This is a genomic window from Caldimonas tepidiphila, from assembly GCF_003569765.1.
In the GTDB taxonomy this organism is placed as follows: domain Bacteria; phylum Pseudomonadota; class Gammaproteobacteria; order Burkholderiales; family Burkholderiaceae_C; genus Caldimonas; species Caldimonas tepidiphila.
On sequence record NZ_KZ983958.1, the window covers coordinates 22,806 to 133,883 of the forward strand.

At 71.6% G+C, this 111,078-nt stretch carries 102 protein-coding genes and 1 other RNA gene (1 of these 103 cut by a window edge); 48 read left to right on the plus strand and 55 right to left on the minus strand.

Features of this window, described 5'->3' with window-relative positions; all coding sequences use genetic code 11:
• Positions 1-640: phospholipase D-like domain-containing protein (locus tag D3A59_RS26095; protein WP_240635876.1), on the minus strand; the 640-nt coding region annotated here is incomplete at its 3' end.
• A gap of 338 nt (positions 641-978) precedes the next feature.
• Between D3A59_RS26095 and D3A59_RS00765 the strand changes: the two genes are divergently transcribed.
• Positions 979-1,926 carry a PRC-barrel domain-containing protein gene (locus D3A59_RS00765; protein ID WP_119153023.1) on the plus strand — a complete coding sequence of 316 codons (948 nt, stop codon included), beginning with the start codon at positions 979-981 and terminating at the stop codon, positions 1,924-1,926.
• 60 nt (positions 1,927-1,986) lie between these two features.
• Here the strand turns inward: D3A59_RS00765 and D3A59_RS00770 are convergent, their stop codons facing one another.
• The 3 genes from D3A59_RS00770 to D3A59_RS00780 all read right to left on the minus strand — a co-directional run bounded on the left by D3A59_RS00770 (position 1,987) and on the right by D3A59_RS00780 (position 8,635).
• Complete coding sequence (locus D3A59_RS00770; RefSeq protein WP_119153024.1) at positions 1,987-3,579, minus strand: catalase; 1,593 nt, start codon at positions 3,577-3,579, stop codon at positions 1,987-1,989.
• Between the two features lie 139 nt (positions 3,580-3,718).
• Positions 3,719-6,346, minus strand: a complete 2,628-nt coding sequence (cphA, locus tag D3A59_RS00775; RefSeq protein ID WP_119153025.1) for a cyanophycin synthetase — start codon at positions 6,344-6,346, stop codon at positions 3,719-3,721.
• Positions 6,347-6,439: 93 nt separating this feature from the next.
• Positions 6,440-8,635, minus strand: coding sequence for a cyanophycin synthetase (locus D3A59_RS00780; protein WP_119153026.1), 2,196 nt, complete (start codon positions 8,633-8,635; stop codon positions 6,440-6,442).
• A gap of 235 nt (positions 8,636-8,870) precedes the next feature.
• Here D3A59_RS00780 and D3A59_RS00785 point away from each other — a divergent pair, with 235 nt between their 5' ends.
• On the plus strand, positions 8,871-11,141 hold the full coding sequence (locus D3A59_RS00785) for a cyanophycin metabolism-associated ABC transporter (RefSeq protein WP_119153027.1): 2,271 nt from the start codon (positions 8,871-8,873) through the stop codon (positions 11,139-11,141).
• 20 nt (positions 11,142-11,161) lie between these two features.
• Positions 11,162-11,632, plus strand: a complete 471-nt coding sequence (locus D3A59_RS00790; protein ID WP_119153028.1) for a cyanophycin metabolism-associated DUF1854 family protein — start codon at positions 11,162-11,164, stop codon at positions 11,630-11,632.
• 58 nt (positions 11,633-11,690) lie between these two features.
• Here the strand turns inward: D3A59_RS00790 and D3A59_RS25770 are convergent, their stop codons facing one another.
• Both D3A59_RS25770 and D3A59_RS00795 read right to left on the minus strand, forming a co-directional pair.
• The gene (locus D3A59_RS25770; RefSeq protein WP_170162263.1) at positions 11,691-11,858 is read right to left on the minus strand and encodes a hypothetical protein; all 168 of its coding nucleotides are present in this window, start codon (positions 11,856-11,858) and stop codon (positions 11,691-11,693) included.
• A 158-nt stretch (positions 11,859-12,016) separates the two neighbouring features.
• Positions 12,017-12,247 carry a DUF5808 domain-containing protein gene (locus D3A59_RS00795; RefSeq protein ID WP_119153029.1) on the minus strand — a complete coding sequence of 77 codons (231 nt, stop codon included), beginning with the start codon at positions 12,245-12,247 and terminating at the stop codon, positions 12,017-12,019.
• A 213-nt stretch (positions 12,248-12,460) separates the two neighbouring features.
• Here D3A59_RS00795 and D3A59_RS00800 point away from each other — a divergent pair, with 213 nt between their 5' ends.
• Positions 12,461-13,483 (plus strand): SDR family oxidoreductase, encoded by a 1,023-nt coding sequence (locus D3A59_RS00800; protein WP_119153030.1) that lies wholly within the window; start codon positions 12,461-12,463, stop codon positions 13,481-13,483.
• On the opposite strand, the gene recD is transcribed toward D3A59_RS00800, so the two are convergent.
• From recD to D3A59_RS00820, 4 genes are all read right to left on the minus strand, one after another.
• Positions 13,470-15,542, minus strand: coding sequence for an exodeoxyribonuclease V subunit alpha (gene recD, locus D3A59_RS00805; RefSeq protein WP_119153031.1), 2,073 nt, complete (start codon positions 15,540-15,542; stop codon positions 13,470-13,472). The two genes, D3A59_RS00800 and recD, sit on opposite strands and share 14 nt — an antisense overlap.
• Positions 15,539-19,183 (minus strand): exodeoxyribonuclease V subunit beta, encoded by a 3,645-nt coding sequence (recB, locus tag D3A59_RS00810; RefSeq protein WP_119153032.1) that lies wholly within the window; start codon positions 19,181-19,183, stop codon positions 15,539-15,541. Before recB ends, recD begins: the two co-directional genes overlap by 4 nt.
• The gene (gene recC / locus D3A59_RS00815; RefSeq protein ID WP_119153033.1) at positions 19,176-22,619 is read right to left on the minus strand and encodes an exodeoxyribonuclease V subunit gamma; all 3,444 of its coding nucleotides are present in this window, start codon (positions 22,617-22,619) and stop codon (positions 19,176-19,178) included. The genes recB and recC overlap by 8 nt, the downstream gene beginning before the upstream one ends.
• A 121-nt stretch (positions 22,620-22,740) precedes the next feature.
• Positions 22,741-23,928 carry an ADP-ribosylglycohydrolase family protein gene (locus D3A59_RS00820; RefSeq protein WP_205665065.1) on the minus strand — a complete coding sequence of 396 codons (1,188 nt, stop codon included), beginning with the start codon at positions 23,926-23,928 and terminating at the stop codon, positions 22,741-22,743.
• Positions 23,929-24,258: 330 nt separating this feature from the next.
• Here D3A59_RS00820 and D3A59_RS00825 point away from each other — a divergent pair, with 330 nt between their 5' ends.
• Positions 24,259-24,840, plus strand: a complete 582-nt coding sequence (locus D3A59_RS00825) for a hemerythrin domain-containing protein (protein WP_119153034.1) — start codon at positions 24,259-24,261, stop codon at positions 24,838-24,840.
• A 147-nt stretch (positions 24,841-24,987) separates the two neighbouring features.
• Here the strand turns inward: D3A59_RS00825 and D3A59_RS00830 are convergent, their stop codons facing one another.
• Both D3A59_RS00830 and D3A59_RS00835 read right to left on the minus strand, forming a co-directional pair.
• The gene (locus D3A59_RS00830; RefSeq protein ID WP_119153035.1) at positions 24,988-25,203 is read right to left on the minus strand and encodes a hypothetical protein; all 216 of its coding nucleotides are present in this window, start codon (positions 25,201-25,203) and stop codon (positions 24,988-24,990) included.
• Positions 25,200-25,583, minus strand: a complete 384-nt coding sequence (locus tag D3A59_RS00835) for a hypothetical protein (protein WP_119153036.1) — start codon at positions 25,581-25,583, stop codon at positions 25,200-25,202. The genes D3A59_RS00830 and D3A59_RS00835 overlap by 4 nt, the downstream gene beginning before the upstream one ends.
• Before the next feature lie 441 nt (positions 25,584-26,024).
• Between D3A59_RS00835 and D3A59_RS00840 the strand changes: the two genes are divergently transcribed.
• Positions 26,025-27,911, plus strand: coding sequence for a 3'-5' exonuclease (locus tag D3A59_RS00840; RefSeq protein WP_119153037.1), 1,887 nt, complete (start codon positions 26,025-26,027; stop codon positions 27,909-27,911).
• Between the two features lie 165 nt (positions 27,912-28,076).
• On the opposite strand, the gene ssrA is transcribed toward D3A59_RS00840, so the two are convergent.
• The 4 genes from ssrA to ompA all read right to left on the minus strand — a co-directional run bounded on the left by ssrA (position 28,077) and on the right by ompA (position 30,594).
• Positions 28,077-28,440, minus strand: a transfer-messenger RNA (tmRNA) gene (ssrA, locus tag D3A59_RS00845).
• Positions 28,441-28,453: 13 nt separating this feature from the next.
• A complete protein-coding gene (gene gph, locus D3A59_RS00850) occupies positions 28,454-29,119 on the minus strand; it encodes a phosphoglycolate phosphatase (protein WP_119153038.1) in 666 nt (221 codons plus the stop codon).
• Entirely contained in the window at positions 29,116-29,817 is a 702-nt protein-coding gene (gene ubiG / locus D3A59_RS00855) for a bifunctional 2-polyprenyl-6-hydroxyphenol methylase/3-demethylubiquinol 3-O-methyltransferase UbiG (RefSeq protein WP_119153039.1), read from the minus strand. The genes gph and ubiG overlap by 4 nt, the downstream gene beginning before the upstream one ends.
• Before the next feature lie 105 nt (positions 29,818-29,922).
• On the minus strand, positions 29,923-30,594 hold the full coding sequence (ompA, locus tag D3A59_RS00860) for an outer membrane protein OmpA (RefSeq protein WP_119153040.1): 672 nt from the start codon (positions 30,592-30,594) through the stop codon (positions 29,923-29,925).
• A gap of 281 nt (positions 30,595-30,875) precedes the next feature.
• On the opposite strand from ompA, the gene gyrA reads away from it, so the two are divergent.
• The 10 genes from gyrA to D3A59_RS00910 all read left to right on the plus strand — a co-directional run bounded on the left by gyrA (position 30,876) and on the right by D3A59_RS00910 (position 43,383).
• On the plus strand, positions 30,876-33,509 hold the full coding sequence (gene gyrA, locus D3A59_RS00865; RefSeq protein ID WP_119153041.1) for a DNA gyrase subunit A: 2,634 nt from the start codon (positions 30,876-30,878) through the stop codon (positions 33,507-33,509).
• Between the two features lie 195 nt (positions 33,510-33,704).
• Positions 33,705-34,796: a 3-phosphoserine/phosphohydroxythreonine transaminase gene (serC, locus tag D3A59_RS00870; protein ID WP_119153042.1), complete on the plus strand. Its 1,092-nt coding sequence runs from the start codon at positions 33,705-33,707 to the stop codon at positions 34,794-34,796.
• Positions 34,789-35,895 carry a prephenate dehydratase gene (gene pheA, locus D3A59_RS00875; RefSeq protein WP_119153043.1) on the plus strand — a complete coding sequence of 369 codons (1,107 nt, stop codon included), beginning with the start codon at positions 34,789-34,791 and terminating at the stop codon, positions 35,893-35,895. The genes serC and pheA overlap by 8 nt, the downstream gene beginning before the upstream one ends.
• A gap of 43 nt (positions 35,896-35,938) precedes the next feature.
• The gene (locus D3A59_RS00880) at positions 35,939-36,823 is read left to right on the plus strand and encodes a prephenate dehydrogenase (protein WP_119153044.1); all 885 of its coding nucleotides are present in this window, start codon (positions 35,939-35,941) and stop codon (positions 36,821-36,823) included.
• A gap of 49 nt (positions 36,824-36,872) precedes the next feature.
• Positions 36,873-38,888 carry a bifunctional 3-phosphoshikimate 1-carboxyvinyltransferase/cytidylate kinase gene (locus tag D3A59_RS00885; protein ID WP_119153045.1) on the plus strand — a complete coding sequence of 672 codons (2,016 nt, stop codon included), beginning with the start codon at positions 36,873-36,875 and terminating at the stop codon, positions 38,886-38,888.
• Positions 38,889-39,054: 166 nt separating this feature from the next.
• Positions 39,055-40,764: a 30S ribosomal protein S1 gene (gene rpsA, locus D3A59_RS00890; RefSeq protein WP_205665066.1), complete on the plus strand. Its 1,710-nt coding sequence runs from the start codon at positions 39,055-39,057 to the stop codon at positions 40,762-40,764.
• Between the two features lie 138 nt (positions 40,765-40,902).
• The gene (locus D3A59_RS00895) at positions 40,903-41,238 is read left to right on the plus strand and encodes an integration host factor subunit beta (protein ID WP_119153047.1); all 336 of its coding nucleotides are present in this window, start codon (positions 40,903-40,905) and stop codon (positions 41,236-41,238) included.
• A gap of 112 nt (positions 41,239-41,350) precedes the next feature.
• Positions 41,351-41,677 (plus strand): LapA family protein, encoded by a 327-nt coding sequence (locus D3A59_RS00900; RefSeq protein WP_119153048.1) that lies wholly within the window; start codon positions 41,351-41,353, stop codon positions 41,675-41,677.
• Positions 41,667-42,824, plus strand: coding sequence for a lipopolysaccharide assembly protein LapB (gene lapB, locus D3A59_RS00905; RefSeq protein ID WP_119153049.1), 1,158 nt, complete (start codon positions 41,667-41,669; stop codon positions 42,822-42,824). Before D3A59_RS00900 ends, lapB begins: the two co-directional genes overlap by 11 nt.
• A gap of 247 nt (positions 42,825-43,071) precedes the next feature.
• A complete protein-coding gene (locus D3A59_RS00910) occupies positions 43,072-43,383 on the plus strand; it encodes a ComEA family DNA-binding protein (RefSeq protein ID WP_119153050.1) in 312 nt (103 codons plus the stop codon).
• Positions 43,384-43,477: 94 nt separating this feature from the next.
• On the opposite strand, the gene D3A59_RS00915 is transcribed toward D3A59_RS00910, so the two are convergent.
• Together D3A59_RS00915 and dnaE are read right to left on the minus strand one after the other, a co-directional pair.
• A complete protein-coding gene (locus tag D3A59_RS00915; RefSeq protein ID WP_119153051.1) occupies positions 43,478-43,882 on the minus strand; it encodes a hypothetical protein in 405 nt (134 codons plus the stop codon).
• A 133-nt stretch (positions 43,883-44,015) separates the two neighbouring features.
• Positions 44,016-47,525: a DNA polymerase III subunit alpha gene (gene dnaE, locus D3A59_RS00920; RefSeq protein WP_119153052.1), complete on the minus strand. Its 3,510-nt coding sequence runs from the start codon at positions 47,523-47,525 to the stop codon at positions 44,016-44,018.
• Positions 47,526-47,565: 40 nt separating this feature from the next.
• Here dnaE and D3A59_RS00925 point away from each other — a divergent pair, with 40 nt between their 5' ends.
• Complete coding sequence (locus D3A59_RS00925; RefSeq protein ID WP_119153053.1) at positions 47,566-48,324, plus strand: sulfurtransferase; 759 nt, start codon at positions 47,566-47,568, stop codon at positions 48,322-48,324.
• A gap of 58 nt (positions 48,325-48,382) precedes the next feature.
• Here D3A59_RS00925 and D3A59_RS00930 read toward each other — a convergent pair whose 3' ends face one another.
• Together D3A59_RS00930 and D3A59_RS00935 are read right to left on the minus strand one after the other, a co-directional pair.
• On the minus strand, positions 48,383-49,090 hold the full coding sequence (locus tag D3A59_RS00930) for a DUF599 domain-containing protein (protein WP_119153054.1): 708 nt from the start codon (positions 49,088-49,090) through the stop codon (positions 48,383-48,385).
• 40 nt (positions 49,091-49,130) lie between these two features.
• Positions 49,131-49,850 (minus strand): pirin family protein, encoded by a 720-nt coding sequence (locus D3A59_RS00935; protein ID WP_119153055.1) that lies wholly within the window; start codon positions 49,848-49,850, stop codon positions 49,131-49,133.
• A gap of 112 nt (positions 49,851-49,962) precedes the next feature.
• On the opposite strand from D3A59_RS00935, the gene D3A59_RS00940 reads away from it, so the two are divergent.
• Both D3A59_RS00940 and gluQRS read left to right on the plus strand, forming a co-directional pair.
• Positions 49,963-50,943 (plus strand): LysR family transcriptional regulator, encoded by a 981-nt coding sequence (locus tag D3A59_RS00940; RefSeq protein ID WP_119153056.1) that lies wholly within the window; start codon positions 49,963-49,965, stop codon positions 50,941-50,943.
• Positions 50,940-51,872, plus strand: a complete 933-nt coding sequence (gene gluQRS, locus D3A59_RS00945; protein WP_119153057.1) for a tRNA glutamyl-Q(34) synthetase GluQRS — start codon at positions 50,940-50,942, stop codon at positions 51,870-51,872. Before D3A59_RS00940 ends, gluQRS begins: the two co-directional genes overlap by 4 nt.
• A 188-nt stretch (positions 51,873-52,060) precedes the next feature.
• Here gluQRS and D3A59_RS00950 read toward each other — a convergent pair whose 3' ends face one another.
• Positions 52,061-52,327, minus strand: coding sequence for a hypothetical protein (locus D3A59_RS00950; RefSeq protein WP_119153058.1), 267 nt, complete (start codon positions 52,325-52,327; stop codon positions 52,061-52,063).
• Positions 52,328-52,551: 224 nt separating this feature from the next.
• Positions 52,552-53,127, minus strand: coding sequence for an oligoribonuclease (gene orn, locus D3A59_RS00955; protein WP_119153059.1), 576 nt, complete (start codon positions 53,125-53,127; stop codon positions 52,552-52,554).
• A gap of 105 nt (positions 53,128-53,232) precedes the next feature.
• Between orn and D3A59_RS00960 the strand changes: the two genes are divergently transcribed.
• A complete protein-coding gene (locus D3A59_RS00960) occupies positions 53,233-54,528 on the plus strand; it encodes a M48 family metallopeptidase (RefSeq protein WP_119153060.1) in 1,296 nt (431 codons plus the stop codon).
• Positions 54,525-55,439 carry a ribosome small subunit-dependent GTPase A gene (gene rsgA / locus D3A59_RS00965; RefSeq protein ID WP_119153061.1) on the plus strand — a complete coding sequence of 305 codons (915 nt, stop codon included), beginning with the start codon at positions 54,525-54,527 and terminating at the stop codon, positions 55,437-55,439. The genes D3A59_RS00960 and rsgA overlap by 4 nt, the downstream gene beginning before the upstream one ends.
• Before the next feature lie 29 nt (positions 55,440-55,468).
• Here the strand turns inward: rsgA and D3A59_RS00970 are convergent, their stop codons facing one another.
• From D3A59_RS00970 to rpsP, 6 genes are all read right to left on the minus strand, one after another.
• The gene (locus D3A59_RS00970) at positions 55,469-56,458 is read right to left on the minus strand and encodes a CobD/CbiB family protein (RefSeq protein ID WP_119153062.1); all 990 of its coding nucleotides are present in this window, start codon (positions 56,456-56,458) and stop codon (positions 55,469-55,471) included.
• Positions 56,459-56,483: 25 nt separating this feature from the next.
• The gene (locus tag D3A59_RS00975; RefSeq protein ID WP_119153063.1) at positions 56,484-57,170 is read right to left on the minus strand and encodes a CoA pyrophosphatase; all 687 of its coding nucleotides are present in this window, start codon (positions 57,168-57,170) and stop codon (positions 56,484-56,486) included.
• A gap of 109 nt (positions 57,171-57,279) precedes the next feature.
• A complete protein-coding gene (gene rplS, locus D3A59_RS00980) occupies positions 57,280-57,633 on the minus strand; it encodes a 50S ribosomal protein L19 (RefSeq protein WP_119153064.1) in 354 nt (117 codons plus the stop codon).
• Positions 57,634-57,770: 137 nt separating this feature from the next.
• Entirely contained in the window at positions 57,771-58,535 is a 765-nt protein-coding gene (gene trmD, locus D3A59_RS00985) for a tRNA (guanosine(37)-N1)-methyltransferase TrmD (RefSeq protein ID WP_119153065.1), read from the minus strand.
• A gap of 55 nt (positions 58,536-58,590) precedes the next feature.
• On the minus strand, positions 58,591-59,175 hold the full coding sequence (rimM, locus tag D3A59_RS00990; protein ID WP_119153066.1) for a ribosome maturation factor RimM: 585 nt from the start codon (positions 59,173-59,175) through the stop codon (positions 58,591-58,593).
• A gap of 31 nt (positions 59,176-59,206) precedes the next feature.
• Positions 59,207-59,464: a 30S ribosomal protein S16 gene (gene rpsP / locus D3A59_RS00995; RefSeq protein WP_119153067.1), complete on the minus strand. Its 258-nt coding sequence runs from the start codon at positions 59,462-59,464 to the stop codon at positions 59,207-59,209.
• A gap of 207 nt (positions 59,465-59,671) precedes the next feature.
• Here rpsP and D3A59_RS01000 point away from each other — a divergent pair, with 207 nt between their 5' ends.
• Complete coding sequence (locus D3A59_RS01000) at positions 59,672-60,145, plus strand: NINE protein (protein ID WP_119153068.1); 474 nt, start codon at positions 59,672-59,674, stop codon at positions 60,143-60,145.
• Positions 60,146-60,156: 11 nt separating this feature from the next.
• Here D3A59_RS01000 and D3A59_RS01005 read toward each other — a convergent pair whose 3' ends face one another.
• The 6 genes from D3A59_RS01005 to hda all read right to left on the minus strand — a co-directional run bounded on the left by D3A59_RS01005 (position 60,157) and on the right by hda (position 64,651).
• Entirely contained in the window at positions 60,157-60,804 is a 648-nt protein-coding gene (locus D3A59_RS01005; protein WP_119153069.1) for a DUF47 domain-containing protein, read from the minus strand.
• A gap of 121 nt (positions 60,805-60,925) precedes the next feature.
• A complete protein-coding gene (locus D3A59_RS01010) occupies positions 60,926-61,285 on the minus strand; it encodes a DMT family protein (RefSeq protein WP_119153070.1) in 360 nt (119 codons plus the stop codon).
• Positions 61,286-61,289: 4 nt separating this feature from the next.
• Positions 61,290-61,790 carry a 2-amino-4-hydroxy-6-hydroxymethyldihydropteridine diphosphokinase gene (gene folK, locus D3A59_RS01015; protein ID WP_170162265.1) on the minus strand — a complete coding sequence of 167 codons (501 nt, stop codon included), beginning with the start codon at positions 61,788-61,790 and terminating at the stop codon, positions 61,290-61,292.
• Positions 61,791-61,795: 5 nt separating this feature from the next.
• Positions 61,796-63,304 (minus strand): polynucleotide adenylyltransferase PcnB, encoded by a 1,509-nt coding sequence (pcnB, locus tag D3A59_RS01020; protein WP_119153072.1) that lies wholly within the window; start codon positions 63,302-63,304, stop codon positions 61,796-61,798.
• Positions 63,282-63,980, minus strand: coding sequence for a histidinol-phosphatase (locus D3A59_RS01025; RefSeq protein WP_119153073.1), 699 nt, complete (start codon positions 63,978-63,980; stop codon positions 63,282-63,284). Before D3A59_RS01025 ends, pcnB begins: the two co-directional genes overlap by 23 nt.
• Positions 63,977-64,651, minus strand: a complete 675-nt coding sequence (gene hda / locus D3A59_RS01030; RefSeq protein WP_119153123.1) for a DnaA regulatory inactivator Hda — start codon at positions 64,649-64,651, stop codon at positions 63,977-63,979. Before hda ends, D3A59_RS01025 begins: the two co-directional genes overlap by 4 nt.
• 285 nt (positions 64,652-64,936) lie before the next feature.
• Here hda and purM point away from each other — a divergent pair, with 285 nt between their 5' ends.
• Positions 64,937-65,971, plus strand: a complete 1,035-nt coding sequence (gene purM, locus D3A59_RS01035; protein WP_119153074.1) for a phosphoribosylformylglycinamidine cyclo-ligase — start codon at positions 64,937-64,939, stop codon at positions 65,969-65,971.
• Between the two features lie 73 nt (positions 65,972-66,044).
• Here purM and D3A59_RS01040 read toward each other — a convergent pair whose 3' ends face one another.
• The 3 genes from D3A59_RS01040 to murJ form a co-directional block, all read right to left on the minus strand.
• Positions 66,045-66,410 carry a TraR/DksA family transcriptional regulator gene (locus D3A59_RS01040; protein ID WP_119153075.1) on the minus strand — a complete coding sequence of 122 codons (366 nt, stop codon included), beginning with the start codon at positions 66,408-66,410 and terminating at the stop codon, positions 66,045-66,047.
• A 115-nt stretch (positions 66,411-66,525) separates the two neighbouring features.
• Positions 66,526-67,401 carry a SirB1 family protein gene (locus tag D3A59_RS01045; protein WP_119153076.1) on the minus strand — a complete coding sequence of 292 codons (876 nt, stop codon included), beginning with the start codon at positions 67,399-67,401 and terminating at the stop codon, positions 66,526-66,528.
• A 62-nt stretch (positions 67,402-67,463) separates the two neighbouring features.
• Complete coding sequence (murJ, locus tag D3A59_RS01050; protein WP_119153077.1) at positions 67,464-69,020, minus strand: murein biosynthesis integral membrane protein MurJ; 1,557 nt, start codon at positions 69,018-69,020, stop codon at positions 67,464-67,466.
• A gap of 152 nt (positions 69,021-69,172) precedes the next feature.
• Between murJ and rpsT the strand changes: the two genes are divergently transcribed.
• Entirely contained in the window at positions 69,173-69,463 is a 291-nt protein-coding gene (gene rpsT / locus D3A59_RS01055; RefSeq protein ID WP_119153078.1) for a 30S ribosomal protein S20, read from the plus strand.
• A gap of 118 nt (positions 69,464-69,581) precedes the next feature.
• Here rpsT and D3A59_RS01060 read toward each other — a convergent pair whose 3' ends face one another.
• Positions 69,582-69,911 (minus strand): DUF3579 domain-containing protein, encoded by a 330-nt coding sequence (locus D3A59_RS01060; protein ID WP_119153079.1) that lies wholly within the window; start codon positions 69,909-69,911, stop codon positions 69,582-69,584.
• A 335-nt stretch (positions 69,912-70,246) separates the two neighbouring features.
• Here D3A59_RS01060 and D3A59_RS01065 point away from each other — a divergent pair, with 335 nt between their 5' ends.
• The 6 genes from D3A59_RS01065 to ppnP all read left to right on the plus strand — a co-directional run bounded on the left by D3A59_RS01065 (position 70,247) and on the right by ppnP (position 75,868).
• The gene (locus tag D3A59_RS01065) at positions 70,247-71,455 is read left to right on the plus strand and encodes an aspartate aminotransferase family protein (RefSeq protein WP_119153080.1); all 1,209 of its coding nucleotides are present in this window, start codon (positions 70,247-70,249) and stop codon (positions 71,453-71,455) included.
• Positions 71,456-71,487: 32 nt separating this feature from the next.
• The gene (gene argF / locus D3A59_RS01070; RefSeq protein ID WP_119153081.1) at positions 71,488-72,420 is read left to right on the plus strand and encodes an ornithine carbamoyltransferase; all 933 of its coding nucleotides are present in this window, start codon (positions 71,488-71,490) and stop codon (positions 72,418-72,420) included.
• Between the two features lie 31 nt (positions 72,421-72,451).
• Positions 72,452-73,195: a metallophosphoesterase family protein gene (locus tag D3A59_RS01075; protein WP_119153082.1), complete on the plus strand. Its 744-nt coding sequence runs from the start codon at positions 72,452-72,454 to the stop codon at positions 73,193-73,195.
• A gap of 35 nt (positions 73,196-73,230) precedes the next feature.
• Complete coding sequence (locus D3A59_RS01080) at positions 73,231-73,590, plus strand: YkgJ family cysteine cluster protein (RefSeq protein WP_119153083.1); 360 nt, start codon at positions 73,231-73,233, stop codon at positions 73,588-73,590.
• A gap of 112 nt (positions 73,591-73,702) precedes the next feature.
• The gene (locus D3A59_RS01085; protein WP_119153084.1) at positions 73,703-75,106 is read left to right on the plus strand and encodes an argininosuccinate synthase; all 1,404 of its coding nucleotides are present in this window, start codon (positions 73,703-73,705) and stop codon (positions 75,104-75,106) included.
• Positions 75,107-75,550: 444 nt separating this feature from the next.
• Positions 75,551-75,868, plus strand: coding sequence for a pyrimidine/purine nucleoside phosphorylase (gene ppnP, locus D3A59_RS01090; RefSeq protein ID WP_119153085.1), 318 nt, complete (start codon positions 75,551-75,553; stop codon positions 75,866-75,868).
• A gap of 82 nt (positions 75,869-75,950) precedes the next feature.
• Here ppnP and murB read toward each other — a convergent pair whose 3' ends face one another.
• Positions 75,951-76,967 (minus strand): UDP-N-acetylmuramate dehydrogenase, encoded by a 1,017-nt coding sequence (murB, locus tag D3A59_RS01095; RefSeq protein WP_119153086.1) that lies wholly within the window; start codon positions 76,965-76,967, stop codon positions 75,951-75,953.
• A gap of 49 nt (positions 76,968-77,016) precedes the next feature.
• Here murB and D3A59_RS01100 point away from each other — a divergent pair, with 49 nt between their 5' ends.
• The 8 genes from D3A59_RS01100 (at position 77,017) to D3A59_RS01135 (ending at position 85,077) form a co-directional block, all read left to right on the plus strand.
• Positions 77,017-77,511, plus strand: coding sequence for a YajQ family cyclic di-GMP-binding protein (locus tag D3A59_RS01100; protein WP_119153087.1), 495 nt, complete (start codon positions 77,017-77,019; stop codon positions 77,509-77,511).
• Positions 77,512-77,528: 17 nt separating this feature from the next.
• Positions 77,529-78,185 carry a retropepsin-like aspartic protease family protein gene (locus D3A59_RS01105; RefSeq protein ID WP_119153088.1) on the plus strand — a complete coding sequence of 219 codons (657 nt, stop codon included), beginning with the start codon at positions 77,529-77,531 and terminating at the stop codon, positions 78,183-78,185.
• 80 nt (positions 78,186-78,265) lie between these two features.
• Positions 78,266-78,982 carry a pseudouridine synthase gene (locus D3A59_RS01110; protein ID WP_119153089.1) on the plus strand — a complete coding sequence of 239 codons (717 nt, stop codon included), beginning with the start codon at positions 78,266-78,268 and terminating at the stop codon, positions 78,980-78,982.
• Positions 78,983-78,989: 7 nt separating this feature from the next.
• Positions 78,990-79,985 carry a bifunctional riboflavin kinase/FAD synthetase gene (locus D3A59_RS01115; protein ID WP_119153090.1) on the plus strand — a complete coding sequence of 332 codons (996 nt, stop codon included), beginning with the start codon at positions 78,990-78,992 and terminating at the stop codon, positions 79,983-79,985.
• Between the two features lie 129 nt (positions 79,986-80,114).
• Positions 80,115-82,946, plus strand: a complete 2,832-nt coding sequence (ileS, locus tag D3A59_RS01120) for an isoleucine--tRNA ligase (RefSeq protein WP_119153091.1) — start codon at positions 80,115-80,117, stop codon at positions 82,944-82,946.
• Positions 82,947-82,948: 2 nt separating this feature from the next.
• Positions 82,949-83,479 carry a signal peptidase II gene (gene lspA / locus D3A59_RS01125; RefSeq protein ID WP_119153092.1) on the plus strand — a complete coding sequence of 177 codons (531 nt, stop codon included), beginning with the start codon at positions 82,949-82,951 and terminating at the stop codon, positions 83,477-83,479.
• A gap of 147 nt (positions 83,480-83,626) precedes the next feature.
• A complete protein-coding gene (locus D3A59_RS01130; protein ID WP_119153093.1) occupies positions 83,627-84,502 on the plus strand; it encodes a DUF2189 domain-containing protein in 876 nt (291 codons plus the stop codon).
• A gap of 140 nt (positions 84,503-84,642) precedes the next feature.
• Positions 84,643-85,077: a globin family protein gene (locus D3A59_RS01135; protein ID WP_157991342.1), complete on the plus strand. Its 435-nt coding sequence runs from the start codon at positions 84,643-84,645 to the stop codon at positions 85,075-85,077.
• Positions 85,078-85,098: 21 nt separating this feature from the next.
• On the opposite strand, the gene D3A59_RS01140 is transcribed toward D3A59_RS01135, so the two are convergent.
• Positions 85,099-85,821, minus strand: a complete 723-nt coding sequence (locus tag D3A59_RS01140; protein WP_272868037.1) for a FadR/GntR family transcriptional regulator — start codon at positions 85,819-85,821, stop codon at positions 85,099-85,101.
• A 154-nt stretch (positions 85,822-85,975) separates the two neighbouring features.
• Here D3A59_RS01140 and D3A59_RS26100 point away from each other — a divergent pair, with 154 nt between their 5' ends.
• From D3A59_RS26100 to D3A59_RS01155, 3 genes are read left to right on the plus strand one after another with little or no spacing between them, the layout of a single operon-like run.
• Positions 85,976-86,800 (plus strand): (Fe-S)-binding protein, encoded by an 825-nt coding sequence (locus D3A59_RS26100; RefSeq protein ID WP_119153095.1) that lies wholly within the window; start codon positions 85,976-85,978, stop codon positions 86,798-86,800.
• Positions 86,797-87,477: a LutC/YkgG family protein gene (locus D3A59_RS01150; RefSeq protein WP_119153096.1), complete on the plus strand. Its 681-nt coding sequence runs from the start codon at positions 86,797-86,799 to the stop codon at positions 87,475-87,477. Before D3A59_RS26100 ends, D3A59_RS01150 begins: the two co-directional genes overlap by 4 nt.
• Positions 87,474-88,916 carry a LutB/LldF family L-lactate oxidation iron-sulfur protein gene (locus D3A59_RS01155; RefSeq protein WP_119153097.1) on the plus strand — a complete coding sequence of 481 codons (1,443 nt, stop codon included), beginning with the start codon at positions 87,474-87,476 and terminating at the stop codon, positions 88,914-88,916. Before D3A59_RS01150 ends, D3A59_RS01155 begins: the two co-directional genes overlap by 4 nt.
• Here D3A59_RS01155 and D3A59_RS01160 read toward each other — a convergent pair whose 3' ends face one another.
• Entirely contained in the window at positions 88,917-89,900 is a 984-nt protein-coding gene (locus tag D3A59_RS01160) for a quinone oxidoreductase family protein (RefSeq protein ID WP_119153098.1), read from the minus strand.
• A gap of 151 nt (positions 89,901-90,051) precedes the next feature.
• Between D3A59_RS01160 and D3A59_RS01165 the strand changes: the two genes are divergently transcribed.
• Complete coding sequence (locus D3A59_RS01165) at positions 90,052-90,966, plus strand: DMT family transporter (RefSeq protein ID WP_119153099.1); 915 nt, start codon at positions 90,052-90,054, stop codon at positions 90,964-90,966.
• 30 nt (positions 90,967-90,996) lie between these two features.
• Here D3A59_RS01165 and D3A59_RS01170 read toward each other — a convergent pair whose 3' ends face one another.
• Both D3A59_RS01170 and D3A59_RS01175 read right to left on the minus strand, forming a co-directional pair.
• The gene (locus D3A59_RS01170; RefSeq protein ID WP_119153100.1) at positions 90,997-91,782 is read right to left on the minus strand and encodes an SDR family oxidoreductase; all 786 of its coding nucleotides are present in this window, start codon (positions 91,780-91,782) and stop codon (positions 90,997-90,999) included.
• Between the two features lie 3 nt (positions 91,783-91,785).
• The gene (locus tag D3A59_RS01175) at positions 91,786-92,661 is read right to left on the minus strand and encodes a DMT family transporter (protein ID WP_119153101.1); all 876 of its coding nucleotides are present in this window, start codon (positions 92,659-92,661) and stop codon (positions 91,786-91,788) included.
• 207 nt (positions 92,662-92,868) lie between these two features.
• Here D3A59_RS01175 and D3A59_RS01180 point away from each other — a divergent pair, with 207 nt between their 5' ends.
• Positions 92,869-93,387 (plus strand): hypothetical protein, encoded by a 519-nt coding sequence (locus D3A59_RS01180; protein WP_119153102.1) that lies wholly within the window; start codon positions 92,869-92,871, stop codon positions 93,385-93,387.
• Between the two features lie 13 nt (positions 93,388-93,400).
• Here the strand turns inward: D3A59_RS01180 and D3A59_RS01185 are convergent, their stop codons facing one another.
• From D3A59_RS01185 to D3A59_RS01210, 6 genes are all read right to left on the minus strand, one after another.
• Complete coding sequence (locus D3A59_RS01185; protein WP_119153103.1) at positions 93,401-95,026, minus strand: gamma-glutamyltransferase family protein; 1,626 nt, start codon at positions 95,024-95,026, stop codon at positions 93,401-93,403.
• A 109-nt stretch (positions 95,027-95,135) separates the two neighbouring features.
• Positions 95,136-96,419, minus strand: a complete 1,284-nt coding sequence (locus D3A59_RS01190) for a DUF3422 family protein (protein ID WP_119153104.1) — start codon at positions 96,417-96,419, stop codon at positions 95,136-95,138.
• Positions 96,420-96,541: 122 nt separating this feature from the next.
• Positions 96,542-98,050 carry a tripartite tricarboxylate transporter permease gene (locus D3A59_RS01195; protein WP_119153105.1) on the minus strand — a complete coding sequence of 503 codons (1,509 nt, stop codon included), beginning with the start codon at positions 98,048-98,050 and terminating at the stop codon, positions 96,542-96,544.
• Positions 98,051-98,089: 39 nt separating this feature from the next.
• On the minus strand, positions 98,090-98,554 hold the full coding sequence (locus tag D3A59_RS01200) for a tripartite tricarboxylate transporter TctB family protein (protein WP_119153106.1): 465 nt from the start codon (positions 98,552-98,554) through the stop codon (positions 98,090-98,092).
• 185 nt (positions 98,555-98,739) lie between these two features.
• A complete protein-coding gene (gene tfpB, locus D3A59_RS01205; RefSeq protein WP_119153107.1) occupies positions 98,740-100,554 on the minus strand; it encodes a type IV pilus assembly ATPase TfpB in 1,815 nt (604 codons plus the stop codon).
• 5 nt (positions 100,555-100,559) lie between these two features.
• Entirely contained in the window at positions 100,560-101,330 is a 771-nt protein-coding gene (locus D3A59_RS01210) for a class I SAM-dependent methyltransferase (protein ID WP_419187223.1), read from the minus strand.
• Between the two features lie 147 nt (positions 101,331-101,477).
• On the opposite strand from D3A59_RS01210, the gene D3A59_RS01215 reads away from it, so the two are divergent.
• Together D3A59_RS01215 and D3A59_RS01220 are read left to right on the plus strand one after the other, a co-directional pair.
• The gene (locus tag D3A59_RS01215) at positions 101,478-102,008 is read left to right on the plus strand and encodes a methanogen output domain 1-containing protein (protein WP_119153108.1); all 531 of its coding nucleotides are present in this window, start codon (positions 101,478-101,480) and stop codon (positions 102,006-102,008) included.
• 38 nt (positions 102,009-102,046) lie between these two features.
• Positions 102,047-103,672, plus strand: coding sequence for an ATP-binding protein (locus D3A59_RS01220; RefSeq protein WP_205665069.1), 1,626 nt, complete (start codon positions 102,047-102,049; stop codon positions 103,670-103,672).
• A 15-nt stretch (positions 103,673-103,687) separates the two neighbouring features.
• Here the strand turns inward: D3A59_RS01220 and D3A59_RS01225 are convergent, their stop codons facing one another.
• From D3A59_RS01225 to D3A59_RS01240, 4 genes are all read right to left on the minus strand, one after another.
• The gene (locus tag D3A59_RS01225) at positions 103,688-104,206 is read right to left on the minus strand and encodes a DNA-deoxyinosine glycosylase (RefSeq protein ID WP_119153110.1); all 519 of its coding nucleotides are present in this window, start codon (positions 104,204-104,206) and stop codon (positions 103,688-103,690) included.
• Positions 104,203-105,009 (minus strand): TatD family hydrolase, encoded by an 807-nt coding sequence (locus tag D3A59_RS01230; protein WP_119153111.1) that lies wholly within the window; start codon positions 105,007-105,009, stop codon positions 104,203-104,205. The genes D3A59_RS01225 and D3A59_RS01230 overlap by 4 nt, the downstream gene beginning before the upstream one ends.
• Before the next feature lie 139 nt (positions 105,010-105,148).
• A complete protein-coding gene (locus tag D3A59_RS01235; RefSeq protein WP_157991343.1) occupies positions 105,149-105,685 on the minus strand; it encodes a hypothetical protein in 537 nt (178 codons plus the stop codon).
• Positions 105,686-105,812: 127 nt separating this feature from the next.
• On the minus strand, positions 105,813-106,550 hold the full coding sequence (locus D3A59_RS01240) for a hypothetical protein (protein WP_119153113.1): 738 nt from the start codon (positions 106,548-106,550) through the stop codon (positions 105,813-105,815).
• Positions 106,551-106,670: 120 nt separating this feature from the next.
• On the opposite strand from D3A59_RS01240, the gene D3A59_RS25145 reads away from it, so the two are divergent.
• Complete coding sequence (locus D3A59_RS25145) at positions 106,671-107,033, plus strand: hypothetical protein (protein WP_157991344.1); 363 nt, start codon at positions 106,671-106,673, stop codon at positions 107,031-107,033.
• Positions 107,034-107,377: 344 nt separating this feature from the next.
• Positions 107,378-108,271 carry a DMT family transporter gene (locus D3A59_RS01245; RefSeq protein ID WP_419187224.1) on the plus strand — a complete coding sequence of 298 codons (894 nt, stop codon included), beginning with the start codon at positions 107,378-107,380 and terminating at the stop codon, positions 108,269-108,271.
• Here the strand turns inward: D3A59_RS01245 and lolD are convergent.
• Both lolD and D3A59_RS01255 read right to left on the minus strand, forming a co-directional pair.
• A complete protein-coding gene (gene lolD / locus D3A59_RS01250) occupies positions 108,250-108,978 on the minus strand; it encodes a lipoprotein-releasing ABC transporter ATP-binding protein LolD (RefSeq protein ID WP_119153114.1) in 729 nt (242 codons plus the stop codon). The genes D3A59_RS01245 and lolD overlap by 22 nt on opposite strands.
• Positions 108,971-110,227: a lipoprotein-releasing ABC transporter permease subunit gene (locus D3A59_RS01255; RefSeq protein ID WP_119153115.1), complete on the minus strand. Its 1,257-nt coding sequence runs from the start codon at positions 110,225-110,227 to the stop codon at positions 108,971-108,973. Before D3A59_RS01255 ends, lolD begins: the two co-directional genes overlap by 8 nt.
• Positions 110,228-110,549: 322 nt before the next feature.
• Between D3A59_RS01255 and D3A59_RS01260 the strand changes: the two genes are divergently transcribed.
• Positions 110,550-111,078, plus strand: partial view of a c-type cytochrome gene (locus D3A59_RS01260; protein ID WP_119153116.1) — the 5' portion only. The gene runs 137 nt beyond the window's last position; the window shows 529 of its 666 coding nt (coding positions 1-529); its start codon is at positions 110,550-110,552; its stop codon lies off the right edge, out of view.

Genomic DNA, 111,078 nt, shown 5'->3' on the forward strand with positions numbered 1-111,078 from the left:
TCTGCGCCACGACCGGGCCCTCGACGCGGAAGTGCGTGTCGCGCCAGTGCTCGGGATCCTGCGCCCGGCCCTGCCATTGGTCGGCGATGCCGACGCCGCCGGTGAAGCCGACGCGCCCGTCCACCACCAGCAGCTTGCGGTGCGTGCGGTTGTTCATGCGCGCCAGGTGCCAGCCGCGCGGCTCGTGGAAGCGCTCGACCTCGACGCCCGCGGCCGTCATCCCCTCGACCAGTTCGGCGTCCATCGGCGTGCTGCCGATCCAGTCGAGCATCACGTGCACGCGCACGCCAGCGCGCGCGCGCTCGGAAAGCGCCTCGGCGAAGCTGCGTCCGACCTCCCCCGACCAGTAGATGAAGGTCTCGAAGGTGATGCTGTGCCGCGCGCCGCGGATCGCCCCGAGCATCGCGGGGAAGATCTCGTCGCCGTTGTGCAGCGGCTCGACCCGGTTGCCGCCGACGATCGCGGGCCCGAGCATCACGCCCATCGAGCGGCGGAAATCCGGGTCGCTCAGTTCGTAGCGGCGCTCGACGCGATGCTCGATGCGCTTGTCGTGCGGCATCAGGTTGACCGCCAGCAGCACCGCCGCCAGCGTCAGCAGCACCGCGACGAGGACGCGGCCCCAGCGCGCCGGCCGCCTCATCGGCGGCCGGCGCGCCGCCCGTCCGAAGGACTGCGTGCTCGCATCGGCTCTCCTGGCTTTCCCGTGTCCATGCGTCTGCGGCGGCAACCCCCGCACCCGCGGCCCCGGGATGGGGGGCCCTGCAGGGCCTCACGGCGCCGGATGCTGCGCGCCACAGGAAGAAGCGCGGCGTTCCCGCCTTGCCCCCTCCCGGAACGCGGGGCGACCGGAGCGTTGGCACGAGGGAAAACACCGATAGCTCCTTCGCGACGAACCACTGATGCGGGCGCTCCGCTTGCCGAGGATCGTGACGGGCCGCTCCCTCGCCCGCCCCCTCGATTCACGCAAGGAGAACCGTCATGCAGTCATCCCGTCTCTCCCGGCAGGCTTCGCGGCGCCGCCACGCGATGTTCTGGAGCATCCCGGTGCTGGCCGCGGCGCTCGGGCTGTCGGTCGCGAACCGGGCCGAGGCCCAGTACGGCGCGCGCAACCCGGCCGGCACGCCGGTCGAGTCCGGCCCGGCACGGCCCGCCGCGCCGGTCACGCCACCCTCGGCCTCGCCCGCGTCGCGGGACGTGCGCGCCACCGAGCTGATCGGCATGGACGTGCGCAACTCGAAGGGCGAGAACGTCGGCGAGATCCAGGACCTGGTGATCGACGTCAACAACCAGCGCGTGCACTACGCGGTGCTGGCCTTCGGCGGCTTCCTCGGCATGGGGGACAAGTTGTTCGCCTACCCGATGCGGCTGTTCGGCCGCGACAACGAGCGCGACGGGCTGGTGCTCGACGTCGACCGCGAGCAGTTGCGCGAATGGCCCGGCTTCGAGCGCAGCCGCTGGCCGAACTGGAACAACGAGGGCCACCGCAGCGAGATCGAGCAGTTCCACGGCAGGAGCGGCTCGGCCAGCGTTGCGATCCCGATGCGGCAGAACATGCGCCTGCTGCGCGCGAGCGAGCTGCTCGACCGGGACGTCAACGATTGGAGAGGCAACGACGCCGGCGGGATCGAGGATCTGGTCGTCAACTTGCGCGACGGCAGTGTGCGCTACGTGGTGATGGAGTTCGACCGGGCCTGGAACCCGAACGACAAGCTCGTCGCGCTGCCGATGAGCTCCTTCGAGTTCCCCGCGCGCAAGGACATCGACCTGCGCCTCAACGTCGATCGCGAGCGTCTCGCCAAGGCGCCCGGTTTTGCGGCCAACCGCTGGCCCGACGTCAACGATCCGGCCTGGCGGCGCCGCAACGAGGCCTGGATCGGCAGCATGGGAACGCGCGAGAGGACGCGCGACGCCGCCGACGCCCGCTGAACGGGCGGGACGCCGGCCGGGGCGGGCCGGACGGCCCCTGCCCCGCCGCCGTCCTTGAGCTCACTGCCCGTTCCAGCCCAGGCCGGCCGCGACGCGCTGGCCGTACTCCGGGTCGGCCTGGCGGAAGTGCTCGACCATGCGCTTCTGGATGTCCTCGTTGCACTCGCTGAGCGCCGAGACGAGGTTGCTGATCAGCTCGTCGCGCTCCCAGTCCTCGAAGCTGCGGTAGCGCTCGCCCGCCTGCTTGAAGTCGTTCTTGCGTTCGATCGGCTGGCGGCCGATGTGGCCGCTGACATGGGGCCGGTGGGGCGTGCCGCCGGCGGGCTGCTGCTGCAGGCCGCCGCGGCTCGAGGGCTCGTAGTTGACGTGCGGGTTGGCGCCCATCGTCGTCGCGAACTCGTTCTCGAAGGCCATCTGGCCGTCGCGCTGGTTGGTGGCGACGCGCGTGCGCGGCCGGTTGATCGGCAGCTGCAGGTAGTTCGGCCCGACGCGGTAGCGCTGCGTGTCGGAATAGGAGAAGGTGCGCCCCTGCAGCAGCTTGTCGTCCGAGAAGTCCAGGCCGTCGACCAGCACGCCGGTGCCAAAGGCGGCCTGCTCGACCTCGGCGAAGTAGTTCACCGGGTTGCGGTCGAGCACCATGCGGCCGACCGCACGCATCGGGAACCGGTCCTCGGGCCAGAGCTTGGTCGGATCGAGCGGGTCGAAGTCCAGCTCCGGGTGCTCGTGGTCCTCCATGATCTGCACGCACAGCGTCCACGCCGGGTGGTCGCCGCGCGCGATCGCGTCGTAGAGGTCCTGCGTCGCGTGGTTGAAGTTCGTCGCCTGGATCTCGTTGGCCTGCTGCTGCGTCAGGTTGCGGTGGCCCTGCTCCGGCACGAAGTGGTACTTCACGAGAACGCCCTGGCCCTCGCGGTTGTACCAGCGGTAGGTGTTGACGCCCGAGCCCTGCATCTCGCGGTAGTTGGCCGGGATCCCCCAGGGGCTGAACAGCCAGGTCACCATGTGCGTCGACTCCGGCGTGAGGCTGCAGAAGTCGAAGATGCGGTTCGCGTCCTGGCGGTGCGTCACCGGGTCGGGCTTGAAGGCGTGCACGAGGTCCGGGAACTTGATCGGGTCGCGGATGAAGAAGATCTTCAGGTTGTTGCCGACGAGGTCCCAGTTGCCCTCCTCCGTATAGAACTTGACCGCGAAGCCGCGTGGGTCGCGCAGCGTCTCGGGCGAGTGCCCGCCGTGGATCACGGTCGAGAAGCGCACGAAGACGGGCGTCCTGCGGCCCTTCTCCTGGAACAGGTGCGCGCGGGTGTACTTGGAGATCGGCTCGCCCTCGAGGTCGCCGAAGGCCTCGAACCAGCCGTGCGCACCGGCGCCGCGCGCGTGCACCACGCGCTCCGGGATGCGCTCGCGGTCGAAGTGGGTGATCTTCTCGAGGAACTGGTAGTCCTCGAGCACCAGCGGGCCGCGCGGGCCGACGCTGCGCGTGTTCTGGTTGTCGTGGACCGGGTGGCCCTGGCGGTTGGTGAGACCGAGCTTGCCGTCGGCCGGCTCCTCGCCGGCCGGTGCCTGCGACGCCGGGCGCTGGCCCGCGCCCGCGCCTGCGCCTGCGCCTGCGCCTGCGCCTGCGCCTGCGGACGAGAAGGATGCTTCTTCGCTCATTGGACCTCCTGCTGTTGGCTCGCCCGCACCAGGAACGAAAGTGGCGGGGCGGTTTCCCGAGCCAGCAAGGGGTGTTCCCGGCCGGGGGACCGGGAGGAGCGGCGGGGCCGGGGCGTCCCTCGCGGGACGCCCCGGGACATCACCAGAGGCCGTCGCTGCCGTAGAGGGCCGGCTCGCGGCGCGCCTCGGCCGGGGCCGCAGCCTCGGCGATGCGGCGAGCGATGTGCGCGAGCGCCTCGTCGACCTGGTCGATCAGGATCAGGCAGAGGTCGCCGGCGCCCAAGCGCGCGAGCGCCGCGTCGATCGCGCGGAACTCGCCGCGGATCTCCTCGATCGCCGTCGTGCGCCGCGCGCCGCGCAGGCCCTCGCGCAGCAGCCCGAGCACCTCGCCGTCGGCGCGGCCGCGCTGGCACTGGTCCTGGTAGAGCAGCACCTCGTCGAAGGCGCCGCCGAGGATCTCGGTCTGCTGGCGGATGTCCTCGTCGCGGCGGTCGCCCGCGCCGCTGATGACAACCAAGCGGCGCTTCGCGGGCATCGTCTCCACCGCCTTCACCAGCGCGGCGATCGCGTCCGGGTTGTGGCCGTAGTCGGCGATCAGGGTCGAGCCGCGGTAGTCGAAGACGTTGAAGCGGCCCGGCGCGTTGTCCGACTCGCTCGTGAAGCCCGCCAGCGCGCAGCGCAGCACATCCCAGCCGATGCCGCAGGCCCAGCCGGCGGCGACCGCGGCCATCGCGTTCTCGACCTGGAAGCCGATCGTGCCCTTGCGCGTCAACGGCACGTCCGCCAGCGGCAGGCGCTGGCGCCAGCGGCCCTCGGCCGCGACGATGCAGCCGTCCTCGACGAACACCACGCGCTTGCCCTGCGCGCGGTGCGCGGCGAGCACCGGGTGCTGCGGGTCGGCGGCGAAGAAGGTCACCGAGCCGGGGCAGACGTCGGCCATCGCGGCGACCACCGGGTCGGCCGCGTTGAGCACCGCGATGCCGTCGTCGGCGACGTTCTGCACGATCACGCGCTTGACGAGCGCCAGGTCCTCGACCGTGGTGATGTAGTTCATCCCCAGGTGGTCGCCGGCGCCGATGTTGGTGACGACCGCGACCTTGCAGCGGTCGAAGCCCAGGCCCTCGCGCAGCACGCCGCCGCGCGCGGTCTCGAACACCGCGGCGTCTACGTCCGGGTGCATCAGCACGTTGCGCGCGCTCCTCGGGCCGGCGCAGTCGCCGGTGTCGATGCGGCGGCCGCGGATGTAGATGCCGTCGGTGTTGGTCATCGCGGTGCGCAGGCCCGCGCCCTCCAGCAGGTGCGCGATCAGGCGCACCGTGGTGGTCTTGCCGTTGGTGCCGGTGACGGCGACCACCGGGATGCGGCCGTCGCCGCCGTCCCGGAACATGCTGTCGATCACCGCCTCGCCGACGGCGCGGCCGCGCCCGTAGGACGGGGTCAGGTGCATGCGCAGGCCCGGCGCCGCGTTCACCTCGACGACGCCGCCGCCCTGCTCCTCCAGGGGCTTGAGCACCGTCTCGCACACCACGTCGACGCCGCAGATGTCGAGGCCGATGATCTGCGCCGCGGCCACCGCGCGCGCGGCGACCTCGGGATGCACGTCGTCGGTCACGTCGGTGGCGGTGCCGCCGGTGCTGAGGTTCGCGTTGTTGCGCAGCACGACGCGCTGGCCCGGCGCGGGAACCGAGTCGGCGTTCAGCCCCTGCGCCGCCAGGCGGGCCTCGGCAATGGCGTCGAAGCGGATCCTGGTCAGCGAGGTGGCGTGGCCGTCGCCGCGGCGCGGGTCGGCGTTGACCTGCTCGACGAGCTCGCGCACGGTGTGGCGGCCGTCGCCGATCACGTGCGGCGGGTCGCGGCGCGCGGCGGCGACCAACTTGTCGCCCACCACCAGCAGCCGGAAGTCGTGGCCCGGGATGAAGCGCTCGACCAGCACCTCGTCGCTGACCGCGGCCGCGGCCTTGTAGGCGATCTCGAGGTGCTCGCGCGTCGTGATGTTCACCGTCACGCCCTTGCCCTGGTTGCCGTCCTGCGGCTTCACGACCACCGGCAGGCCGATCTCGCAGGCCGCGGCCCAGGCGTCCTCGACGTCCGTCGCCGGCCGCCCGCCCGGCACCGGCACGCCGGCGGCCTCGAGCAGCTGCTTCGTGAGCTCCTTGTCCTGCGCGATCGACTCGGCGATCGCGCTGGTGCGGTCGACCTCGGCGGCCTGGATGCGGCGCTGCTTGCTGCCCCAGCCGAACTGCACGAGGCTGCCCTCGGTCAGGCGGCGGAAGGGGATGCCGCGCGCGACGGCGGCGTCGACGATCGAGCCGGTGCTGGGCCCGAGGCGCACGTCCTCGTCGAGCTCGCGCAGCCTGGCGAGCGCCGCCTCGACGTCGAAGGGCGTGTCGTCGAGCGCGGCACGCACCAGCGCCCCGGCGAGCTCGACCGCCAGGCGCCCGACCGCCTCCTCGCTGTACTCGACCACCACCTGGTAGACGCCCGCCTCGACGGTGGGCGTGGTGCGGCTGAAGCTCACCGGGCAGCCGGCCTGGGCCTGTAGCGCGAGCGCGGTGCATTCCAGCGCATGGGCGAGCGAGACGACGCCCGCGTGGCCGGTGGGACGCAGCGCGCCGATGCGCGGGAAGCGCGCGCGCAGCCGCGCCTCGAAGCCCGGCGTGCGGCCGATCGAGCGGCCGGCCTCGTCGCAGCTCACGATCGCCTCGATCGAGGTGTGACGGCTCCAGACGTTGGGGCCGCGCAGGGCCCGGATGCGTGAAATTTCCATGTGCAGTTCTCCTGCGTGGGGAATCGTGCCGGCAGCGCGTTCCCCGCGCGCCGGCTGTTTGTCTCTCTCGGTCTCTCTCGGTCTCGCTCGGGCTCAGCCGGCGTGTGGCGCCTTCAGCGTGCTGCCCGGCAGCAGCGCCTGCGGCTCGCAGGTCTCGATGCCGGTGCGCAGCAGCGCGGGCTCCAGGCCCAGCGCCCAGCCGGCGGCGACCGCCGCGAGCACCGCCTCGCCTTGCATTCCGGCCGGACCCTGCTGCATCAGCGGCAGGGTGTGCAGCGACACCAGCACGGTCTCGTCGGCGCCGCGCGCCAGCACCACCTGCGTGCCGCGCAGGAACACCGCGCGGCCGCCCTGGGCGCGGTGCTCGGCGACGGCCGGCAGCTCGGCGTCGAGGCCGTAGAAGATCACCTCGCCGTCGCACAGGGGCGCCATGCGCGCCACCAGCGGGTCGTCGGCGTTGAGCACCGCGGCGCCGCCTTCGAGCACGACGTCGACCTGCGTGCGCAGCACGTTGTAGAGCTGCTCGGGCTCGCGGATGTACCAGCGCGCGAGCGAGTCCACGCCGCTCACGTCGGTGACGACGCCGACCGCGCAGCGGTCGTAGGCGAGGCCTTCGTCGAGGATCACCTCGGCGCCGTTCTCGAACACCGCCGCGTCGACCATGCGGTTGATCAGCAGGCGCCGGCCGGCCTTCGCCGTGTTCGCCGGGCGGCGGTCCACCGCGCGGCGGTCGAGGAACAGGCCGTCGGCGCAGGCCAGGCCGACGTGGTGGCCCGAGAGCTGCAGCAGCCACGCGACGAGGCGCGAGATCAGCGTCGTGCCGTGGCGGCCGGCGACGCCGACCACCGGGATGCGGCCGGTCTCCTCTGGCGCGAACAGGTGGTCGACGATCGCGCGGCCCACCGGGCGCGGCTGGCCCTCGGCGGGCTTGAGGTGCATCAGCAGGCCGGGGCCGGCGTTGACCTCGACGATCGCGCCGCCCTGGGCCTCGAGCGGGCGCGAGACGTCCTCGGCGACGAGGTCGATGCCGGCGATGTCGAGGCCGACCACGCGCGCCGCGAGCGTCGCCGCGGCCGCCACCTCGGGATGCACCCGGTCGGTGACGTCGATCGCGAGGTTGCCGTTGCGCAGTACGCGCACGACGCGGCCGGCGGCCGGCACCGTGTGGCCCGTGCAGCCCTGGCGCTCCAGCTCCAGCCGCACCGCCGGGTCGTCCACGCGCACGACGTCGAGCGGGTAGATCTCGTCCTCGCCGCGGCGCGGGTCGCTGTTGATCTGCGTCGCGACGAGCTCCGCGATGCTCGAGCGGCCGTCGCCGGTGACCGAGGCGGTGTCGCCGCGCACCGCGGCGACCATGCGGCCGCCCACCACGAGCAGCCGGTGCTCCAGGCCGCGGATGAAGCGCTCGACGATCACCTCGCTGCCCTCGGCGTCGGCGACCGCGAAGGCGGCCTCGACGTCCTCGCGCCGGCTCAGCTCGATCGACACGCCGCGGCCGTGGTTCGCGTCGCTGGGCTTCACGACCACCGGGCCGTCGATGTCCTGCGCCGCGTCCCAGGCGTCGGCCGGGTCGCTCACGACGCGACCCTCGGGCACCGGCACGCCGCAGGACTGCAGCAGCCGCTTGGTCAGGTCCTTGTCGCTCGAGATGCTCTCGGCGATGGCGCTCGTGCTGTCGGTCTCGGCGGTCCAGATGCGGCGCTGGCGCGCGCCGTAGCCGAGCTGCACCAGGTTGCCCTCGGTCAGGCGCAGGTTCGGGATGCCGCGCTCGGTGGCGGCGTCGACGATGCATGCGGTGCTCGGGCCCAGGCACAGCGAATCCACCATCTCGCGCAGCCGCACCACGGTGGCGGCCACGTCGTAGGCCCGGTCGTCCATCGCGGCGAGCACCAGCTCGCGCGCCGCCTCGAGCGCCGCGCGGCTGACCTTCTCGTTGCGCGAGCGCACCACGAGCTTGTAGACGCCGCGCACGCCGGTCTCGCGCGCCTTGCCGAAGCGGGTCTGCATGCCCGCCAGGTTCTGCAGCTCGATCGTCACGTGCTCCAGGATGTGCGCGGGCCAGGTGCCGTCGCGCAGCCGCTGGATGAAGCCGCCGGGCGCGCCGACGCTGCAGTGGTGCGCGTGCAGCGAGGGCAGCCACGCGACGAGCCGGTCGACGAAGCCGGGGATGGTGTTCGACGGCGACTCCTCGAGCTCGCCGATGTCGACCCACGCTTCCAGCACTGCGCGGTAGGTCCAGAGGTTCGGGCCCTGCAGGTACTGCACGCGCAGGAATTTGATGTCTCTCATGAAAGGTTTCCGGCGGATGGGGGGAGCGCGATGCACGCGCCATGCGTGAAGCAATGCGCAGCGCGGGCGCTGGCGCGTGTGGAAAGGGGCCGGTTGCGACCCGAAACGGGCCTCGGCCTGTCAACGAAAACCGGTCCCGCTGCGTCTAGGACCGATGGCCCCGAGCGACGCGATGCGGCGTGCAGGGGCCGCCCTCTTCCGGACGGCGCCACTGGCTGCCTGAGCGCTGAACACGATGACAAAGCAACTCCCGAATCCATCTCCTGCCGCCGGCACGCTGCCGGAACCCTGGACCGCCGGACTCGCATCCGTGCTGGTCGAGGGTGAGAACGTCGCAAGCGGTCTGGAGGTTGACCTCGACGCGCAATTGCGTTTCGCGAGCGGCCTGCTGGTCGTGACAAATCACCGGCTTCTGGCCCGCGTCGAGGGCGAGGATCGCTGGCAGAGCTGGCCGCACCGCGCGGGACTGAAGCTCGTCCACCACGACCATGCCGGTGTCGGCACGCTCGAACTGCTGGACGCGAACGGCCGGCTGGCGCGCTGGCGCTACACGCTCGGGCGCAACCCGGCGGCGCTGCGGCTGATGGATGCGCACGCGCGCGAGTGCGAGGCGGCCGTGCGCGGCGTCGCGGCCGAGCCGCTGCCGGGCGACAGCTGCCCGACCTGCCACGCGATGCTCGAGCCCGACCAGGAGGACTGCCCGGTCTGCGCGCGCGAGGAGCTGACGCCGCCCTCCACCTGGACGCTGCTGCGCCTGTGGCGCTTCGCGCGGCCCTACCGCGGCCAGCTGCTGCTCGGCTTCCTGCTCACGCTCGGCTCGACCGGGGCGACACTCGTGCCGCCCTACCTGACGATGCCGCTGATGGACGAGGTGCTGATCCCCTACCAGAGGGGCGAGACGATCGAGCCGGGCACCGTGAGCCTCTACCTCGGCGGGCTGCTCGCCGCGGCGCTGGTGGCCTGGCTGCTGGGCTGGGCGCGCACCTACATCCTCGCCCTGGTGAGCGAGCGCATCGGGGCGGACCTGCGCACCACGACCTACGAGCACCTGCTGAAACTGTCGCTCGAATACTTCGGGGGAAAACGCACCGGCGACCTGATGGCGCGCATCGGCTCGGAAACCGACCGCATCAACGTCTTCCTGTCGCTGCACCTGCTCGACTTCGCGACCGATGTGCTGATGATCGCGATGACCTCGGTGATCCTGTTCTCGATCAATCCCTGGCTCGCGCTCGTGACGCTGCTGCCGCTGCCCTTCATCGCGTGGCTGATCCACGTCGTGCGCGACCGCCTGCGCACCGGCTTCGAGAAGATCGACCGCGTCTGGTCCGAGGTCACCAACGTGCTCGCGGACACCATCCCCGGCATCCGCGTCGTGAAGGCCTTCGCGCAGGAGAAGCGCGAGGCGACGCGCTTTCGCGACGCGAACCGCCACAACCTCGCGGTCAACGACAAGCTCAACAAGGTCTGGTCGCTGTTCTCGCCCACCGTGTCGCTGATGACCGAGATCGGGCTGCTGGTGGTCTGGGCCTTCGGCATCTGGCAGGTCGCGAACAACCAGATCACGGTCGGCGTGCTGACCGCCTTTCTCGCCTACATCGGCCGCTTCTACACGCGGCTGGACTCGATGAGCCGCATCGTCTCGGTGACGCAGAAGGCCGCCGCCGGCGCCAAGCGCATCTTCGACATCCTGGATCACGTCTCGAGCGTGCCCGAGCCCGCGAACCCGGTGCACCTCGAGAAGGTGCAGGGCCGCATCGACATCCGCGGCGCGCATTTCCGCTACGGCAGCCGCTCGGTGATCCGGGGCCTGGACCTCTCGATCGCGCCGGGCGAGATGATCGGCCTGGTGGGCCACAGCGGCTCGGGAAAAAGCACGCTCGTGAACCTGATCTGCCGCTTCTATGACGTGACGGAAGGCTCGATCCGCATCGACGGCACCGACATCCGCTCGCTGCCGGTGGCCGAGTACCGCAGCCACATCGGCCTCGTGCTTCAGGAGCCCTTCCTGTTCTTCGGCACGATCGCGGAGAACATCGCGTACGGAAAACCGGACGCGACCCGCGAGGAGATCGTCGCGGCGGCGCGCGCCGCGCACGCGCACGAGTTCATCCTGCGCCTGCTGCAGGGCTACGACTCGCTCGTCGGCGAGCGCGGCCAGGGCCTGTCGGGCGGCGAGCGCCAGCGCATCTCGATCGCGCGCGCGCTCTTGATCGACCCGCGCCTGCTGATCCTCGACGAGGCGACCTCGGCGGTGGACACGGAGACGGAAAAGGAGATCCAGAAGGCGCTCGACAACCTGGTGCGCGGGCGCACCACGATCGCGATCGCGCACCGCCTGTCCACGCTGCGCAAGGCCGACCGCCTCGTCGTGATGGACCGGGGCGAGATCGTCGAGGTGGGCTCGCACGAGGTGCTGATGGCCCGCAAGGGGCACTACTGGCGGCTGTACGAGGCGCAGGCGCGCCACGAGGCCGAGGCGGCTGCGGCGCTGGAGGCGGCGTGATGAGGACGGAAGGAAACGAGATGCTGGCGCCCGACTACCGGCTGGAGCGCGATGCCTTCGGACGGCTGTGCCTGATCGACGCCGCCGGCGAGCGGCATGCCGGCGTGGTGCCGGTGCGGGCCTTTCCGCTGGCGGCCCCGAACGAGGGCATCGCGCTGATGGGGCCGGACGGCCACGAGCTTGTCTGGATCGCGCGGCTCGACGCGCTGCCCCCGGGACTGCGCTCCCTGATCGAGGAGGAGCTCGCCGCGCGCGAGTTCGTGCCGGAGATCCTGAAGCTGCGCGAGGTGTCGAGCTTCGCGACGCCGAGCACCTGGAGCGTGGACACCGACCGCGGCCCGGCGAGCTTCGTGCTCAAGGGCGAGGAGGACATCCGCCGCGTCGCCGACGGCTCGCTCCTGATCGCCGACAGCCACGGCATCCACTTCCGCATCCGCGACCCGAGGGCGCTGGATGCTCACAGCAGGAAGCTGCTGGACCGCTTCCTGTGAACGCCGGCCTGCCGCGCCGCCCCGGACCGGGGCGACGCGGGCGGCCGGCACGGGACGCTCAGCAGCGCCCCTTCTTGGCCTGCCCCGGCGGGCAGAAGCCGCCGTTGCCGCCCTGCGGGTGCGAATGGGAGCCGTGCGGGTCGATCACCACGGCGCCCGAGGGCGTGTAGACGGCGCAGCCGGACAGCAGCGCGACGGCGGCGAACAGGGAAAGCAGAACTTTCATGGGTGGCTCGAAATGACAGGGTCGGGCCGCGGATTCTAGGGGTCGCGGCATGCCGCCGAGCCTGTCCGGACGGGGGAAACCGCCCCCTTGTGGCGCGTCCGTGACAATTTCCCTTGCGCGACCGCGCCCTGCCGGCCAGCGGCCCGGCCGGCGTCCTCTCAGCGGTCGAGCAGGATGCCCGTGGCCAGCACCGCGATCACGAGGAGCAGCGCGGCGACGAGCAGCACGCGGCCGGCGCGATGCCCGGCGTTGACCGTCCAACCCCGTCCCGGCCTGCGCTTGGGAACCCAGAGACGGCTGTCGAGGCGGCTGCAATAGAGCCCCAGCCACCCGCCGCGCCAGTTTCCCGGTTTCTGCCATTCGGCCTGGTCGATGTCCTCTTGCTTCATCTTCCTGTCGTGCTTTTCCTGATGCGGGGGCACTTTCCTGTATGTTGTAAAGGCGCCGGGCCGGCGCTTCAGGCTGCCCCGCCCTGCCCCTTTACGGGGAATCATGCAGGAGGGCCTGCCTGTCTGCAGACGCCTGCATGACCCGCGGCAGGCACAGCATCTGCCGACCATGAGGACGCATTTTTCTTCGTCCGACCCGAGGAGAGCATCCCCATGAAGAAGGAATCCCAGAAGCCCCAGGCCCGCCAGTCCGGAACCGACCCGGTCGACAAGCAGCGCGCCATCCAGCGCGAGCAGGACCAGCGCGACCAGCAGAAGAAGCAGCAGCAGGCCTCCGGCGGCGGCGGCTCGCAGCAGCCGCAGGCGGTGCAGGCCGGCCCGCGCGAGCACCCGGTGGACTTCCCGGCGCAGCACCTCGAGAAGCCGGGGCTCGAGGCCGAGATGCAGTTGAAGCCGCAGTTCCTCGCGCCCGACTACAAGGGCAGCGGCAAGCTCGAGGGCATGTCCGCGATCGTCACCGGTGGCGACTCCGGCATCGGCCGCGCGGTTGCGGTGCTCTATGCGCGCGAGGGCGCCGACGTCGCGATCGTCTACCTCAGCTCGCACCAGGACGCGGAGGAGACGAAGCGCTGCGTCGAGGCCGAGGGCCGGCGCTGCCTGCTGATCGCCGGCGACGTGAAGGATTCCGCCTTCTGCCGGCAGGCGGTGGAGAAGACGGTGCAGGAGTTCGGGAAGCTGGACATCCTCGTCAACAACGCCGCCTTCCAGGAGCACGCCGAGTCGCTGCTCGACATTACCGACGAGCGCCTCGACGAGACCTTCCGCACCAACATCTACGGCTACATCCACATGGCCAAGGCGGCGCTGCCGCACCTGAAGAAGGGCGCGTCGATCATCAACTCCGGCTCGGTCACGGGACTGGAGGGCAGCGCCAAGCTGCTCGACTACTCGGCCACCAAGGGCGCGATCCACGCCTTCACGAAGTCGCTGGCGCAGAACGTCCTCCCGCAGGGCATCCGCGTCAACGCGGTCGCGCCGGGGCCGGTGTGGACGCCGCTGAACCCGGCCGACCAGGAGCCGGAGAAGGTCGCGAAGTTCGGCCAGTCGACGATGATGCAGCGCGCCGCGCAGCCCGAGGAGCTGTCGCCGGCCTACGTCTTCCTCGCGTCGCCGGTGTGCTCGAGCTACATCACCGGCATCGTGCTGCCGGTCACGGGCAGCGTCAGCGCGATCTGAGCGCCCTCGCCTCCAGCGCCTGCGGCAGGCCGCTGGCGCGCCGCGTCTTGCGCGCGAGCGCGGCGGCGAGCACGCCGACACCGGGCGAGAGCAGCGTGAAGGCGCGGCGCGCGCGCGTGATGCCGGTGTAGGCCAGCTCGCGCGTGAGCACCTGCGCCGCCGCGTCGCCCGCGAGCGCGAGCACGGTGTGCTCGAACTCCGAGCCCTGCGACTTGTGCACCGTCATCGCGAAGGCGGTCTCGACGTCGGCGAGGCGGCTCGCGAGCACCGAGCGCACCGCGCGGCCCTCCAGGAAATAGACGCGCAGCGCGCCGCGCGCGCCCGGCGCCTTCAGCACGATGCCGATGTCGCCGTTGAAGACGCCGAGGCCCGCGTGGTTGCGCGTGACCATCACCGGGCGGCCCTCGTACCACTCCCCGCCCTTCCTCAGCAGCCCCGCCTGCACCAGCGCGCCCTCGATCGCTCGGTTCAGGCCCGCCACGCCCCAGTCGCCCTCGCGCACCGCGCACAGCACGCGGAAGCGCTCGAAGGCGGTCAGCACCTCGCGCGCCCAGTCCTCGTGCGCCAGCGCGTCGTCCTGCGGCGGGCGCTGGCGCAGCGCCTCGAGGTAGCTGCGGTAGCCGCCGTCGGCGCCGTCGCGGCCGCGCAGCGCGAGCTGCACCACCTCGGCCGGCGTCGCCGCGTCGAGCCAGCGCACCTCGCCGCCCCCGCCCTGCAGCACCGCCTGCGCCGCCGCCGCGTCGCCGGCGTTGACCGCGAGCGCGAGCCGCCCGATCGGGCCGCCGAAGCGCCGGCTCTCGCGCAGCATCACGGTCTGCTGCGCGAGCGCCGCGCCCTGCGCGGTGGCGAAGCGGCGCGGGATGCGCTCGCCGCAGGCCTCGGCCACGTAGCGGCAGCTTGCCTCGTCGTAGCCGCCGGCCTCGGCGTCGCGGCACAGGTCGCCGAGCACGGCGCCGGCCTCGACCGAGGCGAGCTGGTCCTTGTCGCCGAGCAGCACCACGCGCGCGGCGGCCGGCAGCGCGTCGAGCAGCGCGGCCATCATCTCGAGGTGGATCATCGAGGCCTCGTCGACGATCAGCACGTCGACGTCGAGCGGGTGGGCGGCGTCGTGCGCGAAGGCCCGGGTGTCGGGGCGCGCGCCGAGCAGCGAGTGCAGCGTGCGCGCCGCGCCGATGCGCGCGGCGAGCTCGCGCAGCGGCAGCGCGCCGGCCAGGCGCTCCTCCAGCCCGGCAAGCGCCGCCTCGATCGACTGCTTCAGGCGCGCGGCCGCCTTGCCGGTGGGCGCGGCGAGCGCGACGCGCAGCCGCCCGGGCTCGGCGCTGGTCGCGAACAGCAGCGCCAGCAGCCGCGCGACGGTGTAGGTCTTGCCGGTGCCGGGGCCGCCGGTGATCACCGACAGCCGCCCGCGCAGCGCCACCGCGCAGGCGATCTTCTGCCAGTCGGGGCCGGCCGGGCCCTCGCGGCCCGCCGCCGGCGCGTCGAACAGCCGGTCGAGCCACTCGCGCGCGCGGCCCGGCTCGACCGGCTCGCGCACGGCGCCGCGCGCCGTCACCTGCGCGGCGACGCGTTGCTCGTGGCGCCAGTAGCGGCGCAGGTAGAGCCGCTCGCCGGCCAGCACCAGCGGCGGCGGCTCGTCGCCGTCCCCGTCGCCCTCGTCACCGTCGCCGGCGGCGTCCGCCTCGCGCACCAGCGGGCAGTCGCGCAGCGTGCGCAGCCAGTCCTCGCGCCCGCGCGGCAGTGGCTTCATCAGCGCGGCGAGCGCCTCGCGCGGCTCCGCGGCCCAGCCGAGCAGCTCGTCGGGCCGCGTGCGCAGCTCCTCCAGCAGCAGGCAGCTGTGGCCGCGGCCCTCCATGTGCGCGAGCAGCGCGCTGCACAGCAGCACCAGCGGCGCCGCGCCGGGATGCAGCTCGGCGACGAAGCGGGCGAAGGCGCAGTCCAGGCGGCGGATCCAGCCCGCCTCGCTCCAGCGCTGCAGCTCGCCGAGCAGCTCCTCGCCCTTCGGCGGCTCGCCGGCGAGCGCGTCGATCCAGTCCAGCGTGGCCGCGTCGCGCCCCTTCATTCCCATGCCTCCTCGTCCGTGCCGAGCGCGCGGTCGAGCGCGTCGAGCAGCTCCGCGTCCGGCGCCACGCGGTAGCAGCCGCGCTCGGGCCCGCGGAAGCCCCGCAGGAAGAAATAGATCGCGCCGCCGAGCTGGCGCTCAGGCTCGTAGGCCTCGCCCAGCCGCGCGCGCAGCAGCCGGTGCAGCGCGAGCAGGTAGATCGCCGCCTGCACGTCGTAGCGGTGCGCGGCCATCGCCGCCTCCAGCGCGCGGGCGTCGTAGTCGGTGTCGCGGCTGCCGAGCGCGTTGGACTTGTAGTCCAGCACCCAGTAGCGCCCCCCGTGCTCGAAGACGAGGTCGGCGAAGCCCATCAGCATGCCGCGCAGCTCGCGCTCGGGCAGCGCCGGGCGCTCCCGGCCGCCGAGCAGGTGGCGGCGGCACAGCGCGTCGACCTCGGCCGACGCGAGGCCCTCGCTCGGCAGCCAGAACTCCATCTCGGGCAATTGCGCCGAGAGCGCCGACAGCGGCGCACCGAGCGGCGGCAACTCCACGCGCAGCGCCTCGCGCAGCCAGGCCAGCACGTCGTCCTTGCGGTGGCCCCAGCCCTGGTGCTCGCAGCGGCGCAGCAGTTGCTCGCGCAGCGCCTCGGACGCGTCGAGCGCGAAGCCCTCGCCGGCGAGCCACTCGAGCTGGTCGTGCAGGAAGTTGCCGGGCACCGCGCCGCGCGGGAAGCGGTGCCAGGGCGCCGGCGTCGCGGGCGGTGTCGCCTCCTCGCCGTCGATCAGCTCGGGCTCGCGCACCAGCTCGACCGTCAGCCGGTCCACCGGCACGGAAGGCAGGTGCTTCACGAGCCCCGAGAAGCTGCCGACCGACCAGTCGCGCTCGAACTGCGCCGCGTACTCGGCCGGCTGGCGCAGCGCCTGCGCGTCGTCGCGCGGCAGCAGCCGCGAGCAGGCGGGCTCCGGCTCCGCCTCGACGAGCGCGATCGAGCCGCAGTCGCCGCGCGCCGCCTCGAGCCGCGCGAGGATCTCGCCCTCGGCGATCTCGAGCCCGCCGCCGAGCAGCTGGCCGAGCGCGCAGCGGTGCAGCGTGCACGCGGCCGCGTTGCCCTTCCTCAGCGCCGCGACGCCGACCCACAGCGCGTGCCGCGCGCGCGTCAGCGCCACGTACAGCAGCCGCAGGTCCTCGCGCAGCCGGTCGCGGTCGGCGCGCTCGATCACCTCGGCGGTGAGCGAGAACTCGAGCCGCCGCGCGCCGTCGTCGCCGGCGACCTCCAGGAAGCTGCGCCCGCGCCCGTCCACCGGGCGGAAGTCGCAGGCGAAGGGCAGGAACACGAGCGGGTACTCCAGGCCCTTGGACTTGTGCACCGTCACGACCTTCACGAGGTCGGCGTCGCTCTCGAGCCGCACGATGCGCTCGTCGCCCGCGCCGGTGTCGTCGTCGATCTGCTCGGCGAGCCAGCGGATCAGCGCCTGCTCGCCGTCGAGCTGCGCGGCCGCGGCCTGCAGCAGCTCGGCGAGGTGCAGCACGTTGGTCAGGCGTCGCTCGCCGTCGGGCTGCTGCAGCCAGCGCGCCGGCAGCCCGAGCCTGTGCAGCGTCTGGCGCAGCATCGTCAGCACGCCCTGGCGCTGCCACATCGACTGCAGCCGGCGCAGCTCCTCGAGCCGCTCCTCCCAGGCCTCGTCGTCGACCGCGAGGCGCGCGAGCTCGGCGAGCTCGAGCCCGATCGTCGCGGTGGCGTAGGCCGCGCGCGCGAGCCGCATGTCCAGCGGCGTCGCCACCGCCCTCAGCCAGCGCAGCAGGTCGCGCGCCTCGGGGCTCGCGAACACCGAGTCCTTGTCCGACAGGTAGACCGACGCGACGTCGCGCCGGCGCAGCTCGCGCCGCACCGCCTCGGCCTCGACGCCGGTGCGCACCAGCACCGCGATGTCGGCCGGGCGCAGCCGCGTGAAGCCGTCCTCCGGATGGTCGAAGCCGGCCTTCGGGTCGTTGAGCAGCGTGACGATGCGCTCGGCGCAGCGCGCCGCGAAGCGCTTCACGCTGCCGCGCACGTCGCAAAGCGCCGTGTCGTGGCAGAAGCTCAGCGCCGGCAGCTCGCCCGCCGCGCACACGAAGCGCTCGCGGCGGCCGCGCGCCTCCACCGCCTCGAAGGGCAGCGGGTGGTCGTCGCCGCGGCGGTAGAGGAAGGCGCCCTCGCCGTGCGCCGCCTCGGCCTGCGCAAACAACCGGTTCACCGCCTGCACCAGCGCCGCGGTCGAGCGGTGGTTGGTGCCGAGCACGTAGTGCCGGCCGGCGGTGGCGCGGCGCGCGCTGAGGTAGCTGTGGATGTCGGCGCCGCGGAAGGCGTAGATCGACTGCTTGGGGTCGCCGATCAGGAACAGCGCCGCGTCCTGCGCGTTGCCGGCGACGCCGTAGAGGCCGTCGAAGATGCGGTACTGCAGCGGCGAGGTGTCCTGGAACTCGTCGATCAGCACCACCGGGTACTGCTGCACGATGCGCTCGCGCAGGCGCGGGCCGCCCGCGCTGCGCAGCGCGCCGTCGAGCCGCTCGAGCATGTCGGCGAAGCCGAAGGTGCCGGCCTGCGCCTTCAGCTCGGCGAGCCGCCGCGCGACGCAGCAGGCGGCGTGGCGCCGCAGCGCGCGCCCGAGGTCGGGCAGCCGCGCCAGCGCCTCGTGCAGCGCCTCGAGCGCCTCGAAGTGCTCCGGCAGCTCGATGCTCGTGCCCGGCTTGCAGGCCTCGAGCATGCCCTGCGGCGTCAGGCGCTTGCGCCCGGTCTTCAGCTCGAAGCCGTCCTGCTCGGGCGCGGTGGCCCAGCCCTCGAGCGTGTCGAGCCAGGGCTCGTAGTAGCGCGGCTGGATCTTGGTGCGGTTGAAGGGGCAGTCCTTGCGCGCGAGCTGCTCGGCGAACCAGGCGCGCAGCGCCTGCACGCGCTCGCTCCAGCCGGACTTCAGCGCCGCGAGCCGGTTGCGGCGCTCGCGCACCAGCCCGCCGCACAGCGCGGACAGCTGCGGCGGCGCGGCCCCGGCCTCGCCCTCTTCCGGCTCGACCTTGCCAAGCAGCGGCGCGACGTCGGCGAGCAGCCGCTCGACACCCGGCCAGACCCCCAGCACCGCCTCGAGCAGCTCGGCGTCGAGCGGGTAGACGTGCTGGCGCCAGTGGTCGCGCACCGCCTCCTCGAGCAGCGCGCGCTCGTCGGCGAGCAGCTCCTCGTCGAACAGGTTGTTGCTGTCGAAGGCGTGCTCGCGCAGCATGCGCTGGCACCAGGCGTCGATGGTGTGCACCGCCGCGTCGTCCATCGCCTCGGCGGCGCAGGCGAGGCGCCAGGCGGCCTGCGTGCGCGCCTCGCCCTCGGGATAGGCGTCGAGCAGGCTCGCGAGCAGCGGGTCGCCCGCCGCGATCTCGCCGCGGAAGCACTGCGCCGCCTCCAGCAGCCGCGCGCGGATGCGGTCCGACAGCTCGCGGGTGGCCGCGCGCGTGAAGGTCATCACCAGGATCTCGGACGGCAGCAGCGGCCGCGCGAAGGCGCAGCCCGGCTCGCCGTGGCCGAGCACGAGCCGCAGGTAGAGCGCGGCGATGGTCCAGGTCTTGCCGGTGCCGGCGCTGGCCTCGATCAGCCGGCTGCCCCACAAGGGCAGCCGCAGCGCGTCGAGCCGCTCACCCATCGATGTCCTCCCCGGCCGCCGCGAGGTCCGCGTGCAGCGTCACATCCACGCCCCCCTCCGCCACCCAGGCGTCGAGCGGCCCGTAGAGCTCGCGCGCCAGCGTCGCGAAGCGGCCGTCGGCGACGAGCGCGTCGTGGTCGGGATAGACGCGCGCGAGGCACGGCTCCTCGCACTCGCCGGCGAGCTCGTGGCCGCCCTCGTAGGCCGGCAGCGCGCGCGCCTCGTCGCGCACGAAGGCAAGCGCGGTGCGGCAGGCGAGCGGCAGCGGCGCGTCCATGCCGGCGCGCCACGCGTCGAGCAGCGCGCGCAGCAGCTCCGCGGCGCGCGCCTGCGGCAGCGGCGCGAGGCCGAGCACCGCGTCGCGCGACACGAGGCGGCCGCGCAGCGGCACGCCGCAGGCGCTCGCGGCGAGCTGGCGCACCCAGGCGTGCAGCAGCTTGTCGGCGCGCGCGGCCTTGTCCTTGCCGCACAGCACGCCCGGCGACAGCTCCAGCCAGACCGGGCCGTCCTCGCCGAGGCGCAGGCCGTCGAGCCAGTCCTCGAGCCGCAGCCCGCCGTGCTCGAAGGCGAGCCGCTCCTTCGGCGCCGGCTCGGCGAAGTCGCGCTGCACCTGCTGCCACTGCCGCACCGCCGGCAGCGCCTGCGCGACCAGCGCCTCGCGCTCGCGCACGCCCAGGCCGCCCATCGGCAGCCGGCCGCAGCGCTCGATGCGCCGCGCGCGCCGCGCGATCTCCTCGTGCAGGCTCTCGCCCGGGCAGCGCTCGGCGTCGTCGAGCAGCTCGCGCATCAGGTCGTAGGCGTCGAGCCCGCTCAGGCCGAAGGGCTCGTCGTCCTCGTGCGGCGCGTCGGCGTCGTCGAACACCACGTCGAGCCGCATGCGGAAGTGGTGGCGCACCGGGTTCCTCAGGAAGTCCGCGAGGCGCGCGAGCGTCAGCGGCACGCGCGGGTCGGGCTCGAAACGCGGCAGCTCGCCGGCCTCGGCTGCGGCCGCGGCCTCGCCGGTCTGGTGCGCGGCGCGCCATTCGCGCGCCCAGGTGGTCAGCCCGCCGTGCTCGAAGTAGCGGCGGCTGAAGGGCTGCAGCGGGTGCTCGGTGGTCTGGCGCTGCGGCAGCTCCGTGCACCAGCCGGCGGCGAGGTAGTCGCGCAGCTGCGACACCAGCACCGAGGGCGGCTGCTCGCTGTTGTCGCGCACGCTGCGGCCGGCCCAGCTGACGTAGAACTGGCGCCGCGCCGACAGCAGCGCCTCCAGCATCAGGTAGCGGTCGTCGTCGCGCCTCGAGCGGTCGCCGGGGCGGCGCTGCCCCGGCAGGCCCATCAGGTCGAAGTCGGCGCGGGTGGTGCGGCGCGGATAGTCGCCGTCGTTCATGCCGAGCAGGCACACCACCTCGAAGGGGATGGCGCGCATCGGCATCAGCGTGCAGAAGGTGACGCCGCCGTCGAGGAAGCGCCGGCGCAGGCTGGGCTCGTCGATGCCCGCCAGCCACGCCTCGCGCAGCACCGCCAGCGGCACCGCCTCGTCGAAGCCGCCGTCCTCGCAGGCGCGCAGCCAGCCCTCGAGCGCGCTGCGCACCGCGCCGAGGCTCAGGCGCTCGCGCTCGTCGGTCGGCGCGAAGAAGTCCTCCAGCAAGGCGCGCGCGCGCGCGGCCCACTCGGCGGGCGTCGCCGGCTGCACCGCGAGCGCGCGCCAGCGCATCAGCGCCTCGACCAGCGCCACCAGCGAGCCGGCCACCGCCGCCTCCAGGCCGCCGACCTCGCCATAGGCCTCGATGCCCTGCCACGAGGCGCCCGCGCCGCTCGCGTAGCCGAGCAGCATGCGGCGCAGCCCGAAGGCCCAGGTGTTCTGCTCGCCGCAGGCGGCCAGCCCCAGGTCGGCACGATGCTCGCGGTGCAGGCCCCAGCGCACGCCAGCGCCGGCCATCCACTGCGACAGGCGCGGCAGTTCGTCCTCGTGCACGCCAAAGCGCGCGGCGACCGCCGGCACGTCGAGCAGGTCGCGGATCTCGGCGAGCCGGCAGCGCTGCTGCGGCAGCCGCAGCAGCCACTCCAGCGCCACCAGCAGCGGCTGGTTGCCGCGCTGCTGCAGGTCGGCGATGTCGAAGGGGATGTGGCGCGGGTCGCTGCGCCCGTACTGGCCGAACACGGCGCGGATCGCCGGCGCGAAGGTGTCGATGTCGGGCACCATCACCACGATGTCGCGCGGCTTCAGCGGCCCCAGCGCCTCGCGGTCCGGCGGGTCGGCCAGCAGCGCGAGCAGCTGGTCGTGCAGCACCTCGACCTCGCGCTGCGCGCTGTGCGCGACGTGGAAGACGATCGAGCGCTCGGCCGCATCCGGCGCCGTGCGCGGATGTTCGGCGAGCGGCATCAGGTCGCGGATCGCGCCCTGCACCTGCGCGAGCAGCGTGCCGCCGGGCTCGGTGTCGAACAGGTCGATGCGCGTCAGCCCGAAGCGCTGGCGCGCGGCCTGCGCGTCGTCGAAGGCGTCGAGCTGGCGCACGAAGTCGCGGCCCTGGCGGCCCCAGGCGGCCAGCAGCGGGTTGGCGTGCGCGTGCATCTCCTCAAGCGACACCGCGGCGAGGTCGCGCTCGCCGCGCTGCTGCTGCCGGCGGCGCTGCGCGCGCAGCAGCTCGCGCCCCTCGATGATGTCGCCCCAGTGGAACTGGCAGGGATTGGGCACCGCGAGCAGCACCTGCGCGTGGCGCGAGAGCGCGTGCAGGCCCTCGAGCATCTGCATCGGCAGCTGCGACATGCCGAACACGACGACGCGCCGCGCCACCGGCTCCGCCGGGGGCGCGCCGGATTCGAGCGCGGCGAGGAAGCGCTGGTGGATGCCCGGGCGCACCGCGAGGCGCTGGGCCTCATCGAGCTCGGCCAGCAGCTCGCGCCACAGCAGCGGCTGCCAGCGCTGGTCCTCGGGGCATTCGGCCGCCTCGCCGTTGCCGCGCGCCAGCAGGTCCTGCCCGGCGGCCCAGGCGCCCAGCCAGTCGGCACGGTGCACCTGGTACTGGTCGTAGAGATCGGCGAGGCGCTGCGCGAGCTGCAGGCGCCGGCCGAGGTCGCCGCCGGCGAGGAAACGCGCCAGCGGCGCGAACTCGGGCCGCTCGAGCAGCTGCGGCAGCAGCCGCATCAGGCGCCAGGTGAGCGGCGTCTCGTCCAGCGGCGACAGCGGCGGCACCGACTCGCGACCGAGCACCTGCCGGTAGCTGCGCCACAGGAAGCGCGCCGGCAGCTCGACGCGCGCGGCGGCGCAGACGCCGTGCGACGCGGCCATCGCCATCTTCAGCCACTCGGCCACGCCGTTGCTCTGCACGAGGATGACCTCGGGCTCCAGGGGCCCGAGCGGCTGGCGGGCGAGCCAGTCGAACACCGCCGCCTTCAGCAGCTCGAGCCGGTTGCCGTGCAGCACCAGCAGTCCCGGCGTGATCTCGGTCGTCGTCATGGGCGCTTCTTGTTCCGGACGGTCGCTCGGCGCAAAAGGGGCGATTGTGGCGCCGCCGGCGCGGATGGCAAGGACCGGGAAGCGCGCGGGTGCGAAATGGGTCGCGCGGTCGGCGTTCCCGTCAGCCGCCGGGGTAGCGCGCCGCGAAGTAGCGGCACTCCGCGCCGTCGTCGCCCGGCGCGATGCGCCAGTCGCCCGCGCCGGCGAGGTCCTCGGCGAGCTCCCGGATCGTCTCGCGCAGCTCCAGCGGCTCGATCCAGCGCGCCGGGATCGCCCCGGCGCCGAGCGCCGCGCCCACGATCTGCCCGGCGATCGAGCCGGTCGAGTCGCTGTCGCCGTCGTGGTTGACCGCCAGCCGCACCGCCCGGGCGAAGGCGTCGTCCGCGCCTGCCGGCAGCTCGCCGAAGGCACAGTAGACCGCGATCGCGAGCGCCTCCTCGGCGACCCAGCCCTCGCCGAGGCGCTCCAGCGCCGCGGGCTGCCCGGGATCGGTGCGCGCGAGCTCGACCGCGCGGTCGAGGAGGGACAGCGTCTCGCCGGCATCCGCCTCGGCCGCGAGCCGGGCCCGTGCCCGCCCGTGCGCGGCCTGCGGCGCCTCGCCCTGCGCCAGCAGCGCGAGCAGCAGCGCCAGATAGCCGGCCGGCAGCTGCCCGCTCGGGTGGCCGTGCGTCAGCGCCGCGAGCTCGCGGCCGAGCCCGAAGGCGCGCTCGTCGAGCCCCTCGCCGCCGAGCGCCGCGCACAGCAGGCCGGCCGGCGCGACGCGCATCACGCCGCCGCAGCCCTTGCTGTCGTTGACGGCCGGCTCGCCCGCGCGCGACTTGCGGCGCAGCGCCTGCAGGCAGGTGAGGCCGGGCGCACGCAGCGCGAACAGCTCGCGCTGCGCCAGCAGCCCGGCCGGCGCCGGCCCGCGGTGCGGCGCCCCGAGCGGCGGCGTCTCGCCCTGCGTCCACAGCCAGCGCTGGTAGGCCCGGTCGGTCTCCGCCGCGAACGCCGGATCGGCCTCGTGCAGCCGGGCGCCCACCCAGGCCCGCAGCAGCCCCTCGGCGGTGAAGAGCGTCATCTGCGTGTCGTCGGTGATCGCGCCGAGCCGGCCGTAGGCGGGCACGAGTTCGCGCAGGCCCTGCGGGCCGAAGCGGCGCAGGATCTCGCTGCGCGGCATGAATTCCACCGGCGCGCTGAAAGCGTCGCCCACCGCGCCGCCGACCAGGCAGCCGAGCTGCCGCCCCAGGCCCGCCAGCGCCTGCAGCCGCGGCTCCATCCAGGCGCGCGCCGGATCGCGCCGCCAGCCCTCGAAGCTTCCGATCTCCATTCCTGCTCCCCTCCCGCGCGGGGCCCCGCCCCGTTTCGATCACAGTGTGCAGTCCCGCCCGCTCATGGCATGAGCCTGGACGCAGGCGCGGCTGCCGCGCCGCCGGCGCCCCCCCCCTGTGCGGGGGATGGGCGACGGGCTCGGGATCGCAAGGCGGGCTGCGGCCTGCGCCCGCGTCCCGCGGGTTCGCCCCGCCCCGCATCGGGCACGGGAAGCGTCACCCGCCTCTTCCCGGGGGAGGACTGCGCCCCGCCTGCGGCCGCCGCGGCGGCAGGAACAGCGTTTGCAACAGGCCGGTTCCTGCGAACCCTGACTCACGGAGGCCCCACCATGAACCCGCTGCTCAGCAAGCTCTCCCCGAACGCGACGAAGCAGATCCGCATGGACCACACCAGCGTGCTGGCCGTGTTCCACAAGTACCACGCCGACTCGCCGGCGAACATCAAGCAGGGCCTCGTGGACCAGGCCTGCATGGCGCTGGAGATCCACGCGCAGCTCGAGGAGGAAATCTTCTACCCGGCGCTGCGTGCAATTTCGACCGACAGCGAGGTGCTGGCCAAGAGCGTCCCCGAGCACGACGAGATGCGCCGGCTGATCGCGCAGCTGCGCAGCATGGAGCCGACCGACCCGGACTACGACCGCACCTTCATGGAGCTGATGCGCGACGTGGTGCACCACGTCGCCGACGAGGAGACGGTGCTGCTGCCGGCCGCCGAGAAGCTGCTGGCCGACCAGCTCGACGACATCGGCGCCAGGATGACCGAGCGCCGCATGGAGATCGGCGGCCCGCGCATGGGCGAGTTCGCCTCGAACGTGGTGCGCGGCATGCCGGCCAGCACGATGCTGATGACCGCCGGCGGCCTCATCGCCAGCGGCTACCTGCTCAAGCGCGCCTTCGAGCGCCGCAGCTGAGCCTGCAGCGCTTGCCGGCCGTGCCGGCGCTCTTGCCGTAAAACCGGCGGCCCGGCTGCCGGCGCCGCCCTCCCCGGGGCCCGGAGGACCCGCCCCGAGCGGGCGCCGCGGCGGGACCGGGGAGCGCAGGCGGCCTGTGGGCCGCGCTCACGCGGGCTGATCGGCCCCGGGAGTGCGGGGAGGCTCCTTGCCGCCGGACGGCGGCGCGGACGGCGGCACGATCGCCAGGTCGATCGTCGCGCCGGGGTCCTCCTCCCCGGCGATCGACTCGGTGGCCATGTCCACCGGCGCCGGCCGGTGGGAGGGATCGGCGCCGGGCTGCTCGTCGGCGCCGCCACCGCTCGGTTGCGCAGGCTGGTTCATCGTTGCTCCTTCGGGTGAGATCGGGAGAGCGGCAAGCCCGGTGCCCGCAGGCGCGGATCGCCGGCCTCGCCCACCACGCTGCCGCCCTCGCCCGAGATCTTCACCGCCCCCCTCGCCGATGGACGGACCTGCTGGCGCTCCTCGGCGCTCGCCCTGGGCTGCCCGCGGCGTCGGAACGCGTCCTCCTCCTTCACCGCGACATCGCGCATCGCGGCCTCGTGGCTTGCGAGCACCTGCGACCTTCGAGCGGCGTGGCGAGCGGCGGTGCCGATGCGCAGGCCGCCGCAATGCGCCATGCCGGACGGCCGGTCGCCGGCGCGTCCCACCGGCTTGGCGTTGATCACGCGCGTCGGGCTCAGCCGCAGGGCGATGAACGGCACGAGGACCAGCGGCCCACGCGCCGGGTGCCGAGCGCCATTTCAGGAAGTCTCGTCGCCGGCTTTCAGGCCCGGATTCTGTCCTTGGCGGCGGGCGGCACGCCGAAGCCGCCGCGCATCACGCAGTTGTCCGGATAAAGGCGTGCCGGGAAACCGGTCGTCGCACGAGCGACCGTATTCGCGGCAGTTCCGCGCGAGATGCGGCCCGCCCCAGGAAACGGCCCCTGCGCGGTCTCCTGGCTGCACTGGCCTATAAACTCCGCCTGCCGCCGCCTGTAACAATCCGTGAGGGCCGAAGTCGCCGACCGGTTATGCCTGGCTCGCGGCGGCTTATCGAATGCAAGGTTCTTCCACCGCCTCTCAACGGCACCGTCATGGGGTGGCGCGCAGGGCATAAAAGCCCCCGAAGGATGCCCTGCCCCCTGCGAAAGCGAACAAGAAGACATGGCTCTTTTCCCGCAAGGCCTCACGAACATCGATCGCCGCTGCAACGCCGGTGAGCGCAAGGTGCTGCACCAGCTCAAGCGCTGCCTGGAGGACGACTACCTGGTGTGGCACGACGTGCCGGTCGGCCCCCGGGCGCGCCAGCCCGACTTCGTGATCCTCTCGCCGCGCTGGGGCGTGCTGCTGCTGGAGGTGAAGGACTGGCGACTGTCCACCCTCGGCACCGCCAACCGCGACAGCGTCGAGCTGCAGACACCGCGCGGCGTGGTGACGGCGGCGCACCCGCTGCGCCAGGCGCGCGACTACGCGCTCGAACTGGCCGACGTGCTGCGCAACGACCCGGCGCTGACCCACGCCAAGGGCCTCTTCCGCGGCAAGTTGCTGCTGCCCTGGGGCTACGGCGCAGTGCTGTCCAACATCAAGCGCGCCGACACGGCAAGGAGCAGCGACTTCTTCGAGGTGTTCCCCGAGCACAAGACGCTGCTGCACGACGATCTCGATGAGGGGCGCTCCCCCGAGGAGTTCCTGCGGCGGCTGTGGGGCATGGCCGAGCTGACCTATCCGCACACGCTGACGCTGCCCCAGCGCGACCGGGTGCGCTGGCACCTGTTCCCCGAGGTGCGCGTGCAGGCGGTGCAGGGCGCGCTGGACCCGCCCGAACCCGGACAAGAGGGACAAGCCCCCCTGCTGCCCGACCTGCTGCAGGTGATGGATCTGCAGCAGGAGCAGATCGCCCGCACCCTCGGCGAGGGCCACCGCGTGATCCACGGCGCCGCCGGCTCGGGCAAGACGATGATCCTCGTCTTCCGTGCCCAGCATCTCGCGCAGGCCGCGCGGCCCGAGCAGCCGGCGCTGGTGCTCTGCTACAACCGCGCGCTCGCGCTGCGCATCGAGGCCCTGCTGCGCGAGCGCGGCGTGCGCGAGCAGCAGGTGCAGGTCCGGACCTTCCACGCTTGGTGCGAGGACCTGGTGCGCAGCTACCGCATCGATGTGCCGGTACGGCGCGACGACCCGGGCTACTACGACGCGCTGGCGCAGGCCGTCACCCGGGCGGTGGAGACCGGCCGCGTGCCGGGCGGGCAGTACCTCGCGCTGCTGGTGGACGAGGCGCACGACTTCGAGGACGCCTGGCTGCGCGTGGCCGCGCAGATGGTCAGCCCCGCGACCAACTCGCTGCTGGTGCTCTACGACGACGCGCAGTCGATCTACCAGAAGAAGCGCCGCCGCTTCAACTTCAAGAGCGTCGGCATCGAGGCGCAGGGCCGCACCAGCATCCTCAAGCTCAACTACCGCAACACGGCCGAGATCCTGGCGCTGGCGATGCACTGTGCCTCGGGACTGCTGGAGCAGCCGGGCGGCATGCCGGCTGTCGCAGCCAACGACGGTGCGGTGGAAACGGTGCTGCCCGCCAGCGCCGGCCGGCGCGGGCCGCTGCCGGTGCTGCTGCAGGCCCGCTCCGAAGGGGAAGAGGCGCAGCTCGTCGCCGAGCGTATCGCGCAACTGCTCGAAGAAGGCTGCCCGGCTTCCGGGATCGCGGTGCTGGCGCGCTTCTGGAAGCAGATGGACGAGATCGAGGCGGCGTTGTCCCAGCGCGGCATTCCGGTGCAGCGCCTGGCATCGCTGCGTCGCGGCGGCTGGCGCACGGATTGCGTCAAGCTCGTCACCCTGCACAGCTCCAAGGGGCTGGAGTTCCCCCACGTCTTCATCGCGGGCCTGCAGGCGCTGCCGTACCGCAACGAGCCGCTTGAAGAGGAAATACGGCTGCTCTATGTCGGCATGACGCGCGCCACGCAAACGCTGGTGCTCTCGGCCACTCGCCGCTCGGTGATCGTGGACCGGGTGCGAAGCTCGCTCGACGTGGTGGCACAGCAATTCCGCGCCGCGTGAGGCTCCCCATTCGTGGGCAGTCATTCGGCCCTTGCTTCCCGAATCTCACTTCAGGTGTGCAGCAGGCAGCGATCTTGTCCGGCTACGTACGGACAAGAAAAAAGCTCTAGAGCGTTGATTCTCTAGAGCTTTTTGGTCTTTCGCGGTCCTTGACGGACCCTTGTTTGGTGGAGCCGGCGGGAATTGAACCCGCGTCCGCAAGCCATCACCGGGCAGTTCTACATGCGTAGCCGTCTGTTTTGGATCTCGCCATCCCCGTCGCGCAGCGGCACGCTACGGAGACAGCCAGTCACTTGATCTCGCTCTGGGTCGAGTGACCCGGCTCAGAGCCAGCCGATGTGAATGACCTCACCGTCCTTGCGGACCCGGCCCATCGGCCTGCCGGTGTGAGGCTCACCGGTGTTAAGCGGCGAGTGCGTACGTTTCGTCGTTCGCAGTTACTTTGTTTCCAGACAGATTTACGAGCGAACTGGAGTGCTCGGCATGCCCTACCTCGATTCCGCACCCACGTCGAAACCAGGTCGGCCCCTGAACACGATAGTTTAAGCCAGATCCAGCCATTTCAAGAGCCCGACCGGATCGCCAACGAGGATATCGGCCCCCCAGCGCTCGATCGGCTCACCCTGGCCCAGGTAGCCCCAGCGCACCGCGACGGTACGCATGCCGGCCGCCCGTCCGGCCTGCACGTCGCGCAGGTCGTCGCCGACATAGATGCAAGCCTCGGGCGCGACTTCAAGCCGGCGCGCGGCCTCCAGCAGCGGCGCGGGATGCGGCTTGGCATGCGGCGTCGTGTCGCCGCAGACCAATGCCCCTGGGTGCGCGAGCCCGGTGCGTTCGACGACCGGCAGCGCGAAACGCTCCGCCTTGTTCGTCACCACGCCCCAGCGCAGCCCGGCCGCCTCGAGCGCCCCGAGCACCTCGGCGATGCCGGGAAAGACCACGGTCCGGCCCGACAGGTCCGACTCGTACTCGTCGAAGAACTCCTCGCGCATCGCGGCGAACTCGGCCTCCTCGGGCGTGATGCCGAAGGCGATCGCCAGCATGCCGCGGGCGCCGGCACCGACCATCGGCCGGAAGCTCTCGAGCGGCAGCACGTCGAGGCCGCGGCGCAGTCGCATGCGGTTGGCCGCGGCGGCGAGGTCCGGCGCACTGTCGATCAGGGTGCCGTCGAGATCGAACAGCACCGCCCTCACGGTCGCCGCGCTCATGCGGGCCTGCGGCAGGCGAGCAGGTAGTTGACGCTCGTGTCGCCCGAGAGCCAGTAGCGCTGCGTCAGCGGGTTGTACTCCATGCCACGGGTCTGCACCAGGTCGAGCCCGGCGGCGCGGCACCACTGCGCCAGCTCGCTCGGCCGGATGAAGCGCGCGTACTCGTGCGTGCCGCGCGGCAGCAGCTTGAGCACGTACTCCGCGCCGACGATCGCGAACAGGAAGGACTTCGGGTTGCGGTTGATGGTCGAGAAGAAGACCCAGCCGCCCGGCTTCAGCAGCCGCGTGCAGGCCGCGACCACGGAGGAGGGATCGGGCACGTGCTCCATCATCTCCATGCAGGTGACGACATCGAAGGACCCGGGCTGCTCGGCTGCGAGCGCCTCGACCGCGACCTCGCGGTAGTCGATGTTCGGCGTGCCGGCCTCGAGCGCATGCAGCTGCGCGACCTTCAGCGCCCGCGACGCGAGGTCGATGCCGAGCACGTCGGCGCCGCGCCGCGCCATCGAGTCGCTCAGGATGCCGCCGCCGCAGCCGACATCGAGCACGCGCTTGCCCTGGAGGCCGGCGAGCCGGTCGATCCAGTCAAGGCGCAAGGGGTTGATCTGATGCAGCGGCTTGAATTCGCTGTCCGGGTCCCACCAGCGGTGGGCCAGTTCACTGAACTTCGAGAGTTCCTGCGGGTCGGCGTTGATCATGCGCGGATTGTGCCCAATTGCCCTGGCCGCCGTGCGCCGCGGGCCGGCGCGAGCGGCAACAAAAAACCCCGCCGAAGCGGGGTTCCAAAAGCGGCGCTACAGCGATCAGCGGTTGCGGGTGCCGACCACTTCCACTTCCACGCGACGGTTCTTCGCGCGGCCTTCGGAGGTGCGGTTGTCGGCGATCGGCTGCTTCTCGCCCTTGCCTTCGGTGTAGACGCGGTTGCGCTCGACGCCCTTGCTCACCAGATAGGCCTTGACGGCTTCGGCGCGGCGCACCGACAGCTTCTGGTTGTAGGCATCGGTGCCGACCGAGTCGGTGTGGCCGACGGCGATCACGACCTCGAGGTTCAGGCCGCTCATCTTGCTGACCAGCTCGTCGAGCTTCGCACGGCCCTCGGGCTTGAGCACGGCCTTGTCGAAGTCGAAGAAGGTGTCGGCGGCGAAGGTGACCTTCTCGCTCACCGGAGCGGCCGGCACGACCACCGGAGCGGGCGCAGGCGCGGGCGCCGGGGCGACCGGGGCCGGAGCCGGGGCCTGCTGGACCGGGACCGGGGCCGGCGCGGGCGGCTTCAGCGCGCCGTCGCAGGACGGCTCGGCCGTGGCCGGCGTCCAGGTGCCGCTGCGCCAGCACAGCTCGTTCGTGCCGTTCTTCCAGACGGTACCGGTCGAGTTGGTCCAGTTGTCCACCGACTTCGCTTGAGCGAAAACACCCGTGGCGGAGGCAGCAAGCGCGGCCGAGGCAAACAGCGCCGCCACTTTGTTCAGATTGTTCATGGTTCTCCTCAGAAGAAAAGCCGCAGACAGGTCTGCGAAGCGTCCAGTGAAAAAAGCTGGGGAAACACGGAAAATTGCATAGCAACGCGTGTTCCCATGCATGCAATCGATTGTGCCATAGGGTCTTTGTCGGGCAAGGAATTGCCAGCAGGCCTGCTGCGCCCCGGCCATGCTGTTGCCATGAAACAACATCTGTACCGAATTAGAATGTCGGATTCTTCGCGCGACGCCGCCATCGGCTCGGGCCCGCACGCCACTTTGCGTGCCAAGACAGGGATTGCATGACTCAGTTCGCCAAGGAAACCCTCCCGATCAGCCTCGAGGAGGAGATGCGCCGGTCCTATCTGGACTACGCGATGAGCGTGATCGTCGGACGGGCGCTGCCCGACGCACGCGACGGCTTGAAGCCGGTGCACCGCCGCGTCCTCTACGCGATGCACGAACTCAACAACGACTGGAACCGCCCGTACAAGAAGTCGGCGCGTATCGTCGGCGACGTGATCGGTAAATATCACCCGCACGGCGACAGCGCGGTTTACGACACGATCGTGCGCATGGCCCAGGACTTCTCGCTGCGCCACATGCTCGTGGACGGCCAGGGCAACTTCGGCTCGGTCGACGGCGACAACGCCGCGGCGATGCGCTACACCGAGATCCGCCTGGCCAAGATCGCGCACGAGATGCTGGCCGACATCGACAAGGAGACGGTCGACTTCGGGCCCAACTACGACGGCTCCGAGCGCGAGCCGCTGGTGCTGCCGACGCGGCTGCCGAACCTGCTCGTCAACGGCTCGGCCGGCATCGCGGTGGGCATGGCCACCAACATCCCGCCGCACAACCTCAACGAGGTGGTCGACGCCTGCCTGCACCTGCTGAAGAACCCGCAGGCGACGATCGACGAGCTGATGGAGATCGTGCCGGCGCCGGACTTCCCGACCGCCGGCATCATCTACGGCCTCTCGGGCGTGCGCGACGGCTACCGCACCGGCCGCGGCCGCGTCGTGATGCGCGCGAAGTGCCACTTCGAGGACCTCGAGCGCGGCCAGCGCCAGGCGATCGTCGTCGACGAGATCCCCTACCAGGTCAACAAGAAGAACCTGCTCGAGCGCATCGCCGAGCTGGTGCAGGAAAAGAAGATCGAGGGCATCAGCCACATCCAGGACGAGTCCGACAAGTCCGGCATGCGGGTGGTGATCGAGTTGAAGCGCGGCGAGGTGCCGGAGGTCGTGCTCAACAACCTCTACAAGCAGACGCAGCTGCAGGACACCTTCGGCATCAACATGGTGGCGCTGATCGACGGCCAGCCGCGCCTGTGCAACCTCAAGCAGCTGCTCGACATCTTCCTCGAGCACCGCCGCGAGGTCGTGACGCGGCGCACGGTGTACGAATTGCGCAAGGCGCGCGAGCGCGGCCACGTGCTCGAAGGCCTGGCGGTGGCGCTGGCCAACATCGACGACTTCATCGCGATCATCCGCAATGCGCCCACGCCCCCGGTGGCGCGCCAGGAGCTGATGAACCGCTCCTGGGACTCGTCGCTGGTGCGCGAGATGCTGGCGCGCGCGGCCGGCGACGCGTCGGAGGGCAGCAAGGCCTTCCGTCCCGCGAACCTGCCCGCGCACTACGGCCTGCAGCCCGACGGCCTGTACCGGCTGTCGGACGACCAGGCCGGCGAGATCCTGCAGATGCGCCTGCAGCGCCTGACGGGCCTGGAGCAGGACAAGATCATCGGCGAGTACCGCGACGTGATGGCGCAGATCGCCGACCTGCTCGACATCCTGGCCCGTCCCGAGCGCGTCACGACGATCATCAGCGAGGAGCTGAGCTCGGTGCGCCAGGAGTTCGGCCAGACCAAGGTTGGCGCGCGCCGCAGCGTGATCGAGCACAACGCGCAGGAGCTCGACACCGAGGACCTGATCACGCCGACCGACATGGTCGTCACGCTCAGCCACACCGGCTACATCAAGAGCCAGCCGCTGGCCGAGTACCGTGCGCAGCGTCGCGGCGGCCGCGGCAAGCAGGCGACGGCGACCAAGGAAGACGACTGGATCGACCAGCTCTTCATCGCCAACACGCACGACTTCATCCTCTGCTTCAGCAACCGCGGCCGTGTCTACTGGCTCAAGGTCTGGGAGGTGCCGCAGGGCTCGCGCAACAGCCGCGGCCGCCCGATCGTGAACATGTTCCCGCTGCAGCAGGGCGAGAAGATCAACGTCGTGCTGCCGCTGACGGGCGAGTTCCGCAGCTTCCCCGAGGACCACTACGTCTTCATGGCCACGGCCAAGGGCACGGTCAAGAAGACGCCGCTGGAAGAGTTCAGCAACCCCCGCAAGGCCGGCATCATCGCCGTCACGCTCGACGAGGGCGACTACCTGATCGGCGCGGCGCTGACCGACGGCAAGCACGACGTGATGCTGTTTTCCGACGGCGGCAAGGCGGTGCGCTTCCCGGAGGACGATCTGCGCCCCATGGGCCGCGCCGCGCGCGGCAACCGGGGCATGAACCTGGAGCCCGGGCAGAGCGTGATCGCGATGCTGGTGGCCGAGGACGAGTCGCAGAGCGTGCTGACCGCCACCGAGAACGGCTACGGCAAGCGCACGCCGATCACCGAGTACACCCGCCACGGCCGCGGCACCAAGGGCATGATCGCGATCCAGCAGAGCGAGCGCAACGGCAAGGTCGTGGCCGCCACGCTGGTGCGCGAGTCCGACGAGATCATGCTGATCACCGACCGGGGCGTGCTGGTGCGCACCCGCGTGTCCGAGATCCGCGAGATGGGCCGCGCAACCCAGGGCGTGACGCTGATCGCGCTTGACGACGGCTCGCAGCTCAGCGGCCTGCAGCGCATCGTCGAGAACGATGCGGCGGAAGCTGCCGGAGCAGTCCCCGATGAGTCCGAGCCGCCCACGGCCGCCTGAGGCGGCGCGCCGCGCGCCGCCCTCCTGGCGGGCCGGCGCCCTCGCCGGACTGCTGGCCGCGGCCGGCCCGGTCCACGGCCGCCCGCCGGCCGCGGCCGACGCCGAGCGCCGGGCCGCGGTGGACCGCCAAGCGGCTCGCGTGCCCGTGGACCGAATGAGCTCCTCCCCCTTCCCGACGACCCACCGGAACTCCCGATGAACCGCCCCTACAACTTTTCCGCCGGCCCGGCAGCGCTGCCGCAGCCGGTGCTGGAGCGCGCCGCCGCCGAGATGCTCGACTGGCATGGCAGCGGCATGAGCGTGATGGAGATGAGCCATCGCGGCAAGGAATTCGGCGCGATCATCGCGCAGGCCGAGGCCGACCTGCGCGAGCTGCTCGCGGTGCCGCCGCAGTTCAGGATCCTGTTCATGCAGGGCGGAGGGATAGCCGAGAACGCCATCGTGCCGCTGAACCTGTCGCGCGGCGCGCGCGCCGACTACCTCGTCACCGGCGCCTGGTCACAGAAGTCGCTGAAGGAGGCGCGCCGCTACTGCGAGGCGCAGCTCGTCGCGAGCAACGAGACCGACGGCCACACCCGCATCCCGGCGCCCGCCGAATGGAAGCTCGGCGCGGACGCGAGCTACCTGCACCTCTGCACCAACGAGACCATCCACGGCGTCGAGTTCCAGGAGCTGCCCGACCTCGAGGCGCTCGGCTCGAACGCTCCGCTCGTGATCGACTGCTCGTCGAACATCCTGTCGCGCCCGATCGACTGGAGCCGCGTCGGCCTCGCCTACGGCGGCGCGCAGAAGAACATCGGCCCCGCGGGCCTGACGCTCGTGTTCGTGCGCGAGGACCTGCTCGGCCGCGCGCTGCCGATCTGCCCCTCGGCCTTCGACTACAAGACGGTGGCAGACAACGGCTCGATGTACAACACGCCGCCCACCTACGCGATCTACATCGCCGGCCTCGTGTTCCAGTGGCTCAAGGACCAGGGCGGCATCGCCGCGATCGAGCGCCGCAACGTCGAGAAGGCGGAGCTGCTCTACGACTTCATCGACGGCTCGGGCTGGTACGCCAACAAGGTCGAGCCCTCGTGCCGCTCGCGCATGAACGTGCCCTTCTTCCTGCCCGACGACCGGCTCAACGAGGACTTCCTCGCCGGCGCGAAGGCGCGCGGCCTGCTGCAGCTCAAGGGGCACAAGAGCGTCGGCGGCATGCGCGCGAGCATCTACAACGCGATGCCGACCGAGGGCGTGCGGGCGCTGGTGGACTACATGCGAGAATTTGCGACCCGCCATGGCTGATACCCCCAACACCCCGCCCCCCGAACTGCTCGAGCTGCGCAACCAGATCGACGGCGTCGACCGCGAGCTGCTCGCGCTGCTCAACCGCCGCGCCGCGCTCGCGCAGGCCGTCGGCGAGATCAAGAAGAAGGAAGGCTCGGTGGTGTTCCGCCCCGAGCGCGAGGCGCAGGTGATCGACGGCCTCAAGGCCTTCAACCGCGGCCCGCTGAGGTCCGAGTCGGTCGCGCCGATCTGGCGCGAGATCATGTCGGCCTGCCGCTCGCTCGAGACGCCCACGCGCGTCGCCTACCTCGGCCCGGCCGGCACCTTCAGCGAGCTCGCCGCGCTCGGCTACTTCGGCGCCTCGATCGTGCGCGTGCCCTGCGCGAGCATCGACGAGGTGTTCCGCACCACGGCCGCCGGCGCCGCCGATTTCGGCGTCGTGCCGGTCGAGAACTCGACCGAGGGCGTGGTCGCGCGCTCGCTCGACCTGTTCCTGACCGAGCCGCTGTTCATCATCGGCGAGACCAGCCTCTTCGTGCGCCACAACCTGCTGCGCCGCGAGAACTCGCTCGACGCCATCGAGGCGGTCTGCGCGCATCCGCAGGCGCTCGCGCAGTGCCACGGCTGGCTCAGCAACCACCTGCCGCAGGTCGAGCGCCGCCCGGTGTCGAGCAACGCCGAGGGCGCGCGGCTCGCCGCCGAGAACCCGAAGCTCGCCGGCATCGCCAGCGAGCGTGCGGCGAGCGAGTACGGGCTGCACGTGGTCGCGCCCGCGATCCAGGACGACCCGCACAACCGCACGCGCTTCGCGATCGTCACGCACCCCGACCGCCACCCGCGGCCGCAGGCCTCCGGCCACGACTGCACCAGCCTCGTGGTGTCGGTGGTCAACCGGCCCGGCGCGGTGCACGACATGCTCGTGCCGCTCAAGCAGAACGGCGTGTCGATGTCCCGCTTCGAGTCGCGCCCGGCGCGCTCGGGCCAGTGGGAGTACTTCTTCTACATCGACATCCAGGGCCACCCGGACCAGCCGGCGGTCGCCCGGGCGCTGCAGGAACTGCGCGCCGCGTGCGCCTTCTTCAAGGTGCTCGGCACCTATCCCATCGACGTGCACTGAAGCCGTCGTCGTCCCGCGCAGCGCAGGTAAAGCAGTGGCGTCCATGTTCAATCAACTCGGCGTGATCGGGTGCGGCCTGATGGGCGGCTCCTTCGCGCTCGCCCTCAAGCGCGCGGGCCTCGTCAAGCGCGTCGTCGGCTACAGCAAGTCCCCCTCGACCACCGAGCGCGCCAAGCGGCTCGGCGTGATCGACATCGCCGCCGAATCGGCGCTGCTGGCGGTCTCCGGCTCGGACATCGTGCTGATCTCGGTTCCCGTGGCCGCCAGCGAAGCCACCTTCCGCGCCATCCGCCACCTGGTGGAGCCGGGCGTGCTGTTCATGGACGTGGGCTCGACCAAGCGCGACGTCGTCGAGGCGGCGCGCCGCACGCTGCGCGAGCGCGTCAGCAGCTTCGTGCCGGCGCACCCGATCGCGGGCAAGGAGGTCTCCGGCGTCGAGCACTCGGACGCGACGCTGTACGCCGGCCGCCAGGTCATCCTGACGCCGCTGCCGCAGACCGACGCGGCGATGGTGCAGAAGGCCAGCGACGTGTGGTCGGCGCTGGGCGCCCAGGTGCTCAGGATGAGCCCCGACAACCACGACGCGGCCTTCGCCGCAGTGAGCCACCTGCCGCACCTGCTGGCCTACGCCTACTTCAACGCGATCCACGGCCAGCCCGCCGGCGCCGACTTCCTGTCGCTCGCCGGCCCCGGCTTCCGCGACTTCACGCGCATCGCCGCGAGCGACCCGAGCATCTGGCGCGACATCCTGCTGGCCAACCGCGAGGAGGTGCTCAAGCAGGCGAGCCGCTTCCGCCACACGCTCGAGGCCCTGGAGCACGCGATGAAGCTCGGCAACGGCGACGCGCTGGAGGAGCTGATCCGCAACGCCTCGCAGGCCCGCTCGCACTGGCAGATGAACACCCGCAAACCGGCCTCCGGCCGCTGAGCCGCGCGGGTCCCGCACGCCCGCGCCGCCGCCCCCTCTTCCCGCCGCCATGTACACCACCGAGTTCCTCGACCTGCCGCCGCTGCGCGCGGCGGCCGGCACCGTCCGCCTGCCGGGCTCCAAGAGCATTTCCAACCGCGTGCTGCTGCTCGCCGGCCTGTCCGCCGGCACCACGCGCATCCACGACCTGCTCGACTCCGACGACACGCGGGTGATGCTCGACGCGCTGCGCGAGCTCGGCTGCGCGATCGAGTCCGAGGGCGGCGTGCTCAACGTCACCGGCCTCGGCGGCAGCCTGCGCAAGCGGCAGGCCAGGCTCTTCCTCGGCAACGCCGGCACCGCGATGCGCCCGCTCACCGCGGCGCTGGCGGTGCTCGCGGCGATGCAGGGCGGCGAGTTCGAGCTCTCGGGCGTGCCCCGCATGCACGAGCGCCCGATCGGCGACCTGGTGGACGCACTGCGCCAGCTCGGCTGCGGCGTCGATTACCTCGGCCAGGACGGCTACCCGCCGCTGCGGGTGCGCGACGGCGCGCTGCGCCTGGGGGGCCCGATCCGCGTGCGCGGCGACGTGTCGAGCCAGTTCCTGACCGCGCTGCTGCTCGCGCTGCCGCTGGCAAGCGAGCTCGGCGCGATCGACATCGAGGTCGAGGGCGAGCTGATCTCCAAGCCCTACATCGAGATCACACTGAACCTGCTGGCGCGCTTCGGCATCGCGGTCGGGCGCGAGGGCTGGAGCCGCTTCACCATTCCCCGGGGCAGCAGCTACCGCACGCCCGGCGACATCCATGTCGAGGCCGACGCCTCCTCCGCCTCCTACTTCGTCGCGCTCGGCGCGATCGCCGCCGCCGGCGCGCCGGTGCGCATCGAGGGCGTCGGCGCGGACTCGATCCAGGGCGACATCCGCTTCGTCGAGGCCGCCGAGGCGATGGGCGCGCAGGTCGCGCGCGGCGCCAACTGGCTCGAGATCCGCCGCGGCGCCTGGCCGCTGAAGGCGATCGACCTCGACTGCAACCACATCCCCGACGCGGCGATGACGCTGGCGGTGATGGCGCTCTATGCCGAGGGCGGCACGACGCTGCGCAACATCGCGAGCTGGCGCGTCAAGGAGACCGACCGCATCGCCGCGATGGCGGCCGAGCTGCGCAAGCTCGGCGCGACGGTCGAGGAAGGCACCGACTTCATCCGCATCGAGCCGCCGGCACAGTGGCGGCCCGCCGCGATCCGCACCTACGACGACCACCGCATCGCGATGTGCTTCTCGCTCGCGGCCTTCAACCCGCTCGCGCCCACGGGCAGCGACACGGGCGTGCCGCTGCGCATCCTCGACCCGAAGTGCGTCGGCAAGACCTTCCCCGACTACTTCGAGACGCTGTTCTCGGTCGCGCGCACGCGCACCGAGGACATCCCGGTGCTGACGATCGACGGGCCGACCGCCTCCGGCAAGGGCACGCTCGCCGACGTGGTGGCCGACGCGCTCGGCTACCACCTGCTCGACTCGGGCGCGATCTACCGTGCCACCGCGCTGTCGGCGATGCGCGCGGGCGTCGCCCCGGACGACGAGGCCGGCCTCGCGCAGCTCGCCGCGGTGCTGCCGCTCGCCTTCGAGCCCGGCCACCGCATCCTGCTCGACGGCGAGGAGGTCACCGAGCAGCTGCGCCGCGAGGACGTCGGCGCGCTCGCGTCGCGCATCTCCGTCTTCCCGCGCGTGAGAGAGGCGCTGCGCGAGCGCCAGCTCGCCTTCCGCCAGCTGCCGGGACTGGTCGCCGACGGCCGCGACATGGGCACCGTGATCTTTCCCCAGGCCGAGCTCAAGGTCTTTCTCACGGCGAGCGCCGCGACGCGCGCCGAGCGGCGGCACCGCCAATTGATTTCGCGCGGTTTGTCGTCTAATATGGACGATCTTCGGCGTGAACTCGAAGCGCGCGACGCGCGGGACCAGTCCCGCAGCACCGCTCCCTTGAAGCCCGCGGAAGATGCGCTGCTGCTGGACAACTCCGCCCTCACGATCGAGGCTTCGATGCACGAGGTGCTGAAGTGGTGGGAGCAGCGCAGGCCGTTTCGCTGAAGGCGGGGCGGCCGTCGCCGTCGGGCTCCTGGCCCGGCGGTGCAGTGAAGCCCGGCTCGCCCCCTCCAGTGCCGCAAAGCGCACGCCGGCGGGCCGGATCGACAAACCAACCGCAACGCGAGTTGCAATCCAACCGGCCAGCGGACGCTGGCACCTAGGAATCTCAATGTCTGAAAACCAAACGGCCGCCGGCGGCATGGAATCCTTTGCCGCCCTCTTCGAGGAATCGCTGCAGAGCGCGGAGATGCGTTCCGGTGAAGTGATCACGGCCGAAGTGGTCCGCGTGGAACACAGCTTCGTCGTGGTCAATGCCGGCCTGAAGTCCGAAGCCTACATCCCCATCGAGGAATTCCGCAACGACCAGGGCGAACTCGAAGTCCAGGTCGGCGACTTCGTCTCGGTGGCGATCGACTCGATCGAGAACGGCTACGGCGACACCATCCTGTCGCGCGACAAGGCCAAGCGCCTGGCCTCGTGGCTGTCGCTCGAGCGCGCGCTCGAGTCCGGCGACTTCGTCACCGGCACCGTGTCCGGCAAGGTCAAGGGCGGCCTGACGGTGCTCGTCAACGGCATCCGCGCCTTCCTGCCCGGCTCGCTGATCGACACCCGTCCGATCAAGGACATGAGCCCGTACGAAGGCAAGACGCTCGAGTTCAAGGTCATCAAGCTCGACCGCAAGCGCAACAACGTGGTGCTGAGCCGCCGCGCCGTCGTCGAAGCCTCGATGGGCGAAGAGCGCGCCAAGCTGCTCGAGACCCTGACCGAAGGCGCGATCGTGCACGGCGTGGTCAAGAACATCACCGAGTACGGCGCGTTCGTGGACCTCGGCGGCATCGACGGCCTGCTGCACATCACCGACATGGCATGGCGCCGTGTCCGCCACCCGAGCGAAGTCGTTCAGGTCGGCCAGGAACTGACCGCCAAGGTCCTGAAGTTCGACGCCGAGAAGAACCGCGTCTCGCTGGGCCTGAAGCAGATGGGCGACGATCCGTGGGTCGGCGTCTCGCGCCGCTACCCGAACGGCACCCGCCTGTTCGGCAAGGTCACCAACATCGCCGACTACGGCGCGTTCGTCGAGATCGAGCCGGGCATCGAAGGCCTGGTGCACGTCTCCGAGATGGACTGGACCAACAAGAACGTCGCTCCCTCCAAGGTCGTGTCCCTGGGCGAGGAAGTCGAGGTCATGGTGCTCGAGATCGACGAGGACAAGCGTCGCATCTCCCTGGGCATGAAGCAGTGCAAGCCGAACCCGTGGGACGAGTTCGGCCAGAACTTCAAGCGCGGCGACCGCGTCAAGGGCCCCGTCAAGTCGATCACCGACTTCGGCGTGTTCGTGGGCCTGGCTGCCGGCATCGACGGCCTGGTGCACCTGTCCGACCTGTCGTGGAACGAGCCGGGCGAAGCCGCGGTGCGCAACTACAAGAAGGGCCAGGAAGTCGAAGCGATCGTGCTGGCCATCGACGTCGAGCGCGAGCGCATCTCCCTCGGCATCAAGCAGCTCGACGCGGACCCGTTCGGCAACTTCACCGCGGTCAATGACCGTGGCACGGTCGTCACCGGCACCGTCAAGTCGGTCGACCCGCGCGGCGCCGAAGTGCAGCTGGCCGACGACGTGATCGGCTACCTGCGCGCCTCGGAAATCTCCCGCGACCGCGTGGAAGACGCCCGCAACGTGCTGAAGGAAGGCGACCAGGTCACGGCGCTGATCATCAACGTGGATCGCAAGACCCGCAACGTGCAGCTGTCGATCAAGGCCAAGGACAACGCCGAGCAGCAGGAAGCGCTGCAGCGCCTGTCCGCCGACCGCGAGACCGCCGGCACCACCAGCCTGGGCGCGCTGCTCAAGGCCAAGCTGGGCGGCCAGGACAACGGCTGATCCCCACCCCCTTGCCCGGGCCTGATCCCTGATCTCGCCCGGGCTCCGCAGTCTCTTCCGGGGGGCTGCGATGAAGCGGCAGGACATGCCGCCGCTTCATCCCAACCCCTCGATCGCCTCGAATCCGCCGCCGCCTTCATGACCCGATCCGACCTCGTCAACGAACTGGCCGCCCGCTTCGGCCAGCTCACGCACCGCGACACCGAGTTCGCCGTGAAGACCATGCTCGACGCGATGTCCGACGCACTGGGACGAGGCCACCGCATCGAGATCCGCGGCTTCGGCAGCTTCTCGATCAACCGGCGCCCGCCGCGCATGGGCCGCAACCCGCGCTCGGGCGAGCAGGTCGTGATCCCCGAGAAACTGGTGCCGCACTTCAAGCCCGGCAAGGCGCTGCGCGAGGCGGTCGATGCGCGCACGCCACCCGATGCGGCGGAAGCCGCCGCCGCTGGCGACAAGAGCGGCGCTGCCTGAGCCCCGCGCTGCGACACCCCCTGCCCGGCGTCCCCCCGGCCGGGCGGGCCTCCCCCGGGATCCGCACCGGCAGGCGTGCAACGCGCCCGCTAGAATCGCCGCGGGAGTTGCGATGCAAGCACTGATGTGGCTCTTCCGGGCCGCCGTTTTCTTCATACTGTTCGCGTTCGCGCTGAACAACCAGCACGAGGCCACGCTGAAGTGGTTCTTCGGCTACGAGTCGCGCGCGCCGATGGTCTTCATCGTGCTGGCGGTGTTCGCCGTCGGCGCGGCCTTCGGTGCGCTGGCGATGCTGCCGAGCTGGTGGCGCCAGCGCCGCGTCGCGCGCAGCCTGGAGTCGGCCGCCGTGGCGCCGGCCCCGGTCGCCCCCGCACCCGAGACTCAGGACGGCGACGCCGCCGTCGCCGTGCCGCCGCATCCGCCCCGCGATGGACTTTGATTTCCAGTGGCTGCTGCTGGGCCTGCCGGTGGCGTTCGCGCTCGGCTGGCTGGCCTCGCGCATCGACGTGCGCCAGCTGCGCACGCAGCAGCAGAGCGCCCCGAAGGCCTACTTCAAGGGCCTGAACTTCCTGCTCAACGAGCAGCAGGACAAGGCGATCGACGCCTTCATCGCCGCGGTCCAGCACGATCCTGACACCACCGAGCTGCACTTCGCGCTCGGCAACCTGTTCCGCCGCCGCGGCGAGTACGAGCGCGCGGTGCGCGTGCACCAGCACCTGCTCGGCCGCGCCGACCTGCCGCGTGCCGAGCGCGAGCGCGCGCAGCACGCGCTGGCGCAGGACTTCCTGAAGGCCGGCCTGTTCGACCGCGCCGAGGCGGCCTACCGCGAGCTGCTCGACACCCCGTTCCGCGTCGAGGCGCTGCTCGCGCTGCTGACGCTGTACGAGCGCTCGCGCGACTGGCGCGCCGCGATCGATGCGGCCACCGACCTGGAGACGGCGGGCGCCGGCTCCTTCTCGCAGCGTGTGGCCCATTACTGGTGCGAACTCGCGCAGGAAGCCGAGGCACGCGGCGAAACCCCGGCCGCCGAGGAGGCGCTGGAACGCGCCCGCGCGGCGGCGCCCCGGGCGCCGAGGCCGGTGGTGATGCGGGGCCAGCGGCTGGCGCGCGCCGGCCGTCACGACGAGGCGATGCGCACCTGGGCGGCGCTGATTCCCGTCGATCCGGTGAGCTTCTCGCTGGTCGCCCGCGAATATGCCGCCAGCGCGGTCGAGGCGGGACAGCAGGCCGCCGCCCGGGAGACGCTGCGCCCGCTCTACGAGCGCACGCCGTCGATCGACCTGCTGCAGGCGCTGCGGCAGCTGGAGCCGCAGGCGGTGACACGCCGCGGCTGGCTGTCCGAGCACCTGGCGCAGCAGCCCTCGCTGTCGGCCGCGCTCGGCCTGCTCGACGAATCGGCAAGCGAGAGCGGCACGCTGTCGGACGCCGAGCTCCAGGGCCTGCGGCAGGTCCTCGGCAACGCGGCCAAGCCCTTGCAGCGCTACCGCTGCGCGGCCTGCGGCTTCGAGGCGCAGCACTACTTCTGGCAGTGCCCGGGCTGCCAGAGCTGGGACAGCTACCCGCCCCGGCGCATCGAGGACCTGTAGCCCGTCCCCCCTCGCCTGCACCTTCCGATCTCGGCAGGCAAGCGATCCCCGAGCGCGGCCCGGGGCACCCGGCGCCGCCGTTGCGGCTTCGCGCCATGGCCGTGAAATCGTTCGCGTGACTTCAAGTTAGGGGGCTGACTCTGCCCGCCCGGGAGCAGAGCCTGTCACAGCCCGGCGGCCCTTGCGGCTGCGGGTGGCGGCGCGACACGCGCCGCCCTCACCTCAACACGCCTCAAGGAGCCATCTCATGCTGAAGAAAGTGTGGTTTGCCCTGCTGTACGTGCTGGCCGCGAACGCCTTCGCCGCGGTCGATCTCAACAAGGCCGACCAGGCCCAGCTTGAATCGGTCAAGGGCATCGGGCCCGCAATGTCGGCCCGCATCCTCGACGAGCGCAAGAAGGGCGATTTCAAGGACTGGAACGACTTCATGGTCCGCGTGAAGGGCGTCGGCCCCGCCAACGCGGCGAAGTTCTCCGAGAGCGGAATGACGGTCAACGGCGCGGCCCTGCCGCAGGCCGCGGCACCGGCCACCGCCGCGAAGCCCGCCACCAAGCCCTAGCCGCCTCCTCGCGCCCTCGTCCCGGATGCCCCTTCGCAGGGTCATCCGGTCCCGGTCGGGCCCGCACGCCGACCGGGACGGGGCCGGCGCCCCGTCAGTCGTGCTTGCTGCCGTGCCCCCGGCCCTCGCCCTTCCCGCCCTGCTTGCCGCCGCCGGGATGCTCGTCGCGTCCCGCGCCGTGCCGGCCGTCGCGCGGCGCGGAGGCCTCGCCCTTCACGAAGTACACCGGCTGCGCGCAGGCCTCGTACTTGTGGCAGTGCTTGTCCCAGTTCTTCTCGTGCCCGGGAGGCACGCGCAGGTAGACCGGGGTGCGCTGCGGCACCGGCGCGGAGCGGACGATGACCGGCTGCGGGAAGATGAGCGCCGGCGGCGGCCCGCTGCCGATGTCCACGCGGCCGTAGAGCCCGGGCTGGTTCACGCTGATGGACACGCCCACCTGGGCCTGGGCTGCCGCCGCGGCCAGCAAGGCCAGGGCGGCAAGGATCTGACTGGATTTCATGCGAGGGCTCCTTCTCCGCCCCGCTGCCGCAACACGGGCGGCCGCGGGACCCCTTGCGCCAGAGTCTAGCGACGGCACGCATGTCCCCGGACACCTTCCCCAGGGAAGATGTATCTCCATGTCACAGGCAGGCTCAGCCCGCTTCGTAGACGATCGCGGCACGTCCCTCGTGCGCGGCACGCTTCCAGCGCGACAGCGCCTCGTCGCTCGGGTAGAAGCGCGCCTCGTCGCCGAGGTCGAGCTCGCCGCAGGCGCGCTCGCGCGCGAGCTGCAGCCGGATGCCCAGGCCCTGCACCAGCTCGCCCTGCTCGGTCTCGATGCGCCGCGCCGGAAACTCCTGCAACAACTGGCCGACCGGCGGGGCCGAGCCATTGACCGCGAGGCGCAGGAACTTGCCGAAGCGGCAGCGCGCCTCGGCGAGGCTCCAGACCTGCTGCACGTTCAGCCGCAGCCCGCCCGAGAAGCGGTCCGGCTGCACCTTGCCCTGCACGATCATCAGCTCGTCGTCCTTGAACAGTTCCTTGTTCGCGTCGATCAGATCGTCGCTCGCCACCGCCTCGATCTGCTCGCTCTTGTCGTCGAGCTTGAAGATCGCCACCCGCCCGCGCTGGCCGTTGACCATGCGCAAGTCGCTGACGATGCCGACGACGAGCTGCGGCTCCCGGCTGTCGGCCAGATCCGAGATGCGGCGCTTGGCGAACTGTCGCACCTCGGGCTCGTACTCGTCGAACAGGTGGCCCGACAGGTAGAAGCCGATCGCCACCTTCTCGAAGGTCAGCCGCTCCTTGATGCTCCAGGGCGGCACCGTGACAAGGTCCGGCTCCTGGGTCGAGGAGCCGTGGTCGTCCGGCCCGAAGTCGAACAGGCCGCCCTGGTCGGCGTGCGCCGCCTGGGTGACGGCATAGTCGAAGGCCAGCCCGATGCTCGCCACCAGCGCGGCACGCTCCGGGTGGAGCTTGTCGAAGGCGCCGGCCCGGATCAGTGCCTCGACCGTGCGCTTGTTGATGCGGCTGCGGTCCACGCGGGCGCAGAAGTCGAACAGGCTCCTGAACGGCCCGCCCTCGGCGCGCGCCTGCTCGATCGCCTCGATCGCGCTCTGGCCGGTGCCCTTGACGGCGCCCAGCCCGTAGCGCACCACCTTGTCGGCGACCGGCTCGAAGCAGTAGGTGCCGGTGTTGACGTCCGGCATCTCGAAGCGGATGCCGAGGTTGACCGCATCGTCGTAGAAGACCTTGAGCTTGTCGGTGTCGTCGAGCGCGATGCTCATGTTGGCCGCGACGAACTCGGCCAGGTAGTGCACCTTCAGCCAGGCGGTGTGGTAGGCCAGCAGCGCGTAGGCGGCGGCGTGCGACTTGTTGAAGCCGTAGCCCGCGAACTTCTCCATCAGGTCGAAGATCTCGTTGGCCAGCTCCGGCTTGATGTCGTTCTTCGCCGCACCCTCGGCGAAGATCAGCCGGTGCTTGGCCATCTCCTCGGCCTTCTTCTTGCCCATCGCGCGGCGCAAGAGATCCGCGCCGCCGAGCGAGTAGCCGCCCAGGCGCTGCGCGACCTGCATCACCTGCTCCTGGTAGACCATGATGCCGTAGGTCTCCTTGAGCACCTCCTCCATCAGCGGGTGCGGATAGGTGACTTCCTCGCGACCGTGCTTGCGCGCACAGAAGGTGGGGATCAGGTCCATCGGGCCCGGGCGATAGAGCGCCACCAGCGCGATGATGTCCTCGAAGACGCTCGGCTTGGCGTCTCGCAGCATCCCCTGCATGCCGCGGCTTTCCAGCTGGAACACCGCGACCGTCTTGCCCTCGGACAGCAGCTGGTAGGAGGCCCGGTCGTTGAGCGGGATCTTCGCGAAGTCGAAGTCCTTCTGGTCCGGGTGACGCTTGACGATGAATTCCTTGGCCTTCTCCAGGATGGTCAGCGTCGCCAGGCCCAGGAAGTCGAACTTCACCAGGCCGATCGCCTCGACGTCGTCCTTGTCGTACTGGCTCACCGCCGAGTCGCTGCCGGGCTGCATGTACAGCGGGCAGAAGTCGGTGATCTTGCCCGGCGCGATCAGCACGCCGCCGGCGTGCATGCCGATGTTGCGCACCATGCCTTCCACCCGCATCGCGAGCGACAGCAGCTCGGCGACTTCTTCTTCCGCCTGCTCGCGCTGCTCGAGCTCGGGCGCCTCCTTGCGGGCGTAGATGATGCCGCCGTCGGGCTTCTCGGGCACCTTGGCCAGCGTCACCGTCTTGCCCGGCGGCGCGGGGATGAGCTTGGCGATGCTGTCGACATGGCCGTAGCCCATGCCGAGCACGCGGCCCACGTCGCGCAGCGCGGCCTTGGCGGCCATCGTGCCGAAGGTGGCGATCTGCGACACGGCCTCGCGGCCGTACTTGTCCTTGACGTAGTCGATCACCCGGTCGCGGTTGCCCTGGCAGAAGTCGACGTCGAAGTCGGGCATCGAGACCCGGTCGGGGTTCAGGAAACGCTCGAACAGCAGGTTGTAGCGCAGCGGATCCAGATCCGTGATCTTGAGCGCGTAGGCGACGAGCGAGCCGGCGCCCGAGCCCCGGCCCGGGCCGACCGGGCAGCCGTTGTTCTTGGCCCAGTTGATGAAGTCCGCGACGATCAGGAAGTAGCCGGGGAAGCCCATCTTCAGGATCGTGTTGATCTCGAAGTCGAGCCGCTCCACATAGGCCGGGCGCTGGCGCTCGCGCTCGGCCTCGTCCGGGTAGAGCTGCTCGAGGCGCTCCTTCAGGCCCTCGTGCGAGGCATAGCGGAAATACTCCTCGGGCGACAGGTGCCGCCCGTCGACCTCGGGCGTCGGGAAGGCCGGCAGCTGCGGCTTCCCCAGCACCAGCGTCAGGTTGCAGCGCTTGGCGATCTCGACGCTGTTGGCGAGCGCGCTCGGCAGGTCGGCGAACAGCGCCTCCATCTCGGCCTGGCTCTTGAAGTACTGCTCGCGGGTGAAGCGCTTGATGCGCTTCGGGTTGGTCAGCGTCTCGCCCTCGGCGATGCACACGCGCGCCTCGTGCGCCTCGAAGTCCTCCGGCGTCTGGAACTGCACCGGGTGGGTCGCGACCACCGGCAGGCCGAGCTTCGCGGCCAGCGGCACCGCGGCGCGCAGGTGCGGCTCGTTGCTCGCGTGGCCGGCACGCTGCAGCTCGACGTAGAAGCGCCCCGGGAACCACTCGGCGAGGCGGCGCGCCTGCGCCTCGGCGCGCTGCGCATCGCGCGCCATCAGCGCCTGCCCGACGCACCCTTGCTCGGCACCGCTCAGCACGATCAGCCCCTCCCCCAGCTCCTGCAGCCACTCCCAGCGCAGGCAGGCGTGGCCGCGACCGTCATGCTGCGTCCAGGCACGCGCCAGCAGCTCGCACAGGTTCAGGTAGCCGGTGCGGTCCTGGATCAGCAGCAGCAGGCGCGAGGGCTGCTTCTCGCCGCCCTCGGGCTGCATCCAGACGTCGGCGCCGATGATCGGCTTCACGCCCTTGCGGCGCGCGGCGTTGTAGAACTTGATCGCGCCGAACAGGTTGGACAGGTCGGTGATCGCGAGCGCAGGCTGGCGGTCGTCGGCAGCCGCATCGACGACGTCGTCGATGCGCAGCGTGCCGTCGACGACGGAAAACTCGGTGTGGGTTCGCAGGTGGATGAAGGGCATTCCCCGGATTGTAGAAAGCGGGGCTTCCTACAATCCGCGCGTGAACTCGATCCTGAACATTTCCGCGTACAAGTTCGTCACCTTGGCCGACACGGCCGGGCTGCGCGAGCGCATCCTGGCCGAGGCGGCGGCCCGCGAGCTGAAAGGCACGGTGCTGCTGGCCGAGGAGGGAATCAACCTCTTCCTCGCCGGGACCGCCGACGCGGTGCGCGGCTGGGTCGACTGGCTGCGCGCGGACGCGCGCTTCGCCGACCTCGCGCCGAAGGAGAGCTGGTCCGCGACGGTCCCGTTCCGCAAGCTGCTGGTGAAGGTCAAGCGCGAGATCATCCGCATGAACCACCCGGCGATCCGCCCCGACGCCGCGCCGCGCGCGCCGGCGCTGCCCGCGGCGACGCTGGCGCGCTGGCTGGCGCAGGGGCACGACGACGCGGGCCGCCCGGTGGTGACGCTCGACACGCGCAACGCCTTCGAGGTCGACTACGGCACCTTCGAGGGCGCGATCGACTGGCGCATCACGAAGTTCACCGAGTTCCCGGACGCGGTGATGGCGCACCGTGAGGAGCTCGCCGGCAAGACGGTGGTGAGCTTCTGCACCGGCGGCATCCGCTGCGAGAAGGCGGCGATCTACCTGCAGCAGGCCGGCGTCGAGAACGTCTGGCAGCTCGAGGGCGGCATCCTGAAGTACTTCGAGGAGACCGGCGGGCCGCACTACCGCGGCGGCTGCTTCGTGTTCGACGAGCGCGAGGCGCTCGGCCACCGGCTGGAGCCGGCGAAGGACGGCGGCGAGCCGCAGGCCTGACCGCACTCGGCTGAGGGGGAGCGATGCCGCCCGCAGCGCAGCCCGCGATGCCGGCTCCTCAGGCCTTCAGCACCGCCAGCACCTCGGAATGGAACTCGCGCTGGTAGAGCACGTAGACCACGCCCGCGGTGCCGAGCACGAACCACAGCGGCGAGACGAACCAGCCGAGCACCGCGAAGGCCATGTAGTAGGCGCGCAGCCCGTCGTTGAAGGCCTCGGCCGCCATGCCGACGACACGCCCGGCCCGGTTCGCGAAGTCCTCCGCGGACACCTCGCCCGCCTCGAAGGCCTTGCGGTCCGGGGCGGAGGCCACCATCAGCGCGCCGAAGGTGTACTGGCGCAGCGACCAGGTGAAGCGGAAGAAGGCGTAGACGAACACGCCGGTCAGCACGACGAGCTTCAGGTCGAACACCAGCACCGAGGTACGCGCGGCGAAGGGCAGCTCGCCCACGAGCTCGGTCGCCTTGTCGGTGGTGCCGAGCACCGCGAGCAGGCCGCCGATGATCAGGATCGTCGTGGACGCGAAGAAGGACGGGCTGGTGGACAGGTTCTGCACCACCTGCCCGTCCACCACCCGGTTCTCGCGCTCGGCCACGCGCAGCATCCACAGCCGGCGGTAGAAATTGGTGGTCGCGAGCAGTGTCTGCTCGCTCTGGCCGCGCCGCCGCGCGAACCACGCATACCCTGCCCAGCCGACGAAGAAGGCGGCAAGCGCGAGCCAGTCGGCCAGCGGCATCACCGCCAGCAGCTTCAGTGCGATGTCCATGAGCGGGCACTTTAACAAGCGCCCGGCCCGCCGCCGCCGCTCAGCGCCGGCCCGACGCGCCCGGTGCGAGGTCGAAGACGATGACCTCGGCGTCCCGCCCACCGTCCAGCCGCAGCAACGCCTCGCCCTGCAGCTTCGCGGCGTCGCCCGTCTCGAGCGCCACGCCGTTGACCGACACGCTGCCGCGCGCGACATGCACGTAGGCAAGGCGCTGCGGGTCGAGCGCCAGCTCGGCCTGCTCGGCGCCGTCGAACAGGCCGACGTACATCGAGGCGTCCGCGTGCAGCCTCACCGAGCCCTCGCGGCCGTCGGGCGACGCGACGAGGCGCAGCCGGCCGCGCTTGTCCTCCGCGGGAAAGTCCTTCTGCTCGTAGCCGGGCTCGACGCCGCGGCGGTCCGGCTCGATCCAGATCTGCAGGAAGTGGGTGGTCTGCGTCACCGCGCGGTTGTACTCGCTGTGCAGGATGCCGCGTCCGGCGCTCATGCGCTGCACCTCGCCGGGACGGATCGTCGCGCCGTTGCCGATCGAGTCCTGGTGGCCGAGCTCGCCGTCGAGCACGTAGGAGATGATCTCCATGTCACGGTGTCCGTGCGTGCCGAAGCCGCGGCCCGGGGCCACCCGGTCCTCGTTGATGACGCGAAGGTTCCCCCAGCCCATGTGGGCCGGGTCGTGGTAGTCGGCGAAGGAGAAGCTGTGGAAGCTCTTGAGCCAGCCATGGTCGGCGTAGCCACGTTCAACGGATTTGCGCAGGGTGATCATTCGGTCTCTCCGGTCTTTGCTTCGGCCCTGCGGACAATGTAGGCGCGCCGGACGCTTCCATCGAGAGAAGGGCCTTGATGGCATCATTCAAAGTCCTTGAAGGACGAGCCCGATGAACGAGCGCCGCAGCGTGCTGACCCCCGATGCCCTGACGATGATGGATGCGATCGCGCGCACCGGCAGCTTCGCCGCGGCCGCGCGCGAGATCGGCAAGGTGCCGTCAGCGCTGACCTACAGCGTGCGCCAGCTCGAGGAGGCGCTCGACGTGCTGCTGTTCGACCGCCGCTCGCGCCAGGCACGGCTGACCGCCGCGGGCGAGGAGCTGCTGCACGAGGGCCGGCGCCTGCTGCAGGAGATCGACGCGGTGGCCAACCGCGTCCAGCGCGTTGCCACCGGCTGGGAGACGCAGCTGACGATCGCAGTGGACAACGCAATGGCCATGGGCCCGCTGCTCGAGCTGGTCGAGGCCTTCTACGCGACGCCGTCGAGCCTGCCCGCGCCGGGCGGCAGCCGGAAGGCACTCGGGCCGCCCACGCGGCTGAAGCTGCGCAACGAGGTGCTGTCCGGCACCTGGGAGGCCCTGCTGTCGGGCCAGGCCGACCTCGCGATCGGCACCTCGGGCGAGGCCGCTCCCTCGGTGCGCTCGGAGCTGCTCGGCGAACTGCCCTTCGTCTTCGTCGTCGCCCCGCACCATCCGCTCGCCGCCGCCCCGGAGCCGCTCTCGCCCACCGAGATCGCCGCGCACCGCATCATCGCGGTGGCCGACACCGCGCGCGAGCTCGCGCCGCTGACGATCGGCGTGCTGCCGGGGCAGGACGTGCTGACGATGCCGACGCTGTCCGCGAAGCTCGAGGCGCAGCTGCGCGGGCTCGGCTGCGGCTCGCTGCCGGAGCCCTTGGTGCGCCGCCACGTGCAGGCCGGCCGCCTGGTGGTGAAGGCGACCGAGGCGGTGCGGCCGCCGATCCGCGTGCACTACGCCTGGCGGCAGGCCGCGGGGCGGCCGGGGCTGGCGCTGGCCTGGTGGCTGGACCAGCTGCGCAGCCCGGCGACGCGCCGCGCGCTGCTCGAGCAGCACGAGGGGCTGATCCTGTGAGCGGCGCAAGCTACACCGGGCGCTTCGCGCCCTCGCCCACCGGGCCGCTGCATGCCGGCTCGCTGGTCGCGGCGCTCGCGAGCTGGCTCGACGCGCGCGCGCACGGCGGGCGCTGGCTGGTGCGCATCGAGGACGTCGACACGCCGCGCTGCGTGCCGGGCGCCGACGAACTCATCCTGAAGCAGCTCGCCGCCTGCGGGCTGCTGCCCGACGAGCCGCCGGTGTGGCAGTCGCGGCGCGGGGATCTCTACCAGGCCGCGCTCGAGCGGCTGCTTTCCTCGGGCTGGGCCTATCCCTGCGGCTGCTCGCGGCGCGACATCGAGGCGGCGGCGCAGGCGCGGGGCCTGGCGCGCTCGCGCCACGGCGAGCGCATCTACCCCGGCACCTGCCGGCCGGCGCGTGGCGGCCTGCACGGCCGCGAGGGCCGCTCGGTGCGGCTGCTTGCGGCGCCCTCGCCCGACGCGCCTGAAAACGCGCCGCTGTGGATCGAGTGGCAGGACCGCCGGCTCGGGCCGCAGCGCCAGGACGTGGCGGCCGAGGTCGGCGACTTCGTGCTCAGGCGCGCCGACGGGCTGTGGGCCTACCAGCTCGCGGTGGTGGTGGACGACGCGCTGCAGGGCGTCAGCGACGTGGTGCGCGGCGAGGACCTCGCGGACAACACGCCGCGCCAGATCCACCTGCAGCGCCGCCTCGGGCTGCCGACGCCGCGCTACCTGCACACGCCGCTGGTGCTGGGCGCGAACGGCGAGAAGCTGTCGAAGCAGAACGGCGCCGCGGCACTGGAACTGGACGATCCGGTCGAAGCCTTGGCGCAGGCCGGCCGGGCCCTGGGACTGCCGCCGCTCGCACCCGCCGCGTCGGCAGCGGAATGGCTGGCGAAGGCGGTGGCGGCGTGGCAGGCGCGCTGGCGGGTGCGGGACGGGGTCTAGCGGTGCGGCACGGCGGCCAGGGTGCGGCCTGCCGCACGGTGTCGTCGCGCACCGGGGACCGGGAACGACCCCGGTCTCGGGTCGCGTCGCTGCGGGACGCGACCCCGGAAATCGGGCAAGGGCCGAGGGCCGGGGCCTCGCCGGGGCGCGGCCCCGGTGGGGCGCTGCCGCATGCGAGGCGGGCGCACTCAGCGCCGCGCCATGTCGTCGACCTGGGCGTACAGCTCGTCGATCGTCGCGGCGAGGTCGATCAGGCGCAGCTCGGCATTGCGCAGTTCGCGCCCGAGCATCGAGAGGGCCTCGGCCATCTCGGGGGACGGCGCCTGGCTGGCCATCGCGACGGCGGCCTTGGGCAGGGCGCTAGCGTCGAACAGCGCGGGACGGGCCAATTTCGGCAGGCCGCGCTCTTCGCGGTAGCGCACCAGATCGATCACGGCGCAGGCATTGGTGGTCATGGAATCTCCCAGAGAAGCCACGTCGGTTTTCAGACGTGCCAGTTGATTGTGCGACTTCCCGCTACACGCCACACACAAATGATGCAGCAAAGTAACGATTAATTCACACTTTGCCCGGGCATGGTATTTGCCACTTCCGCGCGTCCATGTTAATAGTGTAGGTATTACACGCCACTTGGAGCCCTCCAGGCGCCGCGAGAACGCCCCGTCTCGCCCCTGCGGTTTCAGATCTTCAGCAGGTGCTCGCGGTAGTAGAGCAGCTCGTCGATCGACTCGTGGATGTCGGCGAGCGCCGTGTGCTTCTGCGCCTTCTTGAAGCCGCCCATCACCTCGGGCTTCCAGCGCTTGCCGAGCTCCTTGAGCGTGCTGACGTCGAGGTTGCGGTAGTGGAAGAAGGCCTCGAGCTGCGGCATGTAGTTGGCGAGGAAGCGCCGGTCCTGGCAGATCGAGTTGCCGCACATCGGCGAGGTGGACTTGGGCACGTAGGCGCGCAGGAACTCGATCACCCGCGCCTGCGCCTCGTCCTCGGTGACGGTGGAGGCCTTCACGCGCTCGATCAGGCCGCTCCTGCCGTGGGTCCCCTTGTTCCAGGCGTCCATGCCGTCGAGCAGCGCGTCGCTCTGGTGCACGGCGAACACCGGGCCCTCGACGCGCACCGACAGCTGCGCATCGGTGACGACGACGGCCACCTCGATGATGCGGTCGGTGGCGGGGTTGAGCCCGGTCATCTCCAGGTCGATCCAGATCAGGTTCTGGTCGCTCGAGGCGAGCGCGGGGGCGGCAGGGGGCGTGAGGGTCATGAAGGCTCCTTTTTTCAGGCGGCGATTCTCGGCGATCTCCCGGCATCGGGGGCAAGCGGGACGCCCGCGCGTCGCCCCCGGGCGCTGCGCCTACACTGAGGCCCCATGGAATCGACCCTGCTCATGATGGCCTTCGCGGCCGCCCTGCTCGCCTCGGTGGCGCTCAAGCACTGGCTCGCCGGGCGCCAGATGCGCCATATCGCGCAGCACCGCCACGCGGTGCCGGCCTCCTTCGCGGCCACCGTGTCGCTCGCCGCGCACCAGAAGGCGGCCGACTACAGCATCGCGAAGCTGCGCTTCGGCATGCTCGCGAGCACCTTCTCCGCCGCGGTGCTGCTCGGCTGGACGCTGCTCGGCGGGCTCGACGCGCTCAACAGCGTGGTGCGCGACGCGGTGCAGCCGCGCTTCGGCGACATGGCCTACCAGCTCGCGCTGCTCGGCGCCTTCGCCGCGATCGGCGGCCTGCTCGAGCTGCCCTTCGAGATCTGGAGCACCTTCCGCCTCGAGCAGCGCTTCGGCTTCAACCGCATCACCCCGAAGCTCTTCGTTGCCGACCTGCTCAAGGGCCTGGTGGTCGGCACGCTGCTCGGCCTGCCGATCGCCGCGCTGATCCTGTGGCTGATGGGCGCGGCCGGCAGCCTCTGGTGGCTGTGGGCCTGGGGCGCCTGGGTGGGCTTCAACCTGCTGATGCTGGTGATCTTCCCGACCGTGATCGCGCCGCTCTTCAACAAGTTCGAGCCGCTGCAGGACGAGGCGCTCAAGGCGCGCGTCGAGGCGCTGATGAGCCGCTGCGGCTTCGCCGCGAAGGGCCTGTTCGTGATGGACGGCAGCCGCCGCTCGGCGCACGCCAACGCCTACTTCACCGGCTTCGGCGCCGCCAAGCGCGTGGTGTTCTTCGACACGCTGCTCGCGCGCCTGTCGCCGGCGGAGGTCGAGGCGGTGCTCGCGCACGAGCTCGGCCACTTCCGCCACCGCCACGTGCTCAAGCGCATCGCGATGATCTTCGGCGTGAGCCTGCTCGGCTTCGCGCTGCTCGGCTGGCTGTCCAACCAGGTCTGGTTCTACACCGGCCTCGGGGTGCGGCCGAACATGGAGGCGCCCAACGACGCGCTGGCGCTGCTGCTGTTCATGCTCGCCGGCCCGGTGTTCATGTACTTCGTGTCGCCGCTGATGGCGACGCTGTCGCGGCGCCACGAGTTCGAGGCCGACGCCTACGCCTGCGCGCAGGCCGACGGCCGCCATCTGGCCGGCGCGCTGCTCAAGCTCTACGAGGACAACGCCTCGACGCTGACGCCGGACCCGCTGTACGTGCGCTTCTACTACTCGCACCCGCCCGCCACCGAGCGGCTGGCGGCGATGCGGCGGCTGAGCGCCGCCTCCAGCGCCGCGGCGGCCGCATGAGCCGCCACGTCGAGCTCGATGTCGGGCTGGTGGTGGCCGGCCACGGCCGCCACTACATCGTCGAGACGCCGGAGGGTCGGCGCATCCCCTGCCATCCGCGCGGCAAGAAGAGCGACTGCGTGGTCGGCGACCGCGTGCGCTGGCAGCCGACCAACGTCGCCGGCGACGAGGGCGTGATCGAGCAGGTGGAGCCTCGGCGCAACCTGCTGTTCCGCCAGGACGAGTGGAAGACGAAGTCCTTCGCCGCCAACCTCGACCAGCTGCTGGTGCTGGTGGCGTCGGAGCCGGTGTTCAGCGAGTCGCAGCTCAGCCGCGCGCTGATCGCTGCCGAGTCGGCCGGCATCCCGGCGCTGATCGCGCTCAACAAGATCGACCTGCCGGCCGCCGACGCGGCACGGGAGCGGCTCGCGCCCTACCGCGCGATGGGCTACGAGCTGCTCGAGGTGGCGCTCAAGGCACGGCCCGACGAGTCCCGGGCACTGCTCGGGCCGCGCCTGCACGGGCGCAGCACGCTGGTGCTCGGCCCCTCGGGCACGGGCAAGAGCACGCTGATCAACCTGATGGTGCCGGCCGCCACGGCGCAGGTCGGCGAGATCTCGCAGGCGCTGAACTCGGGCCGCCACACCACCACCTCGACGCAGTGGTACTGGATGGACGAGGCGCACGAGAGCGGGCTGATCGACTCGCCGGGCTTCCAGGAGTTCGGGCTGCGGCAGATCGAGCCGGCCGAGCTGCCGCGCCTGATGCCCGACATCGCCGCGCACACCGCGGGCTGCCGCTTCTACAACTGCACCCACCGGCACGAGCCGGGCTGCGCGGTGCGCGCGGCGCTGGAACGCGGCGAGATCACGCCCTCGCGCATGCGCATCTACGAGGAGATCGCGGACGAGCTGGCGCAGCGGCGCTGGTGAGAAACGCGCCGGGGACGCGCCCGGGCGCCTCAGCCGATCAGGTTCGCCAGCGACAGCAGCGCCAGCAGCAGCATCCACAGCACCACCGAGCGCCACACCAGCCCGACGATCGAGCGCAGGTGCGCGCCCTCGGGCGGCAGCCCGCCGGTGGAGCCGGCGGCCGCCATCGTCTCGGCGGCGGCGCCGCTCTCGAAGGTCTTGGTGCGGTCCACCGTCAGCGCCGGCGCGCTGTCGCCGCCGAGGCGCACGCCGACCGCGCCGGAGGCGGCCGCAAGCAGGATGCCGTCGTTGCCGTGCCGCCACAGCCCGGCATAGCGCCGCCAGCTGTCGACCGCCTCCTCGAAGTTGCCGACCACCGCGAAGCCGAAGGCCGTCATGCGGGCCGGGATGTGGTCGAGCCAGGCGAAGAGCTGCGCGGCGATGTCCTTGAGCCGCTCGTTGATCGGCACGCCCGCGGTGCGGCTGCGGTAGGACCAGTAGCGGCTGGAGAACTCGGCCATGCGGTAGAGCACCGCGCCGGCCGGGCCGGCGCCGAGCGAGGCGAGCACGACGAACCAGAAGAACACGCCGAACACGTGCCGGTGCGCCGCGAGCAGCGAATGCTCGATCACGTGACGCAGCAGCTCGGTGCGCGGCAGCTCGCTCGCGTCGAGATGGCGCCACTCGGCCAGCAGCGCCCGCGCGCTCGTCTCGTCGCCGCGCTCGAGCGCGTCGCGGATGTCGGTGAAGTAGTGGCTGAACTGCCGGAAGCCGAGCGTGAGGTAGAGCACCAGCACGTTCCACGCGAGCGCGAGCAGGCTGCTGTGCGGGTCGAGCAGCTCGTGCACGCCCCAGGCCAGCAGCGTCGGCACCGCGACCGTGACCCCCCACACCACCCAGGCGTGCGCCTCGCGGCCCGCGTCGAAGTTGCGCCCCGTCCAGTGCACCCAGCCGACCAGCGCTTCATGGACCCAGTTGCCGCCACGCAGGGGCTTGAGCTGCTCGATCAGCAGGGCAAACAGCACGGAGAAGAAACTCATGGCCGGATGATACCGACGCGTCCGCTTACAGCATCAGGAAGCGATAGAGGTTGCGCAGCATCGCGGCGGTCGCGCCCCAGATGAAGTAGCGGTGGCGCCCGGCCCCGCCGTCCTCGTGCGGCCAGGGCATCGACAGGAACTCGCGCCGGCCGCCCTCGAACTCGAAGACATGGCGGCGGTGGTGCGCCGGCTGCATCAGGAAGGCGAGCGGCACCTCGAACACCTCGTCGACCTCGAAGGGGTCGGGGCGCAGCTCGAAGCCCGGCCGCACCAGCGCCACCACCGGCGTGACGACGAAGGCCGTCACGGTCGTGTAGGGCGGCATCGTGCCGATCACCTCGACATGGCGGCGATCCAGGCCGGTCTCCTCCTCGGCCTCGCGCAGCGCGGTGGCGGCGGCGTCGGCGTCCTGCGGCTCGCTGCGCCCGCCGGGAAAGCTGATCTGCCCGGCATGGGCGCGCAGGTGCGCGGTGCGCTGCGTCAGCAGCACCGTGGGCTGCTCGCGCAGCACGATCGGCACCAGCACCGCGGCGGGGACCGGCGGCCGGTCGTACAGGCGCGGCTCGGCGGCGAGCTCCGGCTGCCAGTCGGCGGGCGGATGGCGGAAGCGCTCGCGCAGCGCGTCGGGCTGCAGGCGCTCGGCCGGCACCGGCGGCAGGTGCGTGTCGGTGCCGAGCACCGGCACGCTGCGGGGATCGGTGATCAGCGCCATGGGAGACGATCAGGAGCCCAAAGAAAAAACCGCCGCGGCGCGAGGCACACGGCGGTTTGCGTCGACACCCGCGGGGCGGGCATCGGGGACCGGAAGGCGGCCGTCCGGATCAGGACAGCTTTTCCTTGATGCGTGCCGACTTGCCGCTGCGCTGGCGCAGGTAGTAGAGCTTGGCGCGGCGCACGTCACCACGGCGCTTGACCTCGATCGAGGCGATCAGCGGGCTGTAGAGCTGGAAGGTCCGCTCGACGCCTTCGCCGCTGGAGATCTTGCGCACGATGAAGCTGGAGTTCAGGCCGCGGTTGCGCTTGGCGATCACGACGCCCTCGTAGGCCTGCACGCGCTTGCGGGTGCCTTCGACGACGTTGACGTTGACGATCACCGTGTCGCCGGGGGCGAACGCGGGGATGGTCTTGTTCAGACGCGCGATTTCTTCCTGCTCGAGTTGAGCGATCAAATCCATGGTTTTCTCCTGGGATCGTGTCGGAGGCTTCTGAGTGCGGCAGGCAATGCCCGCCATGTAAAGCGAGGGGACGCCGCGGTCGGCGCCCAAGAAAATTCCCCGCTTCGTGCTCCGCCAGAGGATCGAAAAGCCTTCGATTATAGCCCAAGCGTGGCGAGGTAGCGTTCGTCGGCCTTGCTCAGGCGTCCCGCGGCGCGCGCGGCCTCGATCAGCTCGGGCCGCCGCTCGGCGGTGATGCGCAGCGACTGCTCGCGCCGCCAGCGCGCGATGTCCGCATGATGGCCCGACAGCAGCACCGGCGGCACCGGCCGCGGGCCCTCGGGCGTGTCGAGCACCTCGGGGCGGCTGAAGTGCGGGCAGTCGAGCAGCCCCTCGGAGAAGCTGTCCTGCACGTGCGACTGCGCGTCGTTGAGCACGCCGGGCTGCAGCCGCGTCACCGCGTCGAGCAGCGCGAGCGCCGGCAGCTCGCCGCCGGAGAGCACAAAGTCGCCGAGGCTCAGCTCGAGCTCGACATGGCGGTCGACGAAGCGCTGATCAACCCCCTCGTAGCGGCCGCACAGCAGCGTCGCGCCCGGGCCCTGCGCGAACTCGCGCACGAGCGCCTGGTCGATGCGCCGCCCAGTCGGCGTGAACAGCACCAGCGGCGTCGCCGGATACCCGGCCTCGGCCTGCGAGGCGCGGATCGCCGCGAGCGAGCGCTCGAGCGGCTCGGCCAGCATCACCATGCCGGGCCCGCCCCCGTAGGGACGGTCGTCGACGCGGCGGTAGTTGTCGTCGGCGAAGTCGCGCAGCTGCCATAGGCGCACGTCGACCTGCCGGCTCTCGTAGGCGCGACGCGTCACGCCCTGCGTCAGGAAGGGCGCGAACAGGTCGGGGAAGAGCGTGATGACGTCGAAGCGCATCGGGATCGGGGACCGGCTCGAAGGGCCGGCGGCACCGGCGAGGCGCCGCGCCGGCTCAGTAGTCCAGGCCCCAGTCGACCGTGATGCGCCGCTCGGGCAGGCTCACCTGGTCGATGTAGGCGCCGACGAAGGGGATCAGGCGCTCGACCGGCGGCTTGCCGGCCTCGGCCGGCTCGCCGAGCACGCGCAGCACCGAGTGGGCGCCGGTGTCGAGCATCTCGGCGACGGTGCCGAGCGTCTCGCCTTCGCGGTTCACGACCGTCAGGCCGATCAGGTCGACCCAGTAGTACTCGTCCTCGGCAGCTGCGGGGAAGCTCGCGCGCGACACGAAGATGCGCGCGCCCCGGAGCGCCTCGGCGGCGTTGCGGTCCGGGATCTCCCGGGCGCTGGCGACGATCCCGTCGCCATGCTCGCGCACGGCGGTGATCCTGATTTGTGCGGGGAACGGCGCGCCGGGCACCGGCGGCCGGTTCTCGGCCGGCTGGAGAAACCAGCGGCGCGAGGAGAACAGGGCCTGGGGATCGCTGGAATAGGACTGGACCTTGATCCAGCCCTTCACGCCCCAGGCGTCGAGCACGCGCCCGACCTCGACCGCATCCTCGGGCCAGGACGGCTCGACCTGGGAATCGGAGGTGCTCATCGCGAGGTCAGGCGGGTGTCGAGGACGGGTCTCAGGCCGCGGCGACCTGGGACTGGGCCTGCTTGACCAGGCGGGCGACGGTCGGCGACATCTGCGCGCCGACGCCGGTCCAGTAGGCCAGGCGGTCGTGCGACAGACGCAGGCTCTCGGCGGCGCCGGAAGCCACCGGGTTGTAGAAGCCGACGCGCTCGAGGAAGCGGCCGTCGCGGCGGTTGCGCGAGTCGGCGACGACGATGTTGTAGAAGGGGCGCTTCTTGGAGCCGCCGCGGTTGAGTCGAATGACGACCATGCTGTTTCCTTTGAATCTCTTTAGCGACCACCGCACCAGGAGACACTCAGGCGCGAAGAATCCGGTTCCTCCCGCAAAGTAGATACGCACGGCCACCCGGCCACGCCATTGCGGAAAAGCCCTCGATTATATGACGGAGAGCGAAGCCCTGCGAAGCGCTGCGGCAGTCCCTGCGCCGCGACCCCTGCCGCACTACAGTTGCCGACCATGAGCATCGCCCGCAGCGCCCCCTCCATGCCCGCCCGCTACAAGTCCAAGACGCTCGCGACCTGGCTCGCCTTCCTCGGCGGCGGCCTCGGGCTGCACCGCTTCTACCTGCATGGCGCGGGCGACCCCCTCGGCTGGCTGCACCCGCTGCCGACGCTGCTCGGGCTGCTCGGCGTGTGGCGACTGCGCGAGTTCGGGCAGGACGACCGCCTGTCGTGGCTGCTGATCCCGCTGCTCGGGCTGATGCTGGCCGCGACGATGCTCGTCGCGATCGTCTACGGCCTCACGCCCGACGAGAAGTGGAACGCGCGCCACAACCCCGGCGGGCGCGAGCACCGCACCGGCTGGCTGGCGATCATCGGCGTGGTGGCGGCGCTGATGGTGGGCGCGGGCATCCTGATGGCCACCCTCGCCTTCGGGCTGCAGCACTTCTTCGAGTGGCAGTTCGAGGAGGCGCGGCGCATCAGCCAGTGAGGGCCGCGCTCTCAGGAGTTCTTCAGCACGATACCCTCGATCAGCGTCGCCACGTCCTCGCAGCGGTCCGAGATCGACTCGAGCCGCTCGTAGATCGCCTTGAGCTTGATCAATTCGCGCACGTCCGGCTCCTCGCGGAACAGGCGCGACATCGCGGCGTTCATCACGCGGTCGGCGTCCGATTCGAGCCGGTCGATCTCCTCGCAGGTCTTCAGCGCGCCCTCGGCCACCTCGGGACGGTCGAGGCCCGGCAGCAGCGCCACCGCGTCGCGCACGCGCTCGCAGCAGCGCGCGCTGAGCTCGGCAAGGTGCACCACCTCGCCGGTCATCTCGCGCACATCGTAGAGCGACATCGTCTCGGTGACGTCGCGCAGCAGGTCGAGGATGTCGTCCATCGCGTTGATCAGCGCGTGGATCTGCTCGCGCCCGAGCGGCGGGATCAGGCTCTTGTGCAGCCGGTGGTTGACGTCGGCGGTGATGCGGTCGGCCAGGCGCTCGGCAGCGTCCACCTCGGCGGCGTGGCGCTTGCGCAGCGCCGGGTCGTCGTAGTTGTGGACCATCGCGATGAAGGCCCGCGAGCCGTCGACGATGGCCTCTCCATGCTGCTTGAAGAGCTCGAAGAAGTGGCTGTCGCGGGGCAACAGCTTGCCGAAGATCATGAGGGAAGGCATCGGGGGTGCGGGACCGTCTGCCGCAGGGGGCATCCGGAACAGGGATGCAACGATTGTGGCAGTCGGGCCGCGGCGCGACAGTGCGCGACGCGGCAGCCCTACTGCCTTGTCAGGCCGAGCGGAAGATGAAGTAGACCGCCCCCACCAGGCACAGCGCGGCCCACAGGTAGTCGAGCTTGAGCGGCTGCTTCATGTAGAGCACCGCGAAGGGCACGAAGACGAGCAGCGTGAGGACCTCCTGCGTGATCTTCAGCTGCGCCAGCGTGAACGCGCCGCTGGCGTGCCCGATGCGGTTGGCCGGCACCTGCAGCAGGTACTCCGCCAGCGCGATGCCCCAGCTCACGAGCGCCGCCACCCACCAGGGGCGGTCGGCGAGGTTCTTCAGGTGGCCGTACCACGCGAAGGTCATGAAGACGTTCGAGAGCAGGAGCAGACCGACCGTCTGCAGCGACACCGGCAGCGCGCTCACCGCCTCACTCCCAGTCCAGCCCGGCCGGCGCGATCGCCTGGTCGCGGATCGCGGCGGCGAGCGCGTGCACCGGCCCGTGCCCCGGCAGCTCGAGCGCGGGCGCGAGCTCGGCGAGCGGCACCAGCACGAAGGCGCGCTCGTGCAGGCGCGGGTGCGGCAGCACGAGGCGCGCGGTGTCGAGCCGCGTGTCGCCGTGCAGCAGCAGGTCGAGGTCGAGCGTGCGCGGCGCGTTGCGGTAGGGACGCTCGCGGCCGTGCGCGAGCTCCAGCGCCTGCAGCGCGTCGAGCAGCTCGACGGGGCCGAGCGGCGTGTCGAGCGCGGCCACCGCGTTCAGGTAGTCGGGCCCGCCGGCGTCGACCGGCGCGGTGCGGTAGAGCCGCGACAGGCGCAGCGTGGCGCCGCCCGGCAGCGCGCGCAGGCTGCGCGCCGCGGCGCGCAGTGTCGCGGGCGCGTCGCCGAGGTTCGCGCCGAGGCCGACGTAGGCGCGCGCCGGCGTGCCCTGCACGGCGCTCATTCCGCGGCGGCGCCCGGGGCCTCGGGCTGGCCCGCGCCCTCGCCCGCCGGCTTGCGGCGGCGACGGCGGCGCTTCTTGGCCGGGTCGCTGCCGCCCGCCGAGCCGCCGGTGCGGCGCGCCTGCTCCTGCTCGCGCGCCTCGTCCATCAGCTCGCGGCGGCGCGGCTGCTCGGCCAGCGAGAAGTCCTCCCACCAGGCCGCCAGCTCGCCGTCGATCTCGCCGGCGTCGGCGCGCAGGCGCAGGAAGTCGAAGCCGGCGCGGAAGCGCGGCTGCTCGACCAGCGTGAACGGACCGTTGCCGGTGCGGCGCTCGAAGCGCGGCTGCATCATCCAGATCTCGCGCATGTCGGCGGCGAGCTTGCCGCGGCCGGAGATGTCGCCGATGCGCGCGTCGAACACCTCGTCGATCGCGGTCTGCAGCGCCTGGAAGGCCGGCTCGCCCGAGGCCTTGTGGCGCTCCCAGCCCTCGAGCACGTCGTGCCACAGCATGCACGCGAGCATGAAGCTCGGCGCCACCGGCTTGTCCTCCGACACGCGGCGGTCGGTGTCGGCGAGCGCGAGCTGCACGAACTTCTCGCGCCCGTCGTGGCGCTGCTGCTCGTCGAGCACCACGTCGAGCACCGGGAACACGCCGCGGTGCAGGCCCTGCTTGCGCAGCTCCTCGAGGCTCGCGAGCGCGTGGCCCGTCTGCAGCAGCTTGATCATCTCGTCGAACATGCGCGAGATCGGCACGTTGTCCAGCAGCGCCGCCATGCGCTGGATCGGCTCGCGCGTCTTGGGCTCGATGTCGAAGCCGAGCTTCGCGGCGAAGCGCACGACGCGGATGATGCGCACCGGGTCCTCCCGGTAGCGCGTCTCGGGGTCGCCGATCATGCGCAGCAGCCGGGCCTTCGCGTCGCGGATGCCGTTGTGGTAGTCCACGACGATCTCGGTCTGCGGGTCGTAGTACATCGCGTTGATCGTGAAGTCGCGGCGCGCCGCGTCCTCGTCCTGCGGGCCCCAGACGTTGTCGCGCAGCACGCGACCGCTTGCGTCCACCACGTGACTCTTGCCGGCGAGCTCGGATTTCGACGTCTTCTCGTTGCCCGCGACCTGCTCGGCCGCCGAGGCGTCGAGGTAGGCGCGGAAGGTCGAGACCTCGATCACCTCGTGCTCGCGACCGCGGCCGTGGACCACGTGCACGATGCGGAAGCGCCGGCCGATGATGAAGGCGCGGCGGAACAGGCCCTTGACCTGCTCGGGCGTGGCGTTGGTGGCGACGTCGAAGTCCTTCGGGCGCAGGCCCTGGATCAGGTCGCGCACCGCGCCGCCGACGATGTAGGCCTCGTAGCCCGCGTCCTTGAGCGTCTGCACCACCTTGACCGCGCGCTCGTCGACGAGCTTCGGGTCGATCCCGTGCTCGGACTTCGGCACCTCCACGCGCTTGCCGCGCGCCGGCTGCGCCACGATGGCGGGCGGCTCGCTGCCGCGGTTGCCGAACAGCCTATCGATGAATTTCTTGATCATTGAACAGTTTCAGGATGCGCCAGCCGCGCTCGCGGGCGACGGTTTCGAGCGTCGGGGACGGGTTGGTGGCGACCGGGTCGGTTGCGCGCTCCAGCAGCGGCAGGTCGTTGGGCGAGTCGCTGTAGAAGCTGATGCGCCCGAAGTCCTCCCAGCGCGCGCCGAGCTGCGCCAGCCACTGCTCCACGCGGGTGATCTTGCCGCCCTGGTAGGACGGCACGCCACGGATGCGGCCCGTGATGGTACCCGCCTCGTCGCGTTCGAGCTCGGTGGCGAGCAGGTGCTCGACGCCGAAGGCCCGCGCCACCGGCGCCGTGACGAACTCGTTGGTGGCGGTGACGATCGCGATCAGGTCGCCGCGCGCACGGTGCTCCTCGACCAGCGCCAGCGCCTGGGGCTTGAGCTGCGGCGCGATCACCTCCTGCATGAAGCGCTGCTGCACCTGCTGCTGCTCGGCGGCAGGGCGGCCGCGCCAGGCGGAGGTCGCGAAGTCGATGTAGGCGTGCACGTCGAGACGGCTGGCGAGGTACTGCTGGTAGAACTCGTCGTTGCGGCGGCGGAACTCCCCGCCGTCGGCCCAGCCGATGTCGACCAGGAAGGCCCCGAAGGCATGGTCCGAGTCGAGCGGCAGCAGCGTGTGGTCGAGGTCGAACAGGCACAGGTCGCGAGCAGTTTTCATGCGCCCCCCTCCGCCATCATGCGCCGCAGCAGCGGCACGCTCACCGAGCGTTTCTCGGCCAGTGCGAAGCGGTCGAGCCGCTCGAGCAGCTCCATCAGGCTGCCCAGGTCGCGCGCAAAGCGCGTCAGCAAATAAGTCATCACCTCGTCCGAAAGAAAGATGCCGCGCCGGTCGGCCTCGCGCCGCAGCACCGCGCGGCAGTCGCCCTCGGGGAGCGGCATCAGATGGAACACATGCCCCCAGCCGAGGCGGGAGCGCAGGTCGTCGCGCAGCGGCAGGTCCACCGGCGGCAGCGCGCCGGCGCTCGCCACCAGCGTGCCGTGCGTGGTGGCCTCGATGAACAGCGCGAACGCCGCCTGCTGCTGCACCGCGTCGAAGGCGTCGCAGTCGTCGAGCACCAGCAGCCGCCAGCCCTCGTGGAAGGTCCAGGGCTGCGGCGCCGCCGCGTCGAACCAGCCGACCTGCGCGCCCTCGGCATGCATCTGCTGTGCCAGCGCGCGCAGCAGGTGCGTCTTGCCGCTGCCCGCCTCGCCCCAGAGGTACAGCGGCGTCGGCGGCGCGTCGACGTGCAGGCCGCGCAGGTGCCCGACCGCCTCGGCATTCGGCCCGGCGAAGAAGCTGTCGAAGCCCGGATCCAGGTCGAGTTCGAGTCCGAGCGGGATCTGTCGCATCGAGACGTCCGTGCGCATCAGCCGCGTCGGGGCCCACCGCCCCGGCAGACCCGGCCCCGCCGGCAGGCCCTGCGCACGCACGCCGCTCGCGCCCGCGGGCGGGCCGCGACGGCGATCGTCAGTCCGGCGGGCCGGGTTCTCGGAGGTGCGTTGAGGGTCATGCAGCGGGTGCGGGTCCACGCGCGGCGGCGCGCATGGCAAAGCGTCGGGCCGGGCGGAACGGACGCCGCCCGGTAAAATTCGCGAAATTCTATAGGCCGGCCCTTTCCCGCCGGCAAACACACCATGTCGCAGCCTCCCCTCTCCTATCGTGATGCCGGTGTCGATATCGACGCCGGCGACGCCCTCGTCGACCGCATCAAGCCCCTGGCCAAGCGCACGCTGCGCGAAGGCGTGCTCGGCGGCATCGGCGGCTTCGGCGCGCTGTTCGAAGTCCCCAAGCGCTACAAGGAGCCCGTGCTCGTCAGCGGCACCGACGGCGTCGGCACGAAACTGAAACTCGCCTTCGAGTGGGGCATGCACGACACGGTCGGCATCGACCTCGTCGCGATGAGCGTCAACGACGTGCTGGTGCAGGGCGCCGAGCCGCTGTTCTTCCTCGACTACTTCGCCTGCGGCAAGCTCGACGTGGACACCGCGGCGCGCGTGGTCGGCGGCATCGCGCGCGGCTGCGAGGAGTCGGGCTGCGCGCTGATCGGCGGCGAGACCGCCGAGATGCCCGGCATGTACCCGGCCGGCGAGTACGACCTCGCCGGCTTCTGCGTCGGCGCTGTTGAAAAAAGCGGCATCGTCGACGGTCGCGACATCGCCGCCGGCGACGTGGTGCTGGGCCTGACCTCGAGCGGCGTGCACTCCAACGGCTATTCGCTGGTGCGCAAGATCGTCGAGCGCTCGGGCGAGAACCTGCCCGCGACGCTCGACGGGCTGCCCTTCCGCGAGCGCGTGATGGCCCCGACCCGCCTCTACGTGAAGCCGGTGCTCGCCGCGATGAAGGAAGTGAAGATCAAGGGCATGTCGCACATCACCGGCGGCGGCCTGGTCGAGAACATCCCGCGCTGCCTGCCCGACAACGTGAAGGCGGTGCTGGAGAAGTCGAGCTGGCCCCAGCCGGAGATCTTCTCCTGGCTGCAGCGCGAGGGCGGCGTCGCCGAGTCGGAGATGCACCGCACCTTCAACTGCGGCATCGGCTTCGTCGTGATCGTGTCGGCGGCCGACGCGCAGCGCGCGACCGAGGTGCTGCAGGCGCAGGGCCAGACGGTCCACACGATCGGCCGCATCGAGCCGCGCCAGGGCGACGAGCACGCGACGCAGGTGGTCTGATCTCCCTTGGCACCCGCCGCCGGGACACGGCGGCAGCGAAGCGCAAGCCGGCCCCGTGCCGGCTTTGTCGTTCTCAGCGGCGCCGCTCGTGCCGGGTCTGGCAGTCGAGGCACAGTGCCGCCTCGGGCGCGGCCTCCAGGCGCGGCTGCGGGATCGGCTCGCCGCAGCCGAGGCAGTCGCCGTAGCTGCCGGCCTCGAGCCGGTCGAGCGCGCGCTGCACCGCGTCGAGCTCGGCGGCGTCGCGCGCGACCTCGGCGATCTCCAGCGCGTCGAGCGTCTCGACCGCCGCCGCGTCGTCAGTCTCGTCGCGGTGCGTGCGGATGTGGGTGCCGCCGTCGCTGTGTCGGGTCTTGTGCGCCTCGATCTCGGACTGCAGCTCGCTGCGCCGCTGCAGCAGGCGCTGCGTCAGCCGGGCCAGTTCGGCAGGGGTCAGTGACATGGCTCGCTCCTCTGTTGAGACTGGATCGAGTCTCTCAAGGGGCGCCGGGAACGCTTCGACCTGGATCAAGCGCGCAGTGCGGAGACACGCACGGCGCGAGGAACTCCGGCGGGGCTCAATGACGGCGGCGCGTCGAGCCGCTGCTGCGCAGCTCGTCGAGGCGCTGCCGCATCAGGTGCAGGTCGTCGGCGCGCCGCGCCTGGCGCACGTAGGCGCCGAGGTCGGCGATCGCGAGCTCGTTCTGGCCGAGCTCGGCATAGGTCAGGCCGCGGTCGCGCCGCTCCTCGAGCGCGCCGGGCAGCAGCGCCACCAGCCGGTTGAGCACCGCGAGCAGGCGCGGCCAGTCCTCGTCGTTGCGGTGGATTTCCTTCAGATTGCGCAGCAGACGCGCGACGATCTCGCGCGGCGTCGCGGCCTGCAGGAACAGCCCGAGCGGCACGTCGAAGTCGCCCTCCAGCCCCTGCTGGCGCTTGTAGGGGCGCAGGCGCTCCTCCAGGTCCTCGCGCGACAGCGACACGCCGGTGAAGGGGTCGATCACCGCCTCGCCCTCGGGGAGCTTGAGCTTGACGAGGAAATGCCCGGGGAAGGAGACGCCGCGCGCATCGAGCCGCAGCTGGCCGGCGAGCTCCATGTAGAGCACCGCGAGCGAGATCGGGATGCCGCGCCGCGTGCACAGCAGCACGTTGAGGTAGCTGTTGTGCGGGTCGTAGTAGTCGTTGACGTTGCCGCCGAAGCCCAGCTCCTGGAAGAAGTAGCGGTTGAGCGCGCGCAGGCGCTGCACCGGGCCGGCGTCGACCGGCAGGCGGCCGCGCAGGCGCTGCGCGAGCACGTCGATCTCCGACAGCACGCCCTGCACGTCGAGCTCCGGGTACTCGTCCTGCGCCACCGCGATGGCCGCCTCGGTGAGCGGGAAGCTGGCATCGTCCGCCACCAGCAGGGCGAAGTGCTGCAGCGGCGTGGGCTTCTGGATGATGGATGACTCGTAACTCATGGGCGGGAATCCTCCGGCGCAGTGTAGTGCGCCCCCCCCGGGCCCATTTCCCTTCAGGGATTTCAGCCGCGGCGCGCGAACTGCCGCAGGTTCAGCCCGGCAAGCGCGAGCGCGCCGAAATACAGCAGCGCCGCGGCACCGAGCGTCAGCGCCAGCCAGCCGATGCGCAGCCACGGCTGCTGGCGCAGCGCCACCCAGTCGAGCGCCGCCGACGCGAAGGCCAGCCCTGCGCCGAGCAGCGCGGTCGCGAACAGCACGCGCGCGAGGAAGCCGCCCCAGCCGGGCGAAGGCCGGTAGGCGCCGCGGCGGCGCAGGCCGATCAGCAGCCAGCCGGCGTTGAAGAGCGCGCCGACGCCGATCGACAGCGCCAGCCCCGCGTGGCCGAGCCAGGGCACGAACAGCAGGTTCATCAGCTGCGTCAGCACCAGCACGACCACCGCGATCTTCACCGGCGTGCGGATGTCCTGCTTGGCGTAGAAGCCGGGCGCCAGCACCTTGACGCCGACCAGCCCCATCAAACCGACGCCGTAGCCCATCAGCGCGAGCACCGTCTGCGCGACGTCGCGGTCGCCGAAGGCGCCGTAGTGATAGAGCGCCGAGACCAGCGGCTTCGCGAACACCAGCAGCGCGACCGCCGAGGGCAGCGCCAGCAGCACCACCAGCCGCAGGCCCCAGTCGAGCAGGCCGGCATAGCGCTCGGTCTCGCCCTTGGCCTGCGCCGCCGACAGCTGCGGCAGCAGCACGACGCCGAGCGCGACGCCGAGCAGCGCGGTGGGGAACTCCATCAGCCGGTCGGCGTAGGTCAGCCACGAGACGCTGCCGGCGCCGAGGTGCGAGGCGATCTGCGTGTTGATCAGCAGCGACAGCTGCGCCACCGACACGCCGAGCACCGCCGGCGCCATCAGCTTCAGGATGCGGCCCACGCCGGGATGGCTCCAGGCCTCGCGCAGGCCCCGCAGCCTCGGCAGCACGCCGATGCGCGCGAGCGCCGGCAGCTGCGCGCCGAGCTGCAGCGCGCCGCCCGCCATCACGCCGGCGGCCATCGCGTAGATCGGCTCGATCCCCCAGCGCGCGAACTGCGGCGCCAGCCACAGCGCCGCGCCGATCATCGCCACGTTGAGCAGCACGGGCGTGGCCGCCGGCACCGCGAAGCGCCGCCAGGTGTTGAGCACCCCCGCCGACAGTGCCACCAGCGACATGAAGAAGATGTAGGGGAACATCCAGCGCGTCATCACGACCGCCGCGTCGAAGCCGCCGGGCGTCGCCTTCAGGCCCGAGGCCATCAGCCACACCAGCAGCGGCGCGCCGATCACGCCGGCGAGCGAGGTCGCGAGCAGCACGAAGAACAGCACGGAGGCGACCGCGTCGATCAGTCGCCGCGTGGTCTCGTCGCCCTCGCGGGTGCGCGTCTCGGCGAGGATCGGCACGAAGGCCTGCGAGAAGGCACCCTCGGCGAACAGCCGCCGCAGCAGGTTGGGGATGCGGAAGGCGACCTGGAAGGCGTCGGTCATGGCGCTGGCGCCGAACATCGAGGCCACCAGCAGCTCGCGCACCAGCCCGGTGATGCGCGACGCGAGCGTGAACAGGGAGACGGTCGAGGCGGCGCGCAGCAGGTTCATGGACGGCGGCAGGCGCCGCGTCGGCGCTGCCCGGGGGCTGGAGAGGAGCGCGATTATAGGAAGCCCCTCGCAGTCCTCGGCCTGCCCGTTTGGCTTCGGCGCCAGGCCATGCTACACTCTTCGTTTTTGCACAACCCGGAAACACATTCAGCATGGCCACTTCCAAGCCCAAGAAAACCGTTCGCATCGCGTCGGGCCGCAAGCGCGCCCGTCAGGATGTCAAGCTCAACGCTGCCAACACCGCGCTGCGCTCCAAATTCCGCACGGTCATCAAGAACGTGCAAAAGGCTGTGGTTGCCGGCGACAAGTCGCGTGCAGCCGAGCTCTTCAAGCTGGCCGAGCCGGTGATCGACTCGATCGCCGACAAGGGCCTCTTCCACAAGAACAAGGCCGCTCGCTCCAAGAGCCGCCTGTCGGCGTCCATCAAGGCGCTGTCGGCCTGACACGAAACACCGGGTTGCCGCAAGAGAAAAGGGCTCGCATCGCGAGCCCTTTTTCATTTCCGGCGCCGGTCGAGAACCGGTCGGCCAAGCCCTCCCCCGCGGGGGAGGCCGGCCGTGCTCAGCGGCGCGGCGGCGCGTCGGGGAGCAGGCAGGCCTCGGCGACCTGCAGGCCGTTGTCGCGGGCGAAGTTCATCACGAAGTCCCAGGCCATCGGCTCGATGTCGCGCAGCGCCTCGTTGACGACCACGCACTTCACGCCGTTGATCAGCGTCGGCACGCAGTAGGGCGAATAGCCGATGTGGGCACCGATGCCCTGGCGCACGCCGCCCGGGCGGAAGCTCGACATGGCGCCCGCCAGGCGCTCGGCCCAGTCGCTGGGACGGAAGGCGCGACCGTCTTGGGTGATTCCCTGGATGAATATCTCGCGTGGCTTGGTGGGGGGCGTCATTCGATGGGGGGCGAAGTGAGGGAGCTCCCGCTTGTGGCGGCATCGTGTGGCGGCAGCAAAGTGGGGGGCGCCGCATTGTCGATCCTGCAAATGATATCTTATATAAGACTTCCGACCGGGGCAGTCGAGCTCCCCGGCCGCACCGGCACCCGCCCGCACCCGCTGCCGCCCGCGGACCGGCGGGGACCGAGGACCTACCGCCCGCGCGCCGAAAACCCGCCGCGCCGCGCCTCGGAAGCCCCTTCGCTCCCCTTAGAATGAGCCGCGAGAGCGCGGAGTCGAAGTCCGGCAGACAGCTGCGGGGCGCCTCCGCCGTTTTGCTTTCTGGAGTTCCGATGACCACCCAGCCGACCCCTGCCCCGTCCCCCCTGATGAACACCTACGGCCGCCTGCCGATCGCGCTGTCGCACGGACAGGGCTGCCGCGTCTGGGACACCGAGGGCCGGGAGTACCTCGACGCGCTCGGCGGCATCGCCGTCAACACCCTCGGCCACGCGCATCCGAAGCTGGTGCCGGCGCTGCAGGAGCAGGTCGCGAAGCTGATCCACTGCTCCAACTACTACCAGGTGCCGCTGCAGGAGCGGCTCGGTGCGAGGCTCGCCGAGCTCTCGGGCCTCACCAACGCCTTCTTCTGCAACTCGGGACTGGAAGCCAACGAGGCGGCGCTGAAGATCGCGCGCAAGTTCGGCCACGACAAGGGCATCGACTTCCCCGAGGTGATCGTCTACGAGCGCGCCTTCCACGGCCGCTCGATCGCGACGCTGTCGGCCACCGGCAACGCCAAGGTGCAAAAAGGCTTCGAGCCGCTGGTCGAGGGCTTCGTGCGCGTGCCGCTCAACGACGTCGCCGCGATCGAGGAGGTCGCGCGCAGCCGCCCGAACGTGGTCGCGGTCTTCCTCGAGACGATCCAGGGCGAGGGCGGCGTGCAGCCGGCGCGGGCCGACTACCTGCAGGCGGTGCGGCGCCTGTGCGACGAGCGCGACTGGCTGCTGATGATCGACGAGGTGCAGTGCGGCATCGGGCGCACCGGCAAGTGGTTCGCGCACCAGTGGGCCGGCATCAAGCCGGACGTGATGCCGCTGGCCAAGGGCCTGGGCTCGGGCGTGCCGATCGGCGCGGTGATCGCCGGCCCCAAGGCCGCCCACGTGTTCCAGCCCGGCAACCACGGCACCACCTTCGGCGGCAACCCGCTGGCGATGCGCGCCGGTGTCGAGACGCTGCGCATCATGGAGGAGGACGGCCTGCTGGAGAACGCCGCCACCGTCGGCGCCCACCTGAAGGCCGCGCTCGAGCGCGAGCTCGGCGCACTGCCCGGCGTCAAGGAGATCCGTGGCCAGGGTCTGATGCTCGGCATCGAGCTCGAGCGCCCCTGCGGCGTGCTGCTCAACCGCGCGATGGAAGCGGGCCTGCTGATCAGCGTGACGGCCGACAGCGTGGTGCGCATGGTGCCGCCGCTGATCCTGAGCGTCGCCGAGGCCGACGAGATCGTCGCCCGGCTCGTGCCGCTGATCAAGGCCTTCCTCTCCGAGCCCGCCGCGGCCTGAGCATGCGCCGCCCCGAGACCGAAGGACAGCCGATGAAGCCGGGATACTCGCTGATGAAGCACTACCTCCAGTTCAAGGACCTGCGTGCCGAGGAGTACGCCTACCTGTTCGAGCGCACCGCGATCATCAAGAAGCGCTTCAAGAACTACGAGAAGTACACGCCGCTGGCGGACCGCACGCTGGCGATGATCTTCGAGAAGGCCAGCACGCGCACCCGCGTGAGCTTCGAGGCCGGCATGTACCAGATGGGCGGCTCGGTGGTGCACCTCACGACCGGCGACAGCCAGCTCGGCCGCGCCGAGCCGATCGAGGACAGCGCGCGCGTCATCAGCCGCATGGTGGACCTGGTGATGATCCGCACCTACGAGCAGGCCAAGCTCGAGGCCTTCGCGGCGAACTCGCGCGTGCCGGTCATCAACGGCCTGACCAACGAGTTCCATCCCTGCCAGATCCTCGCCGACATCTTCACCTACATCGAGCACCGCGGCTCGATCGCCGGCAAGACGGTGGCCTGGGTCGGCGACGGCAACAACATGGCCAACACCTGGCTGCAGGCGGCCGAGATCCTCGGCTTCAAGGTCCACATCAGCACGCCGAGCGGCTACGAGGTCGACCCGGCGCTCGCCGGCGTCCGCGACCAGAGCTGCTTCAAGAGCTTCAAGGACCCGATGGATGCCTGCCGCGATGCGCACCTCGTCACCACCGACGTGTGGACCAGCATGGGCTTCGAGGCCGAGAACGAGCAGCGCCGCGCGGCCTTTGCCGACTGGTGCGTCGACGCCGAGATGATGGCCGCGGCGCAGCCCGACGCCCTCTTCATGCACTGCCTGCCGGCGCACCGCGGCGAGGAGGTCGCCGCCGAGGTGATCGACGGGCCGCAGTCGGTGGTCTGGGACGAGGCCGAGAACCGCATGCACGTGCAGAAGGCGCTGATGGAGTACCTGCTGCTCGGCCGCATCGGCTGACCCGCCCGCCCTTCCCCGCAGCGCACGCCCCATGAAACTCGCGGTGATCGCGGACATCCACGGCAACCGCGAGGCCTTCGCCGCCTGCCTGGAGCATGCGCGCGAGCGCGGCGCGGAGCACTTCGCGCTGCTCGGCGACTATGTCGGCTACGGCGCCGATCCCGGCTGGGTGATCGACCGCGTGCGCGAGCTGGTGGACGCGGGCGCCCGGGCGGTGCTCGGCAACCACGACCTCGCGGTGCTGGAGGCGCCGTCGCCCTACATGAACCCGGATGCCCGCGCCGTGATCGCCTGGACGCGCGAGGAGCTCGACGAGGACCAGCTGGCGCTGCTCGGCTCGCTGCCCGACACCGAGAGCGAGGGCGACTGCCTGTTCGTGCACGCGAACGCGGCCGCCCCTCGTCAGTGGCGCTACATGCACCGCGCGGAGGACGCCGCCCGCAGCCTCCAGGCGACCGACGCGAGCTACGTCTTCTGCGGCCATGCCCACGAGCCCTCGGCGTTCCGCCTGTCGCCCGACGGCGGGATCCTGCACTTCAAGCCGGGCGCCGGCATGTCGATCCACCTCACGCCGGGACAGCGCTGGCTGGTCGTCGCCGGCGCGGCCGGCCAGCCGCGCGACGGCAACCCGGCCGCGAGCTACGTGATGTTCGACCGCAGCGCCGCGATGCTGACCTTCCACCGCGTCCCCTACGACCACGAGACCGCCGCCACCAAGATCATGGCCGCCGGCCTGCCCTACCGCCTCGCGCTGCGGCTGATCGAAGGCATCTGAAACCGCCCCGCCCTTCCCTTCGCTGTCCTGTCCCGATGATTCCGGATCCTGTCTCCTGCCAAGGCTGCGGCGCCTGCTGCGCGAGCTTCCGCGTCGACTTCGCGCGCGAGGAGCTCGACGAGGAAGGCGGCTGCGTGCCCTCGGGCCTCGCGGTCGACCTCACCGCCAGCCTGTGCCGCATGCGCGGCACCGACCATGCCCAGCCGCGCTGCGCGGCGCTGGTCGGCAAGGTCGGGCACGACGCCCGCTGCGGCATCTACGAGTGGCGCCCCTCGCCCTGCCGCGAGTTCGGCCGGCTCGCGCCGCAGGGCCTGCCCGACGACGCCTGCACGCGCGCGCGGCTGCGCCATGGCCTGGCACCGCTCGGCAGTGCGCCCGGCGCCGCCGGGGGCTGAGGCACGAGACCGCCCGCCGGGGAAGAGTCCTCTCCTCGACAGCCCTGCGCCCGAGGCAGGGGCGGTGCGAAGCCCTAGAATTCCGCGTTTACCTCCAACCCCTCGCTTGCCCATGTCCAAAGACATCAAAAAAGTCGTTCTCGCCTATTCCGGCGGCCTCGACACCTCGATCATCCTGAAGTGGCTCCAGGACCAGTACCAGTGTGAAGTGGTGACCTTCACCGCCGACATCGGCCAGGGCGAGGAGATCGAGCCGGCGCGCGCCAAGGCGGTCAAGATGGGCATCAAGCCCGAGAACATCTTCATCGAGGACCTGCGCGAGGAGTTCGTGCGCGACTTCGTGTTCCCGATGTTCCGCGCCAACGCGCTGTACGAGGGCGAGTACCTGCTCGGCACCTCGATCGCCCGCCCGCTGATCGCCAAGCGCCTAGTCGAGATCGCGAAGAAGACCAAGGCCGACGCCATCTCCCACGGCGCCACCGGCAAGGGCAACGACCAGGTCCGCTTCGAGCTCGGCGCCTACGCGCTGCTGCCCGACGTGAAGGTGATCGCGCCGTGGCGCGAGTGGGACCTGCTGTCGCGCGAGAAGCTGCTCGCCTACGCCGACCAGCACGGCATCCCCGTCGACTTCAAGAAGCGCAAGGGCGGCGCGCCCTACTCGATGGACGCCAACCTGCTGCACATCTCCTACGAGGGCGGCGTGCTCGAGGACCCGAACTTCGAGCCCGAGGCGAACATGTGGCGCCTGACCGTCAGCCCCGAGAAGGCGCCCGCGAAGGCGCAGGTCGTCGAGCTGACCTACGCGCGCGGCGACGTGGTCGCGGTCGACGGCGTGGCGATGAGCCCGGCCAAGGTGCTCGAGACGCTGAACCAGATCGGCGGCCGCCACGGCATCGGCCGCCTCGACAAGGTCGAGAACCGCTACGTCGGCATGAAGAGCCGCGGCTGCTACGAGACCCCGGGCGGCACGATCCTGCTGGCCGGCCACCGCGCGATCGAGTCGATCACGCTCGACCGCGAAGTGCTCGCGCTCAAGGACGACCTGATGCCGCGCTACGCGCGCATGGTCTACAACGGCTACTGGTTCAGCCCCGAGCGCGAGCTGCTGCAGGTGCTGATCGACGAGAGCCAGAAGACCGTCAACGGCACCGTGCGTCTGAAGCTCTACAAGGGCACGATCATGTGCGTGGGCCGCGAGTCCGCGACCGACAGCCTGTTCGACACGAAGATCGCGACCTTCGACGACGACGGCGGCGCCTACAACCAGGCCGACGCCGCGGGCTTCATCAAGCTCAACGCGCTGCGCATGCGCATCGCCGCCAAGGCCCGTGCCGCGCGCACCGCCGCGACGACGAGCCGCGCCAAGCCGGCAGCGCGCAAGGCCGCGGCCGGCAAGGCCGCGGCCGGCAAGGCTGCAGCCGCCGAAGCGGCCGTCGCCGCACCGGCGCCCAAGGCCGTGAAGAAGGCCCCGGCCAAGAAGGCCTCCGCGAAGAAGACGGCCGTCGCCGCCGAGTAATCCCGCCGCTGCGGGACGAAGCCGGAACGGGGCCTGCGGGCCCCGTTCTCTATTGCGGGGCCGTTCATCCGGCATGGCGCCCGAGCGGCGCGCGCCGGCGGGCCAAAGAGGCCCCCGGGAGATCGGCCGCCTCCCTGGCGAGTCCGCGCTGCCAACCCAGCACGCCCGCCTGTTCCGGCCGTCCCCCGGGGAGAAGTCCGCCGCGGTCCGGGGCGCGGCGGCGAAAGGATGCGGCAGGACTGGACGACGGCCCGGCGCCGACCGAACTTCCCTGGCGCTTCGCAAAAGATGTGACCCCCAGTATCTCCAGGGCGGGCAGCGGGCCGCCACCCCCTCCTCGGGCGTGCGGGGCACGATGCAGGGTGCCGCGAGGCGCGGGTCGCGCCCGGCGCGCCACCCGCTCGGTTAGCATCGCGGGCTGTCCTTCATTTCCGATCCCGAGTCATGAGCACCGATCTTTCCCAAGTCAGCGTCAACCCGCGCGCCAACGTGTACTTCGACGGCAAGTGCGTCTCGCACAGCGTCACGCTCGCCGACGGCACCCGCAAGAGCGTGGGCGTGATCCTGCCCGCGACCCTGACCTTCAACACCGGCGCGGCCGAGGTGATGGAGACGGTGGCCGGCGCCTGCGAGGTCAAGCTCGCTGGCCAGAGCGAATGGAAGCGCTACGGCGAGGGCCAGTCCTTCGACGTGCCGGCGAACTCGAGCTTCGAGATCCGCGTCGAGGGCGAGCCCTACCACTACATCTGCCACTTCGCCTGAGCGGCGAAGCGCACGGGGCCGGCTGCCCGGCCCGCCGCTGCGGCGGACGGGCAGGCCGGCGGCAGCGCGTGCTGCGGCCGGCTCAGACCACCACCGGCTCCGGCTCCAGCCGGATGCCGAAGCGGCCGTAGACGCTCTCCTGGATCGCCCGCGCGAGCGTCACCACCTCGGAGCCCGTGGCGCCGCCACGGTTGACCAGCACCAGCGCCTGCTTCTCGTAGACGCCGGCGTGGCCGATGGACTTGCCCTTCCAGCCGCAGGCGTCGATCAGCCAGCCGGCGGCGAGCTTGAAGCCGCCGTCGGGCATCGGGTAGTGCACGATCTCCGGGTCGCGGCCGATGATGTCGCGGCACTGCTCCTGCGTCACCACCGGGTTCTTGAAGAAGCTGCCGGCGTTGCCGATCACCGCCGGGTCGGGCAGCTTGGCGCGGCGGATCTCGCACACCCAGTCGAACACCTGCTGCGGCGTCGGCTGCTCGATGCCCGAATCCTGCCGCTTGCGCGCGATGTCGGCATAGCCGAGCACCGGCTGCCAGGGCCGCGGCAGGCGCAGCCGCACGCGCGTGATCACGCTCTTGCCCGCCAGCGCGTTCTTGAAGACGCTGTCGCGGTAGCCGAAGCGGCACTGCGCGGCGTCGAGCGTGACGGTGCGGCCGGTGACGAGGTCGACCGCGTCGAGCGAATGGAAGCGGTCCTTCAGCTCGAGCCCATAGGCGCCGATGTTCTGCACCGGCGCGGCGCCGACCGTGCCCGGCACCAGCGCCATGTTCTCGAGCCCCGGCAGGCCCTGCTGCAGCGTCCAGACCACCGCCTCGTGCCAGTTCTCGCCGGCACCGAGCTCGACGATCCAGGCGTCGTCGCGCGTCTCGACGACGCGGCGGCCCTCGACCTCGATCTTCAGCACCACCGGCGCGATGTCGCGCGTGAGCACGATGTTGCTGCCCCCGCCGAGGATGAACTTCGGCGCGCGGCCGAACTCCGGGTGGTCGACGACGCGGCGCACGTCGGCCTCGCAGCGGATGCGCACGAGCGTGCGCGCCACCGCGGGCAGGCCGAAGGTGTTGTAGGGTCGGAGACTGACGGCGGACTCGATTTGCATGGCAGAATTTTCGCCCATTCCCTCTGGTTCCCGCCTGAAAGAGTCTTAAATGCCCAGCTTCGATGCCGTCCTCGAACCCGACATGGTTGCCATCCGGCACGCCGTCGAAAACACCAAGAAGGAGATCGCCACCCGCTTCGACTTCAAGGGCACCAGCGCCGCAATCGAATTGAAAGAAAAGGAAAAAGAGATTCAACTCGTCGGCGACAGCGATTTCCAGATCGAGCAGATCAGCGCAGTGCTGCTGGGCAAGCTCACCAAGCAGAACGTGCAGGTGAGCTTCCTGGACATGAGCGCCAAGCTGGAGAAGATCGGCGGCGACAAGGTGCGCCAGACCTACAAGGTCCGCGCCGGCATCGATGCGGACCTGGCCAAGAAGATCGTGGCCGCGATCAAGAACAGCAAGATCAAGGTGCAGGCCAGCATCCAGGGCGATGAGGTGCGCGTCACCGGCAAGAACCGCGACGACCTGCAGGCGGCGATGGCGCTGCTGAAGAAGGAAGTCACGGAAGCGCCGCTGTCCTTCGGCAACTTCCGCGACTGACGCGCCCGGGCCGGCCCATGCGTGCGATCGGACCCGCCACCCTCCTCGCGATCGCGGCCGGCCTCGCTGGCGGCAGCGCCGCGGCCGCCGACAAGGTGGCGCTCGCCGGCAGCATGGGCCAGCGCGCGCTGCTCGTCATCGACGGCGCCGCGCCGCGCGCGGTCGCGGTCGGCGCGACGCTCGACGGCGTCAAGGTGCTGAGCGTGTCGCCCACCGAGGCGGTGGTCGAGGTGGACGGGCAGCGCCGCACGCTGCTGCTCGGCGCCTCGCAGCTCGACGTCGGCCGCGGCGGCAAGGGGGCGGCTGGTCGCCGCATCGTGCTCAGCGCCGAGCAGGGCGGCCACTTCTTCGCCACCGGCACGATCAACGGCCAGACGGTGCGCTTCGTGGTCGACACCGGCGCCACCTACATCGCCCTCGACCAGGCGCTCGCGACGCGCATCGGGCTGCGCCTGAACCCCGCGTCGCGCCTGAACATGCACACCGCCAACGGCACCGTGCCGGCGCACCGTGTCAGCCTCGGCTCGGTGCGCATCGGCGACGTCGAGCTCCACAACGTCGAGGCGGTGGTGCTGCCGCAGGCGATGCCGGTGGTGCTGCTCGGCAACAGCTTCCTAACGCGCTTCAAGATGCAGCGCGAGAACGACCAGCTCACGCTCGACCGCAGCTACTGAAAGCCGGCGACCCCGCCGCGCACCGTCCCGGCGGGCGGCACTAGACTCGCGGCCTTCGTCCTCTATCCCCCCCTTCCACGATGAAGCTCGCCCAGTTGCTGTTCTCCCAAGGTTTCGGCGCCCGGCGCGAATGCGAGGGCCTGATCCTCGCCGGTCGCGTCACGCTCGACGGCCGGGTCTGCGACGACCCCTTCCACGAGGTCGAGCCCGAGGGCCTGGTCTTCGGTGTCGACGGCAAGCCCTGGCCCTACCACGAGCGCGCGCTGATCCTGATGAACAAGCCCGCCGGGCACGAGTGCTCGCAGAAGCCGCGCATGCACCCGAGCGTCTACAGCCTGCTGCCCGCGCCGCTGCGCCGCCGCGACGTGCAGACGGTCGGCCGCCTCGACGAGGACACGACCGGCCTGCTGCTGCTGACCGACGACGGCGCGCTGATCCACAAGCTCACCTCGCCCAAGCACCACGTGCCCAAGGTCTACGAGGCGAGCTGCAAGCACCCGATCACCGAGCAGCAGCTCGCGCGGCTGCGCGAGGGCGTGGTGCTGCACGACGACCCGAAGCCGGTGCGCGTCGAGGCCGCCGAGGCCGCCAGCGACCACGTGCTGCGCCTGACGCTCACCCAGGGCAAGTACCACCAGGTCAAGCGCATGGTGGCGGCGGTGAGCAACCGCGTCGAGTCGCTGCACCGGGTCGCGTTCGGCGCGCTGGCGCTGCCGGCCGACCTCGCGCCCGGCCAGTGGCGCTGGCTCGACGGCCCCGAGCCCATCTTCGGCACGCCGGGCGGCACCCGACCATAATCCGCCCATGCAAGTCTTCCGAGGGTTCCACCACCGCGCCATCGCCCCGGCCTGCGCGCTCACCATCGGCAACTTCGACGGCGTGCACCGCGGCCACCAGGCGATGCTCGCGCTGCTGAGCAACGAGGCGAGCCACCGCGGCCTGCCGACCTGCGTGCTGAGCTTCGAGCCGCATCCGCGCGACTACTTCGCAGCCAAGGCCGCTCGGCCCGAGCTCGCGCCGGCGCGCATCGCGACGCTGCGCGACAAGCTCGGCGAGCTCAAGCGCTGCGGCGTCGACCAGCTCGTCGTGCTGCGCTTCGACGAGCGGCTCGCGTCGCTGCCGGCCGAGGACTTCATCCGCGAGGTGCTGGTCGAGGGGCTGGGCGCGAAGTACGTGCTGGTCGGCGACGACTTCCGCTTCGGCGCGAAGCGCGCCGGCGACTACGCGATGCTCGACGCCGCGGGGGACACGCTCGGCTTCGACGTCGCGCGCATGAACAGCTACGAGGTGCACGGGCTGCGCGTGTCGAGCTCCGCGGTGCGCGACGCGCTCGCGCGCGGCGACATGGAGGCCGCCGCCGCGCTGCTCGGCCGCCCCTACAGCATCTGCGGCCACGTGATCCACGGCCGCAAGCTCGGCCGCGACCTGGGTTTCCGCACGCTGAACCTGCGCTTCGGCCACCCGAAGCCGGCCGCCGGCGGCATCTTCGCGGTGCGCGTGCACGGACTCGCCGAGGCGCCGATCGACGGCGTCGCGAGCCTCGGCGTGCGCCCGACCGTGGAAGACGCGGGCCGCGTGCTGCTCGAGGTGCACTGCCTCGAGTGGCCCGCCTCGCTGGGCCCGGAAGGGGCCTACGGTAAACTGGCGCGCGTGGAACTGCTGCACAAACTGCGCGACGAAGCGCGCTACGACGGGCTCGAGGCCCTCACCGCCGCGATCCGTCAGGACGTGGCGGACGCACGCGCCTGGCTCGCCGCGCACGCGGCCGAGCGCCGCCAGACCACCCGCGACCGAATTTGACGCGGCGACGCCGGCGCGGACCGCAGGGGTCGCGCGCCGCTCGCCCGGCAGGCCTGCGCGCCTGCCCAGCCCTTTTGCCCCGGGCGGCGCCCGCCGCCTCCGCGACGACATTTCCCCGAGGGACTCCCCATGTCCGACAAGACCGACTACCGCGCGACGCTGAACCTGCCCGACACCCCCTTCCCGATGCGCGGCGACCTGCCCAAGCGCGAGCCCGGCTGGGTGAAGGAGTGGGAGGAGCAAGGCACCTACCGACGCCTGCGCGAGGCGCGCTGCGGCGCGAAGAAGTTCGTGCTGCACGACGGCCCGCCCTACGCCAACGGCCAGATCCACATCGGCCACGCGGTCAACAAGATCCTCAAGGACATGATCGTCAAGGCGCGGCAGCTCGCCGGCTTCGACGCGGTCTACGTGCCCGGCTGGGACTGCCACGGCCTGCCGATCGAGAACCAGATCGAGAAGACCTTCGGCCGAAAGCTCGGCCGCGACGAGGTGCAGGAGAAAAGCCGCGCCTACGCCGGCGAGCAGATCGCGCAGCAGAAGGCCGACTTCAAGCGCCTCGGGGTGCTCGGCGACTGGGAGCGGCCCTACCGCACGATGGACTTCGGCAACGAGGCGGGCGAGATCCGCGCGCTCAAGCGCATCATGGAGCGCGGCTTCGTCTACCGGGGCCTGAAGCCCGTCTACTGGTGCTTCGACTGCGCCTCGTCGCTGGCGGAGTTCGAGATCGAGTACGCCGACAAGGGCTCGCAGACGCTCGACGTGGCCTTTCCCTGCGCCGAGCCTGACAGGCTCGCCGCCGCCTTCGGCCTGGACAGGCTGGACAAGGAGGCCTTCGTCGTCATCTGGACCACCACCGCGTGGACCATCCCGGCCAACCAGGCGCTGAACCTGAACCCCGAGCTGGAATACTCGCTCGTCGACACCGAGCGCGGCCTGCTGCTGCTGGCCTCGGCGCTGGTCGAGAAGTGCCTCGAGCGCTACGGCCTGGAGGGCAAGGTGATCGCGACCACGGTCGGCGCCAGGCTCGACCGCATCAACTTCCGCCACCCGCTCGCGCATGTGGACGCGGGCTACGACCGCTTGTCGCCGGTGTATCTGGCCGACTACGCCACCGCCGAGGACGGCACCGGCATCGTGCACTCGGCGCCCGCCTACGGCGTGGACGACTTCAACTCCTGCGTCGCGCACGGCCTCAAGTACGACGACATCCTGAACCCGGTGCAGGGCCAGGGCGCCTACGCGGCCGACTTCCCGCTCTTCGGCGGCCAGCACATCTGGAAGGCGGTGCCGGTCATCATCGACGCGCTGCGCGACGCGGGGCGCCTGTTCGCGACGTCCAAGCTCACGCACAGCTACCCGCACTGCTGGCGCCACAAGACGCCCGTCATCTACCGCGCCGCGGCCCAGTGGTTCGTGCGCATGGACGAGGGCGAGGGCGTGTTCACGGTCGACAAGGCGCCGAAGACCTTGCGCCAGCTCGCGCTCGACGCGATCGACCACACCGGCTTCTACCCCGAGAACGGCCGCGTGCGGCTGCGCGACATGATCGCCAACCGTCCCGACTGGTGCATCTCGCGCCAGCGCAACTGGGGCGTGCCGCTGCCCTTCTTCCTGCACAAGGCCACGGGCGAGCTGCACCCGGACACGCTGGCGCTGATGGAGCGTGCCGCCGACCTCGTCGAGCAGGGCGGCGTCGAGGCCTGGGCGCGGCTCGAGCCGGCCGAGTGGCTCGGCGAGGAGGCCTCGCACTACACGAAGAGCACCGACATCCTCGACGTCTGGTTCGACTCCGGCACCACGCACTTCCACGTGCTGCGCGGCAGCCACCCCGAGGGCCGCCATGACAGCGGCCCCGAGGCCGACCTCTACCTCGAGGGCCACGACCAGCACCGCGGCTGGTTCCACAGCTCGCTGCTGACCTCCTGCGCGATGAACGACCGCGCGCCCTACAAGGGCCTGCTCACGCACGGCTTCACCGTCGACGGTGCGGGCCGCAAGATGAGCAAGTCGGTCGGCAACGTGGTGGCGCCGCAGCAGGTGAGCGAGAAGCTCGGCGCCGAGATCATCCGCCTCTGGGTCGCGGCGACCGACTACTCGGGCGACCTCGGCATCGACGACAAGATCCTCGCGCGCGTGGTGGACGCCTACCGCCGCATCCGCAACACGCTGCGCTTCCTGCTCGCCAACACCAGCGACTTCGACCCGAAGACGGACCCGGTGCCCCTCGAGGAGCTGCTCGAGATCGACCGCTGGGCGCTGGCGCGCGCGGCAGAGTTCCAGGCCGAGATCCTCGCGCACTACGAGGTCTACGAGTTCCACCCGGTGGTCGCCAAGCTGCAGGTGTTCTGCTCCGAGGACCTCGGCGCCTTCTACCTCGACGTGCTGAAGGACCGGCTCTACACCACCGCACCGAAGTCGCACGCACGCCGCTCGGCGCAGACCGCGCTGTGGCATCTCACGCACGCGATGCTGCGCTGGATGGCACCCTTCCTCAGCTTCACCGCCGAGGAGGCCTGGAAGGTCTTTTCACCCGGCACCTCGCCGTCGATCTTCACCGAGCACTACTGGTCGCTGCCGCAGGCCGACGCCGGGCTGCTGGTGAAGTGGGCGCGCATCCGCGAGATCCGCGACGTGGTCAACAAGGAAGTGGAGGCGGTGCGCGCGCAGGGCGGCGTCGGCTCCTCGCTGCAGGCCGAGCTCACCCTCTTCGCCGGCCCCGAGGACCAGGCGCTGCTCGCCTCGCTCGGCGAGGACCTGAAGTTCGTGACGATCACCTCGAAGGCGCTGCTGGCGCAGGCCGAGGCGCTCGCGGTCACCGTCACGCCCTCGTCCGCCGTGAAGTGCGAGCGCTGCTGGCACTGGCGCGACGACGTCGGCCACGACGCGGCGCACCCGACGATCTGCGGCCGCTGCACCAGCAACCTGTACGGCGCGGGCGAGCCCCGCAGCGTCGCGTGAGCATGGCCGCACCGCATCCGGCCGGTTCCGGCCCCGACCGCGCCTCGGGCGGCCAGTTGATGCGCTGGCTGGCGATCGCACTGGCGCTGATCGTGCTCGACCAGGTCACGAAGGCGCTGATCGTCGCCAACTACCAGCTCTTTGAGGCCACGCCGATCACCGGCTTCTTCAACATCGTGCGCGCCCACAACACCGGCGCCGCCTTCTCCTTCCTGGCGCAGGCCGGGGGCTGGCAGCGCTGGTTCTTCACCATCGTGGGGGTCGTGGCCTCGGTCGTGATCGTCTGGCTGCTGCGCCGCCACGGCGGCCAGCGCTTGTTCGGTTGGGCGCTGACGCTCATCCTCGGCGGCGCGGTCGGCAACGTGATCGACCGCGTGATGCACGGCTACGTGGTGGACTTCCTCGACTTCCATGCCGGCGGCTGGCACTTCCCCGCCTTCAACGTCGCCGACATCGCCATCAGCGTCGGCGCGGCGCTGCTGATCCTCGACGAGCTGCTGCGCATGCGCCGCGGCGGCGGCGCCGGGAGCTGAAGGCGGTTCCGTCCCCTTGCGCGACCGGCACGGCGACACCGCAAAGCCGGTCGCACCCCTTTTTGCGCGGGATCAAGGGCTGACCCGGATGCCTGTGCCAGGAGGCTGCTGCTATACCTTGCCCATCGCCTTGCAGGGAGCAGCCGCATGGACACGAAAGCGATCGGGCCCCTACCGTCCGCCTCCGAGCCGGCACCCGTCCGGCCCCCCGAGGGGCGGCTCGCCTTCGACGGCCTGCCCGCCGCGCCACCGCCGGCCTTCCTGCTGCCGCTGAACCCGCTGCGCTGGAGCGATCCGCTGCGCTGGCTCGCGGCGGGCTGGCGCGACTTCCGCCGCGCGCCCGGCATCGGCCTCTTCTACGGGCTGTGCTTCGCGGTGATGGGCTGGCTGCTGGTCACGGTCTACGAGAACGCGCCGGCCTACACGCTCGCGCTGAGCGCCGGCTTCCTGCTGGTGGGCCCCTTCCTGAGCCTCGGGCTCTACGACGCGAGCCGGCGGCTCGAGCGCGGGCAGGCGCCGGACCTCGGCCACTCGCTGCTCGCCTGGCAGACCTGCACCGGCACGATGGCGATCTTCGGCAGCATCCTGCTGGTGCTGGAGATGATCTGGGGACGCGCCTCGCTCGTCATCTTCGCGGTCAGCTTCGACGCGATGCCCGAGCTCGGCGGCTCGCTGCTCACGCTGCTCGCGCCCGAGAACATCGGCTTCATCCTCACCTACCTCGGCGTCGGCAGCCTCTTCGCGGGCCTGATCTTCGGCATCAGCGTCGTGTCGATCCCGATGATCCTCGACCGCCAGACCGACGCGATCACCGCCGGCCTCACCAGCCTGCGGCTGTGCCTGACCCAGCCCGGCGTGATGCTGCTGTGGGGTGCGCTGATCACGGCGCTGACCGTGCTGGCGATGCTGCCGGCCTTCCTCGGGCTGCTGGTGCTCGGCCCGGTGCTCGGCCATGCCTCCTGGCATGCCTACCGCGCCGCGGTCGGCATGCCTCGGGCCGACGAAGCAGGCCCGGGGGACTGATCCCGATCGCCGCTCGACGGCGACGAGGCGCGGCAGGACGAGCGTCCGGCTTCGGCTTACACTTTGAAACGATGCCCGCTCCCGCTGCACAGCAGGGGCGGGCCGGCGAAGTGCAACGAGTCCAGGGAGTCCGTCTGTCCATGAATGCCGAGCAGATCGAGCTGATCCAGCAGTCCTTCCAGCAATTGCGCCGCAGCGCCGACACCGTCGCGCTGCTGTTCTACGAGCACCTGTTCACCGAGAAGCCCGCGCTCAAGCAGCTCTTCCACAGCGACATGGAGGAGCAGGGCCGCAAGCTGATGAACCTGCTCGGCGTGGTGGTGGTCGGCCTGCCGCAGCTCGAGCGCCTGACGCCGATGCTGCGCGAGCTCGGCGCGCGCCACGCCCGCTACGGCGTGCAGACGGCCGACTACGACACGGTGGCCAATGCGCTGCTGTGGACCCTGGAGCATTCGCTGCCCGGCGAATACACGCCGGCGGTGCAGGCAGCCTGGACCGAGGCCTACCGGGTGCTGGCGCGCCTGATGCAGGATGGCGCCCGCGAGGCCCTCGCCGCGCACGGCCTGCCGGCCTAAGCGCGCCCGGGACAGGCCACCTCAGGGCTGCCGGCGCAGGCGCAGCTGCTCGTTGAGCCGCAGCTTCACGAAGCCCAGGTGCGACTGCGCCGCGCGGCGCGCACGCGCCGCGTCCTGGCGCAGGATCGCGTCGAGCAGCGCGCGGTGCTGGCGCGTGAGCGCGCGCGCCTGCTGCGAGTCGTGCGGCAGGTCCGAGATGCTGATCTGGACGTGCTCCTGCAGCAGCTTCATCAGCGAGGCGATCAGGTAGGAGAAGACCGGGTTGCGCGTCGCGTCGGCGATCGCGCGGTGGAAGGCCACGTCCGCCCGCACCTGCGCGGCACGGTCGGGCGTCGCGTAGGCCTGCTCGACCGCGGCGTAGCGCTCGCGCAGCAGCGCGCGGTCCTCCTCGGTGGCGCGCTGCGCGGCGAGCTCGGCGCTGCGCATCTCCAGCATCTCGCGGAACTCCAGCAGGTCGCCCTGCAGCAGCGGGTGGCGGCGCAGCATCTGCACCCAGGGATCGGCCATGTGCTCGTCGATCTGGCCGCTGACGAAGGTGCCCGCGCCCTGGCGGCGCACCAGCAGCCCGCGCTCGACGAGCTGCCCCACTGCCTCGCGCAGCGTCGCGCGCGACACGCCGAGCTGCGCGGCGAAGCTGCGCTCGGGCGGCAGCGCCTCGCCCGGCTTGTAGCGGCGCTCGAGGATGGCGCGCTCCAGGCGCTGCGCCAGCGCGTCCGAGAGCTTGGCGGCGATCGAGTGCTTCACGTTGAATCCGGCGATAAATTGGTCCGACCACTGTACCAGCGGCGGGGACCGCGTGGCACCATGCGCGGCACGACGAGATGCGCGCTGCCGCGCGCGTGACACGCAGGAGTGCCGGCCGGCGCAGGCCGCGGCACCCGCGGCCCCAGGAGACACGATGACCGCCCCGCCCTCCCCCGACGCCGCCGCCCTGCGGCCCGCCGCACGCCCGGCCCCGCCGCCGCGCGTGTACTTCTTCGCCACCTGCGTGGTCGACCTGTTCGTGCCGCAGGCCGGCATGGACGCGATCGAGCTGATCGAGTCGCGCGGGGTCGCGGTCGAGTTCCCGCGCGGCCAGTCCTGCTGCGGTCAGCCGGCCTACACCAGCGGCTTCCGCGACGAGGCGCGCGAGGTCGCCGCAGCGCAGCTCGGCCTGTTCCCCGAGCCCTGGCCGATCGTCGTGCCCTCGGGCTCCTGCGCCGGCATGATGAGGCACCACTGGCCGAAGCTGTTCGAGGGCGACGCCGCCCGGCTCGCGCAGGCGCAGGCCGTCGGCGCCCGGGTCGTCGAGCTGTCCGCCTTCCTCGCCGACACGCTCGGGCTGCCCGCCGCCGCGGCGCCGGCACCGCGGCCGGTGAAGGTGGCGCTGCACACCTCCTGCTCGGCGCGGCGCGAGATGGGCACGCAGCTGCCAAGCCGCGCGCTGCTGGAGACGCTGCCCGGCGTCGAGGTGGTGCAGCAGGCGCGCGAGGCCGAGTGCTGCGGCTTCGGCGGCACCTTCTCGATGCGCCACCCGTCGATCTCCGGCGCGATGGCGCAGGACAAGCTCGATGCGGTACAGGAAACCGGCTGCGACGTGCTCGTCAGCGCCGACTGCGGCTGCCTGCTCAACCTGCACCACACCGCGCAGAAGCGCGGCAGCGGACCGCGCTGCCTGCACCTCGCGAGCTTCATCCGCGAACGGCTGGGCCTCGTCGAGCCCGGCAGGGGGCTGACCGAATGAACGCCAGGAACGCCATCCTCGCCCGGCTGCGCGAGGCCGCGCCCGCCGCGCCGCTGCCCCGGCCCGAGCTCGAGCCCTACTACCGCAGCCACCCGGGGCTGCGCAGCGCGAGCCGCGCCGAGCAGGTCGACGCCTTCACGCGCAATGCGCGCGGCTGGCGCGCCGAGGTGCTGCACTGCACCCCGGCCGACTGGCCCGCGGCGGTGGCGCAGGCGCTCGCGGCGCGCGGCGCGCGGCGCGTCGCGCTCGGCCGCGACACGTCGATTGCAGCGCCGCTGCAGGCGGCGCTCGCCGGCACCGAGCCGGTCTGGTTCGAGCGCGACCTCGACGAGTGGAAGCAGGAGCTGTTCGACCGCGTCGACGCGTCGGTGACGACGGCGCTCGCCGGCCTCGCCGACACCGGCACGCTGGTGCTGGTGCCGGACGCGCGCGAGCCGCGCAGCCTGTCGCTGGTGCCGCCGGTGCACATCGCGGTGCTGCCCGCGAGCCGGCTGCACGACACGCTGCCCGGCGCCATGCAGGCGCTGCGGCCCCACGAGAACATGCCGACCAACCTGGTGCTCGTCACCGGGCCGTCGAAGACCTCCGACATCCAGCAGACGCTCGCCTTCGGCGCGCACGGCCCCAAGGAGCTGGTCATCGTGCTGGTGGACGACAGCGAAGGGAGCGCCCCATGAGCCAGACGATGCACTTCGTCGACCCGAAGCAGTTCAAGGCGCGCAGCGCCGAGGCCACCTCGGACGCGCACCTGAGGAAGAGCTTCCGCGGCGCGATGGACTTCCTGATGACGCGCCGCGCGGCGCACTTCCCGGTGCGCGCGGACTTCGAGGCGCTGCGCGACCTGGGCGAGTCGATCCGCAAGTACAGCCTCTCGCGGCTGCCGGACCTGCTGGAGCTGCTCGAGCAGCGCCTCACCGAGCAGGGCGTGCAGGTCCACTGGGCGCAGACGCCCGACGAGGCCAACCGGATCTTCCGCGACATCGCGCAGCGGCACGGCGCGAAGACCTTCATCAAGGGCAAGTCGATGGTCAGCGAGGAGATCGAGCTGAACCACGAGATGGCCCGCGACGGCATCCGCTGCCTCGAGTCCGACATGGGCGAGTACATCGTGCAGCTCGCCGGCGAGCGGCCGAGCCACATCATCATGCCGGCGATCCACAAGACCAAGCAGCAGATCGCCCACCTCTTCGAGGAGAAGATCCCCGACACCCGCTACACCGAGGACGTCGACGAGCTGATCGCGACCGGGCGGCGCGTGCTGCGCGGCGAGTTCCGCGACGCGCCGATCGGCGTCTCGGGCGTGAACTTCATGGTCGCCGAGACCGGCTCGCTGGTGCTGGTCGAGAACGAGGGCAACGGCCGCATGTGCACCACGGTCCCCGACGTGCACATCGCGATCACCGGCATCGAGAAGGTGGTCGAGCGCTTCGAGCACGTGCTGCCGCTCTACCACCTGCTGACCCGCTCGGCGACCGGCCAGGCGATCACGACCTACCTGAACGTGATCACCGGCCCGCGCCGCGCCGGCGAGCGCGACGGCCCGCGCGAGCTGCACCTGATCCTGCTCGACAACGGCCGCAGCCAGGCCTACCGCGACGAGGACTTCCGCCCGACGCTGCAGTGCATCCGCTGCGGCGCCTGCATGAACCACTGCCCGGTCTACGCGCGCATCGGCGGGCTGGCCTACGGCACCACCTACCCCGGCCCGATCGGCTCGATCATCTCGCCGCACCTGCTCGGGCTGGAGGAGACCAAGGACCTGCCGACCGCGTCGAGCCTGTGCGGCGCCTGCGGCGAGGTCTGCCCGGTCGGCATCCCGATTCCCGAGCTGCTGATGCGGCTGCGCGAGGCGGCCAAGCATCCGGCCAAACCCGGGCACGCGCCGCTCGACGGGCAGGCCAGCGCCAGCGACTGGAAGGAGGCGACGGCCTGGAAGGCCTGGCAGCTCGCCAACACCGACCCGACGCGCTACCGGCTCTTCACCTGGGCCGCGACGCACCTGCGCGGCTTCATGCCGGCGGGCCAGGGCGGCTGGACGCAGAGCCGCACGCCCTTGAAGCCCGCGGCGCGCACCCTGCGCGAGCGGCTCGACGAGCGCGCCCGCGGCAAGCGCTGATCAGGGCAGCAGGATGCAGGACCCGGTGGTGCGGCGCGACTCGAGGTCGCGGTGTGCCTGCGCCGCGTCGGCGAGCGCGTAGCGCTGGTCGACGCGGATCTTCACCTGGCCACCCGTGACCATCGCGAACAGCTCGTCGGCCATCGCCTGCGTGCCCTCGCGCGTGGCGAGATGCGTGAAGAGGGTCGGGCGCGTCACGTAGAGCGAGCCCTTGGCCGCGAGCGTGCCGAGGTTGACCGGCGGCACCGCGCCCGAGGCGTTGCCGTAGCTCGCCATCAGGCCGAAGGGGCGCAGGCAGTCGAGCGAGCCGTCCCAGGTGTCCTTGCCGACCGAGTCGTAGACCACCTTCACGCCCTGGCCTTGCGTGATCTCCCTGACGCGCTCGACGAAGTTCTCGCGGCGGTAGTTGATGACGTGCGCCGCGCCATGCTCGCGCGCGAGCTCGCACTTCTCGTCGCTGCCCGCGGTGCCGATCAGCTGCAGGCCCATCGCGCGCGCCCACTGGCAGGCGATCAGGCCGACGCCGCCCGCGGCCGCATGCCACAGCACGAAGTCGCCCGGCTGCAGCCCGCCCTGCGGCTGCGTGCGGCGCAGCAGGTACTGCACCGTCAGGCCCTTGAGCATCATCGCCGCGCCCTCCTCGAAGGAGATCGCGTCGGGCAGCCTCACGACGCAGCGCGCCGGCATCACGCGGCTCTCGCAGTAGCTGCCCGGGGGCTGGCTCGCGTAGGCGGCACGGTCGCCGACCGCGAGGTGCGTGACGCCCTCGCCCACCGCATCGACGACGCCCGCGCCTTCCATGCCGAGCGCCAGCGGCATCGGCATCGGGTAGAGGCCGCTCCTCTGGTAGGTGTCGATGAAGTTGACGCCGCAGGCATGGTGGCGGATGCGGATCTCGCCGGGGCCGGGCTCGCCGACCGGCAGCTCGACCAGCTCCAGCGCCTCGGGGCCGCCATGGGCCTGGATGCGGATGGCTCGCGACATGGGAATCTCCTCGCTGTTCTTCGCGGTTGGGGGTCCGTGACGATACGCCAGCCAGGCCGGACTTGCAGCGCCGCCGCGCGAGGCGGCATGGGGGCATTGCCGGTTAACATCCCGCTCCCCTCGCCCACGCCGCCGCCCCGGCCCGCCCCGCATGTCCCGCCTGACGCCCTGGACCGCCTTCGTGCTGACGATGCCGCCGCTGATGTGGGCGGGCAACGCGGTGGTGGGCCGGCTCGCGGTCGACATGGTGCCGCCGATCACGCTCAACGCGCTGCGCTGGGTGCTGGCCTTCCTGATCCTGCTGCCGCTGGGCTGGCGCGCGCTGCGCTCCCCGCAGACGCTGCTGCGGCGCGCCGGCTACCTGAACCTGGTGGGGCTGCTCGGCATCGGGGTCTACAACGCGCTGCAGTACCTCGCGCTGCACACCACGACGCCGATCAACGTCACGCTGATCGCGTCGAGCATGCCGGTGTGGATGCTGCTGGTCGGCGCGGTGGTCTACCGCGAACGGCCGCAGCCGCGGCAGTACCTCGGCGCGGCGCTGTCGCTCGCGGGCGTGCTGCTCGTGATCGCGCGCGGCGACCCGGCGACGCTCGCGAGCGTGGACTTCGTGATCGGCGACCTGCTGGTGCTGATCGCGATCTTCTCGTGGGCCTTCTACAGCTGGCTGCTGGCGCGCCCGCCCGCGCACATGCGCGGCGATGCGCGCCCGGACTGGAACTGGGCCGAGTTCCTGCTGGTGCAGATCGCCTTCGGCCTGCTGTGGAGCGGCGTCTCGACCGGGGTGGAATGGGCGATCGCCGATCCCGAGCCGATCCGCTGGACGCCGTCGGTGCTCGCGGTGCTGGCCTACGTCGCGATCGGGCCCTCGCTGGTGGCCTTCCGCTGCTGGGGCGCGGGCGTCGCGGCGGTGGGCCCCGCGACCGCCTCCTTCTTCAACAACCTGACCCCGGTGTTCGCGGCGACGCTGTCGGCGCTGCTGCTCGGCGAGGCGCCGAGGCTCTACCACGGCCTCGCCTTCGTCTTCATCGTGGCCGGCATCGTCGTGTCGTCGCGGCGCGGCTGAGCGCGCCGCGGCCCGCGACGGCGAGGCCGTTCAGAAGGTGCCCGGGTAGGCGCCGCCGTCGATCAGCCAGTTCTGCCCGGTGATGTAGCCGGCCTGCGCGCTGCACAGCCAGGCGCATGCGGCGCCGAACTCGGCCGGCGTGCCGAAGCGGCGCGCCGGAATCGTCTTCATGCGCGCCTCGCGCAGCTCGTCGATGGTCTTGCCGCTTGCGCGCGCGCTGCCCTCGAAGGTGACCTTGAGCCTGTCGGTGTCGAAGGCGCCGGGCAGCAGGTTGTTGATCGTCACGTTGTGCTCGACGGTCTTGCGCGCGAGGCCCGCGACGAAGCCGGTGAGCCCCGAGCGCGCGCCGTTGGACAGCCCGAGGATGTCGATCGGCGCCTTCACCGCGCCGGAGGTGATGTTGACGATGCGGCCGAAGCGGCGCGCGATCATGCCGTCCACCGTCGCCTTGATCAGCTCGATCGGCGTGAGCATGTTGGCGTCGAGCGCGCGGATCCACGCGTCGCGGTCCCAGTCGCGGAAGTCGCCCGGCGGCGGGCCGCCCGCGTTGTTGACCAGGATGTCCACCTGCGGGCAGGCCGCGAGCGCCGCCGCGCGCCCCTCGGGCGTCGTGATGTCGCCGGCAACCGCCCTCACCTCGCAGCGGCCGGCCGCGAGCGCGCGCAACTCGGCCGCCGTCGCCTCCAGCGCCTCGGCGCCGCGCGCGGTGATCACCACGTTCGCGCCCTCGCGCACCAGCGCCTCGGCACATCCCTTGCCCAGTCCCTTGCTGGCGGCGCACACCAGCGCCCACTTGCCCTGCAGTCCCAGATCCATGCGTCAATGTCTCCACTTGGCCAGAAGATAGATGCCCGACACCACCAGCACGGTGCCGGCGGCGATCCAGACCGTGAAGGGTTCGCCGAGCAGGACCGCGCCCATCGCCAAGGTCGACAGGGGGCCCACCATGCCGGTCTGCGCCGCGAGCGTCGGACCGATGCGTTCGATCGCCATCATCACCAGCAGCACTGGCGCCACGGTGCACAGCGTCGCGTTGAGCAGCGACAGCCACAGCACCGGCTCGGGAACGAGCATCGCGGACAGCGGCCGCGCGACGAGGAAATGCGCGATGCACAGCAGGCTCGCGACCGTGCTCGCGAGCCCCACCAGCCGCAGCGAGCCGAGCCGCTTCACCATCTCGCCGCTGTAGACGAGGTAGACCGCGTAGGACACGGCGCTGCCGAACACCAGCAGGCTGCCGAGCAGCACGTGCGGCCCCTGGGCGCCGATCTCGTGGCTGAACACCAGCAGCACGCCGGCATAGCTGACCGCGAGCGCCAGCAGCTGCCGCGCCGAGACGCGCCGCTTGAAGAGCAGCACCGACATCAGCAGCACGATGGTCGGGTTGAGGTAGAGGATCAGCCGCTCGAGGCTCGCGCTGATGTACTCCAGCCCCATGAAGTCGAGCATGCTCGCGAGGTAGTAGCCGGTGAGGCCGAGCAGGCCGACCATCGCCCAGTCGCGACGCGCGAGCGCCGCCTTGCCGCGGCTCGACCACCAGGCCATCAGCACGAACATCGGCAGCGCCAGCAGCATGCGCCACATCACCACCGTCACCGCGTCGACGCCGTGGCGGTACATCAGCTTGGCGAGGATGGCCTTGCCCGAGAAGCCGATCGCGCCGGCCAGCGCCATCGCGATGCCGGCGGCGAGCATGCGTCGGTCGATCGGGGAAGCGGGAGCGACTGGGGGGCCCGCCGCGCCGCTCGCGGGCGGCACCGCCGGGGAGGATGGGGAATTCATCTGCGGCCGACTATACCGGGCCGCGCCATGCACCGCCGGATTGCGCCACAATCCCCCGGCAGGGGGGCTGTGGGTGCCCACCCCCCGACATATCGTTCCCGCTGAAGCTTCGCCCCCGCCATGCTGCGCAATTTCCTCCGAATCGTCGACCGCGCCTGCGATGCGCTCACGCTGCTGGCGCTGCCGGCGCTCGCGCTGCTGTGGCTGTCGGGGCTGATCGAGCTCGCCCGGGAGCAGTGGATGCAGGAGCGGGCGCCCGGCGATGTCGGCGCCCTGTGGCAGCAGGCAGCGGTGCTCTACATGGCGGCGATCGCGCGCAGCTTCACGCGCGACCGCGCGGAGCTGCGCGTGCGCACCCTGCTCGACGACTGGACCGCCGCCGGGCACGAGCGCATGCGGCGCATCGTCAGCGCGTTGTGCGTCTGGCCTTGGTGCCTCTACGTGCTGTGGGCCGGTGCCCCGGGCCGGGTGCAGCCCCTGCCGGCGGGCGCGGGGCTGCCGGCCGGGGACCTGGCGCTGCTACAGACGGCGCTGTGGTGCGCGGCGCTCGTGCTGCTGCTGCACTCGCTGCTCGACATCTTCGCGCCGCGGCGCCGCGATGCGGGGCTGCCCGGCGACGCCGCCGGCACGCCGCGCTGAGGTAGCACGACGCTCAGCAACCCACCGCCTGCCCGTCGCGCCGCGGATCGCTCGCGGCGACGTAGCCCTCGGCCGCCGGATCGCCGAGCCGCCACACGAACTGGCCGGCGCCGAAGTCCTGGTAGCTGTCCCTGATCGCCTCGGTGCGGTGGCCGCGCCGCTCCAGCTCGGCGACGACCTGCGGGTCCATCGCCGCCTCGACGTTGATCGACAGCCCGCTGTTGAAGCGCCAGCGCGGCGCGTCGCAGGCGGCCTGCGGGTTCTGGCCATGGTCGAGCAGGCGCACCAGCGTCTGCATCTGCCCCTGGGGCTGCATGTTCGCGCCCATCACGCCGAAGCTCATCTGCGGCTGCCCGTCCCGCGTCAGGAAACCGGGGATGATGGTGTGGAAGGGCCGCTTGCCCGGCGCGACGACGTTGGGGCTGGCCGCGTCGAGCGAGAAGCCGTGGCCGCGGTTGTGCAGCGACAGTCCCCAGTCCGGCACCACGACGCCGGAGCCGAAGCCCATGTAGTTGCTCTGGATGAAGCTCACCATCATGCCGCGCTCGTCGGCGGCGGTGAGGTAGATGGTGCCGCCGCGGCGGTGCACGTCGCCCGGCGTGCCGGCCTCGAAGACCTGCGCGCGCCTCGGGTCGATCAGCCTCGCGCGCTGCTCGAGATAGCTCTCGTCGAGCATCTGCTCCGGCGTCACCTCCATGCTGGCCGGATCGGCCACGTAGCGGTAGACGTCGGCGAAGGCGAGCTTCATCGCCTCGATCTGCAGGTGCTGCGCGTCGGCGCCGTCCACCGGCAGCGAGCCGAGGTCGAAGCGCCGCAGCAGCCCGAGCGCGATCAGCGCCGCGAGCCCCTGGCCGCTCGGCGGCATCTGGTGCAGCTCGTGGCCGCGGTAGCCGGTCGCGATCGGCTCCACCCACTCGGCGGCGCAGCCGGCGAAGTCCGCCTCCGAGATCACCGCGCCCTGCTCGCGCAGGAAGCGCACCGCGGCGGCGGCGATCTCACCGCGGTAGTAGTCCTCGCCGCGCGTCTCGGCAATGCGCCTGAGCGTGCGCGCCGCGCCGGGGAAGCGGAACAGCTCGCCGATGTGCGGCGCGCGGCCATGCGGCAGGAAGGCCTGCGCGAAGCCCGGCTGGCCCTGCAGCTCGGCCACCGGCGCGGCCCATTTCCAGCCCACCACCGGCGGCACGACGTAGCCGCGCTCGGCCAGCTCGATCGCCGGCGCCATCAGGTCGGCGAAGGGCAGCTTGCCGAAGCGCTCGCTCAAGGCGACCCAGCCGGCCACCGCGCCCGGCACCGTCACCGAGTCGACGCCGCGCTTGGGCGGCGTGCGCGCCGCGTCGCCGTACTTGCCGGCGAAGTACTCGCGCGTCCAGGCCGCGGGCGCGCGGCCGGCGGCGTTGAGCCCGTGCAGCCGCTCGCCGTCCCAAAGGATGCAGAAGGCGTCGCTGCCGAGGCCGTTGCTGACCGGCTCGACCACCGTCATCGCCGCGGCGCAGGCAATCGCGGCGTCGACCGCGTTGCCGCCGGCGAGCAGCATGCGCACGCCGGCGCTGGCGGCCGCCGGGTGCGAGGTGGAGACGAGGTTGCGCGCGAACACCGGCAGGCGCGGCGTCGCGTAGGGGAAGCGGTAGTCGAAGTTCATCGGGATCCTCCTCGGGCCGCCGATTGTCGGCAGCCGCAGCCGCGCTTGCGCGCACGATCCTCGGATCCCCCCGCAATCGGCGGGCCTGCCTTGTCCTCGCGCGCTGCGCTCAGTGCGCCGCGGCCCGGTGCACCAGCCGGTGCAGCCGCCGCAGGCCCAGCCAGACGCCGAAGGCGATGACCGGCACGCCCAGGGCCACGAGGCGATCGGGCGAGATCGGCCAGCCCGCGTCCTTCATGCCCTTGGCCATGTAGCCGACCAGCCCCGCGCCGTAGTAGGTGATCGCGGCCACCGACAGGCCCTCGACCGCGCTCTGCAGCATCAGCTGCACCTTGCCGCGCCGGTTCATCGCGTCGAGCAGCGCCTGGCTGCTCTGCTGCTGCTCGATCTCGACACGCGTGCGCAGCAGGTTGCTGGTGCGCGAGATGCGCTCCGAGAGCGCCTGCTGGCGCCGCCCGGCCCAGGCGCAGGTCTGCATCGCGGGGCCGAGCCGGCGGTCCATGAACTCGCCGAGCGTCTGCAGCCCGCCGAGCCGCGTCTCCTTGAGCTCGTCGATGCGGCGCTGCACCAGCTCGAAGTAGGCGGCGCTGGCCGAGAAGCGCGCGTGCGTGCTGGCGTAGAGGCTCTCGACGCGGCCGGCGAGGTGCGTCAGCCGCCGCAGCAGCTCCGGCTCCTGGTGGCGCTCGGCGCTGCGGATCTCGCCGGCGATCTGCGCCAGCTCGCGCTCGGCGTCGGCCAGGGTCGCGCCGACCTCGCGCGCCGCGGGCAGCCCGAGCAGCGCGGTCATGCGGTAGGTCTCGATCTCGAGCAGGCGCTGCACGGTGCGCCCGAGCGTGCGCGGGTGCATGCTCGCCGCCACCAGCACCTGACGCGCGAAGCCGTCGGCATGCAGCCGGAAGTCGGTGTAGACCTCGGCCTGACCGTCGGTGACGCAGGAGCCGACGAGGCTGTCCTCGTCGAGGCCGCCGCGCACCAGCGGGTCGGCGCCGTCCTCGCGCAAGGGGGTGACCATCATGTGCAGGCCGACCAGCCACTCGCCGGGAATGGCGCGCAGCCACTCCTGCGGCACCTGCTGCACCGGCGTCGCGTCGAAGCCGGCCGGCGGCTCGGCGAGCGGGCGCCAGAACGTGAAGGTCTGGAACTCGGTGTGCTTCTCCCAGCGCAGGTGCAGGCCGCCGCCGAGCTCGACGCTCAGGTGGCTCGCCTCCTCGGCCGGCAGCGGCAGGTGGCGCGAGCGCAGCAGCGCGAGCAGGTGCTGGCGGCTCGCCTCGGCGATGCCGGGCGGCGTCAGCAGCGCCAGGTGGCTCAGCGCCATCGGCGACGCGAGCCGCTCCCAGGGGCGCGCGTGGACTTCGTTGTGCAGGATCTCCCGCTGCGGGTGCGGTGTGAGCATTCGGACCTCCTCGTCGAAGGGGATTATCGACGGGAGGCCGGATCGTCCCGGCACGCGCCGCCCGAGGCGAAAAAAAAGCCGCCCTCGCGGGCGGCTTCGGTTCGCGTCGGTGCGCGGCTCGATCAGTCGGCGTCCTGGAAGGCCATCTCGCGCTTGTTGCGGATGTTGGGCAGCATCACGATCACGATCATCAGCGCCGCGGCGATCAGCAGGCCGGCCGACAGCGGCCGGGAGATGAAGGCGGTCCAGTCGCCGCGCGACAGCAGCAGCGCGCGACGCAGGTTCTCCTCCATCATCGGGCCGAGGATGAAGCCGAGCAGCAGCGGCGCAGGCTCGCAGGACAGCTTGTAGAAGATGTAGCCGATCAGCCCGAACAGCACCGTCATGTAGACGTCGAAGTTGTTGTTGTTGAGCGTGTAGGTGCCGATGCAGCAGAACAGCAGGATCGCCGGGAACAGGAAGCGGTAGGGCACCGTCAGCAGCTTGATCCAGATGCCGATGAGCGGCAGGTTCAGGATCACGAGCATGAAGTTGCCGATCCACATCGACGCGATCAGGCCCCAGAACAGCTCGGGGTTGCTCGTCATCACCTGCGGACCCGGCTGGATGCCCTTGATGGTCATCGCGCCGACCATCAGCGCCATCACCGCGTTGGGCGGGATGCCGAGCGTGAGCATCGGGATGAAACTGGTCTGCGAGCCGGCGTTGTTGGCCGATTCGGGACCGGCCACGCCCTGGATCGCGCCCTTGCCGAACTTCTCGGGCGTGCTCGAGATCTTCTTCTCGAGCGTGTAGGCTGCGAAGGACGACAGCAGCGCGCCGCCGCCGGGCAGCACGCCCAGCACGGAGCCCAGCACCGTGCCGCGCAGCACCGCGGGCGTCGCCTCCTTGAAGTCCTGCTTGGAGGGCCACAGGCCCTTGACGTCCTTGGTGAAGACCTCGCGCTTCTCCGCGGGCTGGCCGAGGTTGGCGATGATCTCGCCGAAGCCGAACACGCCCATCGCGATCACGACGAAGTTGATGCCGTCGGTGAGCTCGGGGATGTCGAACGAGAAACGCGGCGTGCCGGAGATCACGTCGGTGTTGATCTGGCCGAGCAGCAGGCCCAGGATGATCATCGAGATCGCCTTGAGCAGCGAGCCCGAGGCCAGCACCACCGCGCCGATCAGGCCCAGCACCATCAGCGAGAAGTACTCCGCGGGCCCGAACTTGAAGGCGAGCTCGGTCAGCGGCGGCGCGAAGGCCGCCAGCACCAGCGTCGCCACCGAGCCGGCGAAGAAGGAGCCGAGGGCGGCCACCGACAGTGCGGCGCCGGCGCGGCCCTGGCGCGCCATCGCGTAGCCGTCGATCGCGGTCACGACCGAGGCCGACTCGCCGGGCACGTTGATCAGGATCGCGGTGGTCGAGCCGCCGTACTGCGCGCCGTAGTAGATGCCGGCGAGCATGATCAGCGCGGGCGTGGCGTCGAGCGCGTAGATCGACGGCAGCAGCATCGCGATCGTCGCCACCGGGCCGAGGCCCGGCAGCACGCCGATGAGCGTGCCCAGGACGCAGCCGAAGAAGGCGTACATCAGGTTCTGCAGGGTCAGTGCAGTACCGAAGCCCAGCATCAGGTTGTTGATCAGATCCATGGACGGGTCCGTTTCTTGGGAATCTTGATGAGGGCGGGATCAGCCGGTGATGAAGGGCGGCCAGATCGGCAGCACGAGCGACAGGCCCTTGATGAACACGGCCCAGGTACCCACCGTCAGGATGATCGACAGCAGGATCACTTCCTTCCACTTGAACTCGTCGCCCGCCAGGCTCGCGATCGTGATGAGCACCGGCACCGTGACGACCAGGCCCATGCGCGGCAGCAGGAAGCCGAACACCAGCACCGCGCCCAGGATCACCAGCAGCGGCCGCCAGGCGATGCCGCCGATCTTGTCGCCGTCGGCGCTCTCGATCGTCAGCGCCTTGAAGGTCACCAGCCCGCCGAGGACCGCGAGGATGACGCCGAGGCCGAAGGGGAAGTAGCCCGGACCGGGACGCGCCGACGAGCCGAAGCTGTAGCTGGTGGCGCCCCATGCGAAGGCGATGCCGGCCACGATGAACATGAGGCCGGCGACGAAGTCGCGCTGGCTCTTGATTTTCATGAAAGTCTCCTGATATCCCGGGGCCCGAAAAGCCGACGGGCGAACGGGGGGTGTGGCGGGATTCTAGGAATGCATTCGTTAACGGTTCCTGTGGCTTCCACTTAGCCCAGCTCAAAATGAAGCCTGGGAGTTCCGGTTATTCGGGTAATCACCCAAAGGGTTTACCCGAATCAAAAGCCGAAGACTCAGCCTTCCCAGGCCGGCGTGGCGCGCAGCACCTCGTCGAGCGTGGTGCTGCCCTCGGCGACCCGCGCCGCGCCGGCCAGGCGCAGCGGGCGCATGCCGTCGGCGACCGCCTGCTGGCGCAGCCGCGCCAGCTCCGGCGCGCCGCCGATCGCCGCCTTCAGCGCCTCGCTGGCGGTGAGCAGCTCGTAGATCCCGGCGCGGCCGCGGAAGCCCGTCATGCGGCACTCCAGGCAGCCGACCGGGCGGCAGGGCCGGAAGCCGCCGTTCATGCGCCACGGCGCCACCGCCGCGGCGAGCATCTCGCGCGTCAGCGCCGGGTCGGGCTGCTTGCAGTGCGGGCAGAGCGTGCGCACGAGGCGCTGCGCGAGCACGCCGATGACGGTGGCGCCGATCAGGTAGGGCGGCACGCCGAGGTCCGTCAGCCGCGTGATCGCCGAGGCCGCGTCGTTGGTGTGCAGCGTCGTGAAGACGAGGTGGCCGGTGAGCGCGGCCTGGATCGCCATCTCCGCGGTCTCGAGGTCGCGCACCTCGCCGACCATGATGATGTCGGGGTCCTGGCGCATCAGCGCGCGCAGCCCCTCGGCGAAGCCGAGCTCGAGCTGCGGCTGCACCTGCGTCTGGTTGAAGGCCGGCTCGATCATCTCGATCGGGTCCTCGATCGTGCAGACGTTGACCGCCTCGCTCGCGAGGCGCTTGAGCGTCGAGTAGAGCGTCGTGGTCTTGCCCGAGCCGGTCGGGCCGGTGACGAGGATCACGCCGTGCGGCTCGGCGACGAGCCGCTCCCAGCGCTGCGCGTCGTGCGCCGAGAAGCCGAGCGCGTCGAGCTCCCGCACCGTCGCGTCCGGGTCGAAGATGCGCATCACCAGCTTCTCGCCGAAGGCGGTCGGCAGCGTCGACAGCCGCATCTCGACCTCGTCGCCGCGCGGGTTGCGGGTCTTGATGCGGCCGTCCTGCGGGCGGCGGCGCTCGACCACGTCCATGCGGCCGAGCAGCTTGATGCGGCTCGTCATCGCCGCCATCACCCCGAGCGGCAGCTGGTAGACGGTGTGCATCACGCCGTCGATGCGGAAGCGGATCGCGCCGGTCTCGCGCCGGGGCTCGAGGTGGATGTCGGAGGCGCGCTGGTCGAAGGCGTACTGCCACAGCCAGTCCACCACCTGCACGATGCCCTGGTCGTTGGCGTCGAGCGGGCGGTTGCTGCGGCCGAGCTCGACGAGCTGCTCGAAGCTCGGCGTGCCCGCGCCCGCCGCCTCGCCGCTCTTCTGCGCGGCGCGCACCGACTTCGACAGCGTGTAGAACTCGGTCGTGTAGCGCGCGATCTCCGCCGGGCTCGCCACCACCAGCCGCACCGGGCGGCGCATGTGCGCGGCGATCTCGGCGACCCACTCGGCATCGAAGGGCTCGCAGGTGGCGATCGTCACCTCGCCGGCACCCACCTGCAGCGGCAGCGCGCGGCGCCGCTCGGCGTAGCCGATCGACATCGCCTCGGCGACGCGGCCGACATCGACCTTGAGCGGGTCGATGCGCAGGTAGGGCAGACCGGCGCGCTGCGCCAGCCAGGCCGTGAGCGCCTCGGCGTCGAGCGGCCGCCCGGTCCTCGCGTCGGGCATGCCGACATGCGCGAGCCGCAGCAGCGGGTGCTGCGCGCCCGCGACGGCCAGACGCTGCTGCGTGCGCTGCGCGTCCTCGGCAGTGACGAGCCCGTCCTCGCGCAGCCAGTCGAGCAGCAGGCGCCAGTCGGGCCGGCCGCGGAAGGCGGCGGCGGCCGGCCGGGCGGCGGGAGGCGTCGTCGCAGAGGTCGTCTGGGAGGTCATCGGGTTCATTCGAGCTTCACCTTGCGGATCATGCGCACCCACTTGCGCGCGGGCAGGCCGAAGCGCTCCTCCACCCGTTCCGCGCGCTCGGCCATCACTGCGCGCGTGGGGGCCTCGACGCCCTTGAGGCCGACGACGACGGTGTTGCCCTCGCGCGTCGGGCGCAGGCTCCACAGCGATTGCTCGCCGAAGCTCTCGGCCATCAGCGCCACGCTGCGCTCGAAGCTCGCGTCGCGGCCGAACAGGTTCACCGTCATCACGCCGCCCTCGCCCAGCAGCCGGTGGCAGTCGGCGTAGAAGGCGGCGCTGTCGAGCACGGGGCTGGCCGCCTCGTGGTCGTAGAGGTCGACGCACAGCACCATCGCGCGGCCGGCGTGGGCCGGATCGGCCGCGTAGGCGGCGGCGTCGCCCTGCACCACCGAGAGCTTCGTGTCGTCCTCGGGCAGGCGGAACATGCTGCGGCAGGCGGCGATCACCTCCGGGTTCAGCTCGACCGCGGTGGTGCGCATCTTCAGCTTCCTGCGGCAGAACTTGGTGATCGCCGCGGCGCCAAGGCCGAACTGCAGCGCGTGGCCGTGCGTGAGCGCCTCGGCGGGGCGGAACAGCATCCAGGCCATCATGCGCTGCACGTACTCGAGCTCGATCTCGTCGGGCTTCTTCACGCGCATCGCGCCCTGCACCCAGGGGGTGCCCAGGTGCAGCATGCGCACGCCGTCGAGTTCGGAAACGGTCACGGGGGGGAGTTGCGGGGCGGACTTTCGGGGCATGGCCGGCATTGTCCCCCGGCGCCGCCCGCGCTGCCGCCCGCCCCCCGGTCGCGTGCCGGACCCGCCCGCAGCGCGGGCACGGCGCTGCGCCCGCAGCGCCCCCGGGGCTAACATCCGCGCGCCCCGGCCTCCTTCTCCGGGGCCAGGAATGCGATCATGAATCCCGGCGCGAAGACTCCCCTGGAGGCGCTCGACATCGAGCTGGAGCGCGACCTCTTCCTGCGCACGCTGATCCGCGAGCTCTCCGGCACGCTGCAGGACGTCGTCGGCCTCGACGAGGCCTCCGGCTTCATCAGCGTGGTCGGCCAGCGCGTCGGCGACGCGATCGACCGGCAGTACCGGCAGGCGCTGCAGGTGGAGCGGCTGTCGCGCGCGCAGGTCGCGGCGGTGCTGGTGGACCTCAAGCGCCGCATCCAGGGCGACTTCCACGTCATCGAGGAAAGCGACGAGCGCATCGTGTTCGGCAACCGGCGCTGCCCCTTCGGCGACAGGGTGCTCGACCGCCCCGCGCTGTGCATGATGACCTCCAACGTCTTCGGCAGCATCGCCGCCGAGAACCTGGGCTACGCCAAGGTGGCGCTGCAGCGCACGCTCGCGGCCGGCCAGCCGGACTGCCTCGTGACGGTCTACCTGCGCCCCAGCGCCGAGAGCGAGGCCGCCGACGGCCGCGAGTACGTGCAGGCCTGAGCGCCGCCGCGATGCCGCCGCACGAGGATCTGGCGCAGATGCTGCGCCTCCTGCCGGAGCCGGCCTTCCTCGCCGATGCCGCCGGCACGCTGCTCGCGGCCAACGAGGCGCTCGCGAGCCTGAGCGGCGTGCCCGCCGCGCGGCTCGTCGGCGCCCCGCTCGAGACGCTCGTCGCCGACCCGCCCGGGCCGATCCGCGACTACCTGGGCCTGTGCCTGCGCAGCCGCCAGCGCGTGCCGGGCGCCCTGCTCTGGCGCGGGCCGAACGGGGAGCCCGTCGCGGTGCGCTGCGACGGCGGGCGCCTCGCAGGCGGCGCCGACGGCGCGCCGGCGCTGCTGTTCGTGCAGTGCCGGCCCAGGTCGGACACCACCGGCCGCTTCACGCTGCTCAACCGCAAGATCGCCGCGCTGTCCAAGGAGATCTTCGAACGCAAGCGCGCCGAGCAGCAGCGCGACGAGCTGCTGCGGAGCGAGCGCCAGGCGCGGCTCGAGGCGGAGCGCGTCAGCCGGCTCAAGGACGAGTTCCTCGCGACGCTGTCGCACGAGCTGCGCACCCCGATCCAGGCCATCCTCGGCTGGCTCCACGTGCTGAACAACCCCGCCTCGCCGCCTGCCGGGCGCGAGGCCGCGCTCGGCACGATCGAGCGCAACGCCCGCGCGCAGGCGCGCATCGTCGACGACCTGCTCGACATGAGCCGCATCATCTCCGGCAAGGTGCAGCTGCGGGTGCAGCCGGTGCCGCTCGCCGCGGTGCTCGAGGCGGCGACCGAGTCGATGCGGCCGGCCGCGCAGGCGAAGTCGCTGCAGCTGGACATGCGGCTGGACGCCGCCGGCTGCACGGTGCGGGGCGATCCGGACCGGCTGCAGCAGGCGGTCTGGAACCTGCTGTCGAACGCGGTCAAGTTCACGCCGCGCGGCGGCCGGGTGCAGGTGCGCCTGGAAGCCGGCGAGGCCGAGGCGCGCATCGTCGTGAGCGACAGCGGCGAGGGCATCGCGCCGGACTTCCTGCCCCATGTCTTCGACCGCTTCCGGCAGGCCGACGCCTCGATCACGCGCCGCCACGGCGGCCTGGGGCTCGGCCTGTCGATCGTCAAGCAGATCGTCGAGCTGCACGGCGGCACGGCGCGGGCCGAGAGCCCCGGCGCCGGGCAGGGCGCCACCCTCACGCTCGCGCTGCCCCTGCTCGGGCGCGTCACGCCGCCTCAGCCCCTGCCCGGCGGCGGCGCCGCCGCCGCCGCGCCGCCCGCCCCTGTCGAGTGCCCGGGTGACTGCCCCTCGCTGCAGGGCCTGCGCGTGCTGGTGGTCGACGACGAGCCCGACGCGCGCGAGCTGCTGCGCGTGCTGCTGGAGAACTGCGGCGCCGAGGTCTGCGTCGCCGATTCGGCCGCCGAGGCGCTGGAGCGGCTCTGCCGCGGGCGCTTCGAGCTGCTGCTGTCCGACATCGGCATGCCCGGCACCGACGGCTGCCAGCTCCTCGCGACGCTGCGCGCCCGCCCGGGCGATCAGGGCGGCGGCACGCCGGCGCTCGCGCTCACCGCCCTCGCGCGCCCCGAGGACCGCGCCCGGGCGCTGGCCTGCGGCTTCGACGGCTACCTGGTCAAGCCGATCGAGGTCGGCGAGCTGCTGTCGCTGGCGGCGCGCTTCGTTCCCGCCGCCAGCGCCTGAGGGTGCCGCACCCGCTCACAGCAGGCCGTGGCGCCCGAACACCTCGCGCCACGCGGCGAGCTTGCGCTCGAAGCTCCACGAGGCGTTGGCGGGGCTGGTCGAGGGCAGCCGGTAGACCGGCAGGCCGAGCGCGCGCGTGAGCGGCATCGAGCGCGCCGACTCGCCGCCGTTGTGCGCGACCGCCTCGAGGCCCGGCGCGATGCGCAGCAGCCCCGGCAGGTCGTTGAGTCGCGCGTCCTCGATCGCGCTGTCGAGGCTGCCCTCGCGCCGGCAGCTCGCGTACACGTCCCACAGGCCGAGGCCGCGTGCGCGCACCTCGTCGAGCCGCCGCGCGTAGGGCAGCGCGCGCAGGTCCACCGACCACAGCGCCGAGAGGATCGGCCAGAAGTGATTGCGCGGGTGGCCGTAGTACTGCTGCGCGCGCAGCGAGGCCTCGCCGGGGAAGCTGCCGAGCACCATCAGCCGCGTGCCGGGCGCGACCACCGGCGCGAGGCCCTGCAGCGGTGGGTCGCCGTCCGGCGCCGCCGCGCTCATCGCGCCAGTCCCGGCAGCGCCGCACGGGCGTTGTCGGCAGTGCGCTCGGCGGTCTCCGGCAGCGTCCAGCCGCGCAGCGCCGCGAGCGTCTGCGCGATGCGCGGCAGCTCCGAGGGCTCGTTGCGGCTGCCCTGCCCCGCCGCGCGCTCCCCGGCGGTGCGGTAGAGCCACTGCGGCGGGATGTCCGGCGCATCGGTCTCCAGCACGATGGCCTCGGCCGGCAGATCCGCCGCGAGGCGGCGGATCTGCAGCGCGCGCTCGAAGGTCATCGCGCCGCCGAGGCCTAGCTTGAAGCCCAGCTCGATGAAGGCCCGCGCCTGCTGCATGCTGCCGTTGAAGGCATGCGCGATGCCGCCCGGCACGCGCACGCGGCGCAGCGCCGCGAGCACCGCGTCCACCGAGCGCCGCACGTGCAGCAGCACCGGCAGGTCGTGCGCGCGCGCGAGCTTCAGCTGCTCCACCAGCAGCGCCTGCTGGCGCTCGCGGTCGAGCCCGGACACGAAGAAGTCGAGCCCGATCTCGCCGACCGCGACCAGCCGCTCGTCCTCGTGCGCTGCATCGAGCTCGAGCGCGAGCCGTGCCGCCGCGTCCTCCCCGGCCTGCACGACGTAGAGCGGATGCGTGCCGAGCGCGTAGGCGCCCTCGCACAGGTGCGCCGCGGCGCGCGTCGCGCCGAAGCCGTCCGGCAGCACCGCCGGCACGACGATGCGGTGCACGCCCGCCGCCTTCGCGCGCTGCACCACCGCCGTGCGGTCGGCGTCGAACTCCGGGGCGTCGAGATGGCAATGCGTGTCGATCCACATGGGAGCGGATCTTCGCAGCTCGCGCGCGGCACTGCAGGCCTTGCCCCTGCCCGGCGAGGGCCCGCTGCGCGACCCACGGCGCCCTCGCACCGGCCACCGGCCCGCGCGCTCCAACGCCGGCCGGACCGGCTGCCGGGCCCTACTTCCAGACGATCAGCGAGCTGTCGCCCAGGTGCCCGCTGGTCGCGCCGTTGCCGCGCAGCCGCGCCCGCACCTCGACGCGGTAGATGCCGGTGGGCAGGTTGAGGGCCACGGCGTTGACGGCGTTCATCTGCCAGCCGTCGTTCTGGGGCGTGTGGTTGACGCTGCAGAACGCATCGTTGTTGCCGTTGGTGGGCGGCAGGACGGTGATGACGTTGGTCGTGACGTTGCGCGCCACGATGTCCAGGTCCATCCAGATGTTGGCGCTGTTGTTGTTCTGGTTGTTGTTGCCGCCCGCCACCGCGCACTCGGCGGTGTAGCTCACGACGAGCCGCTCGCCCTGGATGAAGGCGAAGGTGGGCGACTCGAAGGTGCCGGGCGCCACCGGCACGTTCACCTGCCCCTGCGCGTTCTGGAAGGTGAAGTTGCCGTTGCGGGTCTGCGCGGACAGCGTGTCGGCCGACGCCGCGCCGGCCGCCGCCAATGCCAGCGCGGCCACCCCGCCCGCGCGCCATGGAAGTCGTCTACCGCTCATGAACTGCTCCTCGTCGCGGGCCGCAGGGAGAACCGGTGATGCTCGCAGCCCGAAATGCCGCATCCCCGTGGAGCGGGTCGCGGGCAGGGACAGCACGCCCCCGCCGCGACCGGTCTCCGGAAAACGCTCAGGATCCGGCGGCGCGCGCCTGCGGATCGTCGGCCTCGGCGCGCTGCTGCTCGTCGAGCAGCTGCAGCCGCTTGCGGGCCTCGGCCTGGATCGCCGCGCTCGGCACGTTGAGCGCCGACTCCAGCGCGGAACGCACGTCCTCGGCGCTGCCGGAGCGGCGCTCGAGATAGTTCTCGAAGGCCAGCAGGCGCACGCGCTCCGAGGCGTCGATCTCGAACAGCTGCCTGAGCGCGTCGTCCGGCACCGGGGCGTTGCCCGAGCGCGCCTGCAGCAGCGCCTGGTAGCGCGAGCTCTCGTCGCCGCTGCGGATCGCCTGCAGCACCTCCTGCTGTCGGGCCTCCCCGGCTGCGCCCGGACGCTCGCCGCGCGGGGCCGGCGCCGCGCCCTGGGTCCTCGCGTTCTCCTGGCGCGCGACCTCCTCCAGCACCGAGCGCCAGGGGCGCCTGTGCACGTCGATCGTCACGGTGCCGTCGGCGAACAGCGTGACCGGGCCGGGCGCAGCGGCCGCAGCCTCGGTCGTCCCGGCTGCCGGCGCCTGGAGCGGCGGGCGCGGGAAGGCGAGCACCGAGAGCCCGGGCGAGGACTCCGGGGACGGCTGCGCGGCCATGCCCGCCGGCGGGCCCCCGCTCACGGCCGGCGCGCCGGCCTCGCCCGACAGCCGCTCGTTGAGCATCCAGCCGCCCAGGGCCGAGGCCGTCACCATCGCCGCGCCGCCGAGAAGTCGCCACCCGCTCATCAGCCGTTTCCTTTCAAAGCGTGGCCGGGCGGTTATCCCGGCCGCCAGGCCGCAAGGCCCCGCCTTTTCGATCGCCCGGCACGAAGCGCATCGCCGCCGCGTAGAACACGGCGCCCGAATATGCCGCTGCCCTGGCGGCCGCTGCGATTCGAATCCCCGCCCTGCATTCAGGAAAATATCCGGCCTTTCGGCACGCCGATTCTCGAAGACCGCGCCAACCGGCTTCCGGAAACCTCTTCCCGGACATTCTCCAGGCGCAAGCTCACCCTCCTGCGCCCTGTCGAATTGCGGGAGATTCGAACCGACCCGATGCAGGATTCCTTTTTCCGCAGTGCCCTTTTCGATGCGATTTCTTTTGGAGCGGCGAGTTTCCGCTTCGCCCCGGCCTCATGCAAGCAGAAATGCTGTCCCCATCAGGGTTTTGCCGCACAAGGATTTACGAGCAGGCCGAAAGAACGACCCCAGACCCGAAAACGAGCATGAATTTCATTCGAATTGCAATCGGAATGCCGGAACGAGCGCGAATGCGGCTCGTCCGGGGCGCCCCCGCCGGAAAGCCTCGTGCCCGCGGGACCTCCGCGGTCTCGCGCCGGCACGAAGCGGGCACCGCCGAGGCGGGCCGCGTGGGCCGGCCCGGCCTACCAGGGCACGACGAACAGGGCGAACAGAAAAATCGCGAAGAGGATCGACAGCAAAAGAAACTTCATTCCGGGCCTCGAAGACGCAATGCGCCTCCCGGGGCATTCCATGTGCCCGGCACCGGCCGCAAGGGCGCTGCGTGCCGCCACAATGCGCAAAAGCCGCGCTTCCCCGGCAAGGAGTCCCGCTTGCGCCCTCTCCACGTCATCGCACTCACCGCCGTCGCGATGCTCGCCTTCGCGGGCAACTCGCTGCTGTGCCGCCTCGCACTGAAGGCCACCGCGATCGACGCCGCCAGCTTCACCGCGATCCGGCTCGTCTCGGGCGCGCTGGTGCTCGCGCTGATCGTGCGGCTGCGCGCGGGCGGGCAGCGCCCGCTCGGCGACTGGGGCTCCGCGGCGGCGCTGTTCGCCTATGCGGCGGCCTTCTCCTACGCCTACCTGTCGCTCAGCGCCGGCACCGGCGCGCTGCTGCTGTTCGGCGCGGTGCAGGCGACGATGATCGGCTGGGGCCTGTGGCGCGGCGAGCGCCTCGGCGGCTGGCAGTGGCTGGGCCTCGGCACCGCCGCCGCCGGGCTGGTCTGGCTGCTGCTGCCCGGGCTCGCCGCGCCGCCCTGGCAGGGCGCGACGCTGATGGTCGCGGCCGGCATCGCCTGGGGCATCTACTCGCTGCGCGGCCGCGGCGCGGGCGACGCGACCTGCGTCACCGCCGGCAACTTCCTGCGCGCCGCGCTGCTGGGGCTCGCACTGGGCGCGATCACGCTGCCCTGGGCTTCGCTCGACGCGGCAGGCGCCGGCTACGCGGTGGCCTCCGGCGCGGTGGCGTCCGGGATGGGCTATGCGGTCTGGTACACCGCGCTGCGCGGCCTCAAGGCCACCACCGCCGCGACGATGCAGCTCAGCGTGCCGGTGCTCGCGGCGCTCGGCGGCGTGCTCTTCCTCGCCGAGCCGCTGACCGCGCGGCTCGGGCTCAGCACCGCCGCGGTGATCGGCGGCATCGCGCTCGTGATCCTGATGAAGAAGCCGGCTGCGGGCGCCGCGCCCGCTGCGGCGGCCGGGGTTCAGCCCGCGAGCCGCCCCTGATCCGCGCCGCGGGGCGGGCGGTGGTCGAGCCGGCCCTGGTCGAGGCGCAGCACGCGGTCGCAGCGCGCGGCGAGCGCCTCGTCGTGCGTGACCATCACGAAGGCGGTGCCGTGCTGGCGCGCGAGCGACAGCATCAGCTCGAACACCTGCGCCGCGGTCGCGCGGTCGAGGTTGCCGGTCGGCTCGTCGGCCAGCACGCAGGCCGGTCGCGTGACGAGCGCGCGCGCGATCGCGACGCGCTGGCGCTCGCCGCCGGAGAGCTCGGCCGGGCGGTGGCGCACGCGCTCGGCCAGGCCCACCTCGGCGAGCACCGCCTGCGCCGCGTCGCGCGCCACCGGCTGGTCCATGCGGCGGATGCGCAGCGGCATCGCGACGTTGTCGATCGCGCTGAACTCGGGCAGCAGGTGGTGGAACTGGTAGACGAAGCCGAGGTGCTCGTTGCGCAGCCGGCCCTGCTCGGCGGCGCCGAGACTCGCGAGATCCTGGCCGCGCAACTGCACGCTGCCCTCGGTCGGCGCGTCCAGCCCGCCGAGCAGGTGCAGCAGCGTGCTCTTGCCCGAGCCCGAGGCGCCGACGATCGCGAGCGTCTCGCCCGCGAACACCTCGATGTCCACGCCGCGCAGCACGTGCACGTCGAGCCGGCCCTCGCGATAGCGCTTGTGCAGGTTGCGCCCGGCCAGCACCGGGGACTTGAAGGCATCACTCATAGCGCAGCGCCTCGGCAGGGTTGACGCGGCTGGCGCGCCAGCTCGGGTAGATCGTCGCGACGAAGGCGAGCAGCAGCGAGATCACGCCGATCGGCACGATGTCGCCGGCCTGCGGGTCGCTCGGCATGCGGCTGATCAGGTAGATGTTGGCCGGCAGGAACGAGGCGCCGAGCGCGCGCTCGATCGCCGGCACGATCACGTCGATGTTGAACGCGACCGCGAGGCCGAGCAGCAGGCCGCCCGCGGTGCCGATGATGCCGCTGAGCGCCCCCTGCACCATGAAGATGCCCATGACTGAGGAGGGGCTCGCGCCGAGCGTGCGCAGGATCGCGATGTCGGCGCGCTTGTCGGTCACGGTCATCACGAGCGTCGAGACGAGGTTGAAGGCGGCGACCGCGACGATCAGCGTCAGGATGATGAACATCATGCGCTTCTCGAGCTGCACCGCGTCGAACCAGTTGCGGTTCTGGCGCGTCCAGTCGCGCACCACCGCGTCGCCGCCGAAGCGCTCGGCCAACTCGCGCGCGACGGCCGGCGCGGCGTGCACGTCCGCGAGGCGCAGCTGCACGCCGGTCGGCCCCTCGACGCGGAAGAGCCGGGCCGCGTCCTCGATGTGCATCAGCGCGAGCGCGCTGTCGTACTCGTAGTGGCCCGAGTCGAAGATGCCCGCCACGGTCATCTGGCGCATGCGCGGCACGACGCCGGCGGGCGTGACCTGGCCGCTGGGCGCGAGCAGCGTGATGCGGTCGCCCGCCATCACGCCGAGCGAGCGCGCGAGCTCGCCGCCGATCACGATGCCCCACTCGCCGGGCACGAGCCTGGCAAAGGCGGTGTCGCGCAGCTGCGCGCCGAGCGGCGTGACGCCGGGCTCGTCGGCGGGCGAGATGCCGCGCACCAGCACGCCGCGCATGTCGTCGCCGCGCGCGATCAGCGCCTGCGCGGCGATGAAGGGCGCGGCGCCCTGCACCGCGGGATGCTCGCGGGCGCGCGCCGCGCTCGCCTGCCAGTCGGCGAGCGCGGCGCCGCCCGGCGCCATCAGCTCGACATGCGAGATCACCGACAGCATGCGGTCGCGCACCTCCTTCTGGAAGCCGTTCATCACCGACAGCACGATGATCAGCGCCGCGACCCCGAGCGCGATGCCGAGCATCGACACGCCCGAGATGAAGGAGATGAAGCCGTTGCGGCGCGTGGCGCGGCCGGCGCGGGTGTAGCGCCAGCCGATCTGGAGTTCGTAGGGCCAGTTCATGTGTGGGCGCGATGCTAGCAGGCAGGGCTCGCCGCACCGCGGCGTCGCCCCGTCGGGACCGGCGCGCCGCGGGCACGGCGGCAAAAACCCGCCCCTTCTCGCCGCTTCGGTCGCGCCGAGGACGCCGCTTGACACAACTTGATACAAGACTTTAGGCTGATGGCGACCCGGTATCGAGGAAAGGACGGATTCCTTGCGGAGCTTGCCGATTGAAACCGGATCTTTTCGCCGGTTCCTGCGCCCCGGTTCCGCGCGGCGGATTCTCCGCGGGCGGCAGTTTTCATTCGCACCGGGCACGAACGATCCCGAAGAGAGGTTTCCGATGGCAAAGCGCTTCCTGCTGGCACTCGCGACGGTGCTCCTGTTTCCGCCTGCGCTCGCCCAGCCCGACACGGCCCGTCCCCCGTCTGCCAGGGAGCTCGGCGCGCGGTTCGAGGAGGTGAAGCAGGACCGGAAGGCGGCCGAGGCGCTTTTCAAGACCGGCCGCAAGGTCGCGGCCGTGTGCGCGCATTGCCACGGCGAGGGCGGCAACAGCCTCAAGCCCGACATTCCCAACCTGGCGGGGCAGAACCCGTCCTACCTGCTCGAGCAGTTGCGCCAGTTCGCCGAGGGCCGGCGCCGCAACGAGTTCATGGAAGGCATGATCAAGGCGATGAACAGCGACGAGAAGATCGGCATGGTGCTGTTCTACGCCGCGCAGCAGGTGACGCCCCTGCCGCCCCCGAATGCCGCGCTGGCGGCCAGGGGACGCGAGTATTACGACAAGGTCTGCTTCCGCTGCCACGGCAGCGACGGACGCGGCAACGAGCAGATGGCCCGCATCGCCGGGCAGCAGCCCGACTACCTGCGCA

Bases quoted from the DNA above. Each gene is read 5' to 3' on its own strand.
- D3A59_RS00950 (WP_119153058.1), bottom strand. From the start codon at position 52,327: ATGACCACCAATGCCTGCGCCGTGATCGATCTGGTGCGCTACCGCGAA.
- D3A59_RS01255 (WP_119153115.1), bottom strand. From the start codon at position 110,227: ATGAACTGGCCCTACGAACTCCAGATCGGCTGGCGCTACACCCGCGCC.
- D3A59_RS00765 (WP_119153023.1), top strand. From the start codon at position 979: ATGCAGTCATCCCGTCTCTCCCGGCAGGCTTCGCGGCGCCGCCACGCG.
- rpsP (WP_119153067.1), bottom strand. From the start codon at position 59,464: ATGGTCGTCATTCGACTCAACCGCGGCGGCTCCAAGAAGCGCCCCTTC.
- rsgA (WP_119153061.1), top strand. From the start codon at position 54,525: ATGAGCCGCCACGTCGAGCTCGATGTCGGGCTGGTGGTGGCCGGCCAC.
- D3A59_RS00840 (WP_119153037.1), top strand. From the start codon at position 26,025: ATGGCTCTTTTCCCGCAAGGCCTCACGAACATCGATCGCCGCTGCAAC.
- D3A59_RS00825 (WP_119153034.1), top strand. From the start codon at position 24,259: ATGAACCCGCTGCTCAGCAAGCTCTCCCCGAACGCGACGAAGCAGATC.
- D3A59_RS00895 (WP_119153047.1), top strand. From the start codon at position 40,903: ATGACCCGATCCGACCTCGTCAACGAACTGGCCGCCCGCTTCGGCCAG.
- D3A59_RS00975 (WP_119153063.1), bottom strand. From the start codon at position 57,170: ATGGCGCTGATCACCGATCCCCGCAGCGTGCCGGTGCTCGGCACCGAC.
- D3A59_RS01215 (WP_119153108.1), top strand. From the start codon at position 101,478: ATGAATCCCGGCGCGAAGACTCCCCTGGAGGCGCTCGACATCGAGCTG.
- D3A59_RS01060 (WP_119153079.1), bottom strand. From the start codon at position 69,911: ATGACGCCCCCCACCAAGCCACGCGAGATATTCATCCAGGGAATCACC.
- D3A59_RS01065 (WP_119153080.1), top strand. From the start codon at position 70,247: ATGACCACCCAGCCGACCCCTGCCCCGTCCCCCCTGATGAACACCTAC.
- gyrA (WP_119153041.1), top strand. From the start codon at position 30,876: ATGACTCAGTTCGCCAAGGAAACCCTCCCGATCAGCCTCGAGGAGGAG.
- hda (WP_119153123.1), bottom strand. From the start codon at position 64,651: ATGCGACAGATCCCGCTCGGACTCGAACTCGACCTGGATCCGGGCTTC.
- ppnP (WP_119153085.1), top strand. From the start codon at position 75,551: ATGAGCACCGATCTTTCCCAAGTCAGCGTCAACCCGCGCGCCAACGTG.
- D3A59_RS01200 (WP_119153106.1), bottom strand. From the start codon at position 98,554: ATGAAAATCAAGAGCCAGCGCGACTTCGTCGCCGGCCTCATGTTCATC.
- D3A59_RS00910 (WP_119153050.1), top strand. From the start codon at position 43,072: ATGCTGAAGAAAGTGTGGTTTGCCCTGCTGTACGTGCTGGCCGCGAAC.
- D3A59_RS26100 (WP_119153095.1), top strand. From the start codon at position 85,976: ATGACCGCCCCGCCCTCCCCCGACGCCGCCGCCCTGCGGCCCGCCGCA.
- ompA (WP_119153040.1), bottom strand. From the start codon at position 30,594: ATGAACAATCTGAACAAAGTGGCGGCGCTGTTTGCCTCGGCCGCGCTT.
- rpsT (WP_119153078.1), top strand. From the start codon at position 69,173: ATGGCCACTTCCAAGCCCAAGAAAACCGTTCGCATCGCGTCGGGCCGC.
- ileS (WP_119153091.1), top strand. From the start codon at position 80,115: ATGTCCGACAAGACCGACTACCGCGCGACGCTGAACCTGCCCGACACC.
- orn (WP_119153059.1), bottom strand. From the start codon at position 53,127: ATGACCCTCACGCCCCCTGCCGCCCCCGCGCTCGCCTCGAGCGACCAG.
- recB (WP_119153032.1), bottom strand. From the start codon at position 19,183: ATGGGTGAGCGGCTCGACGCGCTGCGGCTGCCCTTGTGGGGCAGCCGG.
- D3A59_RS01040 (WP_119153075.1), bottom strand. From the start codon at position 66,410: ATGTCACTGACCCCTGCCGAACTGGCCCGGCTGACGCAGCGCCTGCTG.
- D3A59_RS00885 (WP_119153045.1), top strand. From the start codon at position 36,873: ATGTACACCACCGAGTTCCTCGACCTGCCGCCGCTGCGCGCGGCGGCC.
- D3A59_RS01085 (WP_119153084.1), top strand. From the start codon at position 73,703: ATGTCCAAAGACATCAAAAAAGTCGTTCTCGCCTATTCCGGCGGCCTC.
- D3A59_RS25770 (WP_170162263.1), bottom strand. From the start codon at position 11,858: ATGAAAGTTCTGCTTTCCCTGTTCGCCGCCGTCGCGCTGCTGTCCGGC.
- ubiG (WP_119153039.1), bottom strand. From the start codon at position 29,817: ATGATCAACGCCGACCCGCAGGAACTCTCGAAGTTCAGTGAACTGGCC.
- D3A59_RS01170 (WP_119153100.1), bottom strand. From the start codon at position 91,782: ATGGATCTGGGACTGCAGGGCAAGTGGGCGCTGGTGTGCGCCGCCAGC.
- D3A59_RS01155 (WP_119153097.1), top strand. From the start codon at position 87,474: ATGAGCCAGACGATGCACTTCGTCGACCCGAAGCAGTTCAAGGCGCGC.
- D3A59_RS01075 (WP_119153082.1), top strand. From the start codon at position 72,452: ATGAAACTCGCGGTGATCGCGGACATCCACGGCAACCGCGAGGCCTTC.
- D3A59_RS01115 (WP_119153090.1), top strand. From the start codon at position 78,990: ATGCAAGTCTTCCGAGGGTTCCACCACCGCGCCATCGCCCCGGCCTGC.
- pcnB (WP_119153072.1), bottom strand. From the start codon at position 63,304: ATGATCAAGAAATTCATCGATAGGCTGTTCGGCAACCGCGGCAGCGAG.
- D3A59_RS00915 (WP_119153051.1), bottom strand. From the start codon at position 43,882: ATGAAATCCAGTCAGATCCTTGCCGCCCTGGCCTTGCTGGCCGCGGCG.
- D3A59_RS00795 (WP_119153029.1), bottom strand. From the start codon at position 12,247: ATGAAGCAAGAGGACATCGACCAGGCCGAATGGCAGAAACCGGGAAAC.
- D3A59_RS00880 (WP_119153044.1), top strand. From the start codon at position 35,939: ATGTTCAATCAACTCGGCGTGATCGGGTGCGGCCTGATGGGCGGCTCC.
- D3A59_RS01195 (WP_119153105.1), bottom strand. From the start codon at position 98,050: ATGGATCTGATCAACAACCTGATGCTGGGCTTCGGTACTGCACTGACC.
- D3A59_RS01175 (WP_119153101.1), bottom strand. From the start codon at position 92,661: ATGCTCGCCGCCGGCATCGCGATGGCGCTGGCCGGCGCGATCGGCTTC.
- D3A59_RS01025 (WP_119153073.1), bottom strand. From the start codon at position 63,980: ATGAAAACTGCTCGCGACCTGTGCCTGTTCGACCTCGACCACACGCTG.
- murJ (WP_119153077.1), bottom strand. From the start codon at position 69,020: ATGAACCTGCTGCGCGCCGCCTCGACCGTCTCCCTGTTCACGCTCGCG.
- recD (WP_119153031.1), bottom strand. From the start codon at position 15,542: ATGAAGGGGCGCGACGCGGCCACGCTGGACTGGATCGACGCGCTCGCC.
- D3A59_RS01235 (WP_157991343.1), bottom strand. From the start codon at position 105,685: ATGAGCGGTAGACGACTTCCATGGCGCGCGGGCGGGGTGGCCGCGCTG.
- D3A59_RS01230 (WP_119153111.1), bottom strand. From the start codon at position 105,009: ATGTGGATCGACACGCATTGCCATCTCGACGCCCCGGAGTTCGACGCC.
- D3A59_RS00830 (WP_119153035.1), bottom strand. From the start codon at position 25,203: ATGAACCAGCCTGCGCAACCGAGCGGTGGCGGCGCCGACGAGCAGCCC.
- murB (WP_119153086.1), bottom strand. From the start codon at position 76,967: ATGCAAATCGAGTCCGCCGTCAGTCTCCGACCCTACAACACCTTCGGC.
- D3A59_RS01225 (WP_119153110.1), bottom strand. From the start codon at position 104,206: ATGAGCGCGGCGGCGCCGGACGGCGACCCACCGCTGCAGGGCCTCGCG.
- D3A59_RS00960 (WP_119153060.1), top strand. From the start codon at position 53,233: ATGGAATCGACCCTGCTCATGATGGCCTTCGCGGCCGCCCTGCTCGCC.
- tfpB (WP_119153107.1), bottom strand. From the start codon at position 100,554: ATGACCTCCCAGACGACCTCTGCGACGACGCCTCCCGCCGCCCGGCCG.
- D3A59_RS00780 (WP_119153026.1), bottom strand. From the start codon at position 8,635: ATGAGAGACATCAAATTCCTGCGCGTGCAGTACCTGCAGGGCCCGAAC.
- D3A59_RS00770 (WP_119153024.1), bottom strand. From the start codon at position 3,579: ATGAGCGAAGAAGCATCCTTCTCGTCCGCAGGCGCAGGCGCAGGCGCA.
- D3A59_RS01000 (WP_119153068.1), top strand. From the start codon at position 59,672: ATGAGCATCGCCCGCAGCGCCCCCTCCATGCCCGCCCGCTACAAGTCC.
- D3A59_RS01080 (WP_119153083.1), top strand. From the start codon at position 73,231: ATGATTCCGGATCCTGTCTCCTGCCAAGGCTGCGGCGCCTGCTGCGCG.
- recC (WP_119153033.1), bottom strand. From the start codon at position 22,619: ATGACGACGACCGAGATCACGCCGGGACTGCTGGTGCTGCACGGCAAC.
- D3A59_RS00800 (WP_119153030.1), top strand. From the start codon at position 12,461: ATGAAGAAGGAATCCCAGAAGCCCCAGGCCCGCCAGTCCGGAACCGAC.
- gph (WP_119153038.1), bottom strand. From the start codon at position 29,119: ATGAGCGCGGCGACCGTGAGGGCGGTGCTGTTCGATCTCGACGGCACC.
- D3A59_RS00785 (WP_119153027.1), top strand. From the start codon at position 8,871: ATGACAAAGCAACTCCCGAATCCATCTCCTGCCGCCGGCACGCTGCCG.
- D3A59_RS00970 (WP_119153062.1), bottom strand. From the start codon at position 56,458: ATGAGTTTCTTCTCCGTGCTGTTTGCCCTGCTGATCGAGCAGCTCAAG.
- lapB (WP_119153049.1), top strand. From the start codon at position 41,667: ATGGACTTTGATTTCCAGTGGCTGCTGCTGGGCCTGCCGGTGGCGTTC.
- purM (WP_119153074.1), top strand. From the start codon at position 64,937: ATGTCGCAGCCTCCCCTCTCCTATCGTGATGCCGGTGTCGATATCGAC.
- D3A59_RS01165 (WP_119153099.1), top strand. From the start codon at position 90,052: ATGTCCCGCCTGACGCCCTGGACCGCCTTCGTGCTGACGATGCCGCCG.
- rpsA (WP_205665066.1), top strand. From the start codon at position 39,055: ATGTCTGAAAACCAAACGGCCGCCGGCGGCATGGAATCCTTTGCCGCC.
- pheA (WP_119153043.1), top strand. From the start codon at position 34,789: ATGGCTGATACCCCCAACACCCCGCCCCCCGAACTGCTCGAGCTGCGC.
- D3A59_RS01105 (WP_119153088.1), top strand. From the start codon at position 77,529: ATGCGTGCGATCGGACCCGCCACCCTCCTCGCGATCGCGGCCGGCCTC.
- D3A59_RS01150 (WP_119153096.1), top strand. From the start codon at position 86,797: ATGAACGCCAGGAACGCCATCCTCGCCCGGCTGCGCGAGGCCGCGCCC.
- D3A59_RS00790 (WP_119153028.1), top strand. From the start codon at position 11,162: ATGCTGGCGCCCGACTACCGGCTGGAGCGCGATGCCTTCGGACGGCTG.
- lolD (WP_119153114.1), bottom strand. From the start codon at position 108,978: ATGAGTGATGCCTTCAAGTCCCCGGTGCTGGCCGGGCGCAACCTGCAC.
- D3A59_RS00935 (WP_119153055.1), bottom strand. From the start codon at position 49,850: ATGATCACCCTGCGCAAATCCGTTGAACGTGGCTACGCCGACCATGGC.
- D3A59_RS01160 (WP_119153098.1), bottom strand. From the start codon at position 89,900: ATGTCGCGAGCCATCCGCATCCAGGCCCATGGCGGCCCCGAGGCGCTG.
- dnaE (WP_119153052.1), bottom strand. From the start codon at position 47,525: ATGCCCTTCATCCACCTGCGAACCCACACCGAGTTTTCCGTCGTCGAC.
- D3A59_RS01190 (WP_119153104.1), bottom strand. From the start codon at position 96,419: ATGCTCACACCGCACCCGCAGCGGGAGATCCTGCACAACGAAGTCCAC.
- argF (WP_119153081.1), top strand. From the start codon at position 71,488: ATGAAGCCGGGATACTCGCTGATGAAGCACTACCTCCAGTTCAAGGAC.
- lspA (WP_119153092.1), top strand. From the start codon at position 82,949: ATGGCCGCACCGCATCCGGCCGGTTCCGGCCCCGACCGCGCCTCGGGC.
- D3A59_RS01100 (WP_119153087.1), top strand. From the start codon at position 77,017: ATGCCCAGCTTCGATGCCGTCCTCGAACCCGACATGGTTGCCATCCGG.
- D3A59_RS01240 (WP_119153113.1), bottom strand. From the start codon at position 106,550: ATGAGCGGGTGGCGACTTCTCGGCGGCGCGGCGATGGTGACGGCCTCG.
- trmD (WP_119153065.1), bottom strand. From the start codon at position 58,535: ATGCGCTTCGACGTCATCACGCTCTTCCCCGACCTGTTCGCGCCCTTC.
- serC (WP_119153042.1), top strand. From the start codon at position 33,705: ATGAACCGCCCCTACAACTTTTCCGCCGGCCCGGCAGCGCTGCCGCAG.
- D3A59_RS01130 (WP_119153093.1), top strand. From the start codon at position 83,627: ATGGACACGAAAGCGATCGGGCCCCTACCGTCCGCCTCCGAGCCGGCA.
- D3A59_RS00820 (WP_205665065.1), bottom strand. From the start codon at position 23,928: ATGGAGATCGGAAGCTTCGAGGGCTGGCGGCGCGATCCGGCGCGCGCC.
- D3A59_RS01220 (WP_205665069.1), top strand. From the start codon at position 102,047: ATGCTGCGCCTCCTGCCGGAGCCGGCCTTCCTCGCCGATGCCGCCGGC.
- D3A59_RS01005 (WP_119153069.1), bottom strand. From the start codon at position 60,804: ATGATCTTCGGCAAGCTGTTGCCCCGCGACAGCCACTTCTTCGAGCTC.
- D3A59_RS25145 (WP_157991344.1), top strand. From the start codon at position 106,671: ATGCCGCTGCCCTGGCGGCCGCTGCGATTCGAATCCCCGCCCTGCATT.
- cphA (WP_119153025.1), bottom strand. From the start codon at position 6,346: ATGGAAATTTCACGCATCCGGGCCCTGCGCGGCCCCAACGTCTGGAGC.
- D3A59_RS00940 (WP_119153056.1), top strand. From the start codon at position 49,963: ATGAACGAGCGCCGCAGCGTGCTGACCCCCGATGCCCTGACGATGATG.
- rplS (WP_119153064.1), bottom strand. From the start codon at position 57,633: ATGGATTTGATCGCTCAACTCGAGCAGGAAGAAATCGCGCGTCTGAAC.
- D3A59_RS01135 (WP_157991342.1), top strand. From the start codon at position 84,643: ATGAATGCCGAGCAGATCGAGCTGATCCAGCAGTCCTTCCAGCAATTG.
- D3A59_RS00930 (WP_119153054.1), bottom strand. From the start codon at position 49,090: ATGGACATCGCACTGAAGCTGCTGGCGGTGATGCCGCTGGCCGACTGG.
- D3A59_RS01110 (WP_119153089.1), top strand. From the start codon at position 78,266: ATGAAGCTCGCCCAGTTGCTGTTCTCCCAAGGTTTCGGCGCCCGGCGC.
- D3A59_RS00900 (WP_119153048.1), top strand. From the start codon at position 41,351: ATGCAAGCACTGATGTGGCTCTTCCGGGCCGCCGTTTTCTTCATACTG.
- D3A59_RS01045 (WP_119153076.1), bottom strand. From the start codon at position 67,401: ATGAGTTACGAGTCATCCATCATCCAGAAGCCCACGCCGCTGCAGCAC.
- D3A59_RS01185 (WP_119153103.1), bottom strand. From the start codon at position 95,026: ATGAACTTCGACTACCGCTTCCCCTACGCGACGCCGCGCCTGCCGGTG.
- rimM (WP_119153066.1), bottom strand. From the start codon at position 59,175: ATGAGCACCTCCGATTCCCAGGTCGAGCCGTCCTGGCCCGAGGATGCG.
- D3A59_RS01180 (WP_119153102.1), top strand. From the start codon at position 92,869: ATGCTGCGCAATTTCCTCCGAATCGTCGACCGCGCCTGCGATGCGCTC.
- D3A59_RS01210 (WP_419187223.1), bottom strand. From the start codon at position 101,330: ATGCCGGCCATGCCCCGAAAGTCCGCCCCGCAACTCCCCCCCGTGACC.